This window comes from Caballeronia sp. LjRoot29, from assembly GCF_964252755.1.
Taxonomy (GTDB): domain Bacteria; phylum Pseudomonadota; class Gammaproteobacteria; order Burkholderiales; family Burkholderiaceae; genus Caballeronia.
Map to the genome: position 1 here is coordinate 1 of NZ_CAXUPU020000020.1, position 115,343 is coordinate 115,343.

The 115,343-nt window shown below is 56.1% G+C and carries 90 protein-coding genes and 15 pseudogenes (1 of these 105 running past the window's edge); 58 read left to right on the top strand and 47 right to left on the bottom strand.

Features of this window, described 5'->3' with window-relative positions; translation table 11 throughout:
* Window positions 1–155 precede the first annotated feature (155 nt).
* A complete protein-coding gene (locus ACSQ83_RS20975) occupies window positions 156–671 on the bottom strand; it encodes a hypothetical protein (RefSeq protein WP_436229457.1) in 516 nt (171 codons plus the stop codon).
* Between the two features lie 453 nt (window positions 672–1,124).
* On the opposite strand from ACSQ83_RS20975, the gene ACSQ83_RS20980 reads away from it, so the two are divergent.
* A complete protein-coding gene (locus ACSQ83_RS20980) occupies window positions 1,125–1,358 on the top strand; it encodes a hypothetical protein (RefSeq protein ID WP_436229458.1) in 234 nt (77 codons plus the stop codon).
* A 120-nt stretch (window positions 1,359–1,478) separates the two neighbouring features.
* On the opposite strand, the gene ACSQ83_RS20985 is transcribed toward ACSQ83_RS20980, so the two are convergent.
* On the bottom strand, window positions 1,479–1,724 hold the full coding sequence (locus ACSQ83_RS20985; protein WP_436229459.1) for a hypothetical protein: 246 nt from the start codon (window positions 1,722–1,724) through the stop codon (window positions 1,479–1,481).
* A gap of 84 nt (window positions 1,725–1,808) precedes the next feature.
* Window positions 1,809–2,690, bottom strand: coding sequence for a hypothetical protein (locus ACSQ83_RS20990; RefSeq protein WP_436229460.1), 882 nt, complete (start codon window positions 2,688–2,690; stop codon window positions 1,809–1,811).
* Window positions 2,691–3,298: 608 nt separating this feature from the next.
* Here ACSQ83_RS20990 and ACSQ83_RS20995 point away from each other — a divergent pair.
* The 15 genes and pseudogenes from ACSQ83_RS20995 to ACSQ83_RS21065 form a co-directional block, all read left to right on the top strand.
* Entirely contained in the window at window positions 3,299–3,739 is a 441-nt protein-coding gene (locus tag ACSQ83_RS20995) for an SET domain-containing protein (protein ID WP_436229461.1), read from the top strand.
* 564 nt (window positions 3,740–4,303) lie between these two features.
* The gene (locus ACSQ83_RS21000) at window positions 4,304–4,552 is read left to right on the top strand and encodes a hypothetical protein (RefSeq protein ID WP_436229462.1); all 249 of its coding nucleotides are present in this window, start codon (window positions 4,304–4,306) and stop codon (window positions 4,550–4,552) included.
* 53 nt (window positions 4,553–4,605) lie between these two features.
* Complete coding sequence (locus tag ACSQ83_RS21005) at window positions 4,606–4,926, top strand: hypothetical protein (RefSeq protein ID WP_436229463.1); 321 nt, start codon at window positions 4,606–4,608, stop codon at window positions 4,924–4,926.
* Between the two features lie 797 nt (window positions 4,927–5,723).
* Window positions 5,724–7,964, top strand: coding sequence for a CHASE domain-containing protein (locus ACSQ83_RS21010; RefSeq protein WP_436229464.1), 2,241 nt, complete (start codon window positions 5,724–5,726; stop codon window positions 7,962–7,964).
* Window positions 7,954–8,604, top strand: coding sequence for a response regulator transcription factor (locus ACSQ83_RS21015; protein WP_436229465.1), 651 nt, complete (start codon window positions 7,954–7,956; stop codon window positions 8,602–8,604). Before ACSQ83_RS21010 ends, ACSQ83_RS21015 begins: the two co-directional genes overlap by 11 nt.
* Window positions 8,605–9,302: 698 nt before the next feature.
* A complete protein-coding gene (locus tag ACSQ83_RS21020) occupies window positions 9,303–10,052 on the top strand; it encodes a hypothetical protein (protein WP_436229466.1) in 750 nt (249 codons plus the stop codon).
* Between the two features lie 98 nt (window positions 10,053–10,150).
* The gene (locus ACSQ83_RS21025; RefSeq protein ID WP_436229467.1) at window positions 10,151–11,485 is read left to right on the top strand and encodes a caspase family protein; all 1,335 of its coding nucleotides are present in this window, start codon (window positions 10,151–10,153) and stop codon (window positions 11,483–11,485) included.
* A 106-nt stretch (window positions 11,486–11,591) separates the two neighbouring features.
* Window positions 11,592–12,569 (top strand): DUF4384 domain-containing protein, encoded by a 978-nt coding sequence (locus ACSQ83_RS21030; protein ID WP_436229559.1) that lies wholly within the window; start codon window positions 11,592–11,594, stop codon window positions 12,567–12,569.
* 88 nt (window positions 12,570–12,657) lie between these two features.
* Window positions 12,658–15,666, top strand: a complete 3,009-nt coding sequence (locus tag ACSQ83_RS21035) for a tubulin-like doman-containing protein (protein ID WP_436229468.1) — start codon at window positions 12,658–12,660, stop codon at window positions 15,664–15,666.
* A 33-nt stretch (window positions 15,667–15,699) separates the two neighbouring features.
* A complete protein-coding gene (locus tag ACSQ83_RS21040; RefSeq protein ID WP_436229469.1) occupies window positions 15,700–16,491 on the top strand; it encodes a tetratricopeptide repeat protein in 792 nt (263 codons plus the stop codon).
* Window positions 16,488–17,285 (top strand): tetratricopeptide repeat protein, encoded by a 798-nt coding sequence (locus tag ACSQ83_RS21045; RefSeq protein ID WP_436229470.1) that lies wholly within the window; start codon window positions 16,488–16,490, stop codon window positions 17,283–17,285. The genes ACSQ83_RS21040 and ACSQ83_RS21045 overlap by 4 nt, the downstream gene beginning before the upstream one ends.
* 79 nt (window positions 17,286–17,364) lie before the next feature.
* Window positions 17,365–17,658 (top strand): TM2 domain-containing protein, encoded by a 294-nt coding sequence (locus tag ACSQ83_RS21050; protein ID WP_436229471.1) that lies wholly within the window; start codon window positions 17,365–17,367, stop codon window positions 17,656–17,658.
* A 97-nt stretch (window positions 17,659–17,755) separates the two neighbouring features.
* Window positions 17,756–18,508, top strand: coding sequence for a hypothetical protein (locus tag ACSQ83_RS21055; protein WP_436229472.1), 753 nt, complete (start codon window positions 17,756–17,758; stop codon window positions 18,506–18,508).
* Window positions 18,509–18,691: 183 nt separating this feature from the next.
* Complete coding sequence (locus tag ACSQ83_RS21060; protein WP_436229473.1) at window positions 18,692–19,249, top strand: hypothetical protein; 558 nt, start codon at window positions 18,692–18,694, stop codon at window positions 19,247–19,249.
* Window positions 19,250–19,418: 169 nt separating this feature from the next.
* Window positions 19,419–19,934, top strand: a pseudogene (locus tag ACSQ83_RS21065) (tyrosine-type recombinase/integrase); the annotation flags it as partial.
* A gap of 86 nt (window positions 19,935–20,020) precedes the next feature.
* On the opposite strand, the gene istB (ACSQ83_RS21070) reads toward ACSQ83_RS21065, so the two are convergent.
* Together istB (ACSQ83_RS21070) and istA (ACSQ83_RS21075) are read right to left on the bottom strand one after the other, a co-directional pair.
* On the bottom strand, window positions 20,021–20,788 hold the full coding sequence (gene istB / locus ACSQ83_RS21070; protein WP_436229474.1) for an IS21-like element helper ATPase IstB: 768 nt from the start codon (window positions 20,786–20,788) through the stop codon (window positions 20,021–20,023).
* 12 nt (window positions 20,789–20,800) lie between these two features.
* Window positions 20,801–21,817: pseudogene (gene istA, locus ACSQ83_RS21075) on the bottom strand (IS21 family transposase); the annotation flags it as partial.
* 175 nt (window positions 21,818–21,992) lie between these two features.
* Here istA (ACSQ83_RS21075) and ACSQ83_RS21080 point away from each other — a divergent pair.
* Genes ACSQ83_RS21080 through ACSQ83_RS21090 form a run of 3 tightly spaced genes read left to right on the top strand, consistent with a single transcriptional unit; the run spans window position 21,993 to window position 25,193 of the window.
* Window positions 21,993–23,240, top strand: a complete 1,248-nt coding sequence (locus ACSQ83_RS21080) for a tyrosine-type recombinase/integrase (RefSeq protein ID WP_436229475.1) — start codon at window positions 21,993–21,995, stop codon at window positions 23,238–23,240.
* On the top strand, window positions 23,237–24,196 hold the full coding sequence (locus tag ACSQ83_RS21085; protein WP_436229476.1) for a tyrosine-type recombinase/integrase: 960 nt from the start codon (window positions 23,237–23,239) through the stop codon (window positions 24,194–24,196). The genes ACSQ83_RS21080 and ACSQ83_RS21085 overlap by 4 nt, the downstream gene beginning before the upstream one ends.
* Window positions 24,189–25,193 carry a tyrosine-type recombinase/integrase gene (locus ACSQ83_RS21090; protein WP_436229477.1) on the top strand — a complete coding sequence of 335 codons (1,005 nt, stop codon included), beginning with the start codon at window positions 24,189–24,191 and terminating at the stop codon, window positions 25,191–25,193. The genes ACSQ83_RS21085 and ACSQ83_RS21090 overlap by 8 nt, the downstream gene beginning before the upstream one ends.
* A gap of 90 nt (window positions 25,194–25,283) precedes the next feature.
* On the opposite strand, the pseudogene ACSQ83_RS21095 reads toward ACSQ83_RS21090, so the two are convergent.
* Window positions 25,284–25,778 (bottom strand): annotated as a pseudogene (locus ACSQ83_RS21095) (IS21 family transposase); the annotation flags it as partial.
* A 188-nt stretch (window positions 25,779–25,966) separates the two neighbouring features.
* Here ACSQ83_RS21095 and ACSQ83_RS21100 point away from each other — a divergent pair.
* From ACSQ83_RS21100 to ACSQ83_RS21115, 4 genes and pseudogenes are all read left to right on the top strand, one after another.
* A pseudogene (locus tag ACSQ83_RS21100) lies at window positions 25,967–26,332 on the top strand (tyrosine-type recombinase/integrase); the annotation flags it as partial.
* Between the two features lie 585 nt (window positions 26,333–26,917).
* Window positions 26,918–27,628: a tyrosine-type recombinase/integrase gene (locus tag ACSQ83_RS21105; RefSeq protein WP_436229478.1), complete on the top strand. Its 711-nt coding sequence runs from the start codon at window positions 26,918–26,920 to the stop codon at window positions 27,626–27,628.
* Entirely contained in the window at window positions 27,625–28,563 is a 939-nt protein-coding gene (locus tag ACSQ83_RS21110; RefSeq protein ID WP_436229479.1) for a tyrosine-type recombinase/integrase, read from the top strand. Before ACSQ83_RS21105 ends, ACSQ83_RS21110 begins: the two co-directional genes overlap by 4 nt.
* On the top strand, window positions 28,560–29,558 hold the full coding sequence (locus ACSQ83_RS21115) for a site-specific integrase (RefSeq protein WP_436229480.1): 999 nt from the start codon (window positions 28,560–28,562) through the stop codon (window positions 29,556–29,558). Before ACSQ83_RS21110 ends, ACSQ83_RS21115 begins: the two co-directional genes overlap by 4 nt.
* 26 nt (window positions 29,559–29,584) lie before the next feature.
* On the opposite strand, the gene ACSQ83_RS21120 is transcribed toward ACSQ83_RS21115, so the two are convergent.
* The 6 genes from ACSQ83_RS21120 to ACSQ83_RS21145 all read right to left on the bottom strand — a co-directional run bounded on the left by ACSQ83_RS21120 (window position 29,585) and on the right by ACSQ83_RS21145 (window position 36,909).
* Window positions 29,585–30,193, bottom strand: a complete 609-nt coding sequence (locus ACSQ83_RS21120; protein ID WP_436229481.1) for a tyrosine-type recombinase/integrase — start codon at window positions 30,191–30,193, stop codon at window positions 29,585–29,587.
* A 219-nt stretch (window positions 30,194–30,412) separates the two neighbouring features.
* A complete protein-coding gene (locus ACSQ83_RS21125; RefSeq protein WP_436229560.1) occupies window positions 30,413–30,745 on the bottom strand; it encodes a hypothetical protein in 333 nt (110 codons plus the stop codon).
* Window positions 30,746–30,825: 80 nt separating this feature from the next.
* On the bottom strand, window positions 30,826–31,335 hold the full coding sequence (locus ACSQ83_RS21130) for a hypothetical protein (protein WP_436229482.1): 510 nt from the start codon (window positions 31,333–31,335) through the stop codon (window positions 30,826–30,828).
* A gap of 230 nt (window positions 31,336–31,565) precedes the next feature.
* The gene (locus ACSQ83_RS21135) at window positions 31,566–32,180 is read right to left on the bottom strand and encodes a tyrosine-type recombinase/integrase (RefSeq protein ID WP_436229483.1); all 615 of its coding nucleotides are present in this window, start codon (window positions 32,178–32,180) and stop codon (window positions 31,566–31,568) included.
* Between the two features lie 670 nt (window positions 32,181–32,850).
* Window positions 32,851–33,075 (bottom strand): hypothetical protein, encoded by a 225-nt coding sequence (locus ACSQ83_RS21140; RefSeq protein ID WP_436229484.1) that lies wholly within the window; start codon window positions 33,073–33,075, stop codon window positions 32,851–32,853.
* Between the two features lie 39 nt (window positions 33,076–33,114).
* Complete coding sequence (locus ACSQ83_RS21145) at window positions 33,115–36,909, bottom strand: patatin-like protein (RefSeq protein ID WP_436229485.1); 3,795 nt, start codon at window positions 36,907–36,909, stop codon at window positions 33,115–33,117.
* Window positions 36,910–37,298: 389 nt separating this feature from the next.
* Between ACSQ83_RS21145 and ACSQ83_RS21150 the strand changes: the two genes are divergently transcribed.
* Window positions 37,299–37,745, top strand: coding sequence for a hypothetical protein (locus tag ACSQ83_RS21150; RefSeq protein WP_436229486.1), 447 nt, complete (start codon window positions 37,299–37,301; stop codon window positions 37,743–37,745).
* Between the two features lie 236 nt (window positions 37,746–37,981).
* Here ACSQ83_RS21150 and ACSQ83_RS21155 read toward each other — a convergent pair whose 3' ends face one another.
* Both ACSQ83_RS21155 and ACSQ83_RS21160 read right to left on the bottom strand, forming a co-directional pair.
* Window positions 37,982–38,170, bottom strand: coding sequence for a hypothetical protein (locus ACSQ83_RS21155; RefSeq protein ID WP_436229487.1), 189 nt, complete (start codon window positions 38,168–38,170; stop codon window positions 37,982–37,984).
* A gap of 445 nt (window positions 38,171–38,615) precedes the next feature.
* A complete protein-coding gene (locus ACSQ83_RS21160; protein ID WP_436229488.1) occupies window positions 38,616–39,704 on the bottom strand; it encodes a hypothetical protein in 1,089 nt (362 codons plus the stop codon).
* An 87-nt stretch (window positions 39,705–39,791) separates the two neighbouring features.
* Between ACSQ83_RS21160 and ACSQ83_RS21165 the strand changes: the two genes are divergently transcribed.
* From ACSQ83_RS21165 to istB (ACSQ83_RS21180), 4 genes and pseudogenes are all read left to right on the top strand, one after another.
* Window positions 39,792–40,358 carry a papain-like cysteine protease family protein gene (locus tag ACSQ83_RS21165; RefSeq protein WP_436229489.1) on the top strand — a complete coding sequence of 189 codons (567 nt, stop codon included), beginning with the start codon at window positions 39,792–39,794 and terminating at the stop codon, window positions 40,356–40,358.
* A 1,235-nt stretch (window positions 40,359–41,593) separates the two neighbouring features.
* Window positions 41,594–42,187 carry a hypothetical protein gene (locus ACSQ83_RS21170; protein ID WP_436229490.1) on the top strand — a complete coding sequence of 198 codons (594 nt, stop codon included), beginning with the start codon at window positions 41,594–41,596 and terminating at the stop codon, window positions 42,185–42,187.
* A 408-nt stretch (window positions 42,188–42,595) separates the two neighbouring features.
* Window positions 42,596–43,658 (top strand): annotated as a pseudogene (istA, locus tag ACSQ83_RS21175) (IS21 family transposase).
* Window positions 43,655–44,494 carry an IS21-like element helper ATPase IstB gene (gene istB / locus ACSQ83_RS21180; RefSeq protein ID WP_436229491.1) on the top strand — a complete coding sequence of 280 codons (840 nt, stop codon included), beginning with the start codon at window positions 43,655–43,657 and terminating at the stop codon, window positions 44,492–44,494. Before istA (ACSQ83_RS21175) ends, istB (ACSQ83_RS21180) begins: the two are co-directional and overlap by 4 nt.
* 622 nt (window positions 44,495–45,116) lie before the next feature.
* On the opposite strand, the gene ACSQ83_RS21185 is transcribed toward istB (ACSQ83_RS21180), so the two are convergent.
* Together ACSQ83_RS21185 and ACSQ83_RS21190 are read right to left on the bottom strand one after the other, a co-directional pair.
* Window positions 45,117–46,199 (bottom strand): OmpA family protein, encoded by a 1,083-nt coding sequence (locus tag ACSQ83_RS21185; protein WP_436229492.1) that lies wholly within the window; start codon window positions 46,197–46,199, stop codon window positions 45,117–45,119.
* 15 nt (window positions 46,200–46,214) lie between these two features.
* Window positions 46,215–46,727, bottom strand: coding sequence for a hypothetical protein (locus tag ACSQ83_RS21190; RefSeq protein ID WP_436229493.1), 513 nt, complete (start codon window positions 46,725–46,727; stop codon window positions 46,215–46,217).
* 1,103 nt (window positions 46,728–47,830) lie between these two features.
* On the opposite strand from ACSQ83_RS21190, the pseudogene ACSQ83_RS21195 reads away from it, so the two are divergent.
* From ACSQ83_RS21195 to ACSQ83_RS21205, 3 genes and pseudogenes are all read left to right on the top strand, one after another.
* A pseudogene (locus ACSQ83_RS21195) lies at window positions 47,831–48,094 on the top strand (phage integrase N-terminal SAM-like domain-containing protein); the annotation flags it as partial.
* Window positions 48,095–49,301: 1,207 nt separating this feature from the next.
* Window positions 49,302–49,928, top strand: coding sequence for a hypothetical protein (locus ACSQ83_RS21200; protein ID WP_436229494.1), 627 nt, complete (start codon window positions 49,302–49,304; stop codon window positions 49,926–49,928).
* 100 nt (window positions 49,929–50,028) lie between these two features.
* Complete coding sequence (locus ACSQ83_RS21205) at window positions 50,029–51,255, top strand: ATP-dependent Clp protease proteolytic subunit (RefSeq protein ID WP_436229495.1); 1,227 nt, start codon at window positions 50,029–50,031, stop codon at window positions 51,253–51,255.
* 475 nt (window positions 51,256–51,730) lie between these two features.
* On the opposite strand, the gene ACSQ83_RS21210 is transcribed toward ACSQ83_RS21205, so the two are convergent.
* The gene (locus ACSQ83_RS21210) at window positions 51,731–52,102 is read right to left on the bottom strand and encodes an MOSC domain-containing protein (RefSeq protein WP_436229496.1); all 372 of its coding nucleotides are present in this window, start codon (window positions 52,100–52,102) and stop codon (window positions 51,731–51,733) included.
* Between the two features lie 159 nt (window positions 52,103–52,261).
* Window positions 52,262–53,962 (bottom strand): phage integrase family protein, encoded by a 1,701-nt coding sequence (locus ACSQ83_RS21215; RefSeq protein WP_436229497.1) that lies wholly within the window; start codon window positions 53,960–53,962, stop codon window positions 52,262–52,264.
* Window positions 53,963–54,313: 351 nt separating this feature from the next.
* Here ACSQ83_RS21215 and ACSQ83_RS21220 point away from each other — a divergent pair, with 351 nt between their 5' ends.
* The 4 genes from ACSQ83_RS21220 to ACSQ83_RS21235 all read left to right on the top strand — a co-directional run bounded on the left by ACSQ83_RS21220 (window position 54,314) and on the right by ACSQ83_RS21235 (window position 59,909).
* Window positions 54,314–56,506, top strand: coding sequence for a CHASE3 domain-containing protein (locus tag ACSQ83_RS21220; RefSeq protein ID WP_436229498.1), 2,193 nt, complete (start codon window positions 54,314–54,316; stop codon window positions 56,504–56,506).
* A 448-nt stretch (window positions 56,507–56,954) separates the two neighbouring features.
* On the top strand, window positions 56,955–58,247 hold the full coding sequence (locus tag ACSQ83_RS21225) for an MFS transporter (protein ID WP_436229499.1): 1,293 nt from the start codon (window positions 56,955–56,957) through the stop codon (window positions 58,245–58,247).
* 45 nt (window positions 58,248–58,292) lie between these two features.
* Window positions 58,293–59,099, top strand: coding sequence for an NAD-dependent epimerase/dehydratase family protein (locus ACSQ83_RS21230; protein WP_436229500.1), 807 nt, complete (start codon window positions 58,293–58,295; stop codon window positions 59,097–59,099).
* Window positions 59,100–59,117: 18 nt separating this feature from the next.
* Window positions 59,118–59,909 (top strand): hydroxypyruvate isomerase family protein, encoded by a 792-nt coding sequence (locus tag ACSQ83_RS21235; RefSeq protein WP_436229501.1) that lies wholly within the window; start codon window positions 59,118–59,120, stop codon window positions 59,907–59,909.
* Between the two features lie 5 nt (window positions 59,910–59,914).
* Here ACSQ83_RS21235 and ACSQ83_RS21240 read toward each other — a convergent pair whose 3' ends face one another.
* Window positions 59,915–60,997, bottom strand: coding sequence for a lactonase family protein (locus ACSQ83_RS21240; RefSeq protein WP_436229502.1), 1,083 nt, complete (start codon window positions 60,995–60,997; stop codon window positions 59,915–59,917).
* A gap of 163 nt (window positions 60,998–61,160) precedes the next feature.
* On the opposite strand from ACSQ83_RS21240, the gene ACSQ83_RS21245 reads away from it, so the two are divergent.
* Entirely contained in the window at window positions 61,161–62,369 is a 1,209-nt protein-coding gene (locus ACSQ83_RS21245; protein ID WP_436229503.1) for an alpha-hydroxy acid oxidase, read from the top strand.
* Window positions 62,370–62,476: 107 nt separating this feature from the next.
* A complete protein-coding gene (locus ACSQ83_RS21250; protein ID WP_436229504.1) occupies window positions 62,477–63,181 on the top strand; it encodes a molybdate ABC transporter substrate-binding protein in 705 nt (234 codons plus the stop codon).
* A gap of 18 nt (window positions 63,182–63,199) precedes the next feature.
* On the opposite strand, the gene ACSQ83_RS21255 is transcribed toward ACSQ83_RS21250, so the two are convergent.
* Both ACSQ83_RS21255 and ACSQ83_RS21260 read right to left on the bottom strand, forming a co-directional pair.
* Window positions 63,200–64,351, bottom strand: coding sequence for a LacI family DNA-binding transcriptional regulator (locus ACSQ83_RS21255; protein ID WP_436229505.1), 1,152 nt, complete (start codon window positions 64,349–64,351; stop codon window positions 63,200–63,202).
* A gap of 59 nt (window positions 64,352–64,410) precedes the next feature.
* On the bottom strand, window positions 64,411–64,971 hold the full coding sequence (locus ACSQ83_RS21260) for an aspartate/glutamate racemase family protein (RefSeq protein ID WP_436229506.1): 561 nt from the start codon (window positions 64,969–64,971) through the stop codon (window positions 64,411–64,413).
* Between the two features lie 654 nt (window positions 64,972–65,625).
* Here ACSQ83_RS21260 and ACSQ83_RS21265 point away from each other — a divergent pair.
* The 5 genes and pseudogenes from ACSQ83_RS21265 to ACSQ83_RS21285 all read left to right on the top strand — a co-directional run.
* A pseudogene (locus ACSQ83_RS21265) lies at window positions 65,626–65,976 on the top strand (DDE-type integrase/transposase/recombinase); the annotation flags it as partial.
* A gap of 207 nt (window positions 65,977–66,183) precedes the next feature.
* On the top strand, window positions 66,184–66,402 hold the full coding sequence (locus tag ACSQ83_RS21270) for an aldehyde dehydrogenase family protein (protein WP_436229507.1): 219 nt from the start codon (window positions 66,184–66,186) through the stop codon (window positions 66,400–66,402).
* Between the two features lie 239 nt (window positions 66,403–66,641).
* A complete protein-coding gene (locus ACSQ83_RS21275; RefSeq protein WP_436229508.1) occupies window positions 66,642–68,012 on the top strand; it encodes an MFS transporter in 1,371 nt (456 codons plus the stop codon).
* 31 nt (window positions 68,013–68,043) lie between these two features.
* A complete protein-coding gene (locus ACSQ83_RS21280) occupies window positions 68,044–69,294 on the top strand; it encodes a CaiB/BaiF CoA transferase family protein (protein ID WP_436229509.1) in 1,251 nt (416 codons plus the stop codon).
* Window positions 69,295–69,307: 13 nt separating this feature from the next.
* Window positions 69,308–70,126 carry an enoyl-CoA hydratase-related protein gene (locus ACSQ83_RS21285; RefSeq protein WP_436229510.1) on the top strand — a complete coding sequence of 273 codons (819 nt, stop codon included), beginning with the start codon at window positions 69,308–69,310 and terminating at the stop codon, window positions 70,124–70,126.
* Window positions 70,127–70,164: 38 nt separating this feature from the next.
* On the opposite strand, the gene ACSQ83_RS21290 is transcribed toward ACSQ83_RS21285, so the two are convergent.
* Window positions 70,165–71,091 carry a LysR substrate-binding domain-containing protein gene (locus tag ACSQ83_RS21290; RefSeq protein ID WP_436229511.1) on the bottom strand — a complete coding sequence of 309 codons (927 nt, stop codon included), beginning with the start codon at window positions 71,089–71,091 and terminating at the stop codon, window positions 70,165–70,167.
* Window positions 71,092–71,399: 308 nt separating this feature from the next.
* Here ACSQ83_RS21290 and ACSQ83_RS21295 point away from each other — a divergent pair.
* Window positions 71,400–71,893: pseudogene (locus ACSQ83_RS21295) on the top strand (MFS transporter); the annotation flags it as partial.
* A 435-nt stretch (window positions 71,894–72,328) separates the two neighbouring features.
* Here ACSQ83_RS21295 and ACSQ83_RS21300 read toward each other — a convergent pair.
* Window positions 72,329–73,422, bottom strand: a pseudogene (locus ACSQ83_RS21300) (tartrate dehydrogenase).
* A 138-nt stretch (window positions 73,423–73,560) separates the two neighbouring features.
* On the opposite strand from ACSQ83_RS21300, the gene ACSQ83_RS21305 reads away from it, so the two are divergent.
* Window positions 73,561–74,478: a LysR family transcriptional regulator gene (locus ACSQ83_RS21305; protein WP_436229512.1), complete on the top strand. Its 918-nt coding sequence runs from the start codon at window positions 73,561–73,563 to the stop codon at window positions 74,476–74,478.
* Window positions 74,479–74,495: 17 nt separating this feature from the next.
* On the opposite strand, the gene ACSQ83_RS21310 is transcribed toward ACSQ83_RS21305, so the two are convergent.
* Together ACSQ83_RS21310 and ACSQ83_RS21315 are read right to left on the bottom strand one after the other, a co-directional pair.
* Entirely contained in the window at window positions 74,496–75,638 is a 1,143-nt protein-coding gene (locus tag ACSQ83_RS21310; protein WP_436229513.1) for an alpha/beta hydrolase, read from the bottom strand.
* Between the two features lie 667 nt (window positions 75,639–76,305).
* Window positions 76,306–76,377 (bottom strand): annotated as a pseudogene (locus tag ACSQ83_RS21315) (hypothetical protein); the annotation flags it as partial.
* A gap of 397 nt (window positions 76,378–76,774) precedes the next feature.
* Here ACSQ83_RS21315 and ACSQ83_RS21320 point away from each other — a divergent pair.
* A complete protein-coding gene (locus tag ACSQ83_RS21320) occupies window positions 76,775–77,212 on the top strand; it encodes a hypothetical protein (protein WP_436229514.1) in 438 nt (145 codons plus the stop codon).
* Window positions 77,213–77,224: 12 nt separating this feature from the next.
* Window positions 77,225–78,408, top strand: a protein-coding gene (locus tag ACSQ83_RS21325; RefSeq protein WP_436229515.1) for an IS3 family transposase whose coding sequence is annotated in 2 segments (ribosomal slippage) — window positions 77,225–77,510 and window positions 77,510–78,408 — 1,185 coding nt in all. Because the reading frame shifts where the segments join, the coding sequence is not laid out codon by codon here.
* Between the two features lie 31 nt (window positions 78,409–78,439).
* On the opposite strand, the pseudogene ACSQ83_RS21330 reads toward ACSQ83_RS21325, so the two are convergent.
* From ACSQ83_RS21330 to ACSQ83_RS21345, 4 genes and pseudogenes are all read right to left on the bottom strand, one after another.
* Window positions 78,440–78,940: pseudogene (locus tag ACSQ83_RS21330) on the bottom strand (ATP-binding protein); the annotation flags it as partial.
* A pseudogene (istA, locus tag ACSQ83_RS21335) lies at window positions 78,930–80,449 on the bottom strand (IS21 family transposase). The pseudogenes istA (ACSQ83_RS21335) and ACSQ83_RS21330, both read right to left, overlap by 11 nt.
* A 437-nt stretch (window positions 80,450–80,886) precedes the next feature.
* Window positions 80,887–81,198 (bottom strand): hypothetical protein, encoded by a 312-nt coding sequence (locus ACSQ83_RS21340; RefSeq protein WP_436229516.1) that lies wholly within the window; start codon window positions 81,196–81,198, stop codon window positions 80,887–80,889.
* Between the two features lie 464 nt (window positions 81,199–81,662).
* Window positions 81,663–84,026 (bottom strand): EAL domain-containing protein, encoded by a 2,364-nt coding sequence (locus tag ACSQ83_RS21345; RefSeq protein WP_436229517.1) that lies wholly within the window; start codon window positions 84,024–84,026, stop codon window positions 81,663–81,665.
* A 1,364-nt stretch (window positions 84,027–85,390) separates the two neighbouring features.
* Between ACSQ83_RS21345 and ACSQ83_RS21350 the strand changes: the two genes are divergently transcribed.
* The 3 genes from ACSQ83_RS21350 to ACSQ83_RS21360 all read left to right on the top strand — a co-directional run bounded on the left by ACSQ83_RS21350 (window position 85,391) and on the right by ACSQ83_RS21360 (window position 87,621).
* Window positions 85,391–86,371: a PAS domain-containing protein gene (locus tag ACSQ83_RS21350; protein WP_436229518.1), complete on the top strand. Its 981-nt coding sequence runs from the start codon at window positions 85,391–85,393 to the stop codon at window positions 86,369–86,371.
* A gap of 84 nt (window positions 86,372–86,455) precedes the next feature.
* Complete coding sequence (locus tag ACSQ83_RS21355; protein ID WP_436229519.1) at window positions 86,456–87,037, top strand: sensor histidine kinase; 582 nt, start codon at window positions 86,456–86,458, stop codon at window positions 87,035–87,037.
* Window positions 86,992–87,621 (top strand): response regulator, encoded by a 630-nt coding sequence (locus tag ACSQ83_RS21360; RefSeq protein WP_436229520.1) that lies wholly within the window; start codon window positions 86,992–86,994, stop codon window positions 87,619–87,621. The genes ACSQ83_RS21355 and ACSQ83_RS21360 overlap by 46 nt, the downstream gene beginning before the upstream one ends.
* 637 nt (window positions 87,622–88,258) lie before the next feature.
* Here ACSQ83_RS21360 and ACSQ83_RS21365 read toward each other — a convergent pair.
* The 4 genes and pseudogenes from ACSQ83_RS21365 to ACSQ83_RS21380 all read right to left on the bottom strand — a co-directional run bounded on the left by ACSQ83_RS21365 (window position 88,259) and on the right by ACSQ83_RS21380 (window position 92,219).
* Window positions 88,259–88,603: a response regulator gene (locus tag ACSQ83_RS21365; RefSeq protein WP_436229521.1), complete on the bottom strand. Its 345-nt coding sequence runs from the start codon at window positions 88,601–88,603 to the stop codon at window positions 88,259–88,261.
* A gap of 1,096 nt (window positions 88,604–89,699) precedes the next feature.
* A pseudogene (locus tag ACSQ83_RS21370) lies at window positions 89,700–90,127 on the bottom strand (DedA family protein); the annotation flags it as partial.
* A gap of 122 nt (window positions 90,128–90,249) precedes the next feature.
* Entirely contained in the window at window positions 90,250–91,581 is a 1,332-nt protein-coding gene (locus ACSQ83_RS21375) for an ATP-binding protein (protein ID WP_436229522.1), read from the bottom strand.
* On the bottom strand, window positions 91,551–92,219 hold the full coding sequence (locus ACSQ83_RS21380) for a response regulator (protein WP_436229523.1): 669 nt from the start codon (window positions 92,217–92,219) through the stop codon (window positions 91,551–91,553). The genes ACSQ83_RS21375 and ACSQ83_RS21380 overlap by 31 nt, the downstream gene beginning before the upstream one ends.
* Window positions 92,220–92,808: 589 nt before the next feature.
* Here ACSQ83_RS21380 and ACSQ83_RS21385 point away from each other — a divergent pair.
* Window positions 92,809–94,020: an MFS transporter gene (locus ACSQ83_RS21385; protein WP_436229524.1), complete on the top strand. Its 1,212-nt coding sequence runs from the start codon at window positions 92,809–92,811 to the stop codon at window positions 94,018–94,020.
* Window positions 94,021–94,232: 212 nt separating this feature from the next.
* Here the strand turns inward: ACSQ83_RS21385 and ACSQ83_RS21390 are convergent, their stop codons facing one another.
* Window positions 94,233–94,526 (bottom strand): hypothetical protein, encoded by a 294-nt coding sequence (locus tag ACSQ83_RS21390; protein WP_436229525.1) that lies wholly within the window; start codon window positions 94,524–94,526, stop codon window positions 94,233–94,235.
* A 271-nt stretch (window positions 94,527–94,797) separates the two neighbouring features.
* Here ACSQ83_RS21390 and ACSQ83_RS21395 point away from each other — a divergent pair, with 271 nt between their 5' ends.
* On the top strand, window positions 94,798–95,100 hold the full coding sequence (locus tag ACSQ83_RS21395) for a PepSY domain-containing protein (protein WP_436229526.1): 303 nt from the start codon (window positions 94,798–94,800) through the stop codon (window positions 95,098–95,100).
* Window positions 95,101–95,505: 405 nt separating this feature from the next.
* On the opposite strand, the gene dmeF is transcribed toward ACSQ83_RS21395, so the two are convergent.
* Together dmeF and ACSQ83_RS21405 are read right to left on the bottom strand one after the other, a co-directional pair.
* Window positions 95,506–96,777, bottom strand: a complete 1,272-nt coding sequence (gene dmeF / locus ACSQ83_RS21400) for a CDF family Co(II)/Ni(II) efflux transporter DmeF (RefSeq protein WP_436229527.1) — start codon at window positions 96,775–96,777, stop codon at window positions 95,506–95,508.
* Window positions 96,778–96,786: 9 nt separating this feature from the next.
* Window positions 96,787–97,062 carry a metal/formaldehyde-sensitive transcriptional repressor gene (locus tag ACSQ83_RS21405; RefSeq protein ID WP_436229528.1) on the bottom strand — a complete coding sequence of 92 codons (276 nt, stop codon included), beginning with the start codon at window positions 97,060–97,062 and terminating at the stop codon, window positions 96,787–96,789.
* A gap of 155 nt (window positions 97,063–97,217) precedes the next feature.
* Here ACSQ83_RS21405 and ACSQ83_RS21410 point away from each other — a divergent pair, with 155 nt between their 5' ends.
* Window positions 97,218–98,282 carry a DMT family transporter gene (locus ACSQ83_RS21410; RefSeq protein WP_436229529.1) on the top strand — a complete coding sequence of 355 codons (1,065 nt, stop codon included), beginning with the start codon at window positions 97,218–97,220 and terminating at the stop codon, window positions 98,280–98,282.
* Window positions 98,283–98,620: 338 nt separating this feature from the next.
* On the opposite strand, the gene ACSQ83_RS21415 is transcribed toward ACSQ83_RS21410, so the two are convergent.
* Window positions 98,621–99,436: a COG4705 family protein gene (locus ACSQ83_RS21415; protein ID WP_436229530.1), complete on the bottom strand. Its 816-nt coding sequence runs from the start codon at window positions 99,434–99,436 to the stop codon at window positions 98,621–98,623.
* A gap of 268 nt (window positions 99,437–99,704) precedes the next feature.
* On the opposite strand from ACSQ83_RS21415, the pseudogene ACSQ83_RS21420 reads away from it, so the two are divergent.
* The 3 genes and pseudogenes from ACSQ83_RS21420 to ACSQ83_RS21430 form a co-directional block, all read left to right on the top strand.
* Window positions 99,705–99,862 (top strand): annotated as a pseudogene (locus ACSQ83_RS21420) (IS256 family transposase); the annotation flags it as partial.
* Window positions 99,863–101,307: 1,445 nt separating this feature from the next.
* Window positions 101,308–101,970: a response regulator gene (locus tag ACSQ83_RS21425; protein WP_436229531.1), complete on the top strand. Its 663-nt coding sequence runs from the start codon at window positions 101,308–101,310 to the stop codon at window positions 101,968–101,970.
* On the top strand, window positions 101,967–103,322 hold the full coding sequence (locus ACSQ83_RS21430; protein WP_436229532.1) for an ATP-binding protein: 1,356 nt from the start codon (window positions 101,967–101,969) through the stop codon (window positions 103,320–103,322). Before ACSQ83_RS21425 ends, ACSQ83_RS21430 begins: the two co-directional genes overlap by 4 nt.
* A gap of 487 nt (window positions 103,323–103,809) precedes the next feature.
* Here ACSQ83_RS21430 and tnpC read toward each other — a convergent pair whose 3' ends face one another.
* Genes tnpC through tnpA form a run of 3 tightly spaced genes read right to left on the bottom strand, consistent with a single transcriptional unit; the run spans window position 103,810 to window position 106,142 of the window.
* Window positions 103,810–105,354, bottom strand: a complete 1,545-nt coding sequence (gene tnpC, locus ACSQ83_RS21435; RefSeq protein WP_436229533.1) for an IS66 family transposase — start codon at window positions 105,352–105,354, stop codon at window positions 103,810–103,812.
* A gap of 39 nt (window positions 105,355–105,393) precedes the next feature.
* Window positions 105,394–105,738 carry an IS66 family insertion sequence element accessory protein TnpB gene (gene tnpB / locus ACSQ83_RS21440; protein WP_184108331.1) on the bottom strand — a complete coding sequence of 115 codons (345 nt, stop codon included), beginning with the start codon at window positions 105,736–105,738 and terminating at the stop codon, window positions 105,394–105,396.
* Window positions 105,735–106,142: an IS66-like element accessory protein TnpA gene (gene tnpA / locus ACSQ83_RS21445; protein ID WP_221306963.1), complete on the bottom strand. Its 408-nt coding sequence runs from the start codon at window positions 106,140–106,142 to the stop codon at window positions 105,735–105,737. The genes tnpB and tnpA overlap by 4 nt, the downstream gene beginning before the upstream one ends.
* A 45-nt stretch (window positions 106,143–106,187) precedes the next feature.
* On the opposite strand from tnpA, the pseudogene ACSQ83_RS21450 reads away from it, so the two are divergent.
* Together ACSQ83_RS21450 and ACSQ83_RS21455 are read left to right on the top strand one after the other, a co-directional pair.
* Window positions 106,188–107,152 (top strand): annotated as a pseudogene (locus tag ACSQ83_RS21450) (IS481 family transposase).
* Between the two features lie 380 nt (window positions 107,153–107,532).
* Window positions 107,533–108,350 (top strand): IS5 family transposase gene (locus tag ACSQ83_RS21455; RefSeq protein WP_414950503.1). Its coding sequence is split into 2 segments (ribosomal slippage): window positions 107,533–107,881 and window positions 107,881–108,350, totalling 819 coding nucleotides; the frame shifts between segments, so codons are not numbered across the junction.
* Window positions 108,351–108,767: 417 nt separating this feature from the next.
* Here the strand turns inward: ACSQ83_RS21455 and ACSQ83_RS21460 are convergent.
* The 7 genes from ACSQ83_RS21460 to ACSQ83_RS21490 all read right to left on the bottom strand — a co-directional run bounded on the left by ACSQ83_RS21460 (window position 108,768) and on the right by ACSQ83_RS21490 (window position 114,975).
* On the bottom strand, window positions 108,768–110,000 hold the full coding sequence (locus tag ACSQ83_RS21460) for a beta-ketoacyl-[acyl-carrier-protein] synthase family protein (protein ID WP_436229534.1): 1,233 nt from the start codon (window positions 109,998–110,000) through the stop codon (window positions 108,768–108,770).
* Window positions 109,997–110,284: an acyl carrier protein gene (locus ACSQ83_RS21465; RefSeq protein WP_436229535.1), complete on the bottom strand. Its 288-nt coding sequence runs from the start codon at window positions 110,282–110,284 to the stop codon at window positions 109,997–109,999. The genes ACSQ83_RS21460 and ACSQ83_RS21465 overlap by 4 nt, the downstream gene beginning before the upstream one ends.
* Before the next feature lie 105 nt (window positions 110,285–110,389).
* Window positions 110,390–111,646: an NAD(P)/FAD-dependent oxidoreductase gene (locus ACSQ83_RS21470; RefSeq protein ID WP_436229536.1), complete on the bottom strand. Its 1,257-nt coding sequence runs from the start codon at window positions 111,644–111,646 to the stop codon at window positions 110,390–110,392.
* 8 nt (window positions 111,647–111,654) lie between these two features.
* A complete protein-coding gene (locus ACSQ83_RS21475; RefSeq protein WP_436229537.1) occupies window positions 111,655–112,383 on the bottom strand; it encodes a class I SAM-dependent methyltransferase in 729 nt (242 codons plus the stop codon).
* 46 nt (window positions 112,384–112,429) lie between these two features.
* Window positions 112,430–113,509 carry a type III polyketide synthase gene (locus ACSQ83_RS21480; protein WP_436229538.1) on the bottom strand — a complete coding sequence of 360 codons (1,080 nt, stop codon included), beginning with the start codon at window positions 113,507–113,509 and terminating at the stop codon, window positions 112,430–112,432.
* A 309-nt stretch (window positions 113,510–113,818) separates the two neighbouring features.
* Window positions 113,819–114,271, bottom strand: coding sequence for a transposase (locus ACSQ83_RS21485; RefSeq protein ID WP_436229539.1), 453 nt, complete (start codon window positions 114,269–114,271; stop codon window positions 113,819–113,821).
* A gap of 146 nt (window positions 114,272–114,417) precedes the next feature.
* Window positions 114,418–114,975, bottom strand: coding sequence for a cytochrome b (locus ACSQ83_RS21490; RefSeq protein ID WP_436229540.1), 558 nt, complete (start codon window positions 114,973–114,975; stop codon window positions 114,418–114,420).
* Between the two features lie 310 nt (window positions 114,976–115,285).
* Between ACSQ83_RS21490 and ACSQ83_RS21495 the strand changes: the two genes are divergently transcribed.
* Window positions 115,286–115,343, top strand: partial view of a DUF4118 domain-containing protein gene (locus ACSQ83_RS21495; RefSeq protein WP_436229541.1) — the 5' portion only. The gene runs 785 nt beyond the window's last position; only the first 58 of its 843 coding nucleotides appear in the window; it begins with the start codon at window positions 115,286–115,288; its stop codon lies off the right edge, out of view.

Below are 115,343 nucleotides of genomic sequence, written 5' to 3' on the forward strand. Positions count from 1 at the left end.
AGAAGTCAGCCAGAACAGCCCACAAAAAATGGTTTCGAGCGACAAATTCCACTCCTTTAGGAGTAACAGCTTTAACTCTCGTCTACGGCAGCCGACGCGTTTAGTGTTCGGCATGTCTGAGTTCTCAACGCGTACGTTGGAAAGGAAACCGTCCGCTATTTCGGACTCGGGCGAACCAACGGAGAGGCGCTTTCGCCGGCCAGAAATTGACGCAGTTGTTTTTCAGCTTCCACCACCCGGTGCATCGGCGCCTCACTCAATTGCTGGTCGTGAAGCGCGAGCACGCGTTCGATGACGGGCGCGTCCTGCTCGCTAACTGTCCACTTGGCACTTTTTGCAGCAATTGCTAGTGCATTTTCGAACGCCGCTTCTGCGTGTTCATAGCACTCAAACGGCACCTCACCGAACCCCATGCGTTGAAGGTAGTAGGCCATATAGACCGAACGGACCAACTCGTTGATTTGATGCCGATTCGCACGCTCACCGCGACAAGCAGCTAGCGCAAGATGATGAGCGAGCGACAACTCCCGTGCTGATTGTGCCGACATCGGCAAGAGCGCGGACTTGCTCAGTGGCTTACGAATAACACTCGGGCGGATGGATTTACGTTTTGTTCCGGCCATATGTGGATTGACAAGGTTTGGGAGAGATGCGGCAGCTTCAACCGACATGCAAATCATGGAATTTCGTCGAATTGCAAAACAGCGATTGGAGCTGCGTGACTGCGGAAGCGATTGACTAAACTTCCTACCGTCGTGGTCATGAGTGTCGGACACTGGTCGCCGACATGCAGGCGCGGCTGGTCGTGAGCGGGCCAATATATTCCGGCCTGTTGTTCGTTATGATCACTCGTACATTAGCTCAGGGACAGCGTCACGGTGCTGGCGTCGGCCAGTCAAAACCATCTCGGAGAGCCTTCGCACGACTGCCATTTGGTCGCGCCCCGATGCCAAGATAACGGCCGCAGCGGCATACTGGCGTATCGTGTTTGCCTCCATGGAGGCTTGCAGCAGATAGAATAATCAAGAGTCGCATGTACCGATACACATCGCTTTAACACCTGTCGAACTGATCACGCAGGACAGCACGCGCTAGCCTCTTACACGTCTTAAGGCTGATAACCGTTGGCAAACAAGAATTTTAATGAACGTGAGGCGGAGGCGCTCAAAAGGATGGCGGAAGCTGCACGTGAGGTGCAGGCGGCCTCTGCTGCCATAGAAGCGCATTTCGCTAAACCGGGTGAACGACAAGCCTCTGCGCTTGAGCTTGCCCGGTTGACCGCCGCTGTTCAGGAGCTTGAAGATGCGCGGAGAACTTTAGCGGTTGTCATCGACGCGGCAAACGCGGCGCGACGTTAAAGCGAAGCTCAGCATTGTCGAGCAATACGACCGTCGGGATCGCGATCTTTAGCCGGAGAGCGAGGCGAAGGTCGGTTTGTAACGCAGGTAACGTTCCCGTCAGCTAACAGCCCAGCGCGACTAAAGCATGCGGCGTTGACCTTGCTTCACCTCTGCGATGGCCTCTCTCAAAGCTTCGATACCCGCTTCCGTAAATGCGGTTACCGTGTTCGATTCCTCGCCATCTGTACCGAGGTTATCAACGATCTGTAGACACCCGTCTTCTGGTTCCAGATTCATGAGCGCGATTTCCTCCAACCAGGCCTCCGGTTCGCCCAGCATCACGGCAACGCACGCAATCGTATAGACATATGCTGGAGCAGCCACTACGTTTTCCTCCTAAGCCGGGTGGCTCTAGGTTGCTAGGCGCTGCCGACGTCCGAGAAGTTTGCCAAGTCAGTCGACAGCGGATTAAAACGATTTGGAAGCTCGCTGTCTTGGTTCGCACCGCTTGGCGATCCGTTGCCAACCGTTATGAGCGCGAGCGGCGTCAAAAAGGACATCGAGGTATTCGTCATGGTTCACTCGATCGTCGCTCGGCAACCCCCTATCGGCATGCTGCAAAATCAACGCCTTTCGATCGCCACGACAATGGGCGGCCGAACTGATCCGGCTCCATGCCTCGCAGGCGTATGCAAACGTCTCCCGCATATGATAGTCAATGTCGAGGATGTACTCGGTGCGAGTGCTTGCGGCCAGCCCACAAGCCACGCGTCTGGAGTTGTGAAAGACGTGCGCAGCCTCGTGGACGACGAAATCGGCAAATGGGTCGGTCTCGTCAAAGTAATCCATCGACACGTAGCACCTCGTTTCTTGGCTCAAGCCGACTATATTGCAGGGCTGTCCAGATAGCGTCGGGGCCTTAACACTCTCCAAAAATATGTTGGCCACATCCCAAGCTGTAGAAAGCCACCGTTCAGCCATTAAGATTTTTTCCAGGTTAGCTCGGGTGACAAATACAACGTTATCTGAAAGCAGGCGAATGACGGTCGCGCGTTCACTCGGGTCGAAGAGACCATCCACCATAGGTTTGAGTTTTTCACTGTTCCATACGTAGAGGTCAACTGGGAGACACGAGACAGACTCGAAGCCTCTCGAGCGCCGCATCGTCTCTGCTACAAGGGCGCTTCGAAGGCGCTGGGACGCACGTGTCGCTATATCAGACAGATTAGAACCCGGCCATCCCACGAAAAAACTGTCGTATTCGCCTGTCTGCAAATATCTTGCAACCTCGCTGTCTGTCCACTGAGGCGTGCCCATCTTCTCTAGCTCTGCGGTCTTCGCTTCCAACATACCGTTTTGCCTCCCTAAATCGAGCATGCAATGTGTGAGGCCGTGCTTCGAAGCCGACCGCGTTGGCGAAAGCATACCCTCCGGATTGATTCTCCGAAAACGCGGATCATCTGGCCGACGCGTGCCAACGCCTGAGACCGTAGGTGAACTTTAGATATGGCACGATTCCGAGAAGAGGCGAGAGCTGACCACAGCTGAGTGATTTACCTAACCAGAGTCGACGTATGTTCCGACATAACGTCCCTAATCGATGCTTTGGATAGGACCTTACCCATGATGAACGAGCCTTTGCGAACTTGCGAGAACAATGCGTCAATCCCGGGTCACTCAAAAAGGGATGCGCCCAGCGCCGCAAGATTTCGCCACTTCACCGCGCTGATGCGCGTCGTCCCGTCCCCGTGCACGGATCTAATCATGACCCGATTGCCCCTGGCACCACCCAATACCTCAGCCACACGGTCGTCATAACGAACCAGCGTACCTCGAGCGGGCTGGCGTTTCAAATAATAGGTGCGTGGTCGCATGAGCCTCGTGCTGTGATCCCGTTTGGAACGGTATGATTTTGCATCGGAGGGACATTCGTCAAGCATCATTTTCGGAGCAGGGGCATGCGCAGGTTTTACGTACAACGGTCAGCCATTCACGGGCGCGGGGTATTCGCCTCGGCGGTCGTGGCGCGGGGCGACTATTTGCTCGAATACAAGGGTGAGGTACTGTCTGAACGCGAAGCAAATCGACGGTTTGCCAGATCAGAAGCGGAGGCAGGGCACACTTTCTTTTTCGGGATCGGCGATGGCCGCGTGATCGATGGAGCGGTTGCCGGCAACTCCGCGCGCTGGATTAATCACAGCTGCGCACCGAACTGCGAGGCCGAGCAGGACAATGATCGCGTCTATATCCGTGCGATCAAAAAGATCAAAGTCGGCGACGAAATTTTCATCGATTATCGTCTGGATGCTGGAAGCCGACCCAGCAAAGCGATGAAAGCGACCTACGCATGCCGGTGCGGTGCGAAGAAGTGCCGTTCCACAATGCTGTATGTAAAGTAACCGGAGTTCGATGCAAGGGTTCAGGTTCACGCATTGGCTCCAGCCGTTTCCTGGATTGTTTTGAAACCGCTTGCGCAAGCTGGTGTAGAGAATATTGGTGTCTTACGTCAGGGTTCCTGCACGCGATGGCGGCTCGTCCGGAAAAGCTTTGCAGCCTGTCGTGAGCACCGCTATCGGTTTAGACCCGTTTCACCGCCAGCAGTCGACCTTCTCATTTTGCATCAGCTGCTCATTTGCCTCTCACGGATTAGACACGAACGTTGCCACGTTCGTTGAGAATTCGTCGTCTCACGGATCAATTGCGGATTCTTGCTTGTGCTGACTGCAGCGCACATCAATATTCGAGTCTCCTTGGTCGAACGGTATCTGTCGCGCAAAAAGGGGGCATGACAGCTCATTGCGCTATCGCCCGCGCTCCCCATCAGCTTCGAATGATCTTGGGTTACTAAAGACTAAAGTTTCCTCAGTCTTGGCCGATGTAAAGGGAGCGCGGGCGTTGGTATAACAAGGCCGCCGAGGCAGGGGTAGTAGATTGAAGACCAACAAAAAATAAGAGAGAGCGGTATGACCGACAAAGCCCCGGACGCGCTTCCTACGGATCGCGATCTGTTCATGGAAGCGCGTGCTTTCGCCCTATCTATCGTGGCGATACGACGCGCGAGGGGTAAGGCGAACCCAGCCGATTTCGTTGTTGGCACACTGGAATGGAAGGCGGTCGTCGAAGACTTTGCGGCCGACATACTTCGTTTGCCGACAGACACCTATAGACAGTTTGCACGCTATCGCGGATTAGACCTCAAGGATGAATTGTAGTCGCGCGCCCCACCGTGCGGATCAGGTGCAAAGGTCGTCGACCGATATGTAAATTGAGCTCGCTGCAGGTCGGCTACAAGAACACGGCGAACCTGACGCAACAGGCGGCGGTGGAGTCTTCATTGTTGTCGACGCAACTCGGCGATCTGAACACGGTAACCGCGACACAAACCGGTTCGCATGAAGACATCGTGCTGGCTCAGCTTGGCGTGGGCAACAGCGCGACGGTTTCGCAAAGCGGCTCGGGCAACCTGGGCGCGATCACGCAAGCCGGACTGGCTAACACCGGCACGATCGCGCAAGCGGGCGGCGGCAACACGGCGATCCTGACGCAGACCGGTACGATGAACACGGCCTCGATCATGCAACACTAAGCACAGCAATTGGTGGTTTTTTGCGGGCGGCACGCGGTCCTTTTTGTGTATCGCTTGCCGCGCTTCTTTTATCGTCAACGACACGCTCTACCGACTAGAAAAAACGGTCGCACACTGAATGCGAGCAGATCAGTCGAACTGAGATGTCTTCCTAAGGCAACGCGATTTGAAGCCTGGATGTAAGCAAACAAACAGATGCTGTGGGCTGATATGCCTAGCTGAAAGACTTCCTGACGCGGCTCCCACGCAGCCCGCCAGTCGGCTCGACGAGCTGGTGCCGCACCTCTGGCAGCCTAGCTTCGACAGTAGGCTGACATCGGCTCCCGAACCCCTGAGGTTGCCGAGCGCTTACGGACATTTTCACCTTTTTTGAATTTGGAGCGATTTGTATTGGGGGGTGCCGGTGAGAGCGTCGACGAGCGCGAGATTGATCTGCGTCGCCCGCATAATCACGGAGATCCGCCGAAGCCATTTGATCCAGCGCAGAAACCTTGCGAAGGTATTGTTGGAGCCATCCAACGAATGAAATAGGTAGCAGCAGCGTCTTCTGCATAAACTTAAAAAGTCGTCTAAGATCGCACTCAAACGAAAACTGAGAGCGACAAAATGTCGACAAAAAACAATGAGCTCCTAATCGAGCCAGAGACATGGATCAAGCTTTCGCCTGCTTCAAGGCTATTACTTGCTGTCGAATTGGTCCGATCTTTTGTAATTAGCAACCATCCCAAAGATCAGCAAGATCTCGTCGAGCTGCTCCCACAGCAGCGTTACATCACCTATTTTCATCCGCCAATCCAATGAGGCGGAGATATCTTTCGGGCCAAGCCAAGACCATTTGCTATGTGGCCGGGATATGGCTCTGTGTCTCGGTTGGCATCTGTGGCGTTTTCGCGAATTCCGAGATAAATCGAATCAAAGAGGAGTTCTCCCTGCAGAGCGAGGCGACTTACGAGATCGTCAGGCAGCGGCTTGATGAAAACGATGCCGTGCTCGCGGGTATCGATTCACTTCTGCAAACCTTTCCTGAGGCCGACCCGAAGGGATTGCGAGAGTATTCGCACGAAATGCTTGTCCGATATCCGCATATATATATGGTTGAGCTGCAGCCTCGCGTTGAAGCTGCTCAGCTTGACCGTTTCGAAAGCTGGGCTAAAGCCACCATCGACCCTCATTTTGTTGTGAAAGACTTCGGATACGGTGGTCAGCGGGCATGGCACGCCGCCAGGGGAAGGGCGGTCTATTATCCAATCACGTTTATGGAGCCATCCGCTGAAGCGGCGCATCCGGTGCTCGGGCTTGATGTTTATGCCGACAACAAATTCAAATCGGCGATTGATCAAACAATCGCTTCCGGGCGACCTTCAGTATCTGCGCCATTTGATCTGTTTGAAGGCGGCCGTGCTTACCTGATCTTTAAGGCAATTTACGCTCGGGCAATCGAGCCACCGTCAGACCTCGCTAGCGCCGGGCGCGGAAAAACGCCAGGCGTGACGGATGTCGCGACTCGCGTCGTATCTTTACTGATCTACGCTGGGAAATTTCTTGGCCCCGGAGAGCTCTCGCCTCCGACAGCGTCATTGCGGATCTATCTGCAAGGTTATCAACGTGATGACCCGCTTGGATTAGTTCAAAAGACATCGGCGCGTCCTAAATCCAAGTGGGAGAGAGCGGTCTTTCCGGAACTAATTTTCAGCCGAACATTATCCAATGCATCCCAGCCATTCGTGTTTGAGACCCGACGACAGCTTGGAATAGACGTTTTGCGCCCTTTGCCAACGGGCCTTACGCTCGTCGGCACTCTATTAATTCTTTTGCTGGCATCCACTGCTTACGGCGACAAGATCGCCGCGCGTGCGGCAGTGCGCGATGCAAGGCGGCGGCTTTTTGGCGAGAAAGAGCAAGCGCTTGTGACCTTACAGGCAATTGCGGATGCGGTGATCACGCTAGATAGTAAAGGGCGCGTTCAGTTCATCAATCCCGTCGGCGAGAGGATGTTTGGCATTGAGCATTACCAGGCTTTTGGCAAATTTGTCGAGGAGATCGTTGACATCGAATTCGATCTTGCGCATGCGGCGTCGCAGAGTCCATTTGAAAGAGCATTAGCCACGCGAGCGATGGTCACACTTTCAGATAATAGCTTTGTGTTGCGCCGAGATGGGCAAAAAATATTGATCGAAGGGACCATCTCTCCAGTGTTCGACCAGGAGGGCGCGCTGACAGGCGTCGTCGGTGCCATGCGTGACATGGGACCGGTTCGCAAGAAGGCAATCGAAGCGTTGCGGGCAAGCGAGCAGCGCCTACAGGAGCGACAGGACGAACTGACGCATGTGGCACGCTTTCATTCGATGGGGGAGATGGCCTCCGGCATTGCACATGAACTCAATCAACCGCTTTCTGCCATCTTGAGTTACAACCAGGCATGTGTCCGGTTGCTGCAAGAGGAGCAACTCGACCTTCCGGCGATCGCTGACGCCATGCGGGCAACCACTGAACAAGCTAAACGCGCGGGCGACATCATCGGGCGATTGCGCGCGTTTATCGCAAAGCGTCCCGCGAATATCGTTTCACTCGATTTGCGTCAGTCCGTTGCTAACGCGCTCGAGCTGAGCGAGCCATGGCTGGGGCAAAGTCAAGCCGATGTCGTCATAGATTCCACGTCAGATGAATTGATCGTTCGCGCTGATGCTGTTCAGATTGAGCAAATCGTCCTAAACCTGATTCGCAATGCAGTCGAGGCGACGGAACACTTGCCAGTCAGCCAACGAAAGATCTTACTGCGCCTGCGCGCCGTCGACGGCTCGGGGGTGCTTAGCGTGTGCGACACCGGGCCAGGCATTTCGCCGCAAGCCCGTCTTAAATTATTTCTTCCGTTTCATACAACCAAAGAATCCGGTATGGGGCTCGGCCTGTCTATTTGCCAATCCATCGCGGAGAGTTACGGCGGGAAGATCATCGAGTTGTCAGGCGATTCGCCGGGCGCTGAATTTAGACTGATGCTTCCTTTGCAAGAGGAGAGCGGGACCGCATATGCCAACTAACCCATCTTCAACGGCCGCGCGAGGGGAGCCAACCGTCTATCTCGTCGATGACGACGCCGCGGTCCGTGACGCTTTGTGTCTGCTTATTCGTTCGGTGAAACTGAATGTCGTTGCATACGGAGATCCTGCCGAGTTCCTGCGAGAGTTCACTGGAGACGAAGTTGGCTGCCTCGTGATCGACATCAGAATGCCGGTCCTTAATGGCTTCGCGGTACAGGAACGGTTGCAGTCCGCTAAGAGTGCCCTGCCAATCATTTTCATCACAGGTCACGGCGATCTCGCCCAGTGTCGGCGGGCATTTCAGCACGGTGCAGTCGATTTTCTGACAAAGCCAGTCGATGAGCATGCCCTCCTGGAAAGCCTTCAAAAAGCGATTCGGTTGAATGACGAATGGCGTCTCACGCGTAGCCGCGGACATTCGGCGCGTATCGCGATCGCCAAACTTTCTTCGCGAGAGCGGGCCGTGTTTGATCTGCTATGCGAGGGAATGGCAAATAAGGTGATAGCAGAAAAACTGAAGCTTTCGCTGCGTACCGTCGAGGCCTATCGCGCTGCTGTTCTCGAAAAGACGGATACATCGTCGATTGCCGATCTCGCAAGACTGCAGTTATTTGCGGCTGAGAGTGGGTCACTACCGTAGAACCCGCAATAAGAAGTGTATTTTCCCGGATAGCAAGTTGTAACGAAACAACCTACTATTGTTACAACTAGTTTCAAATATGGCTCGAGCCAGGTCGCTGGTTGAAGAATTCCTTCAAGCGACACGACGGAGCTCTGCTGGCACTACTGTTTGTCTGCGCCAGCTAAAAGAAGTAAAACGTGAGAGAGACGTCGTCAGCGACGTTATAAAAAAAGATCGGGGGTAGTGTGTCATTGTTCAAAAAAGCCTATGCGCATGGTTGGGTACCAGCCACCTGTCAAAACGATCGCGAAGTTCGAGCACACACGTCTCGAGCCGATGCGACCGAACCCCCGCAATTAGCAACTTAGGTCCGTCGAAACATCGCGAATTCAAGCAGCTTTGTGCCTAGCGTCGTCTCGGTGGGGACCTGGCTGCTAGCCCTAATCTCACGCCTGAGCGCCTGAGCGCAATACAGCGCATTGAAATAAGCGGCTGTCAATCAGCATAGGACGGGCGATTGGAGCACTTCGTCTTCAATAAATCAGCGATTGAAGTGAACGAAGGATAACGAAATATTTATCCTAAAGATTTCGACACCTGTGTCGACAACCTGATCACGGTCGATGCACGCAGCCAAAGCAATCAGCAGCCCGTCCGAAGAACTCTCGGTCTCGTCTGTAAAAGACAGAGATCAATAAAATTTGTACTACTATTTTATGAAAATCATGAAACTAAGCGCCAATGTTGGTCAGTACCTGTCGATTATCGCCGCGACATCACTGTTACAGCTCAGTTCGAACGTGCAAGCTCAGGAATCCGCCAATGCCGAACTGGATTCATGCGTACGAAACGAGCAGATCGTTACGACCGCGAAGGGCGCGGGCGCTGGCGCCATTGCCGGCTTGAGCGCGATGTTTGTCGCACATAAAAGCAACGATGCGGTCAAAGGCGCGCTGATCGGGGCGGCGGTCGGTGGTGTAGCGGGCTTCGCTACCGCTTATTACACGGCAGTCGACACCTGCTACAAGAAAAATCCCGCGTGGAAGCCAGAGTCAAAATTGGAGCGCACCCAGTCCTACTCTGACCTTAAAAAGAAGATCAAATATAAGCCGAGCCAGGGCATCGTTGCTCGCGCCGAATCAGTCGATGTTGCCGCGCCCGTAAAAGCCGATTCGCAAGCCGAGATGAATAGCACGTTCTACGTGATGACTCCGGACGGGGCCGAAACCAACGTCACGGTCGAGCGCAAGCTCTTCGTTGTGACTGGGGACAAAGAGGAACAGGTGATTTTCCCAGGCGATGCCACGCAAGCATACACAGTCGCCGGCGGCGAGCAGCGTGACACTGTTCGTGTCCCGATAGCGAAAGACACGAAGGCAGGAACGGTGTATCGGGTGGAATTCGATGTTGCTGCGGCTGGCCTGCCACCGTCGACGTCTTCAAAAACGTTCACTGTTTCAGAGTAATCGCTTATGCATCTGCACTGCGGAAGACACACAAATCCGCAGTGCTTTCTTTGCGTGATAACAGCTTTCTACAATCAACACAACGCTATATGGAACCCATGATGACGCGCATCGCGCGAGGCATGTTCCTGCTCGCCTGCGTGGTGCTGAGCGGATGCGCGGCCAGTAATTTGCCGGGTTTTCAGAACGCCTACTATTCGTACAACGTACCTGAATCGCTGGTCAACCAGATCAAAGCTAAGTTTCAAGGGCATGGGCTGAATCGGGCAAGCGTGACTCGCGATAACGTTGGCCGTATTGAGCTCACAGGCACCTACAAAAACGAAGACGACGTCGACAAAGCATTCAGCATTGTTCAGTCCATCGTTGGTTTGAAGTCGACCTCGCCGTTTTATCCGCAAGACGTCCAGCAAAAGCGCTGGGAGCTAGCTGCTGCGAAGGCACTGGATTCAGACAACAAGCGACGCAAGGAAGCAGCGTCGGCACCTAAAAAGATTGCTTTAGTGATTGGTATCAACCATTTCATGGACTCGGAGCGATTGCACGACATTCAGGGCGCAGATGACGCTGCAGTCGTACAACGCTATTTGCAGGCAGCTGGATTTTCCGTAACCGCGATACTTGGGGATCAGGCGACCAAACGCAATGTTGAGCAAGCGCTTCATCAACTTGACGACTCGATCGGGCCCAACGATAACGTCTTTATCTATATATCGAGTCATGGTAACGCGCCGGTTCCTTCTCCCACGGGAGCTGATCAGCGCAAGATGTCCATTATGGTATTCGACTCCGGAGAACCCGGTGTCAAACATGTTGATCAGGTGGATTACAAGATACGGCTGCAAGAGACGAGCGTATCGGACACGCTTGTCCAGGCAATTGCGAAGAAGCCGAGCCGCATTACCCGCATGCTGATTGATACGTGCTACAGCGGCGATATGCTTGACGACGTCTCGGCAGAAAGCCACGCGTATATCTTGAAGACCAACAACGGCCGTGCAGAGCACGCGGGCATCTCGCTCGCGTCCTGGACCGGTCCGGCTTACACGACCAAAGGCATTCGTTTCGCGGATGACTCCGGCGAGAGTACATCTCAAGCAAATAAGCCAACAGCCAAGACCGTAATTGATCGCAGTCGCAGCGGCTACACGATCATCACCGCGACCAGCGAGAACGAAGAGTCTCTGGGTCCTGACGCCAAAGTCGGCACGTTCACAAGTCCGATTCCGCCTTACAAGCCTCTCAGGGGATCGTTCTTTACGCAGTCCCTTTTTGATTATCTCGGCAAATACAACGGGAATCTCGATGCCTCGTTCCGTGACGCGCAAAGCTTTACGTCAACGAAGGTCATCGAAGTCACGAACGGACAGAGCCATCAGGTGCCGCGCCAGTACTCGACTATCCCGGCTCAACAAAATCAGTTGCTTCAATAAATTTGCTGAATGCGCGCTCCGGTGGGCGCAGCGGTAGAACTCTTAGGGGAAGGGTATGAAAAACGTGTTGACTGCGTGGTCATTAGCACTTATCGCGGCATCGGCGATGGCGCAAGAAGGCTACAGCGCAAAGTCCTTGTTCTTTGACGAAAGCGATTCGGTCGTTACGGTCGCAACAGGTCAGAAAACCGGGGCAGATGCAAACATCAGTGTCGCGGGAGCACCGGCAGTTGGGGCATCAGGCGCAAACGACACTCCAAAAGCTGTGCTTGAGACCTCACAGCAAGATCAACATCTTGTGAGAGTAGCGCACAAAAAGTCCAAGCAATCAGGGCCGCTCGGTGCGAGTTACTTCATCCGTTTAAAAAGCGCTGACGGGTCAACCCGGGATGTCCTCGCCTCACGAACCTTCAAGAGCGGCGAGCGCTTCCAACTAGGTGTCAAGGTGAGCCGGCCCGCATACGTGTACGTCCTCAATCAGGCACCGGATGGCACGGTCTCGCAGATCTATCCGCAGCCCTCGCAAGACAATTTGGTCAATGCAATGGGCGTCGTATTTCTGCCGGGTAAGGGGTCGTTCGTTTTTGACAACAAGCCGGGTGTTGAGCAGTTGCTCGTCTTCTTGTCGCCAGAACCTGCGAAAGGTGACATGACCCAACAGATTCGTACGATCCAACCCGATCTCATTTCGGATCCGCGCGTGGCACTCCATACAGCGCAAGCTTCATCTTGCGCAGCGGCGCAGACCGCCGCGACTCCGGCGGATATCACGGCACCGGGACCGTCTGCGCCATCGATCGCTCAAGTGTCTGCCGCGTCCGGAGTCGCGCTGGCGTCGACCAACGACCTGCAAATCGCAAGCAATGAAACAGGCTACGCTGCCAAGGGCATTGCGTTTGCGCCAGATGACGGATGTGGCGCGGCGACGGAAAAGGTCTCCGCAACCGGGTATGCCGCAAAGGGCATTGTGTTTAGCGATGACGACTCACCGGCCGCGGGCGGCCAAGTCGCATCGTATGTCGTGAAACGGACCACCCAAACAGCGGCCGACCTGTACCTGAAGATCAACTTGGTTCACGAATAAGACGAATCACTGGTACGCCCAGGTAGCTGGGTCGGAATCCGCATTTGATATCTATTGACGATCATTTCGAAACAACGAGACGCCTATCATGGAACAAAACCATCTGATCATCGGCCTTGGTGGCTCAGGCGGAAAAATTGTCCGCCACATTCGCAAAACCATTGAGCGCAACAAGGATTCGCAGGGGACCAGCTCGACCGAGGCGCGGTTTGAATTTTTGTACGTGGACACGTCTACCGACGAGATCGACAAGAAAGAAGAATGGAAAGTTCTCGGCAAGGACATCGACCTTGCCCGTAGCCAATATCTCATTAACACCGCGAGCAGCGTTCGCCCTGTGCTTGATGATCCAGATTCTTTTCCGGGCCTGAAGGGCTGGATCGAACCGCGCAATATCTTTGACTTTGTTAAACCTGGCATCGCTGGCGCCGCGCAACGCAGAAAGCTTGGCAGGTTGGTGTTCGCGCAGAACGCGTCACGCTTTGTGAAGGCAATTGAAGACCGGATGCGTGTGTTGCAGGAAGGACCTGGCCGCACTGGTGCAGTTATCCACGTCGTCTGTGGATTGGCAGGCGGAACAGGCAGCGGATCGGTTGTCGATGCGGTTGCGCAGATTCGTCACAAATATCCCGATCACGATCAATATCGGATCTTGATATATGCCTTGTTGCCGGAAAAAGACTCACGACGCGTCAAGGATGTGGCCGGTTTCTCTAACTACTATGCAAACGGTTATGCGGCACTTGCCGAGTTGAATGCTATCGCGGTGGGGAAATACCATCCTACCAACTTGCTCGATGGCACACGGCTTGATCACGACGTCTACTTCAACGGCTGCTATCTCGTGAACAACGTGAACGAGCACAACATCCAGTTCGAGGTTGAATCGGAGGTGCCCCGTATCGTTGCCGAGTTCATCTTCCAGAAGACGCTCAACAAGGAGTGGGAAGGACTGGGGCGTGCGGAAAAGGGCGAGAACGACATCAAGAATTTTGAAAGTGAAGACGACATTGGCAAGGCGCGCGCCAAGCTCTTTCTTTCGTTTGGTATCAAGCGAATTGTCGTTCCGGAGCAGGAAATCAAGGAGTTCCTTGCGTACGGTTTCGCTGAGCAGGCAACACGGCAGTTGATGTTCAACAACTTCCGTCAGGGCGAGGGATATGCAGACGAGGCAGTGGAAAAAGACTGGGGCTCAGAAGCACGCAAACCCGAAACTGTTCAGTCCTTGCTGCTGAGCGACGCGCACCTGATGCTTGAATCAGGAATCCTCGAAGACGACGCAAAAAATGCCATGTGGAAGCCTGTGCGCGACTACTGGAAACAGATCGTTAATCGCCTCGCTCCAGAAATCAAAGCAGATCCAGGTATCGAGCAAACGACGTGGGTGCACGTCCTGAACTCCCGCCTGAGCAAGGTGTTCGACGATACCTACCGGACGATGGGCGGTGTTCGGAAGTTCTACGAGGTGAAGGGCAATGCGCGCCTTGAGATGGCACGTCACATCGGCCGCCAGATCGAAAAGGAGCTTTTCAGTCGGTGGAAGGTCGGAACGGCATCGTTGATTCAGTTGCGGCAGTTCACTGACGCGATGGTCGATTCACTCGATGAACGCCTCGGAATTTTTACCGATGAGATCGCAAAGGCGTCGACTGTATTGCAAGCTGTGCAACAACGCATGGCCGAACTCAATGGGCAGTTCAATAAAGTCGGCTTCCTGGGCAAGCATCTAACGGACAGGCGCAGCGCGCTTTTTTCTGATCTTGCCATGCAGCATCAGGATTACTACGTCCTCAGCACACAGCTCGAGGGCAAAAAGTTTGCCGTCAGTTTGATTCCGTTTATCAAGGACGAGCTCGTAACGCTGCGTGGTGTCATCGACGAAATGCACCAAAATCTGGCCGCGGCGACAGAGCGAGTCAACCAAGAGCAGGCAGCGCGCCTTGGAACCACTGACGCTGCATACCAAAAGCGCATCTTCGATCGCAATGCAATTGCGAACGTCATGAAGGCGGTCATCGTCGACGAGCCGAGCCAGGCTGCGCGAACACAGAAGGTGCGTCAATCGATCATTGATCTTGCGGGGACGGACGTTGACTCGTTCGAAAAACTGGTTCATAGCGTGTCGCTTGGCGCGATTATCTCGACGCTCTCGCAGGCATCGGCATCGATCGTAGAGATGGCGCATGCGGAGATTTCGAAGACCTTGCCTCCGGTATTGCACGTGAATATCGTTGAGCGGCTGCAGAAGAAATATGACGCTAATCCGAACGGTCTCAAGGCGTTTGTCTCAGATCTCTACGATGAATCGGGAACGATGCTTCAATTCAATAAGACTGAGGTCGATCGGTCAGTTGCGAACAATGCGGGTGGCTCACGCGGTACGAACCACACGATCGGCGTCTTTCTGCCTGAATGCGAGAACCAAAAGGATTTTCACGCGGCGTTGACTACGATGTTCGAAGAGCAGAAGGATCCCGCGTCCGACACAGCGGTCGCTTCGGGAAAGCTGCCTAACGAGATCGTAATCATGAAGATCGCATCGCTAATGCCGGCGCGCTTTGTGGAATCGTTGAGCGTGTTGAAGAAGCATTACGACGGGTTGCTAAACGACTTCAACGAATCGCATTTGCTGCACAGTGAGGGCGACGGAAAGAAGTTGCCGCCGCTCTATGCTCGCTCGGCAGCAGACATTAGTGCGCGGGCCAAGCGTAAGCCATTTCTGCTTGTTGCCCGGTTGCTCGGCATGATCAAGGAGCGCCAAAACAAAACAACCGGCCTTACGGAATGGGTATTCATCTACGAATCCGATGGGCTGCCCGCAGCAAAAATCCTGAAGGGTGCGCGATGGAGTGATGTCATCGATGGCGGGTATCCGATTGAGCTGCAGTCGCTGATCGAGCGCGAAGTCGGAAAGCGTATCGATAGCGACTTCAAGCATATAGAGAAGAAAGACGGCCTCTTGAAGGACTTTCAGGCAATCGCTCGTGAGCGCTTTCAGGCTGCGGGCGAGGACGATCAAGATCCAGAGTTTTTGGCTTTGAGCGCAATGCGAAAACCGATTCGAGAGATTATCGGCCTGCCCGCGACCAGCGAATAACCGAAACCGGTATAGAAGGGAAAGGTAAAGAAAATGGCAACATATAAATGTCCCACACTCGGTGATTGCGAACGCGCAAACCTGGGTGAACTATTTTCCCGTGCCCCGGGCGAAGATCTGAAGTGCCCGTCGTGTTCGACCCTGCTCGAACTGCAGACAAGTGGGCAAAACAAGGCGGGCATCGACAAAAGGGTGATTGTTGCCGCAGTCGTGGGCGCGATCGTCATCGTTGGTGCAGCGGGCGGTTTTTATTACAAGAAGGTTAAAACGTCAGCTGTTGATGTACCCATCTCCGCAACGGTTCCCGCGACAAACGCCGATGTCGCTGCTGCCTCGGCGTCAGGGACTGCTGCTTCTGCGCTCGTTGCAAGCGGCAACACAGCAGCAGCCTCTACGTCCTCAAGTGTCGCTGCCAGCGGTGGGATCGCACCCACGGACGAGGACATCAAACAGACGCGCAGAGACGGCGATACCAAGCTGACAACTGGCGATCCAGCCGGTGCGGCGACGGCGAGCAATCAGGCAGCGGCCAAAGAACTGGTTAAGTCCGCAATCGCCCAGATGTCCCAGGGCAAGTTTGAAGCGGCGGACAAGGATTTGGGCGACGCCTTAGCTCGTGACGATAAGCAGCCCTTGGTCTACTACAACGTTGCGATCCTGCGTCTGAAACAAGGTCGCACCGATGACGCATTGAAGCAGCTAGAAGCGAGCTTCCTGAACGGCTTTAAGTTCTTCGATGAAATGGACAAGGATCCCGATCTGGATAGTATCCGGCAAGATCCGCGGTTTGTAGATCTCGAAAAGCGATACCGCTCGGCGGCATGATGAGACATCTGTCTCTGGGCAGCCTCGCGGTTAGCATTGCGCTTGTTGCGCTGACGACGGCCGGCTGTTCGAAGTCGGACGGCCCATCCATTATTGGTCATTGGCGGGCCGAGCGTGTTCAGGTCTTGAGTGCCCATCTGCCCATTGGGCCCGATTTCGTCGTGAGCCAGCATGAGCTTGCGAGCCCCGATGCGGAAGTTCAAATCCCAATCGCGGGTATTGAATCGAAGCGCAACGAAGCCATCGTGGATTTTGCATATGGCGTTGGGCTCTCGTTTTACTTCGATGGACCCGACCGAATGTATGTGCAAGTCCCGCTTGCGGGCAAACTGTACTACCGCAGAGTGAAGGACGAGGCTGGGAGTGGAGTGGTTGCGCATTTGGTGATCCCTTCGCGTACAGCCGACGCGCCAGCCGGGGTGAGTCATCCGCCAGGCGTTCCAGTTAAGACGAGTTCGAGCGACCAAGCGCAGGTGCCACGCGAGAGCGAGAAAGCGGAGCCGCCATACAAGATCGCGATCAAGCAAGGCGAGCTTTCCATGGCTCGGGGAAATTTGGAGGCGGCCGGGACGTACTTTGCGTCGGCTAGTGCCGATCAAGACGCGCATCCGATGATCGACTACGACTTGGCACTGTTGAAACTTCGACAAGGGGACCAGGATGCAGCGATACGTCATCTGGGCGATGCGTTCGCGAAGGGCTTTCGTGGGTTCGACGTCATTGCGCAAGACGCATCCTTCGATCCGATCAAATCAGATATTCGCTTTACCGCGCTCGTGTCGAGGTATCGCTAGCTTGTAGTTGTTGTTAGCAACAGATCGGTGTCGAAACAGTGCGCTATGCACTAAAAAACTACTCAAAGGGGAACAAAAAATGAACGATACAGCACGCGACATGATGATGTACGACGCGCAGAAAAAGAGTGTCGGAGTGGCTTACCTTCTATGGTTCTTTGTAGGGTACCTCGGTGGGCACCGGTTTTATGCGGGTAAGACAGGCACGGCCATCTTTCAGCTTTTGCTTACCATCTTCGGCGCTTGCACAGTAATGTTCGGCATCGGTTTTTTTGTACTCGGGATCGTGGGACTTTGGATTCTTATCGATGCATTTCTTATCCCGAGCATTGTGAGCTCTCACAATGTGTCCCTCGCGGGGCGCCTCAGTTAAGCCCAAATTGCAACGGTCTTGAAGGTTTGACTGAAAGATGTGTGTTAAAAAAATTACGCGAGCTGGCTTAAAGCACGCGACAACTAGGAGAGATGATATGAAAGCAGTAATTTCAACGCTCGCGGCAGCAGCTATTCTCGCCGCTTGCGGCGGAGGTGGCGGAGACGGCGGAAGCAGCTCTTCACCAGCAGTAAATTCCGCCTCGGCTGAAGGCCAATACACGGGAAACACTAATACGAATCAGGCCGTCGTGGCAACGGTCCTGGAAAACGGAAAGTACTACGCGCAATATTCGGTCGCTGGAAACCCGGCGCTTATCGCGGGAGTCATCGTCGGTTCAGTTTCATCAACCAATGGCGTTTTGTCCGGTGGGAGTGGAACTGACTATAACCTGCAAGGCGCAGGTATCACCTCCGCCACACTTTCTGGTACATACACGGCTAAGACGTCTATCAATGGTACGGTTAGCTATGCGAATGGGGCCAAGGTGACATTGGCCGGTAACTACGATCCAACATACGATACTGCGCCGACTCTTGCCGCCTCGCAGGGGAATTACGCTGGGACGAGCGTCACTGCGCTGGGTTCAAATGTCGTGATACTGACAGCCGATGCGAGCGGCAACATTACCGGGAAAGGCACAAATTGTCCGTTCACCGGTGCGATTACCCCGCATGCGAAGGGCAATGTATATGACATCACGTTGACTTTTTCAGCAAGCTCGGGATGTGCGTATCCAAGCACAACGGCAACGGGTATTGGCCTACTTAGCTCATCGAACAAGGTCATCCACGCCATGCTGCAAACCCCTTCGAACGCTGGAATATTGTTTGTGGGAACCAAACCCTAATCGAAATGTTTTCCTGCGGCGGCTGGCGGCTGGCGGCTGGCGGCTGTCGGCTCGCGGCCGTCGAGACATTTGCATTAACCGAGAGCTTAGTTAGTTTTCGCTAACAATGCCCATTGTCGTCCAGGGTCAGCACCGACGTCCTTATCGTGAACATACAAAAACGATCATCGAGATTTTAAAATTATGGAAGTTATCTACTGTAGGAAAGCTCTTTTGGCCGTGCTCTTGACGGTTGCGATTACGGGGTGTTCCACTTATGCGGTGCCGCGATATTCGGTCGCTGCAGACAACGTCGTCACGTTGCGGGCCGTTCCAAACAGCGGCATAAGCGTTGGCGCATTTTCTCAGGCACCGATTCCCAACCAAAATCCGAACACGATCATGTGCCGCGGCGTTGGTCCGATCAAGACCCCTGATGGTGAAACGTTTGCTGATTTCGTAAGAACGTCACTGGTTTCGGAACTTAAAATCGCCGGAGTGTATGCCGCTGGATCGCCCGTACAGCTGACGGGTCGCCTCGACAATATTGATTTTTCGTCTGTCTCGGGAGCGTGGAATCTGGGGCTAACTGTGCAGTCATCAAATGGTCGCAGCCTAAGTATCGCGGAAAAGTATGAATACTCCTCTAGCTACTTTGGCGAGACCGCGTGCAATCAGACGGCACAAGCGCTTATGCCTGCGGTCCAAGATCTGTTGGGAAAACTAGTTCAGGCGCCAGGCTTTCCAAGCTTGTTGAAGTAACACTGATGGCCACGCGAAACTGACCCCCCGACCGTAGCCGGCCAGAGGACTAAACCGCTCGCGCGGTAGGCCCTCCGTTTGAGGCATGTGGTTTTTCGAAGGGACTCGGCTTGGTTTCCTATGTTGATTGATGAGGCGATCCGCCTCGTTACTCGACAGGAGCCGCGCCATGACGACATCCACCGAAGTTATCAGCCCGTTACGCCAGCGCATGATGGACGACATGCGCATGCGTCGCCTCGCGCCGACCACGCAATCCAACTACCTTCGCGTCGTACGCGAGTTCACAGTCTTCCTCGGACGCTCGCCGGACACCGCGACCGTTGAGGAATTGCGACGCTACCAGTTGCATCTAGTTGACCGCGGCGTGTCGCCAGTCTCTCTAAACGCCGCGATCACCGGGTTGAAGTTCTTCTTCGGCACCACGCTCGGTCAAGAAGCATTAATGGCCAAGATGCGTCCGATTTATCTCCCGCGCACTTTGCCCGTCATCCTCAGTCGCGATGAAGTGGGGCGACTGATCGCAGCAGCCAGTAATCTCAAGCATCAGACGGCGCTCGCCGTTGCTTATGGGACCGGATTGCGCGCCAGTGAAGTGGCAGCCCTGAAGGTCGGTGACATCGACAGCCAGCGCATGACGCTGCGCGTTGAACAGGGCAAAGGTCAGAAGGATCGATACTGCGTATTTCGGTGAACGTGACCGCTGATTTCGGGAACGTGACCGATTCGGCGAGGTTGGGCGTTGCGCGGTTTCGATTGTAGAGTCCCTCCCTAGTTTTGGTCGAGTTCTGGTTCAAATACGCTGGACTTCGGAGGCGGCTTTCTTAGAGATTCGCCTGTGAGTTTGATGCGGTGGTGACGGTGCATGAGGCGATCAAGCATTGCGTCGGCGATGGTCTCGTCGCCTATCCAGCCATGCCAGTGTTCGATCGGTAGTTGGCTGGTTACGATCGTGGCCTTGCCGGCAGAACGGTCGTCAATCATCTCGAGTAGATCATTTCGAACCATCGCGTCGAGCGGAGCCATTCCCCAATCGTCCAGCAAGAGAACATCAGTGCGAGCAACCTGCAGCAGCCATTTGGTGAAGCCGCCGTTGCCGTGCAGAACGCGTAGTTCCTCGCCCATCCGCGGCACGCGCAGATACAACGCAGAGTGTCCGCGTCGGCAGGCATACTGCGCCAAGGCGCAGGCGAGCCATGACTTACCGGCGCCGGTCGCGCCGCTAATGAGCAGGCTGTATCCGGCCTCAACCCAGTCGCCCAGAGCCAGGCTTGTGAGCGAACGCGGGTCGATCCCTCGACCTGCGCGAGTGTCCAGATCTTCAATGGCGGCTTGCGGATACTTCAGGCGCGCTTGCTTAAGCAGTCGGGTGCGACGGCGATCATCGCGCCAGCTTGCTTCCCGGTCGACCAACAATGACAAGCGTTCCTCGAAACTGAGCGTCGCCGTGCCGGGCTGCGTCAATTGCTGTTCCAAGCCGTCGGCAAAGCCATCGAGCTTCAAGGTGCGCAGTTGCGTCAAGGTCTGTTGCATCATCATGGTGGGTTCTCTCTATTGGTAGTAGCTGGGGCCGCGCACATGCGCGTGGCTTGGGCTGATCCATTCAACCGGCGTTGTTGCTGCGGCTCGGTCACGGTTGTTGATCAGGATGTCGCGGACGTGGCGGTAACGGTGTACGCCTAGTTCGAGTGCCAATGCGCACGCCGCTTCCAGACGCTCGGGGCCATAGCGACGAGAGAGTGAGAGCAGTCCAAGGCACGCCCGATAACCATGTTCGGGATGACGTTGCTCCTGAAGAAGCCGACTCACGAGCGCGCCGGTTGCGCCGCCAATCTGCTGGCCCCAGTGAATGAGGCGCTGCGGAGTCCATTCGAGATGGGCGCGGTGTGCCGCCGGCATGTGCTCTACGACTGTCGTGTAGCCTCCCGCGCGATCGTTGCGGGCGTGGCTGGCCACGCGGCGGCCGCGATGCAGGAGCTCGACGGCGCCCGCTGTGATACGTGCGTCGAGCTTGAGTCCAACTAGCGCTTGCGGAACGCTGTAGCGGTGTTTGTCGATCTCGACGTGATAGTCAATGTGGACCGTGACCGACTTGAACCGCGCCAGCTCATACGGCTGCACCGGCAGCGGTTGTAAAGCTGGCGCGTCCAGTTCGGCAAATGCGGTGGCGCGACATCCCGGAAGCTTCTGAAACGGACGCCCGTTCAGGTTCTTCAGCAGTGGGCGGATCGCGTCGTTGACCGACTCAATAGTTTCGAATCGATGATGACGCAGGCGCGCCATGATCCAACGCTCGACGATCTGAACCGCTACTTCAACCTTCGGCTTGTCCTGGGGGCGATAGACGCGTGCCGGCAAGAATGAGGTTCCGTAGTGACGCGCGAAGTCCAACACGGTGTCGCCTGCGCGCGGCTCGTAACGGTCAGGGTCAGCGATCATCGCACGCGGGTTGTCTGGCACGATCAGCTGTGGAACGCCGCCGTAGAACGTCAGCGCGCGGCCGATACCGTTCAGCCAGTCCTCCATCGTCTCGGCTGGCGTGGCGCACGCGAACGTGAAACTCGATGCGTTATGGAGAACTCTGCATAACGCATCTAATGCGAACAGCGTTTTTATGTAGATTTAGCAGAATTTAGTCTAGCAGCGGTGCTGTCGAATTGCGGTCGTCAGCTGGTTCGGGCGAACTGGACTTCGCATAAAAAAGGGCGTTTCCTGTAGTGGCAATATCCCTTCAGGAGCCATCATGGATACGTTTCCTTTGCTACACGCTGTCCCGGCCTCGTGGTTGCGCGACAGCGTTCTCGCTCCGTACGTCACCGGCTATTGGCAGCACCTCGTTAGGCGAGGCTACGCCGACCACACCGTAACGATGTACCTGTATAGCGTCGCGCACTTTGCCCGCTGGATGCGACGCTCCCGAGTTGCCGCATGCGACCTTAAAGACGATGTTGTTCGGCGGTTCATCACCGAACACCTCGCGCACTGTACCTGTCCACCGCCAGTGCAAAGACACGCCCGGACGGTTCGAGCGGCGCTGAGGCATCTGCTCGTTTTGCTGAACGAGGCCAAGGTGCTACACAATGGCGAGGTTGCTTCTAAGATCGACGACGAACTCCGCCGCTTCGATGAACACATGAATCGTGCACGTGGATTAGCACGAAGCACTCGAACGCAACGTCTCAGGATCATGGAATCTTTCCTGCAACAGCGCCAAGGTGTTAGCTCGCGCTTGGTGATCTGTCCAACCCAAGACGAGTTGCGGCAGTTTATCGATATCCGGCTTCAGGGACTGCGCCCGGGCAGTGCACAGATAATAGCGAGCACGCTGCGCGCGTACCTCCGCTACCGGGCAACGCTGGGGGACAGCGTAACGCACTTAATCCCAGTCATCGCATCACCTGCGAACCATCGTTTAGGGGTATTGCCACAGACACTGTCGGAGCAGCAAGTTGTGCAATTGCTTCACGCATTCCCAGAAGGGTTGGCATCCGGGCATCGTGCTTACGCCATGGTTCGCTGTCTCGTCGATCTGGGCCTGCGAGCCAGCGAAGTTGTCAGCATTGATCTGGACGACATCGACTGGGAAACGGGCACGCTTCGCATTGCAAAGAACAAGTCGCGCCGCGTGGACGTGCTACCGTTGCCGCAGACCACGGGTCAAGCCATCGCAATCTATCTCCGCGTGGAGCGACCTCCGACGGCCAGCAGGCGAGTCTTTGTGCGTCACGTCGCTCCGGTCGATGTTCCGATCGGCCCGGAGGTGCTACGTAAGATCGTGCGTGAAGCCTATCGGCGCAGCGGATTACCCCACACGCGCGTGCACATATTGCGTCACGCATTGGCTAGTCGGCTGCTCGCCACCGGAAGCACCCTAAAGGATATCGCCGATGTGCTCCGTCATCGCGAACTCGACACGTCAATGATTTACACCAAGGTTGATATGGTGCACCTAGCGGCCGTTGCAATGCCGTGGCCTGGAGGTGTGATATGAGCACATCCACCGACACGGTCCAGCTCGCTGTTGAACGCTATCTGAAACAGCGCAGGCAGCTTGGTTTCGAACTGAGCTTCACAGGCCAGCAACTGATGCGCTTTGCACGGTACGCGGATGCCCACGGACATCGAGGGCCTCTGACGCTGGAGCTGCAACTCGACTGGGCGCGCGAGCATGTTAGGCACACCGGGCCTGTGACCTGGGCTCGCAGGCTGGAAGTCGTTCGACCTTTCGCGGCATATTACCGCCAGTTCCAGCCGGCCACTGAGATCCCCGATTTACACACGTTTGGGCCAGGCCACCGGCGGCTGGCACCGCACATTTACACCGCACAGGAAGTGCGCGATTTGCTCGAGCAGGCGGGTCGCCTTTCTCCGTTGGATGGAGTGCGTCCGGCGACCTACCGAACAATGTTCGGCCTTATCGCCGCGGTTGGCCTTCGCCTCTCGGAAGCCTTGAACCTTCTTGATGTAGACGTAGATTTGCAACGTGCTTGTTTGACGGTGCGTCACACCAAGTTCGGCAAGTCGCGATGCCTACCGTTGCATAGCACTGTCGTACAAGTGCTAAATGATTATCGACAAGTTCGTGATCGATGTATCGAACCCCGCGAAGACATGCCATTCTTCGTGTCGCAGTCGGGATGCCGCCTGCCGAAGAGGACGGTTCAAGACGTCTTCGTGCAACTGCGTCGGCAATTGAATTGGCAGGCACGCGGGAACTACCCGCATCCGCGCATTCAGGACCTTCGGCACAGCTTCGCCGTGGCTCGATTGCAGCGATGGTATGAAACCGGCCAGACTGTCGATCATGCCGTGCTCTGGTTATGCACCTACCTTGGCCATGCCAGCATCTCGGACACTTATTGGTACCTCAGCGGAACGCCGGAACTAATGTCGATGGTGGGCGCAAAGTTCGAGAGTTTCGTTCTGATGGAGGTGCGTCATGCCTAACTCAACCTTCCCCACTTTCGCTGGTTTGGTGCAGGAATTCTTCACCGACTACATGGTGCAGCAGCGAGCACTCAGCCCCCGTACCATCGCGTCTTATCGCGACGGCTTCTTGCTCATGTTGCGCTTTGCCGAGCAATCCTTGGGCAAGTCGCCGTCGGCATTGCAGTTGGCTGACATTGACGCAAAGTTCCTGGCAAGTTTCCTTGAGCACCTAGAACGAGATCGGCACAACACGGTACGCAGCCGAAATATTCGGCTTGCAGCTATTCGGTCGTTCCTGCGGTTCGCCGCTCGGCGCGATCTCGCTAACCTGCGTGTCATCGAGCAGGCGCTGGCAGTTCCAACGAAACGCTTCGACAGGCCAATGATCGGCTTTCTGTCAAGGGAGCAGATGCTGGCAATCATGGACATCTCGACTGCGAGCTGGCTTGGCCATCGAGACCGGCTGCTGTTGACCTTGCTCTATAACACCGGCGCTCGCGTATCGGAGATCGTCGGTGTCCGGGTCAGCGATGTCATCCTCGGCCCGACCTCCTTCATTCATTTGCATGGTAAGGGACGCAAGCAGCGGTCACTGCCACTTTGGAGGAGCACAGCCCGAGATATTCGCGATTGGCTTGGCCGTAACCCACAACTAACCGAGCGATCGCCGCTGCTGCCAACCCGTCAAGGAAACGAAATGAACCGGGCCACCGTCTCTCAGCGACTGAAGCTGGCGACCAAAGCCGCGTCGGATCAACATCCCGAACTCGCCGATGTCAAGGTATCACCGCACCGCATCAGGCATTCGACTGCAATGGCGATGCTTCAGTCCGGTGTATGGCCTACGGAGATTGCGTTATGGCTTGGTCACGAGAGCCCGACGACGACGCACATGTACGTCGAGGCGGACCTCAAGATGAAGGAGCGCGCCCTCGCTCGGTTGAATCCGCCAGAAGTGAAGCGAGCGCGATACCAGCCGCCCGAGACGCTTCTGCGATTCTTGAAGACGCTGTGATTATGTGAACCATATGGAGGACAGGCCGCGCTCCCATGCGAGCGCGGCAAAGCACTGTCGAGGTTGAATCTACATAAAGCCGCTATTCGCATTAGATGCGCCCATGGCGGCCACAAAGATGTGCGCGCGACGCCCCGTGGTCAGCGCCACCGTGGGGCCGGCGAAGTCGACGAACAGCTTCTCGCCAGCTCGGTGAATCTGTCGCATCGAGCGCTTCAGGCGTTTGGCGAACGCCTTATAGTGTTCACAGAACTGCGTGTAACGGTAGGTCTGCCGGTTCGCAAACTCAGCCTGGTATTCCTCCCACAACAGCGTCAGCGTCACACCCTTACGGCGTAGCTCTTGATGGATGCGCCCGTAGTCGGGTTGGGCGTAGGCAGCAGGTCCGGTGGGCTTGCCGAGCAGCCGCCGCTCGAGCTCGCCTTCGTCCATGTCGCAAGCGCTCGCCCAGTCGAGCCCGGCGGCACCGGCTAGCCCGACGTACTTAGTGACCACACCCTTGGAAATGCCCAGCGACGCGGCGATTCGATCGTGCGAGAAGCCGGCGTCGAATTTAAGTCGTAAAACGTCCTTGATCATGCGCATGTTCATCCGGTGCGCGGGCATCATCTCTCCGGCCAAAGCCGGCGAGCATAACCCGCGTGGTTGATGTCATGCGCAACGCCAATCCTGCTGTCCGGTCCGCTCGGTCACGTTCCCGAAACGGCCGGTCACGTTGCCGAAATCGTCGGTCACGATCCCGAAACGGCCGGTCACCTTCATCCGAAATACGCAGATACGCCATGCTCTCGCCGATCCTGCTTGAGCGGCTGCGGGTCTGGTGGCGAGTGGCTCGAGCCCAAGGCAAGATACTCGACGGCGGCTGGCTCTTTCCCGGGCTCAACCCGATTGAATCTCTTAGCACCCGTCAACTCAACCGGGCGATCCATGCGGCCGCCGAGGCCGCCGGAATCGACAAGCGCGTGTCCATGCACACTTTGCGCCATAGCTTTGCCACTCATTTACTGGAACAGAAGGTCGATATCCGCGTGATTCAAGTCATGCTTGGGCACAAGAAGCTTGACTATGTCCTGCTCAGAACTATGTCCCGCATACGCCGAGGATCCTCGTCTGGCGTGGCGTTTTCACATGGTCGCTAGACATTGGCATTCTCTCTTTGCAGGCACTTTGCCTGACAGGAGAAGACCATGGAACATTCTTACGAGATCGCTGCCGCTTTGGTCCGCACCATCGGAGGTGCGACTGCGGAGCACCTTCTATCGTTCGTTAATTCGCTTGCCACGCAGCAATATTCGGTCAGCTATGTATGCCTGTTGGCACAACACGCGCTTGCGTTTGGGCGCTGGTGCGAGGGCAACCGCATTTCGTTTCATGACTTGAAGGACGAAGATATCGTGCGATATCAGCGCCTTCGCTCGCGACGTAGATCGCGATGCCTGGAGACGCGACGTCGGGAGCTGCGCGCGTTGGGCCTTTTGCTGCGCTGCTTGCGTGAGCGTGGTGTGTGTCATGTCGCTCAAACGCACGCTGTCGCCGTTGATGAGGTTGTCGGTGGGTTTGCGCAATCCCTTGCGCGCGATCAAGGCCTGGCCGTTGTAACCGTCGAGTCATATGCAAGATTGACTCGTAAATTTCTGGTGTGGCGGTTTGGCCAAGGCGCAGTTTGCCTGCAGGACGTTCGCGTAACCGACGCAGTCGTTTTCGTTAAAAGCGAAGCAAAGCGCATGGCACCGCCCGCCTTGAAGAACGTTGTCAACGCATTGAGGTCCTTCCTTCGTTACGCCCAGGTTCGCGGCGAGGTCAGTGCGGGACTCGCCGCAAGCGTGCCCTCCGTAGCCGGTTGGGCGCGCACGCCCCCTGTTCCCAAAGCAATCTCGGCCGAGCACGCGCAGCAAGCAGTCGATAGTTGCGATTGCTGTAGCGCGGTGGGTCGACGCGATCGTGCCGTACTATTGCTTCTAGCACGATTGGGGCTTCGAGCCTGCGAGATCGTCAGGTTGACGCTGGACGACGTCGACTGGGACTGCGCCCAGTTGCGTGTGCGGGGCAAGGGCGGCCGGCAGAGCCTACTGCCGTTGCCCGTCGACGTGGGCGAAGCGATTGCCGCCTATCTCCAGCACGGGCGGCCTGCCAGTCCAGATCGACATCTATTCCTTCGATCCCTCGCACCGATACGCGGGCTGGTGGAGGGGTCAGACGCTATTGGTACGATTGTGCGCCACGCGCTCGATCGAGCCAATGCTGACGCTCCGCACCGCGGTTCGCATCAGTTTCGGCATGCTCTGGCTGTGCGCATGTTGCAGCTCGGTGCGTCGTTCCCCGAGATTGGCCAAGTGCTTCGTCATCGTAGCCCGCAATCAACGAGCGTTTATGCGAAGGTGGATGTCAGCGCGCTCCGGAAGTTGGCTATGGCCTGGCCAGGAGGTGTGAGATGAACTCGATTCGAGAGGCGCTCCAAGAATATCTCGACCTGCGACGCAGCCTGGGTTTCAAGATGCACGATGCCGGCTTGCTGTTGCCCCGGTTCGTCAGATTCATGGAGGCACGGCATGCTGAGCATATTAGTATTAGTCTAGCCCTGGAGTGGGCACAGGATGCTTCGGTTCAACCCGCAGAATGGGCGAGGCGCCTTTGCTTCGTGCGCGGCTTTGCTCGCCATCGCAGTGCCACCGACATCCGTACGGAAATTCCACCGATCGGCATGTTGCCTCATCGGTCTACGCGAGCCAGACCCCATTTATACACGGACGTGGAAGTACGGCGCTTGCTCGATGCGGCATTGGAACTGCCAGTGGCGTGGCCGTCGACGCCGCTGCGGCCCTGGGTATTCCATTGCCTCATCGGCTTGCTCAGCGTGACAGGGCTGCGAATCAGCGAGGCGCTGAACCTTGAGCTTGGCGACGTGGACCTCGATAACGCCATCCTGACGATTCGCGGTGCCAAGCTCGGCCGATCGCGCTTAGTCCCAATTCATCCGACCACCTGCACTGTCCTCGCTGACTACCTTAATCGTCGCAAACAGTTTCTCGGTCGCAGAATCTCGTCCTATGTGTTTGTCACGAATCGTGGCACCCGGCTCGACATGGGTCGCGTTCATCGGACTTTCTACACGCTGTCACGGCAAACGGGACTGCGTGCCGAAGGTGCAAGCAAGGGTCCACGGCTGCATGACTTCCGGCATCGCTTCGCTGTTGAAGTGCTGATACGTTGGTATCAGTCTGGCGAGGACGCCTGGCGCTTGCTGCCGGTGCTTTCGACCTATCTTGGGCACATCTATGTCGCCGGCACCTACTGGTACTTGAGCGGTTCGCCCGAGTTGATGGCAGAAGCGATGGAGCGCTTGGAAAGCCGTTGGGGAGAATCATTATGACCAGAGAGCCTAGCTTCGCCACCTTGCTGGAGAAGTTCTTCATTCAGCGTTTGATCCACCAGCGCCAGGCCAGTGTGCACACGATCGCCTCGTACCGCGACACGTTCCGGTTACTGCTGGAATTTGTACAGCGACGCTTGCACAAAGCGCCGTCCACTCTGGCACTGGAAGACATTGATGCGCCGCTTATCGCGGACTTCCTCGATGAACAGGAGCAGGTTCGTGGCGTCACGGCTCGAACGCGTAACTTGCGCTTAACGGCAGTACACTCGTTCTTCCGGTATGCGGCCTTCGAAATGCCTTCAAACTCAGCACAAATCCAGCGCGTGCTGGCCATCCCGGCCAAGCGCTTTAGCCGTGCGCTGGTCCCATTCCTAAGCCGAGAAGAGGTCGATGCGTTGCTGGCCGCGCCTAACCAACTGACTTGGTCAGGGCGCCGTGATCATGCGCTGATGTTGTTAGCGGTGCAGACGGGGTTACGTCTGTCCGAGCTGACCGGTCTTCGGCACGAGGACCTGCACATTGGCGCAGGAGCGCACGTACGCGTATTTGGAAAGGGGCGCAAGGAGCGTTGCACCCCATTGAGTAAGAGCACCTGCGCCGTATTGGTTGCGTGGGTTCGAGAGCCTCCGCGGGTCGAGAATCAGCCACTATTCCCTAATGCGCGCGGCGGCCGGTTGAGCGCACACGGCGTCCATTACCTGCTTCACAAGCATGTCCTAGCGGCCACGAACGAATGCTCTTCGCTAAAGAACAAGCGCGTGAGTCCACATGTGTTGCGACATACGACAGCGATGGATTTGTTGCAACAAGGTGTAGACCTCTCGGTAATCGCCCTTTGGCTCGGTCATGAATCGATTGAAACCACACAGGTCTACCTTGACGCCAACCTCACCTTGAAGCAGGCAATCTTGGACAGGACAACGCCCCCTCAAGGCATGCCGGGACGGTATCGACCAGACGACCGATTGTTGGCATTCTTAAAGGGCCTTTAGGCTATGACTATGTCCCGCATCGCGCGCTATCGGCTGATGTCGTCCTGGCAGCCTGATGCGCCACGGGACATAGTTCTGAGCAGGACATAGTCGAGCTTGGAATGCCCAAGCAGGAGTTGAACGGCTCGGAGGTTCTTCGTACGCTTGTAAATCAACGTTGCCTTAGTTCGCCGCATCGTATGGGTGCCGTAAATCGCTGAGTCGAGACCAACGGCTGCGACCCAACGATGTACGATCCGAGCATATTGCCGCGTAGAGACATGAGGGGAGTTGAGAACGCGGCTAGGGAAAAGATACCCCTCCGGTTTTAAGTGAGCCCTCTCGACCCAGGCAATCACCGCTGATCGCGTGGGTTCGGTCAACTCGAATTGCACCGGACGCTGCGTTTTACGTTGCACAATCATCGCCCGGGGCAACACTTGACCACCGTGCATCACGTCGCGGACACGAAGGTTGACCAGGTCACAGCCGCGCAGTTTGCTGTAGATTGCGACATTGAACAAAGCAAAATCGCGAACCGCGTGCGCATTCTGGAGATAAATTCGTATTGCCCAGATGTCCTTCAGTTTCAGCGGTGGCTTTTGCCCGATTAGTCTGCCTCTGTTCCACGGCTCCCGCGTTTGCTTGGCTTCCATGTCGGACTCCAATTGGTTGATCGGAGTCTGATTCTGTGCTCATTACGGAGGGCCGCTTTCCGCTAGTAAACAGGATGCACGCGTGCAGTCGGCCAAAAGCAGACGCCCAGTGGCACGTAACTTCGGACGTCCGAGGGGCCGCTTAATTTGCCAGATGCGGCAGTGGCTCCATCGCAGGCATTTCCCGAAATGCTGCGCGCCAGCGACCAACGCTCTCCGCTACGCAGTAGTCTTCCAATCCGGCGCGTAGTCCGTACAGCCTCGCCCGTCGCCGCCGTAGAACGTTGAGCAGTCGTATGGCGTGAGCGGTCTTTGATTGCGCAGACGGTCGGGCAGATCCGAATTGGAAATGAACATCCGACCGAGGGCGACCAGATCCGCGTGCCCATCCGTAGTGATCTGTGCGACGCTTTCGCCTGTGACGCCGTTTGCCGCGATGATCGTCCCCCGATAGATACGCCGGATGTCCTTCGACTCATGTATCCTGTTTGCCGAGCGTAGTCGGCGAACATCTTCTCGCCGGCGGGAGTTACGCCGCGAGGGCGTGACAATGCAGTTGGTGTGGGATGAATACGTCGCAGCAAACCCTTGTCAGCGGACGTTGCGCCACACGCAATTCGGTCAGCGATACATCAGCCGCCCTTTGTCGAAAAGTCGCGGACCTGCTCAACCGTCCAAAGCGGCTCGTCGGCATCCCGCGTTGCACGCTCACGCGCCCGCACCGCCATCCATCGCCGATAATCGGGCTCGGGATGCTCCTCTTCGAGCGCCTTTATCGCCGCGTAGGCCTCAGAGCCTGGCACCTCGACCAGCATGTTGAACAAGGTGTTGCGACCATCCTGCGCGTCGTCGCGAAGCTTCGGCGAATAGACACCCTTCCCAATGCGATCGATGTCCTCGTCAGTTCGGATGTAACGGTGCATCAGAACATAGAGCCGCTTTAGGTCGCCAGCGTTGCGATAAGCGCCAGCGCGCGTGCCCGTGCCGTGCCGATCGCCGAGCAGAGCGACGATGAACAGTTGAGCAAAGGCTGAAGCATCGGCCGGGGATAGCGCTTCAAGATGACGTTCCAAAGCAGGGACCGCCGCCGCCGGATTGGTATCGGCCCACAGCGAGAACCAGCGCGGCCGCTGATCCTTCAACGTAGCATTGGTGGCTTTATTTGCCGCAAGCGCTCCGAGAACGCTCCGCTCCGGCCGAGTCGGACGCATAGGCTGTCGGGCAGCTTTCCAACCGAAACGGCCTCAAAGAGGGTTGTCCTGCCGCAGCGCCGGCGGCACAAGTCCACCGGCGTTGTCCTAGGAAACCCGCACTGAAGAACTGCCGCACGAATACGATGTAGAAGCGTTTCGCGCGGCAAGAGCCAACACCGCTAGATTTCAGTCTGCTCCGAAATCTCAAGTGCGTCGTCGACTTCGATGCCAAGGTAGCGAATTGTGCTTTCAATCTTGCTGTGACCGAGCAGCGACTGCACTGCCCTGAGGTTCTTCGTGCGTTTGTAAATCAGCGTTGCCTTCGTGCGACGCATCGAATGCGTGCCGTACGCTGTCGGATCAAGCCCTGCTGCATCCGCCCATCGCCGTATCATCCGGGCATATTGTCGGGTGGAGAGATGAGGCGATGCGGACAGCCGACTGGGGAAGAGAAACCGATCCGGCCTTAGTGCTGTCTTTTCCAACCACTCACCGACAGCCTTCCTGGTGGGTTCGGTCAGTTCGAACTGGACAGCGCGTTGTGTCTTTCGCTGAATGACCTGCGCCCGCGACAAGACCTGATTGCCGTGCGTAACATCGCGGACTCGAAGACTGCCAAGATCACAGCCACGCAGTTTGCTGTCGATTGCAAGGTTGAACAGGGCGAGATCACGAACAGCATGAGCGTTCTGGAGATAGATCCGGATCGCCCAGACATCTTTGAGTTTAAACGGTGGCTTCTGGCCGACCAGCTTGCCTTTATTCCACGCCTCACGGGTTTGTTCGGTTTTCATCACAGTCTCCCACAGGGATGATGGGAGTTCAATTGTCGTACCCGATCGGGACGCCCGCACTGGGCGGATTTGACCGTGGTTCGCGCCCAGCCCCGACTGGTCTTGCCTGTCAGCGATCTAAAGAAGCCTCTACCTGGACGGCCGGTCCGAAACAATCAACTGCCCGATGACTTACACGTACATTTCGACCTTAAAAGACGTTGAGGCGGCCTGAGTTTTACGTCAGCAATGCGTCAGATTGCTGACGTAGAAGCCATCGAGTGGCCGGACGGCAGCTTCTTGCGTCGACGAACTCACACTCCCGACCCACAACAGACGCTCGCGTCTCGCCCTCGTGAACGACCGCTTTGCGCTTTACAACAGTCGCACCTGCACTTCGGACAAGCACGAAAAGCGGGGATGAAACGCAGAGTTTCAGAGTTCTGAGCAGATTGATCCCTTGGCTTCGTCTAACCTAAAGCTCGATTGTTAAAGTTACCAAACTTGTCTATCCCGGATATTGCCGACGACGTTTGACAATGCGTATGCGCGGACTTGCCGCATCCCGACTCGCCGTTGAGCAGCCCGACGCGGCAATTGAGGACCGTCCATACCAGTGTCTTTGACGTCGTCATCGCGTCCGATGAGCGTATCCGGTCCGGATGCGTGCACTGTGAACTCCTTTGGCTGGTCAAGCCAACTCACGCGCAAAGCGCCTGAACGAGACCCACAGACTGACGATCAAAAATCCCGCGACCCCAATGGCGATCGCCGTGATCGCCCAATTCGACAAGACGAGTTTTCGCTTGTTGCCCACAGGCAGCCAGATGGTCATCGACATCAGGCACAGGGACGTGAGTTTCGCGCCAAGACCTTCCGCCCCCGTGATCCAGTCCGTGAGGCGTTTGATATCCATATCGTGGTTTCCGTCGGCCAACTCGCGCGCGATGCACGCTCATGCGAGTGGCGTGGAATTCATTGTGTTCGCCGCGACGGCGCCGGTAGCGGCGGCGTTGCCCTCCTTGTTGCCAGGATGATTGTCGGCCACCTTCGCTCCGCGCGCGCCATCGAACGCAAAGGCACCACACGGACAACGGCCCTTTGCTTTCGCCGCCTTCTCCTTCCTTCTGCGTTCAAGCCACTGCGCGATCTTTCCCTCCGCAATCTTCGGATGCGGCGAGGCCGACCACACCGCAACCGAAATCGCCACGGCAATGATGAGACTGAACAGCATCACGCTATGCTGCGGATTTGTCTTCACACAATTGCCTTGCGGTGGAGCCTTCTTCGTCGGGTCGGCCGGGGCCGACAGCGCCGCAACGCGTGTTGACTGCACGCGTTGCAACTCGGCGCCCGGCACGCGCGCACTCTGCACCTGAGCGGTCACCTGATCGCGGCAGCCGTCGCCGGAACGGTGCATAAGATCGCCGCCGTAACCGCTTCCCCACAACCCCGCGCCGACGACTACGAGAATGCCGACCGGCCATTGCAGCCACAGCCATCGCACACTGAACGCGATCATCAGCACGAACGCGGCAATCAGTACCCACGCGACCGGCGCACCGGCTAACAGGGCGATCAAGGCGGCTACGACGAGCGTCGCAACGAACGCTCCGAGCATCAGGCGTGGCGCCTGGAACACGGACATCAGCACGCCATACGCGAGCAGCGCCCAGCCGACAGTGACGAGCACGCCCGGTAACGTTTGGCCTTCGGCGAAATCGGCCGGAGTCCACAGGAATTGCATGGCGACGATGGCCGCGCCGATGGCGAGAATCGCGCCGTGTAGCGCGGCGCTCGTGCGCGACTGGCGCGTCAGGCCGTTCGCGACGAAGAAGAAGCCAAGAATTGGCACGCGCACCGAGGAGAAGAGCCCGCTTACCGGCCCGAGATTTGATCCCGCGTTGGCGAGCGTCTTTTGCGTCGTGGCGAGCGTCTTCGCAAAGGTGCGCGTGAAGAGATCGGAACCGGCCTGACCCAGCAGCGTTTCGCCGCCGATGAGGCCATCCCTGAACACGGCCCTGCTCTCGTTCAGCGAAAACGCGCCACCCTGCGCTTCCTTCGCGAGCCGCGCGCGGCACGCTTCGCCCACACCGGAGGCATCCGCGCCATTGGACTGATCGTCGATCACCGCGTCATACACATTGCGGATTTCCTCCTGAAGAATCCCGTAATGCAGCCGCAATGTGATGGCCTGCGCGCACGCACTCAGCATGTCCGGCAAGATGCCTTCTTTCGAATCCAGGAAACTTAACTCTTCGTCGACGAGCGCATCGAACTCGGCCGTCCATGCCGCGTCTAGTTCGGCGTAAAGGTCCGCGCTCTTCACCGAACGCACTGCGATGGACTTGATGGCCTCCTTCGCGCCTTTCTTGTTGTTTCTGTAAACGCGCCACAGCCGCTCGGGGCTAAGCAGGATCTTGACGAGTCGCTCGGAACCATCGAAGCGGCCGTATAGCCAGTCGTTCGCGCGCCAGGACTTCTTGTAAAATGCGGCAAAATGCGCGAGTTGCAGGCCGAGCAGCTTGTCGCGTGCCGCTTCCATGCCGCCGAGCGGACTGCGCCCGTTGCCGCTGATCTGCACAAGTTCGATCAGCGAATCGTCTTCCAGATCGGAACGGTCGTTCAGCGCGAAGTTGATGACTTCGATCTGCAATAGCCGATGCACGACCGTCGTCGCCGTGTTTTGTCCGCCGGTTTTCGTCGGCGCGCAGAGAAAGCCGATTAACGCATCGACGCCTGCGTGTGAAGCCGAATCGATGTCGTTAAGCTTCTGGTCCTTCAGCGTGCTCACCGCCGCGCTCGCGACCGGGCACGTCCGCAGCACGGTCTCAGCGATTCGATACATGACGTTCGCGCACGTCTCGTTGCGTACGGCGTCGTCGACGGGCGAAAAAAGCCGCGCGAGCGTGTTTTCATCGCACGCCTGTTCGAGCGTCAGCCGATACGGCCGCTTGGGCGTATCGCCCGATACCTGTGCGGCGAGCGCATCGAGCTGTTTGCCGATTTTCCCGATCCATTGCTCATCCTCACACTTATGTAGACGCGTGAGTTCATCAACGCACGCATATGCTTCTTCCCACAGCCCGCGCATGACTTTCGCGGCCGCTTCCTCGCTGCGCGAGAATGCGCGGCTGGGCGGACGGTTGCCATCGGCCCATCCGGCGTTCCGCACCACGTTGCTCGGGTTGTACGACAGCGCCGCGTTGACATCCAACTTCAGATTACCGAGGCCTGCGATGTCGCGCAAACGCTGCGTGAGCCGCAACAGATTGAGCAGCACCTTCGCCGCGAAATCCACTGGAAGTTGGCCCCAGGCCCATTGTGCGTTGCGCGCGCATGGCCCTTCGCCGGGCGCATCGGCCCAATCCTCGCCGGTCGGCCATTGCGTGGGAATCCATCCGCTCCACGGCACGTTTCCGAACTTCAGGCGGATGGTCTGCGCGCCGTTCTTGCCCATGATGCTCACGACATCGTTGAGCCGCGTTTCCTTGAGCGCGGCGGCGGGCAACGTGACATTGACGAACGTATCGAATGTATAAGCGATGCGCCGCTTGCGATAAAGTTCGAAGAGCGCGCACGCCGTGGTTTCTGCATCGGGCGCGTTCTTGCCGGACGGATCGCGCGCCGACTTTAGGAATTGCCCAACGATATCCAGCACCTTGTTCCGGCGCGTGCGCACATGCGCGTTGTGCACCTGCACGTCGTTCAATTGGTCGATGATGCTCTGCGACTGCGGAATACCGAACAGGCTCGAACCGACGACCGCGCCCAGTTGCGGATCGGGCTCCGGCGGGCTCGGAATGTAAGGCGCGTTCGGACCGGTCTGCGCGGGCGGCGCGTTGAATGGATCGACCGCTTGCGCAGACTTTCCCGGATCGGGATTGATATACGCGATCACGCGCCGCACGCTGCGTCGCGTCTTCATCGCAAAGATCGAGCGCAGCGCGCCGCGAAACGGCTTGTTGTCGAGAATGCCGCCGTCAATCACGCAGCGTGACATGTCGGCGGGTTGATCGGTAATCGGTTTGTCGTTGACATCGAGCAGCTTGCCGAGATCGTCCGGCGCGCAGCTCGGCGGTACCTTCGAAGGCTCGAACGCGAACGGAAACGACGCCGTGGAGCGCGCGGCGCGCGAAAGCCATTGCACGAGCGTTGTGCGGTTATCGAAATGATTCACGCCGTTCGCGTGCTGAAATCGAAACCGCGCGCGATGATCCATATCGCCGACGGGAATACCGAGATCGTCCACAGTGCACGCGAGCCGGCCGCGCAACAACGTCGTGGTGAGACGCAGGTCGATAGGCATGGCTTCCGGCGCGTATCCGCACGGCTTGCTCGCCTCGGTCGCCTGATCGGTCTTCGCGAGCCGGCTAAAAGCCGCTTGGATCTGGGGCAGGAAGTAGTCGTCGCCGCGCAAAAGCGAGCCGGGATTTTTATCGAGTGGATTGCGCAGCAAGTCCTGAAACGCGCCCATTTTCATCCATACGTCGCGCAGCATGAAAAAGTCGCTGTCGTAGAGCAGAGCGAGCGAAAGCGCCGCGCCGTTGACGCCGCCCGCGCTGGTTCCGCTGATGACATCGACGCGCGCCACGCTATGCGTGAGGGCGAGCAAACCCGAATACACCGGATGCTGTTCCTTCACCAGCCGGTAGATCTCGCTCGTCACACCGCCCATCCACACGGCGAGACTTACTCCGCCATTCATGACGAGCGCGATCCGCAATTCTTCAAGATTGTCATCGTTCATTGCGCGACTCCGGTCGGTCGGGTCAAAAGAGCGGCGCGCCGCACCGTTCGTGCGGTCCGATAGAATGCCGTGCGCCGAATGCGGCGATCCGTTTCGCGGCATGCTTCCCGAGGCGCGCTTCGATCGGAATCCTAAGGTCGATGCTCAACTTTGCGCGTGAGAAGCCTAAGCAGGGCGACGGTGCCAAGAAAAGAGATTAGGTCAACCGGATGAACGGACAGGAGGAAAACGTTTGCCAGTGTGGGTTTGCACACCAACCTGCGCGCAACGCACGAACGCATGCGGACAGAGTTCGACCTCCGGCCAACAAAGTTGGCTCGAAATCGATCTCGACACCGGTACCCGTCCACCCTATTATCGAAGCCGACGCCACTCTCGACGAGCTTGTAATGAACGCACCAGATAATATTTCTGCGCCTTTCGAAGTACCCGTGTTCGTTCAGGAACGTTGCGACCACTGGGGGAAGCTCGTTGCGATTTATGGAGGGATTTACTACATCCTCGGTATTGGATCCGCAGTCGCTGCTGCAGGAGCGGCAGCAATCGGTGGCTACGCCCCAGCAGTTGGACAATGTCTTGCGGCCTTGGCGGCGATATTAACCACAGCATTCGGATTTATTCAGCCGCGGCAAAATTACCAGAAATTTCGCAAAGGATGGCGTGCGCTTGACAGCGAGATCATGAGATTCAAAGAGGGAATGGGCACGCGCGAGGATTTGATAAATACGGTGACGAGGATGGAGGCATTCTTCGATCGATACGAGGACGAAACGGAAAAGATTGGACCCAGGCATGCCGAAAGCGGCAATAGCACGCGATCAGGGGTTGAAGCATAAAGCGCTACAAATATTCAATTTAAGATCTTTCGAGATCGGGTCCACGGCAAATCAACAATCGGAATTAAGTAAAGGACATCGAAGCATACAACCTGTGTCTCGATGGTGAGTCGACCAGTGATGCACAAGCATAACGGGGGATACCGGCCGCCTGAATCAGCAAGCGGACGTAGATCGCCGAGAGGCTGCGTCGAGTCGTCGGCCTTAACAGACGTTGCGGCGGCCTGGGTTTCACGTCAGCAACGCGGCGGATTGCTGACGTAGAAAGCATCGAGCAGCGGGACGGCAGCTTCCTGCACTGGTGAACTCACACTCTCGACCCACTGCAGCCGGTCGATCCAGCGCGACGTATAGGGCGGCTTCCAAGGTACAACGGACGTTCGTGTAGTCGCGTTGGAAGACGAGAGTTCGGCTATTGCAGTCATTGGGGGCGCTGGGTTGTGCGTCAGCAATGTGGTCGAATGTTCCGCAGCGGCAATCCTGGGATGGCAAGCGCCGCCGACATCGTCCGGCTGCAAAACACTTGGCCTTGACGAAGTGATCGACTTCCGCTCATCCGAAGAAAAGTCAGCCGACGAAAGTGGACGTGCCAATGCGTTCAACTGGTGGCATTCCTGGTACTGGAAGGCAGCATGAGTATGAACGAACTGGTGCCGCGTCTACGAAACGCGACCAGACAAGAAACGGACGACTTCATACTTCCGCTATATCGCGATTTCCCGATCAAGCACCGGTCTGCGTTTGGCAATTGATCTCCCATTGAGGAGTAGATCGTTCGTGCCATCGCTAGACCTCGGACGCACGTACCTGTGGATTCCCTGTCCACTGGATTATGTCGCGTAGCTTATCGATTGGTTTGTGCCTGATTTGCTATTTGGCAGGCTTCGTATGCGACGTGTCATATGCGCTCTTCGCTTGCTTTATAACGTCTGCGGCCACGTCCCATCCACTCGAAGTCCCCGCAGGCTGACTCGTAACCTCGGCGCCACAGTCGCTCCTTAACGAAACGGTCCCTTTGTCTGGCAGCATAGTTGATTCGAGAAAATTCGGATCCGCCACGCGGACCGTCATAGACATTGATGCGCTCGAGGCCGGAGGGCTGGACGGCATGATTGGGTCCATCGCCGGCGGTGGATTATGAATCGGCTTTGGGGCATTCGCTGCAACCTTTAACATTGCGGGATTTCGATATAGCTCGGGCGCATGACTCAACGTAGAAATTGCCCTGTCGCGCTTGCTCGTGCCGATCTCATTCATATCAATATTTGATGCGGCCTGCGCGCCAATCGGCGCAAATTTCACCAGTGCCTCTCTGCATGAAGAGTAAAAAACGGCTGTCTCGTCCGATCCTAGGTGGTTGGCTGTAAATTCGTTGAATGAGATGGCGCCTGGCGACGGAGGGTAAAACGTGATTGAGATATGCCACAGTGGAGTCGCAGATCCGGCCGGAACATCGTATTGACAAACGCGGACGTCGTCCGATTCCTGACAAGCAGTCGGAAGACTCGCAGACAGAAATTGATCAACCGGAATTGAAATAGGGAACTGGATAGGACCTGGCTTTGGAGGGGCGCCGCCTCCTTTTATCAAAGAGCCAACGATACCCGCTGCTGCGTCAATGTACTTTATGCGGTTGTCTTCCACCGAGACGTCGACAGAATCCATCAGCATCGTACCGGGCTTGTACTTCATTGACAGGTGCGTCTTCACACCCCAAAACATGCTTGAACCAACGGCCGTAAAGAAGGGATCGGTCGCCCCGTCAACAAGAACGGCGGTAGCGGTGTAGCCGGAGTCTTTGGCATCAATATTAATGACAGTGTGCGCGAATTTAAATTTTGGAGCACTTGCTGACGTCGAGGTATCGCCTTTCTTAAGCATCGAATAGTTAATTGTCGGCGACGCGCACCCTGCCAACGCACAAATGGATGAGGCTGCGACCAATCGAGTCAGGAGCATGGTATACCCTCTCTGCAGTTCTACTCTGTTGAGCTACTTTGAAGATTAGAGGGAAGTCTCCTAAGTGTGACGCCAATGAAGCCTCTTATGCCGCCATTCGATGATCTACCACATTTGACGATTAGCCTGGGCACCGGAGGTTTCGCCGCGCCAAGGCAAGCTCCAAACGTTGGAATTCAGTTTCCACTCGTTACTCAACAGAAGGAATTCTGGTGTTGGGCCGCCGTGAGTTTGAGCATGCGAATTTTCTACCAGCGCAACGGCAACGGTATGCAGCAATGCCAACTTGCTCAAGCGGTCTTTCCAGGGCACGCGTGCTGTTCTCCAGGATATGCGTGCGATGAGCCCGCAGAACTTGAACTCGCGATGAAGCGTGCCGGAGTTAACGCAAACAGGCTCGATAGGGCCCTGAACCAAGCGGAAATTACACAACAAATCAATGACTCGCGGCCGGTCGGCGTGCGCGTCGCTTGGGACCCGCTCCACGGCCACTTCGTTTCTATATACGGGATATACGGGGGATCAGCCGGTGACGTATGGATTGAAGTCGCGGACCCCGACCCAGACGTGGGCGAAAAGTCGACGTTATTGACGTCGTTGACTTCTTGTTATCGAGGGACGGGATATTGGAGTAATAGCTATCTAACCGGCTAGCACATACCACCATGAAACTCACTTTCGAATCAGCGCCTGATGCGGCCAGCCACGCCTTGTGTAGCAAGATACCGGATGTTCTGAGAAAATCTAGCGCTGGCAGGAGCGCATTTGATGCGTCTGCTACCTCTATCGACGCATTGGGACCGTTTCCGCTTTATGTCGCGGATATCTCTGCGAGCGGGGCAATGTCGAAGCCGAAGTTCTTTGCGTGGCGATTCTTGCTCCTGAATGGAGAGCACGCGATCAGCGTCGCTGACGTTTCGAGTGTGGAGAAAGATCGCTTGGGGCTGTCGTCCGTTCATTTCGGGCGCGGAGCCAGAAAGACGCACGAGGGCATTCGGTTCGCTCAATCGGTCGCGGGCGGATCTGCCAGGATGAGGCTTCTTTCGATTCCAAGGATGCACATGCTTGTGATCTGGCTACTAGGAAGAGAGACTATCTTCGTTATGACTGACGCTTCAGAAAAAATAATAAAGCTTTCGAGATCAGAATTCCTCGCGACTCTATCTGAGAAGCACGAAAATCAGCGCCGTCGGCGACGGCTTACGAACTAGCCGATATGGCCGTCTGCCACCAATGTACGGTGGCTGCTCGCTCTCAGCTACTTTGAAGACACGGAGTGGCTTCTGAAAATCCGTTCCTAAGGGAAACATTGTCGCTCAACTATCGCATATAGTCTGTGTTGACGATGCATACATACCCTGTACGCTTTCGAATCGAATAAACCGATCCGCTTCGTCCGATCTTGCGATGAACTCAAGGCCGAATGTCAATTTTGAGGCTGGAACAGACGCCCGAGTGACCATATCGAAACATGGGTCCATAGCGGCTTTTGGCCGGCCAGTGACGGACGGCGATCGTCTGTAGTTGTTAAGGATTGTAGGACGCCAGCCCGCCGGCTTCCATGGATTTCGGGAGTAGTCGTTGATATGGCATGCTTGATCCGCGCCTGCCAGCGACAAAGGTTGGACCAATCGAAGGCAGCAAACGCAGCCGGCCGATGATGGTCTTCACATCGTTGGGAAGGTGATCGCGCATTGCCCGACTTGCCACCGCGCACGCTCTTGGGGTGCGGCGAAATATAGCTGAGGGCACCGCGTGTCGGGAAATCGGCAGAGTTGCAGACGGTGGCGTTGGCGCGTACCTTGTCAACTGAGATTGGGATGGCGAGCTGATCACGTGCAGGACGTCCCTTTCGAAGGGTAACCATTTTTCGGCGGAGGACCTTTCCAATGATGATTGACCGCTCGGAAATATCAAAAGAAATCGACAGAGAGTGCCGGGACACTCGATATTCGACCAAGGCATGGAGCTTCGCGTACTACGGCTTCATGTTCACCGCCGCGGTACTCAGCGGGGCTGCAGCCGTAATCTTGAAGATCAATGCGCTATTTCATCTTGACGAGGCTATTCGGAGCGATCTAGCAGCGTTGTTTTCGATGATCGCGTCGGTGATCGGGGTGGTCGCAACGACGGGCAACTTCGCGAGCAAGTGGAGTGCGAGCCGGATGGCGAGAAGCGCGCTTGAGCAATTGCGCATCCGCATGCTCGACACGGAATGCGATCTGTCCGCAGTGCAAGACAAGCTGATCCAGATCCGCGCAGACAAGGATTATGTCTTCACACAGCAAGCAACAAATCCGTTGCCTGACCGATCGCCGATTGCGCGCGGGTTCGGAACTCAGGTTGTGTCGGGCGAAATGGCGGCGAACCCGGCCGCGGCTGCGCCGGGGGCTCCGAAAGCAACGTTGCGAGTGACGCCAAGCATTGGATCCGACGCCGGATTAGGCGATCGTGCCGCCTTCGACACGCCGCACGCATCATAAATGCAACGCTTGTCCGGCGTGTTTTGGTCGGGCACGAACAAGTTTACCGATTAGTTTGCGGTCGCGGTTATTGATCGGCTCTCCGCGTATGCGCGTCCTCGCATAAACGAGCCGCTTACTACTCGATTGCGGTAGTCCATCGCGCCGAGTGGGACGATTTCGTACCGATCGCAGCCAAATGTTTGCGGTCCTTATCAAATACGGAGCGGATAGTGGAGATTCTGCCGATGACGCAATGATCGCGAACCGAATGGCCGCTTCCTAGCCGGAACCCACTCCTAAGTGTCCGAACGCCGGTGCCGGGGAATGACGCTTCATGGCCGATGTCACACGCAGTTGTAAATTAATACAGCAACGCGTTTAGGAATTGATACACCTCGTTGTAGGGTTGCTCTTTTTGGGCGGCCCGTGATCAGCTACGAGGAGTATATGGAAATCGAGATTCTGCGTCGTCAGGGAAACAGCCTGCGAGACATCGCGGTAGAGACCGGCATGGCCGTCAACACGGTTCGGAAATATCTGGCATTGGGTCCTCCGCATCGCAAAGTGCGTGAGCCCGTCGTGAGTAAGCTTGCGCCGTTTAAGTCGTATCTTCAGGGCCGGGTCGAAGCAGCAAAGCCAGACTGTATCCCGGCGACGGTGCTCAAGCGAGAGATTGAGGAGCGCGGCTACAAGGGCGGATTGCGACAGGTGCAGGACTATCTGCAGAAACTTCGACCCGCTGCGCGTCCCGACCCTGTAGTCAGATTCGAGACCGAGCCGGGCCAACAGATGCAGATGGACTGGATCGAGTTTCGTAAGCCGGGGCACAAGCTCGGCATGCTCGCGGCGTTCGTCGCCACGTTGGGCTACAGCCGCGTAAGCTACGCGGAGTTTGTCACCGACATGCGTGTTGAAACGCTGCTGGCTTGCCACGTGCGGGCATTCGAGGCGTTTGGAGGCGTCACCAGAGAAATCGTGTATGACAATATGAAAACGGTAATCCTGAAACGCGATGCATATGGCAAGAAACAGCATAGATATCATCCAGGATTCGCCGACTTCGCTAAACATCACGGGTTCGTGCCTCGCGTCTGCAAACCATACCGTGCAAAGACGAAAGGCAAAGTCGAGCGTATGAATGGTTATTTGCGCTACAGCTTCTGGGTCCCGTTGGTCTCAATGCTTAAACAAGCCGGGTTGACAGCGGACTGTGGCCTTTGCAATGAGCGTGTCAGGCGGTGGCTGCGTTGCCAACGTTCGTCTTCATGGCACCACGAAACGCGTACCAGCTGAGGTATTGCTCGAAGAGCGCCCACATTTGCTGCCGCTGCCGGCACCGTACGTGGGACGGTCGGTCCGAACTGGAGCGACGCCGCATGAGCAACCGAAACCGGTATCGCGGTATGCAACGTCGGAATGGGAAAAACCGCTGCAGCATCCGTTGTCGGTCTACGATGCCTTCAGCCGAACGCAGGAGGTGAACGCATGACGCCGCAGCTCGAGCGCCTGACCGTGTTGTGTAAGCAACTCAACCTCCTGCATTTGCCGACGCAGATTGCGCACCTTGGACAAATGGCTGCGAAGCGCGAGCTTGGCTATCTCGACTTCCTCGAACACGCGTTAAAAGATGAAGCGATGGCTCGCACGGAACGAATGCGCCGGTTGCTGACCCGTCTCGCCGGCTTCCTGGCGATCAAGACGCTTGATGATTTCGATTTCGAGTTCGCACTCGGCGTACCCAAACCGCTAGTTCTCGAGCTAAGCAGCCTAGCCTTTGTGGAGCGTGCGGAGAATGTCGTACTGCTCGGACCTAGTGGCGTGGGTAAAACTCACCTCGCATTGGCACTTGGATATCGTGCAACGCAGGCCGGGTTCCGGGTTCGCTTTATCACCGCCGCCGACCTCCTGATGCAATTGACGACCGCGTTGCGGCGTAACCAGTTCGAGGAAACCATCAAGCGCATCACGAAGCCGTACAGACTTCTGATCATTGATGAGATGGGATACCTGCCAATGGATCGGGAACAAGCGAACTTACTCGTCCAGGTCATTGCCAAACGATACGAAACGGGCAGTCTCGTCCTCACCAGTAATTTGCCGTTCGGTCAGTGGGATCAGATCTTTGCCGACGACGCGACGCTCACTGCGGCGTTGCTCGACCGGCTGCTTCATCACGCACACGTCGTGCCGATCTCCGGTGAATCGTATCGGCTAAAGGAAAAACGTCAGGCCGGGATGATCAACAGAATTGCGCCGCCGAACCTACACGACGGGGACGACATCAAACGCAAACGCAGTTCGAAGGAGGTAGCACCCAGCCAATAACTGCATGAGTAGGTGTATTAATTTCCAATTGCGTTTGCGTACGAAGCTGTATCAACTTGAGATTGCGTTTGACAAGGATATTCGGGCACCGCCAAACGAAAGGGGCGGAAACAGACAAACCGAACCTAATGCTCCCGCGCCACAACTCGACTCTACCGAGAGCACCAGTTCCGTGCTCGTTCCACGTAGCTGACATTGGAGTAGTCAACGGCAGCTTTCCGACGAGGTGGGGGAATGCGCACTGCCGGCCAGCGTCAGCCGCCAGCGAATGCTGCAGCGTAGACATCCCGATGTCTCCTTGGGTCAGCAAGGAGTCGATCGATTCGAGATTCTACTTCAGGCCTGAGGAACAGTTTGATCGGCCGACTTTCTGATTGAGCATTTTGCTGGTCTGAGCGTATTTCCTTTTATGTAACATGCCCCCGACGGCACAGTCGCGTCCTCATCGAGCTTGAGAATTACTCTGCTTGAAAAATCGATCCTCTCCGGTCAGATTGCTTGGGTGCTGGCGGGTGGTACCACACAACGAGCATTGCATGACCCCGCATGGATCCTTGCGACGGAAAATAAAACAGGTCTATGCGCCTCGCGTCTTCCCGGCCGCCGCTCCTTCGACAATCGATCAACGCCCGCGCGACGGCAGGGTTAGCAGCATGAGTTGTACGCTGCGGTTGCTCTGGCTGTTGACCGCCCGCCCGGTGAGGGTCGGAAGGTCGGTCTCGGGCAGCTCGGTGACGAAGATCCGCGATGCGGCGATTCCTCCTTCGGCGATCAGGGCGCTGCGCACGGCCCCAGCGCGCCGGGCCGCAAGCCCCCGATTGACCGTGCGGCCGCCGCGCGTGTCGGTGTAAGCGAGGGCCAGTACGCCGATGTCGGGATGGCCGCGCATGTAGTCGCGCACCTTCGCGAGCTCCGTTATGCCCTCGATCGACAGCACCGCCTTGCCGGTTTCGAACAGGATCGGATTCACTGCCGGCAGCGCTGCCACTGGCGGCGACGGCGGTGGCAGCGCGGGGGGTGGTTGGACTACGAAGATCTGCGCAACCGGGACTTCCTTCTTGTCCTCCTTCTTCTGTCCAACGGCCCAAGAGAACACGCCGATCGCAACCAGCGCCGCGAAGCCCAGCACGAAGGCTTCGTTGCAGCCCTTTACGATCCGATAGCGCAGGCGGGTGTATGCCGCCCACTGGTTGACGTTGCCGAGGTCGTCCTGGAGGCTGTCGTAGATCTGGCGCCGAATATCGATCAGGTGCGTCAGGTCGGGCCCATTGACCGCTTCCGCCCACCGCTCATAGGCTTGATTAGCCGCCGTTTCGAGGTCGTCGACCCACTCCATGCCGTCCCGTAGCAGATTGCGGTGCCGGCGCTCGAACTCTCGACGCAGCGCCTCGAGCTCCTCGCGGTCGGCAGGATCGTAGATCGCCAGGTCAACCTGCCGACGCAGCGCGCTTTGGTAGACAAGATCGGGCTGCAGCACGCGCAGCAGCAGCACAATCGCCTTCCCGACCAGCCACACCGCAGCGACCAGTCCGACCGTCGCTAAGGACCAGCGGACGGTGGCCGACGCGGGGTCTAGGCCGCCGTAGCCGGTGAACGGCGTACCGGCGAGAAGCAAACCAGCGATGCCGCCGAAGATTCCAACCAGGGTCTTGACGTTGTCCCGCAGGTTGGCCTTCGCGGTCGTGTAGATGTCGGTCGAGGCCACTAATTGCTCACCGCATTAATCGCCGTCGGGCAGCCGGATTAGGCGCACCGCATCCACGTCGATGGAAGTGCTCTCGACGATGCGGCGTAGATTCTCAAGTTGCCGCGGCGTCGTTCCGCTCCAGGGTGTCACGCCAACATTGACGATTTTCAGGCCGTTGGCGGTGATGTCGAGCTGCGATCCGTCCTGCGAGAGAAACCGCGCCAGCTCGTCGTCTGCCATGTCGTCGATGCGCTCTAGGCTGTGCACGTGTACGCTAGGATCAAACCGCGTCCAGTCGAAATCGAGTGGTCCGCGCTTCTTATCGGAGATAATGGCCATTACGCCAGGACTCTGCTGCGGCCGCGGCGGGATCGGCGTCGTTGCGACCGGTGTACCACGTCCGTGATCGGGATCCGGATTGGGAGTCGTCGCCCCCGGCGCGGGCGCCCTCGGCGCGGGAAGTCCGGGCAGAAGGACTTCAATGAACTCGTCGCCGCACTCGATTTCGATAGTATTGCGCGGCGTGAAATTGTACTTGATCGACATGACACCTCCGTTTCGGGTCAACGGGTATCGAGCGGCCGGGGCGTCGCCCCAACTCGCCGAATGGGATTGGGGGGCGCGCCCGCCAATCCGATCTCGGGCCAAGGAAAGCATAGGTTAAGGAGGCCGGATATTCAGGGCGGTACCACCCGCAACGTTAGGTAGCGCACACAAGACCAGAACAACTGAAATCTGCTGGCTACTCTACGAATTGGACTTAACTCCAAACTATCTGCCCTCGCTTCCAACGTCAGAAACAGCAAAATGCTGCTGTCGATCCGTCATCTTGTTGTGTCCGCTCGGCGATGAGAACCGTACTGCCGATAGTTCAAAGTCAAACGAACCGCCGATTCAAAGCTACTACTTCAGCAGCCTTGTTGCGAAGAGGAAAGGTGACACGCCTCGCCGGTTCCGAATTAGGCGAATCTCGACGCCAATACGCCAATGTCGGCTAAAGAGGCTGATGACGTGCCCTCAATTGACTGTACGGAATGACCGTTCCGCTCTGATAGCCTCCCTTGCTACAACAACGACTCGACCGGCTGCTCAGGGTCGAGAGTGTGAGTTCACCGATGCAGGAAGCTGCCGTCTGGCTGCTCGATGCCGCCTACGTCAGCAATCCGTCACAATGCCGACGTAGAACCAAGCCGGCGCCAACGACCGCTCCGGCCGATGAACTGCCATCGGCTCTGCTGGGTTCAGTGGCCGCCTCTAAAATGCAACGGACGCTCGAATGTACAACTGCGTTTCCCGGTGAACGTCGCTTCCAGGCCGACCTCTGCCCTACGGATGATCGGCCGTACCCGACCCTATGGTGCCCGGGGATGACCTCCCGCGCGATCGGCGGATTGCAAAGTACTGCGAACATTCGCGCCGGCGATTCGATGGCGAGTTTTCGGCCTGAGCGGGTACTGACCACACTGCATCAACGCGGGCGAATGACCCCTTTGGGGCGCTCCGCCATGTGGCGCCGATCGGCCAAAGGACTAAACCGCTCGCGCAGTGGGCCCTCCGTTTGAAGCATGTGGTTTTTCGAAGGTACTCGGCTTGGTTTCCTATGTTGATTGATGAGGCGATCCACCTCGTTACTCGACAGGAGCCGAGCCATGACGACATCCATCGAAGTTATCAGCCCGTTACGCCAGCGCATGATGGACGACATGCGCATGCGTCGCCTCGCGCCGACCACGCAATCCAACTACCTTCGCGTCGTACGCGAGTTCACAGCCTTCCTCGGACGCTCGCCGGACACCGCGACCGTTGAGGAATTGCGACGCTACCAGTTGCATCTAGTTGACCGCAGCGTGTCGCCAGTCTCTCTAAACGCCGCGATCACCGGGTTGAAGATCTTCTTCGGCACCACGCTCGGTCAAGAAGCACCCCGCTGAGTTTCGTACCCCTGCCTAATGCGTCAAACAGCGCATGGTGGCGAGCGACCGGCGTCTCAGCTTCCAGATTCATGGTGAAGCGTGCCCACGCGCCGCCGGTTGAAGCCAAGCGTCGCAATGAACGCATACAGAGAATGGGTACCTCTGCTATACACAACGAAATCGCCAGTCAACGCCATCAGAAGCACGTTATGGTTGATCGGTTAATTCGTCAGGGCATTGAAGTGGTTAACTTATTGTTTTGTTGTCGAAGCGCAAGTGAAGGCTGAAAACAATGTTCACGCACGCTGCCATCATTGGGGGGCACTACGCTATGTGACCGAATGGCTCTGAAAAGCAGTCTCCGCGCTTGCGATCCTCGAGCGCTGGACCGGTGGGAAGTGTGACTCCGCCGAAATACAAAACCCCAATTCGTCCGCGTCGTACTACGAGCATCAGCAGCCTGCTCGATTGCTGCGTACGTCCGGATCACCTCAGCGTCGACTTTACCTGATCAACTGTCATCGGTGCAGTCACAGAACGGCCGTAGTACTTCGGATAACGGACACAGAGATCGGCTTGGCTCGAAGGGCAGTTCAGGGTCTGGTTGCGACCATTTCCCAAAGCGCAAAACCAATCTCCCTTCACTGAAGAAGAGATTGGCATCCACGTCGTAGCCAAAGGGCTCCGTACGCGAGCGCTCCCTGCAACCCCTCGCCTGAGAGCGCAAAGGATTTGCAAACCGAGCAAGCGTTTTGGTGTTTTAATAGAGTTAGTGAGTGGGTTGCGGTCTTTGCTAGGTCGCACGCTCTGTAGTTGGAAACCAAAATGCCGGACACATGGTGGGCAAATGAAAGCGAAGTTAAACGTGGTGAAGGGGCAACGAGGGACGTGGAGCATTACTGCGTCGGATCAAAGTTCCGTTTCAGGTAGTTTTCGATCGAAGGCTGACGCGGTTGCGCAAGCCCGCTCACTGTCTTCACCCGATAAAGTTGTTGTTCGCAACTCCGCCGGTCAAGTGATTCGGCCGCCAGCTGTTAAGACATCACAAAACGCGGCCGTCATGCGCGCGGCAGTCTTTGAAGTAATTCGTGACAGAGCAATAAAGCAGACAGCACAGTCAAAGGGAAGCCATACACAATCCCGCGCTCGTACTCAGAATAAGGCGAAGTGATCTCGCTTACAAATATAATTTAAATTGACAAACAGAATGGCAAAGCCCGCGAATTTTGAGACCAACGTTTTCATTAATTGTCCATTCGATAAAACGTACACGCCGATTCTGGAAGCAATTACATTCACCGTTCTCGCATGCGGGTACACGCCGCGCTCCGCTCTCCAAGAACGGGACGCTGCCGATATAAGACTTGAAAAGATAAAACGGCTAATAGACGCAAGTCAGTTTGGAATTCACGACATATCACGTACGGAACCGGACGCTGGCTCCGGACTGCCGCGCTTCAACATGCCTTTTGAGCTAGGGCTGGACATAGGCGCTCGCCACTATGGGGCAAAGCATCTTCAAGAAAAAAAAGTATTAATTTTCGATCGCGAGCGCTATCGCTATCAGCAATATCTTTCCGATATCGCCGGACAAGATATTGCAGCGCACGAAAATTCCTATTTAAACGTAATAAATAAAATACGGGCCTGGCTCAACAGTTTCCGTCCGCATGACGTATCACCGTTAATCGGGCCTAGAAAAATCGCAAATCTTTATGAGCAATTTAAAAAAGACTTGCCAGCCATATGCGCGAAAGCTTCCCTAGATCATAATGATCTCGATTTTGGCGATTTACTTTATTTTTCTGGAGAGTGGATTGTCTCAAGCGCCTAGTATAAATATGTTTCACAATTCATGATTTAGTATGCTCTCCTGACCGGCACTCTCTCTGTTCCTCGCAATTATGGAAAAAAACGAAAATAAGGTGCGCGACTTGACCATCAATTGGGAACGGGCAATATTCGTTGACTCGCCCATTGACGACGATTTGGTTAAGCGACTAACGCCAACAATTCTCCAGTTGAGACAAGAAAGCCAAGAGCCGATCACCGTTGGCATTGATAGTCCTGGCGGCTCGCTCGAAGCATTGGAAACATTGGTCGGGTTACTCAAAGGTCCGAATCAAGATGGAAATGTGGGGAAAATTATCACGGTCTGCACGGGTAAGGCATATAGCGCAGCGGCCAACCTTATGGCGTTCGGTGATTGGTCGGTTGGACTCAAGCATTCCAAGATTCTGTACCACGACGTACGGTACATCGGCATTGAGGATTTGACTCCGGAAATCGCAGCCCGAACCGCAGCTGAACTTAAAGAACATAACGAACGATTTGCCCTAAGACTTGCCGACGAGATTGTTTACCGGCTTGTATGGAATTACGTAAGCTTAGAGGATAAATTCGAAGATTCCCGTAAGCGTTACCCTGTCACTACAAAGCGATATACGGAGCATCTCGGGCCTCGCGCAGAAATTCCTAAGGATGTGGCCGCTATTGACATGGTAGGGTTTTCAATAACTCTGTACAGACTCCTGTCTCGCGCTAGTGAAGTTATTGTACAGAAGGTAATGCGTACTATTGCGGAATGGAGCAAGCTGACCAGCATTGCTGCCCAAGCAAATTGCTACGGTGAAGACGGCTTATTGACCGGAACAAAAAAACTTTTTACGAAGCTTGCCAGCGACGGCAATCAGATTGAAGAAAAATTCTCGCGTCATGAGGATCAGCTTAAACTCTTGCTGTGTGTGGCGGCGTCAAGCGCCGCCAATGACAAACGATCGAACTCTGAGTCATTCGAGGCGTTCTATGAAAAGATGATGGCGAGCTTTTGGGCTATTCATACGATGAACGATTCCAAACACGCTAATCGCATAACAGCCTTAATGAAGAGCATTAGCCTTTTATTCAAAAATAGTGTCGAATCAAAAGGTGATTCATCGAAAGTCGAGGAAAATAATTCCATAGATAGACATCCCTATGCGCAGCTTTTTTGGTTTTTTTGCGTTGTGGTTTGTCGGGAATTGTGCAATGGCGATCACCTGCTCACTCCGCGGGACGCACAATTACTTGGATTGATTGACGAAGTCGCTGGCGGCACGACACTGCAGTCGCGACGGGAATATTGGCTTGAGGTAGAAGAAAATGAATCGAAGACTGAGTAGTTTTCCGATAAACTTACGAATCGGATGTCGGTATCCTGTATGAATCGTCGAACTATAGTTAATTGCTAAAACGCGTTCTTTACGAGCGCTTTTTATCAAGCGTGTGCCGAAATCAGCAAAAACCACTTTCTGTATCGATCGCGCATAAATGCCCGCTTTGGAGAAGTGCGAACGACCGTTCCGGATCGATCACGTCCAATCATAGAAACGGGTGGCACAACGCCGGCCCAAAAACTCTACTAACGGTCTAGTCGGCTGGTATCTTCATCACAGAACAATGGACCTGCCGGTAGCGGCGAATTGTCATCAGAGAGGTGACAATGCGGTCGGGCTAGACGAGAGAGAGGCGGAGAAGGGCTTTCGCGTCGCGGAGTGCTGAGCCTGTCAGCAAATCAAAAATTGCCTACTTTGTTCGACGTTGCTGCACACAAGTTGATGAGCGCGAGTACGCCACTCCGAGCGAGCGGCTGGGGGATCACTCGTCGATACGCACAATGGCGTCGTCTACACCGATGCGGCCCCGCGCAAGCACCTTCGCCGTTATACCCCCAAAACCGCGCGTGGCGTTATATCCTCCAACGCCAAGCGTTTCCTCAAGGCGCGAGCAGGGATGACACTCGCCTGTCATCTCCAGCACCGCATCACCGATGCGGAACTTCCAGTCTTTCAACGCCATTAGATTGATGCCGCGCGTCACCAGATTGCGACGGAAAATTTCTGGCGCGACCGTCTCAAGCCCAAGGTGACTTGCGATGGCCACGAGACTCTCAGCCTGGATGAGCGTGACTTGTCGTCTTCCTGCATCGCGACTGTAGTGATCGCCTTCCAGCCCGACGTGCGTGTCCAAGACGGCTTCGTCGACCGGGCACATGGCCAAACGCCGCTCGGGCCGCACGCCGATCCAAATGAGCACACCTGACTTGACGGGCGCATTAAAGAGCCGGGTGAGCGAAGACTGTGGGTTGAGCGGCATAAATTGGGTGGGCGTGGAATTGAGTGAAGCGTACTAGGCCGCCTTGAATGCATCCCGGAACTGTCGAGCGCGTTCAACCTCGTCGCTGTGCAAATAGGTCGACGTCGTCGTTATAGACGCATGACGCAGGTTATCCCGAACTGAGGTCAGTTGCGCGCCGCGTGTAAGCGCATGGGTCGCGTGCGTGTGCCGCATCCAGTGCGGCCCAGCCAGTCGCAGTTTTACCGCGAACGCCGGTTTCTCCGCCTCGATAAGGGCCGCTGTCGTCTCAAAAAACCGTTTCATAATTGCCCACAGCCGCACGGTGCTCAGCCCTTGGCGATCGCTTTCATTCAGGCCGGCAATCAACGCGGTCCCCGGTGTCCAGCGCTCGGGCGAGACCGGTAAACCGCGCTCCACCAGACAGCGCTCCAGCGCCCTGCGAGCGAGAGGCGGAAGCGCGACTTTCCCCGCTTTCTGGCCCTTGCCGACAAGTTCAACCCAATGATCTCCCTGTGCATCGGTGCGGATGTCTTTGAGCGACACGTTCACGAGCTCGCTTGCGCGCAGCCCTGTGGCGTAGCCGAAATCCAGCACAAAGCGCAGTCGCTGGGCCGCTGCTGGTTTCCAGCCATACGACCACTCGAGCCCGTCGGCAATGGTCCGCAACAGTTGCCATTCACCTTCGGTGAATGCGTGTGACGCATCAAGCGCGGCGCGCTCCGTACCTTTCACCTTCACACCAGAAAACGGGTTCGCCAACACATACCGTTGCTCGATCAGCCATCGGTACAGCGCGCCCAGCACCATCAGCGAATAGGCCACCGAGCGGGGTGCCAGGTTGCCCGTGAAGGGCCGCCACTGAGGTGACGTACGAGCGCGCGTCGGACCGATCCATCGATCACGGGGCGTGGGCCTGCGCAAAAACGCGCGATAAGCAATGGCATCTTCGGTGGATAAAGACGAGAGCGCCCGGCCTCGTTCGACGATCGCCCAGAGAATCAGGCGTTCGGCTTCTTTCCGATAGGCCCGTTGGGTCGAGGGCGACTCGTGCAGCGACAACCACGTTTGCACTGCGTCATAGTCATTGTTTGCGTCGAGCGCGCAGCTTTCTCGCGGCGCTCTGAAGACGCCACATGATCCGTCGATTTCGTGCGGGAGTCGCACGTTCTCCCAAGGAACCACGATGGGCGACGCCGTGGACTCGATTAATGCGCGGGCGCGATCGGTGAGCGCCAGGTGGGCGGCAAAGAACGCTTCAATCTGTTTGGCGCTGGCTTGTCCAAGCTTGGGAATGGCTGTCCACCATTGCTTGCGGCGTGGAATGCGAAGCGTCAGTTCGGCGAGCGTCGTGATGCCGTGAGCGTGAAGCGCGTGGACAGCGCGAGGCGGCAGCCAGCGGGCGATGTCGTCAGTGATCGAAGGTATCGCCACAGTTGCGACCCGAAGGGCCTCAATGCCTTTGGCAACAAGCCGTGCGTGTTTGACGCGTTCGGCTGTGCGGTGATCGAAGAGTTTGGCAAGGTCGTCGCGATGGCGGGCGAGGGCGCAGCGCACGAGTTGGCGCCGAATCTCACTGAGCACGCCGCGTGCGGATGTGCCGTGGGTGAGCCGATGAGGAAGGTAACGAACGACGGCCTCACGTGTGGGCACACCTTCATACCAGCATCGCAAGGCGGCAAGTGCGTCGTCACCGGGCAGATCGATAGTTTGTCCCGATAATTGGGGACAGATCAAAGGTTCGTGCGTTTCCATAAGCACGAGTTTAGCGTAAAGGAACAGCTATTAGGATAAGGATAGTTATCTTAATAGCACTGAAATTTATCTTCTTCCTTCGCAGTTTTCATGTTTGACCATATACCAAAGTGGCTTATGAGCCCACTCAGCGCTTGTTCAACACGGCGCGGTTACTGCCTATTGCTTATAAAACAGAGTAGGTCACTTACCAGAGAAAAACGAGTTTTCTAAGCCAAAGGTTTTATTGCAGAGGCGCGAATGGCATGCGTAGGCCTTCGTCGTTGCCAGCCACGACCAACGTCGATCTTCCCCACGCCAACGATATTTACGCTGATAATGTAGCTACTCCGTACAAAATACGAGGTGGCAATGTCGAGCGTGGTTCACAACCTTGAAGCGAAGACATCCAGATGGACCAACTGGGCCGCGTGCTTTGTGACAATCTTGATGCTCGCAACGGCATTCGCTGGGGCTTACGGGACGCAGCGTCTGTACAGCAGTGAAGCGGAAGTGGCAAAGTCGCACCGTTTGCATATCGGGTTAGAACGGCTGCTTTCGCTGCTGCGCGACGCCGAGACGGGCCAGCGCGGATACCTGATAACGGGTCGAGACGAGTATCTTGCGCCGTACGTCGACGCTACAAGCAAGGTCGGTACGCAGCTCGATGAGCTGACATCTCTTGTAAACGATGATCAGCCGCAACAGCGATCTTTGGCTGCATTGCGGGAAATTACGGAGCAGAAGCTCGCAGAACTCGAGTCGGTTATCGCCGCTCGGCGCACAAATGGATTCGGTGCCGCGCAGTTGCTTGTTCAAACCGACAAAGGGCGCGTGCTGATGCAACGCGCGCGTCAGAAAGTCGGCGAAATGGACGCCGCCACTGAGGCGCAACTCGCGACCCGTCGGGCAGCGGCGAAGAAGGTTCGAAATACTGCAATATTTATCGCGGTTTTTTCAGCCTTAGTTACGATCCTCACGTCGGCCTCGTTTGCCGTCTGGATGAGGCGGCTCGCGCGAGCGCGCGGTACTGCGATCGACCAGTTAAATGATCAAAAGGAACTGATGCGAGTCACGCTTGACAGCATCGGCGAAGGCGTCGCGACAACCGACGCCGATGGTCGTCTGAGATCGTTGAACCTTGTTGGAGCGCAACTGACAGGGTGGGATGAATCGAGCGGGATTGGCTGCCATGTTGAGGAAGTGTTGAAGCTGGTCGACAACGAAAATCCCGATGAGGTAGATTGTCGACTTGAGGGAGCAACGACCGCAAGTCGCAAACTTAAACTGAATAGCGTCACTCTCATTTCAAAAGACGGCACCCAAACCGGCATCGACTGTAGCGTAGCACCCATGGTGGACGCCGGAGGACATCGAATAGGTTCCGTCATCGCCTTTCGCGATGTAACAATGAGAATACGGCATGAACAGGAGTTAAGAGACAGCGATCGGCGCAAGGGAGAATTTTTGGCTGTCATGTCGCATGAATTGCGCAACCCGGTTGCTGCCATTCAAGGGGCTCTCGAAGTACTTTATCGCTCCGATGACCGGTCGAGCGAGCAGACGCAACTCTACGCCTTGATGACCAGACAGGTGCGCCAGATGGTGAGAATCATTGACGATCTGCTGGATGTCGTTCGCATATCAAAGGGACAACTCGAACTCCAGAGGGGCGTCGTCGATCTTCGGGTCGTGGCTGAGAACGCGGCCGAGACGGTGCGCCCTATCCTCGACAAGCGGCACAACATGCTGGTGACCGAATTTGCACGAGGCCTGCCGTCGTTTCATGCCGACGGAGCGCGTCTCTCGCAAGCGGTCGCGAATCTGCTTGTCAACGCGTCCAAGTACTCGGCTCCTCGGTCGACGATTCGTCTCAGTATCGTTGTTGAAGCACAGCACATTGCCATATCCGTCGAAGACGAAGGTATCGGGTTGTCCGCGGATGATACAGAGCGCATCTTCGAGATGTTCGCTCAGGTAGGCCGGACAAATGACCTGTCGAAAGACGGCCTCGGAGTAGGCTTATCGCTGTGTCGGCAGATCGCTTTTCTGCATGGCGGTCAGGTGTCGGCCACGAGCGCGGGCCTGGGTGCTGGCAGTGTGTTCACCATCAGCTTGCCGCTAAGTGATACGGTCGTGAGTGCGCCCGAGACTGAGATTGCGGCGAAAACTCTAATTGCTGAGCGCTCAGGAGTACGCGTGCTTGTTGCCGATGACAACGAAGACGCAGCCGAAGCACTCGCGACACTCTTAAGGCTAAGCGGCTGCGAAGTCAGCGTGGCACATGACGGCGAGCAGGCAAGCCGGGTAGCCGCCAACGAACAACCAGATATCGCACTGCTGGATATTGGAATGCCAAAGCTAACCGGGTATCAAGTCGCCCAACAAATCCGCGCTCAATCATGGCCTAAACGGCCGTTACTGATAGCAATCACGGGCTGGGGTCAGCCGGAAGATCGACGAAATTCTGCCGCGGCGGGCTTCGATAAACACTTTACAAAACCAGTCGACTTCGAGACGCTGGCGCAAGCAATCGCAGAAGCCCATGAAGCATCGCAAGCATGAGCAGATTGGTGATGCCGCTCCGGACTAGGCGACCCACTCTATGCTGCTTGTCTCTGTCTCTTTTGTAGCTCACAAAATCTTGAGCGATCAACTGCTGGAGATGTGACTTAGCTGCACGTGGCAGCGCGAACATCGATCGACCGGTGGCAGACGGCACTATGACATCGATTCTTAGGCGTTCCCGCTTTGGCGATAGCGCGCTTGCATAGGGAAAACCGGTAGGTGATTCCTATTGAACTGACCGCGAATGTGGCTTACAGTCCGCAAAGCAGTGAAGAGGCGAAAACTGTCGAGTCGACCCCCTCAAAATGTAAGCGCTTACATTTTGAGGGGGTTGGATCTGTTTGTTAGGCCTATCTAAGACCGCTAGCAACTCAGAGCCTTCATCTGCTGGCTTAGGAAGGGCAGGCTGGTGTTTCAGCACCAAATACCATAACGCTGGAGAGTCATGAAATACGGAAAGTATCGATATGTTGTTGCAGGGCTGCTTTTTGCGGCTGGCGCAATCAACTACATGGATCGAGCGGCGCTGGGCATTGTCGCGCCGATCATTGTCAAAACATTGGATCTTTCGCCCTCCGAGCTCGGCCTCATCTTTAGTAGCTTTTTCATTGGATATTCGATCTTTTCCTTTCTTGGCGGTTACTTCGCCGACAAATGGGGAACGTTGACCGTCTTTACTTGGGCCATGGGTTTTTGGTCTCTGTTTTGTGGATTGACTGCGGCCGCCACGGGTTTCATGTCGCTGCTCTTGTGTCGTATTGGTTTCGGAATTGGCGAAGGGCCAATGAGTTCGAACACCAACCGCACGATTTCGAACTGGTTTCCACGTCATGAAACCGCGTCGATGATCGGTTTCACATTTTCCGGCCAGACCATTGGTAACGCAATTGCAGGACCAATAGTTGGTCTCGTTGCGGTAAGTTTTGGCTGGCGCACCTCCTTCATTGTTATTGCCGCGTTGGGTTTTATCTGGCTGCTGGTCTGGCGCCTCCTGGCAACCAACAAACCTGCCGAGAATCAGCGTGTGAGCGCGGATGAAGCGAAAATGATTGATGACAGCCGCGCTATTTCCGAGGCGCGCAACGTTGAAGATGACGGCATGACCCTCGGATCGTATCTGCGTCGGCCAAGCACGCTTGCACTCGGTGCAGGACTGTTCGCCGTGAACTACACACAGTACGTGTTCATTTCGTGGTTACCCAGCTACCTGACAAACGTCAGGCATCTCGATCTCAAGTCGATGAGCGTTATCACGTCAATCCCCTGGATTTGCGGCGCGCTCGGCTACTTTGGCGGCGGGTTGCTTGGGGACTTCATCTACAAGCGAATGGATGACCCGGTGAAGGCACGCAAGATCGTTGCGACCATTCCGCTCGCCTTGTCCGGCGTTGCAGTATTGTGTATTACATCGGCGGATTCTTTGGCGATGGCAGTCGCACTGATCGCGGCGGCTCTGCTGTTCCTCACCGGTTCATGTCAATCCATCTGGGCAATCCAGCATGAAATCCTGCCTTTGCATCGGCAAGGGGGCGTCGGCGGCTTCATTCATTTGCTCAGCAATCTTTCAGGGATCATTGGACCCGCATTGACGGGTTTTCTTATTCAATACTTTGGCGGATATCACAGTGCCTTCTTGTTCGGCGCGCTGATAGATTTTGCTGGCGTATTGGCAATGGTGCTATTCATCCACAGCCGGCCATCTTTCATTGCGCCGCTGACAACCCCGGTGTCGAAGTGAAGCTGACCATAGAATGAAAGCATGGATCTTTAACGGAGTTAACGAATGACGAAGCTGTTGATCACCGGTGCAGCGGGACATATTGGAAAGGTTTTGCGCGCTGGTTTGCGCGATCAGTACGAGCTCCGCCTTGCTGACATTGCGCCGCAAGCGCCGGCCGGCGAAGGCGAAGAGGTCGTCACCGCCGACATCACAAAACTCGCGGATCTGCTGCCAATAATGCAAGGCATTGATGTAGTGGTTCACCTTGCAGGCATTCCGGATGAAGGTGCATGGGAAGCAGTGCGCGACTTGAACATTGATGGGTGCTACAACGTTTTCGAGGCAGCGCGTCAAGCGGGCGTGAGGCGAGTCGTGTTTGCTAGTTCTAATCACGCGGTGGGATTTCATCGACGCGATCGAATGATTGACAATAGGGTCGCGCCGAGGCCGGACAGCCGGTACGGCGTGTCGAAGGTCTTTGGCGAAGCACTCGGACGAATGTATGCGGATAAGCATGGGATGTCGGTCGCGTGCATGCGAATTGGATCGTTTCGTCCCGACGACATTCCGACGGCGCCACGGCATCTGTTCACATGGATTAGTCATCGCGATACAGTCCAGCTAACGAAACGGTGTATCGATCATCCTGACTACCACTTTGTCGTGGTCTATGGTGTTTCGAATAACGCACGCAATCGTTGGGACAATGCCAACGCCCGCTGGCTTGGCTACAAACCCGAGGATGATGCGGAAACGTATGCTGCGGAGATTGCGGCGACAGGCCATAGTGAGGACTCGCTCGAAGCGCTTTATCATGGGGGCTTCGGATGCTTGGTGGAGTTTGATGGCGATCCGCGGCGCATTGACTAATTGCCTTGAAAGAAATCTATGACGACCCCGCATCGCTTACGCTTGAGCGCCAACCTAAAGTGGCTCTTTACCGAATTGCCTTTCCTCGATCGATTCGCGGCCGCCGCAAAGGCGGGTTTCACCGCTGTAGAAATAGCGTCACCTTATGATTTTTCCGAGCATGAACTGTTAGGGCGCCTGGAGGATTCCGGCCTGCAAGCCGTCCTTATCAATACGCCTTCAATACCGGATACCCTGGGCTCCAACGGGATTGCCTGCCATCCCGACAAACTGCCACTATTTCGCGAGCAGACCGAAAATGCGATTCAATATGCGAACGCCCTTGGCGCAAAGCTTATCCACCTGATGGCCGGCATACGGCCGCCGGGTGTTGCCATGGACACTGCTTGCGCTACTTACCTTGAAAATGTGGCGTGGGCCGCGCAACTCGCTGAATCCGCAGGCGTGACGCTTCTGCTCGAGGCCGTCAACCGCCGGGATGTGCCTGATTTTTTCCTGGGCACTTTGGAGGACGGCTTGCAAGTCATCGAGGAAGTGGGTTCGCCGCACGTTCGCCTGCTTTTCGATGTCTATCATTGTCAGGTGACCCAAGGCGATGTGACCCGCCGCTTCGACAAACTTTTGCCGCGGATTGCGCACGTTCAGGTCGCCGACGTCCCTTTGCGCTCAGAACCGGGTACCGGTGAGCTACGCTACGACTTCATCTTCGATCACATCCTCAACTCAGGTTATGCCGGTTGGATCGGATGTGAATACCGGCCTCTAAAGGGAACGGAACTGGGCCTGTCCTGGCGCGCCATGCTGGACTGAAAGGCTTACGCTGTTGTAACGGCGGTCACCCAGTTAGCGTCGCGTCCCACATCGGCGCGATCCATCAGAATTAAAGCGCCAGTGTTTTTGTCGAGGCTGTAAAGCGATATCGTTGGTGAGTGCTGACCCGCGACGATCAAGAATTGTCCCGACGAATCGATGGCAAAACTTCGAGGATGTGTTTCTGTCGTCAAATGATCGATGCGCCGCAGCGTGCCGATCGCCTGATCGATTGCGAAACAACTTAGGGTACTTCGCGTGCGCTCGGAGGTGTACAGAAACCGGCCGTCAGGAGTGATCTGGATATCGGCACAGAAGATCGCCTGAGAGAGATCAAATGCCGCGGTCTCAGTTGTCCCCGAGGGCGCCCGGGGTGCCCCTGGCACCAAAGGGGAATCGTCGGGTAATGACTGCGCTGTTTGCAAGTGTATGAACTGGCCACTCGAGGTATCACGGGAAAAAACCTCGACAGTCCCGAGAAGCTCACTTAAGACGTAAAGGTACTGGCTGTCACGGGACCGCACGAGATGCCGGGGTCCGGTACCAGCCCGAACCGATAATCGATCGGGGGGTAATGGTGTGAGATGACCCAGGAGCGGGTCGAAACGATAAGCGTGGATTTCATCGCTGCCTAGATGCGGGACGTAGACCCGGACATTGCTGGGATCGACGTGAATTGCATGCGGCTTGCTAGCCCCGCTTTTGGCGAAATGCGATGCCTCAGGTGCCGTGCGTCCACCATGGTCAATACGATAAACACTCAGTGAGTCGCTGCCATAGGACGCCGCCAGCAACCATTCCCCGGTCAAATCAACCATTATGTTGACCATGCTTTCGGGCAGAGCGGTGACGCCATTGAGTTGCAGTTCACCGGAGTCGGGTCGAATCCGATAGTTATAAAGACGATAAGGTAGGGCACGTGTGGCGGCGTAAAGGAAACGCCCATCCGGGCTGGCAGCAAGCGGCATAACGAGGGGACCGGCAGGTACTCGCGCGCCGGCGACGAGCTTACCGACCTCTCGGTTCAATGTGTAGGTGCAGATGTCCCCGTCTGCGGCACTCGAAACATAAATAAACGTTGATGACATGTTCACCGCCCGATTCAACTATTGCATTTGACCTCAGCCCAACGCGATATTACTATGATTGAATGTAACCGCTTACAATAATAAGCGATGAAACGATTCTGCTGATAGTGCTTACCTGTCGATGAGAGAAGTAATTATGACGAGTCCTACGGTTGAGAGCAGCATGCCTGAAAAGGCGGACCAATCCTTCCGTGATCTAACCAAAGCGACTACTCAGGTGCCACGGTCGTTTCGCGATCTGTTGGCACTTGATGACTTTGATCGACACGCAAGGCGCGTTCTTCCGCCGATGATCTACCAGTACGTTGCAGGTGGAGTTGAAACGGAGGCCGCGGTCCAGACGGCACGCAATGCTTACACACAATATTCTTTCCTGCCGCGCATGTTTGTCGATGTAGCGGGGCGGGACCAGACAGTGACTCTGTTTGGTCATCAGTACGCGCATCCTTTCGGCATCCCACCACTCGGAGGTTCGGCATTCATCGCTTATCGCGGCGACCTTCGTTACGCGGCTGCAGCAAGGCAGGCGAACATTCCAATGATCCTGAGCGCATCATCGCTAATAAGTCTTGAAGACATCATTACTGAGAACAAGAACGCCTGGTTTCAGGCCTATCTTGCGGGCGATCAGCCTCGCATCGATCGTCTGATCGACCGGGTCGCGGATGCCGGCTACCAGACGCTAGTGGTAACAGGAGACACCCCGATGCTTGGCAATCGCGAACACAACGTTCGCAGCGGTTTCAGCATGCCAATCAAGATGTCGACGAAGGTAATGTGGCAAAGCGCGACACATCCTCGATGGTTCTTTGGCACGGTTGCGCGAACATTCATCAAACATGGAGCACCTCATTTTGAGAACACCGATGCGGAACGCGGACCGCCCATGATGTCGCGTCAGGTACGTAATACGTCAAAGCGCGATGAACTCGCCTGGCACCATCTGGAGGCAATCCGGAAGCGCTGGAAAGGAAACCTGGTTGTGAAGGGTCTGGTCACGCCCGCTGACGTGCGTATCGCGCAATCCTGTGGCGCTGACGGGGTTATTTTGTCGAATCACGGTGGACGGCAACTCGACTACGTGGTCCCGCCTTTGGACACCCTGGAAGAAGTGGTGTCGTTCAAAGGGGGCATGAAGGTCATGATCGACAGCGGTATTCGCCGTGGCACCGATGTCATGAAAGCCATGGCGCTCGGTGCGGATTTTGTCTTTATCGGTCGGCCGTTTGTTTATGCCGCTGTATTGGGAGGCGAAGCGGGTGTGCTGCACGCCGTGAATCTGATGAAAGACGAAATCGACAGGGACATGGCTTTTCTCGGCGTGCGTCAACTGCACGAACTGAGTTCAGCGCTTTTGCGACGCATGGTTTAGAGAGAATAGCTCCTGCGCATGGTGCGCGGAAGTTATGCGCATCGTGTGGCCCGGACGATACGGCTTGATTCGGGTGTTGCAAGTCCCTCACTTGGAAAGGTTAATTTATGAATAGTGGTTCTTTGTCGCCAACGCTACATCTGCTGAGCGCGTTGGTCGTACATTCTCCGTTTAGTGCGGAGGTCATTCCTGAATACGAGGCGCATGGCGGCAGCGTGCGTGTTGACTGGAATCCGACCACCGTCATTGTTAGTAACATCAACGCCGGTGTTCGAGCCGATGTCCTGCTTCTGACAATAGAGGCGATGGACGAGTTTGTTGCCAAAGGAATTGTCGACAAGAGCACGCGGGTTGATCTTTTGCGCTCCAACATTGGGATCGCGGTCATGCCTGACACCGCGTCCCCCGACATCAGCACTGTTGCCGCATTGAGCAAATCCTTGGTTTCGGCGCGTTCTGTGGCTTATTCGCTTGGCGGCGCCAGTGGCATCTACTTCATGAAGATGATCGAAGCTCTCGGCATTGGGGACGAAATCAATGAGCGAGCGACAACCATCCCTGAAGGCTTCACCGCAGAAAAGCTGATAACCGGTGAAGCCGAAATCGCAGTGCAACAGATCAGCGAATTGCTTTCAGTTAAGGGCGTCAAACTGGTAGGAGCGCTTCCTCCCGAGGTGCAAAAAACCACGTCATTCGCGGTCGGCGCTTTTGCCGATTCCTCGCATTCGAAAGCCGCGCGAGAATTCATTCAGCATTTGAGCAGCGACACGTCACGCGCGTCGTACAGCCGATTCGGCCTTGAGCCGATTTGAACGGAGCGGTTCCGACCCTCAGTCTGCTTGTTTTGCTCGCCAGCGGCCCGCGACCTTGGGCGCGGGGCCGGTACTGCTTCGCACGATCAATGCGGTCTCAATGCGTGCCGTCGATGCTGATGGCCGCCCTTGCTGCAGCTGACTTAGCAGGTAATCCGCGGATTGTTGTCCAAGCTGTATCAGATTGACGTTCACCGTTGTCAAAGGCGGTGAAAGGCTTGCTGCGAAGTCATAGTTATTGAATCCAATAACGGAGAGATCTTCAGGAACGCGGAGTCCTTTCGAAGCGGCGGCCATCAATACACCGAATGCCAGTTGATCGTTGCCACAGATGATTGCCGTGGGACCACCGCCCTGGGCGTTCAGTAGCCGCAATGCTGCCTGGCAACCGTCGGCAAGCGTAAATGCGTCGCCAATTACACGCGAAGGTGGGAGCGTCAAGCCGCTGCCGGCCAGGCGCTTGCGGATTCCCACAATCCGATTTGAAACTCGGTCATTGGTCGGCGGCGTTCCCACGATCACGCCCAGTTGATTGTGACCTAGCTGCACTAGATGGTCTGCAATCAAGTGTCCGACCGCAACATTGTCATAGCCTATGCTCGGATGTCGCGTATCCAATGTGAGTATTTGCACGCAGGGCACACGCTGACGATCGATGCGCTCCCACATTCGAGGATCGTGGGTATGACCGACAATCATCAGGGCGTCAATGCCGTGCTCCAAGAGCGTCGTGACCGCATCAAGTTCAACTGTAGAATCGAACCCGGAACTGGATAGCAAAAGGGTATAACCGGCTTCTTTCAGCCGTCGTTGAAACGCGTCAAGGGAGCGCGAGAAAGTTTGCGTATCCAATGTCGGAACAACCGCACCAATGGTATTGCTGCGTTTCGAAGACAACGCGCGAGCAGCGCCATTGACAACATAGCCAAGTTCTTCACAAGCCCTCTTGACTGCTTCGCGTTTGTTTTCCCGAACAGATTCAGGATTGTTCAAAACCCGAGAGACCGTTGCTGTCGAGACGCGCGCGCGCTTGGCTACGTCCATAAGGCTTATTCGCGTCAATTCCGGCGATTCAGACGCGCTCGATTCCTTCGCCGGCACAGTGAGATTTTCCCCGACAGAGGAGGTCGTAGCATTGATTTTTTCGGGCGATTTTAGACGTTTGCTCATAGAGCAGCATTATCCAATAAAACCCCTGCTATCGCGTTTTTTGGTGGCCGATCGCAGTTTCAGACGTGAGCTGTGGCAGCTTGTTCGACCAGCTCCCGCATCCGGGCGACTGCTGCGTCGGGCGCGGTCAGTACCGGGACTGGCGTTACAGCACGCACAGCGTCCACAGCGCGCGATGTTGAGAAATGCGCGAGCAAGATTGCATCGCAATCGGACAATTCGGGCGCCCGGGCAGCTACAAGCCTGTTATGCGATTCGGCGTCGCCCTTCTTAAGCAGATCAATTGCATGCTCTACCAGAATGGTGCGTAACGTCGCGTGTTTCCCGCTTGAGCGGATGTAGTCGTCGAATTCGTCGGTCATCGTAGCGATTGCCGGCGCGAACGTCGCCAGCATGCCGATCTTGCTACCCCGCGCGACAGCCGCATGAAACATTGCCTCGTTCGGCCTGAGAATCGGAATGTCGACGCTTGCCTCCAACTTGTCGATTGCTGGGCCGAAGGCGGAGCACGTAATCAGAATGCCATCGGCGTTCATGTCCCGCCCATATTGTCCAAATCGAACGAAGCGGTCGATCATGGCCTGGGAGAGTTGTGCTTCACGCGCTCGATCGAGGCTCAACCCATCATCCAACAAATTTACCGTCTCAGCTTCACTCCATCCAGCGGAGAAGGCTGTGTGAATGGGCTGCATCGCGACTGGCGTCGCATGAAGAAGAACAATCCGCGGCATGACAGTCTCTTAGGGTGATTAAATTGTAACCGCTTTCATTATCTCGCCGACTTTGTCTTCGGTCAATCGGTATGGACGGCCTTACGATGCTAACTCGTAGAGCAACCGCCTGCTTTTTTGTTAGAAACCCTTAGCACCAGCAAATTCGACCTGGGAGGACGAAGCGGGGGGGGGTAGGCGAGATAGCTTTGCTCGCAACCCGATCCATCGATAGACGGCCTACTCGGTGGGCATCAGCGCTCGCCGATAGATGACGCATTTCGTGGATACCGCAGACGGTTGTGGATCGTTTTACAACGCGGGGTTCTCTGGTGTTATCCAAGAGAAGTTTCCTGGTTTGTGAGCATCTTTTAATTGAACGTTGACAGCCTTCCCCCAAAAGGGCAAGTTATCTGGTTGTCACACGAATTGCGTTACGCTTCAATATGATATGAAACGAGAACAAAAGAGAACCTTATTAAGTAACGTCTGACCGCGGTTTCGACCAAGTTTGGAACATTTTTTCAATTCCTTATAGGAACACGCTTAATAGTTTTCTCCACCCTGGCGCCGCGCAAGATCGTCACCGATCGATTGCGTGGCTATCTGGCGGCGAAGGTGGAGATCTCGGAACTTGCGAACGTGAAGCACGTGTTCGTCGAAGCGGCAGCCCGTCTAAACAACCGCGCAGAGAACAGCCACCAACCAACGATAGATCGCGAGCGTCGCATGCGCGGCTTTCGCTACCCGGAACACACACAGAAGTTTCTCTCTTACTTCGGGCCGATCCGGAGGCACTTCGCACCAAAGCGGCATTTGCTGCGCGCAACACTCCATCGCAAACAGCTTGCGGCGCGATTCGTTGACTGGCGTGAACTCACCGAAGTTACGCAAAATCCGTCCTGCGCGTTCTGAGGGACGCTTTTCCTGCAGTCTTCTCGCCTCAGTCCTTGACAAGTCGACAAGCCCTCCCGGGCGGTCCGCTGGACGTACCCGGGCGCGCGGGCTTCTATGTCAAGCCGACATCGGCGGCTGGCTAACTGTCGAATGTCGCCGCGTGGGAGAAGATTTCGGACCCGTCCCGTATCTCACGCAGTTCAGCGACGAACACAGGCGGTCGAGATGGCGAATGCAACCGACTACGGCCTAGCCAACAGCGTGTGGAGCTGCGACCTGAAGCGCGCCTCGCGGGTCACGGAAGTCATGGTGGCAGCAATAACTGGGATCAACGCGCACAACCTGTTTCCGCACGGCGGTGTGAACAAGAGCCGCGCCGGCATCAACAGTCCGGGACCGCTGCTCGATTATTGGCGCAGCCAGTCGGTGGTGCGCCCGTGTTGATGTTGCCGCAGGGTGTCGTGCGCGACACTCCGCGAATCGACGACGCTGCCGGTAACTGAGCACGCGGCTATCGCTGTCGCTTACTGCGGCGCGCGGCAGCCGTCGCCCATATGAAATGCTTATCGGCCGATTTGAATTTCATATTTTTTCTTATTGGCGTGGATTTTTATACTGGTTTGACTGGCTGGTGCTGCGGTAACGTCGCGACCCGCGATACAACAATAAATCAGGAGACGCTGATGAGCTTGCCTTTGACTGACAGTATGCTGCGCGCTGCGGAGGAGGCTGTGTGCAACAAGGTGGTGCGCCGCCTGACACCCGTTCTGTTCCTGAGCTATCTATTCTGCTCGATGGACCGCTTCAACATCTCGTTCGCGCAATTGCAGCTACACGAGAGTCTGAAATTCTCCGATACGACTTATGGACTCGGCGCGAGCCTGTTCTTCGTCACCTACGTGCTGTTCGAAATACCCGCCAGCTTTCTGCTCAATCGACTCGGTGCGAGGCGTGTGTTCTGCACGATCATGGCCGGATGGGGACTGTGTTCGCCCGCGATGCTGTTCGTGAGAACACCCGGTGAGTTCTACGCCGCGCGTTTGTTGCTCGGAGCGCTCGAAGCGGGTTTCTATCCGGGCGTCATCTATTTCTTGAGCAGCTGGTTGCCGCAGTCGCATCGCAGCAAGGCGATCGCTATTTTTGCCTCCGGTATCGTGATTGCAGGTGTGATTGTCGGGCCCTTGTCCGGCTGGATCCTGACGGCCTTCGACGGCGCGCATGGACTGGCCGGCTGGCAATGGCTTTTTCTGCTCGAAGGCATGCCAAGCGTGATGATGGCCGTACTGTGCGCGATTCGCTTGAGCGATTGTGTCGACACGGCGCACTGGCTCTCCAGCACTGAGATCGCGACGTTGGGCGCCTGCCTCCAAAGCGATCGCACTCGCAGCGGCATGACGCTCGGCGGACAAACAGCGGGGTCGTTGCTGCGCGAGCCCAAGGTATATCTATTCGGGCTGGTTTTCTTCTGCGCCACCTGTGGCATCTACGCGCTCAATTTCTGGGTTCCCAGCATCATCAAAAGCTATGGGGTGGTGAACCCGCTGCATATCGGCCTCTACTCGGTTATTCCGTGGGGCAGCGCCGCCATTGCGACCATTCTGATCGCGCGTCATTCGGACCGAACCGGTGAACGCCGTCTTCACTTCGCGGTTACCGCGATTCTCGGTGCGTTGGGACTCGCGTTGTCCGCCATGCCCGGCATGCACATGGGCGTCTCGCTGTTTTTCCTGAGTATCGGGGCGATCGGCGTGTCGGCGACGCTGCCGGTGTTCTGGTCGATGCCGAGCGCGGCGATTGCGCCTTCGCTGGTGGCGGGCGGCCTGGCCTTTATCAATAGCCTCGGTGTGACGTCTGGAATCGTCGCGCCCTACACGATGGGTTTGATGAAGCAGATGACGGGGTCGTTGACCTCCGGCTTGTATCTTCTCGCTGTCGTTCTGTGCGCGGGCGGTTTGATCTTGCTAAAGATCGTGCCGGCCAGCCATCGATCAGGCCGGCTTGTTCCGGCGGACGCCGAAGCGCCCGCAGCAGTCGCATTCAACGCCCGTGACTAATAACAGACGTCGCATTCAAGGAAATCTTCTTATGACGCAAACAAATAATGCACTGACCCAGCCGCTGGCTGGTGTCAAGGTTCTCGAGTTGTCGCAGATCATGGCGGGCCCGACATGCGGATTGATGCTGGCCGATCTGGGCGCGGACGTGATCAAGGTGGAGCGTTTTCCGCAAGGCGACGACGCGCGCCGCTACCGGCGCGAGGGAGATAGCGGGTTGCCGCCGTCGTTCATGATCCTGAATCGGGGCAAGCGATCGATTGCGCTGGACGTCAAGCGTCCCGAAGGGCGAGCCGCGCTGTTGCGACTGGTCGCGCAGAGCGACATTCTCACCGAGAATTTCCGCATGGGTGTGATGGAGCGTCTCGGGCTGAGCTATGAAGCCTTGCACGAAATCAACCCGGCGCTGGTTTACTGCTCGATTACCGGTTATGGACGAATCGGGCCGTTGGCCTCGAGCGGCGGCTTCGATCTAATCCTTCAAGCGTTCAGCGGGCTGATCAGCGTGACGGGCGAAGAGGGCGGCGAGCCGGTGAAGCCCGGTGTGTCGATCGCGGACGTGAACGCCGGCATTCTCGCCGCGTTCGGTTCACTGGCAGCCTATATTCAGCGTTTGCGCACGGGGCAGGGGCAGCGTGTCGATACCTCGCTTCTGCAAGCCTCGATGCAACAGATGTATTGGTACGCGGCGGCTTATTTTTCGCGTGGCATCGTGCCCAAGCCGGCAGGTACGGCGCACCCCCTGATCGCGCCTTATCAGGTCTATAAGTGCAGCGACGGCGGTCTCGCGATCGGCGGGGCGAACGAAGCGAACTGGGTGCGCGTGGCGCAGATACTGGGCCACGCGGAATGGGTCGACGACCCGCGCTTCAACACGCCCGATATCCGGCTCGCAAATCGTCTCGAACTGGAAAAGCTGATCAATGCAATCCTCGCCGACGATACACGCGCTGCGTGGATGGCGCGTTTCGACGCGGGGCAGGTGCCCTGCGGGCCGGTGCAAACGGCAGGCGAGGCGCTCGATCACGAGCAGACCCGCAGTGTACGGATGGTGGTCGACGTTCCTTCGCCCGACGGCGGAACCATGCGGGCGCTCGGTACGCCGGTGCTGTTGGGCGGCACCTCGTATATCGCGGAACGTCCCGCGCCGCGCGTTGGTGAAAATACAGCGGAAGTGCTTCGGGAGTTCGGCTTCGAGGGCGGCGAAATCGATGTGCTGCTTGCTTCCGGAGCGGCTCATCAGAGCCCAGTTACAGTCTCGAACACCATGCAGTGCGCCTGAAGGGGAATCACCCATGCAGTCCATGTCTAACGCCAACGACAGCGCATCGGATCATCTGGAAGACGCCATCGAACTGCGAATCGAAGACGGGGTGGCCACGGTCATGCTCAAGCGCGAGAAGCGCCGCAACGCGTTGACCTTCGCGCTCTGGAAACGCTTGGGCGCGACGTTCGAATCGTTGGACCAGCGCCGCGACGTACGCGCGATCGTGCTGACCGGCAGCGGAACGAGCTTTTGTGCCGGCGCTGATATTTCCGAGTTTGGCGAGACGCGTGCGAACGCGGCGCAAGCGCTTGATTACGAGCACGCGTATGAAGGCTGCTGCAACGCGATTGCCGCCGTGAGCAAGCCCACCGTCGCGGCGATTAATGGGTTTTGCATGGGCGGCGGCTGTAACGTTGCGATGTCGTGCGACTTCCGTTTTGCGGTGCCCGAAGCGAGTTTTGCGATTCCGGCCGCGCGGCTTTCCATTGTGTACGGCGTGGGTGGCACCCGGCGTCTGCTGAACCTAGTTGGCATAACCAACGCCAAGCGTATTCTCTTTTCAGCCGAGAAGTTCGACGCGGCGCGTGCGCTGCAGATCGGCTTCGTCGACGAAATTGCTGATGGTGTGTTTGCCCATGCCTATGCATTCGCTCAAAAACTGGTGGGCTGCGCGCCGCTCACTATCAGCGGGGCAAAGACCATTCTCGATGACTTGGCCGGTGGTATGGGCGTGCTGCGACAGGATAGGGTCGACCAGTTGCTCGATGAAGCCGCGCAGAGCTACGACTACCGGGAAGGCCGGGTGGCGTTCGCCGAGAAGCGAGAGCCGCAATTTCGTGGGGATTAATTGAAGGGCCGATCTCACGGACCGCGGTGAAATCGGTATCAGTGTGCGATCGGAATAGTGCCGATCCATTGTCCGGATGCCAGCAGCCGGTCAAGTATTCTAACCACGCTGTCGCGCACCACCTCCGCTGCGCGCCCCAACGGGAACGCGTCCGAAACACACAGTGACAACCCACGCTGTAACGACCGGCCGCTGATGGGCGAGATGCATATGGTGCCGTCGTTCATTTCGTCGGCCACCGCGGTCCACGGCAAAATCGTCCAGCCAATGCCCGCTGCAACGAGGCGAATGAGCATGTCGGTCGCACTCACTTCACTCACCAGCCGATACTTTAGATGCTCGTCCAGTAAGGCGGCTTCGATCCTTTGCCGGATCGTGCTCGGCGCACTGGGCAGAATCAGCGGATGGGCTGCCACCTCTTTCAAGCGCAAGGACGATTTCTTCGGTTTGTCTTTTGAAGGCAATACGACGTACAACTCCTCCAGCACCACCGGGGTGAGGGTGGTGCCGCGCCGTGGTTGCGCGTCGACGGTGATCGCGATGTCGAGCTTGCCGGCCGCCACCAGATCGATCAACTCAGCGCTGGGACGTTCCACGATTTCTAGCAGAATGCCTTCGAAGCCGATCAACTCGCGCAGCAGCGGCACCGGCAGGATCTTGCCCGTGCTACCGGGAATGCCGATGGACACGCGGCCGTTCGGACGGTCGCCTTCCTGGGTTATCGCAACCCGGACATCCTCGAACTGCTTGAGTAGCGATCTTGCGTGCCGGTAAAGGACCTCGCCAGCGGAGGTGGGCCGAACGCCATGCGCGCTTCGATCGAACAGGCGCGTATTCAATTCTGCTTCGAGGTTGGCGATCTGCTGACTCAATGCGGGCTGCGCAATGCACAGTACTTCCGACGCCCGGGTCATGTTCCCTAGTTCGGCAATACGGGCAAAACATCTGAGCTGTTTGAAATCCACCTACGGTTCCTTCTGTAAGGGAAAAAGGCCGGGTTCGCAGCCTGACGGCCAATAAGTTTAGGCGATCGCCCGATACGTTTTCCATATTTTTATTGTATGGACGGCGATCCTACACTTGATATCAAGAGTGACCAGGTCGTGCATGGCAATCGTCTGTTGGCTGATTGAGTATGCGCACCGGCAGGGCACCATAGACATGATGGAGACAGATTGATGAGCATCGGACTGGATAGCTTTCCCACTGACGCTTTGCCGGGATTACCGCCAATGTGCAGAAGCGCGTTATCTTCGCATCCTCTCTTGGGACCATGTTCGAATGGTATGACTTCTTCCTCGCGGGCGCGCTCGCGGTGCAGATTTCGAAGAGCATATTCTCCGGGGTCAACCCCGCTGCCGCCTTCATCTTCACCTTGCTCAGTTTTGCCGCCGGCTTCGCAGTTCGTCCTTTCGGCGCGCTGGTGTTCGGACGCATCGGCGATCTTCTCGGCCTGAAATACACTTTTCTCATTACAACGCCTTGATGGGCATCGCGACATTCGTCATCGGCCTGCTGCCTAGTTACCGAACAATTGGCCTCGGCGCGCCGATTCTGTTTGTCGGCATGCGCATGCTGCAAGGGCTTGCGCTTGGCGGAGAATACGGCGGAGCGGTTGTGTATGTCGCCGAACATACTGCGAATAAGCAACGGGGCGCCAAAACCGCATGGATTCAGGCCACTGCTGCACTCGGCCTGCTGCTCTCACTGGCCGTGATACTTCCCACCCGTTATCTGCTCGGCGAGACCGAGTTCAGCGCGTGGGGATGCGTCGTTCAACGGAATTCTGTCAAACCGGAATCCATGTACAGCAATGAGGGGCCGATTAGAGTTGACGGATTTATACGCGGAGTGTTGACGAAAACATGTTGGTCTACGCCTGAAGAGGCGGACGCTTCCGCTTTTAAGCAAATAGACGTGATTGCTCGAATCCTCCGGTCGGTAAATCGTCGTGTGCTTTTGTACGCTTCGATGTTCGCTGAACGCAGGCATCACTTCATCGAGACAGTGACATTCGATGAGCGAAAGCAATTCGCTTTTTCCGACAAACCACATGGGGCGTCTCCTTGTACTTTGCCCCGCAAACCGTGATCGGTCGTGAGGTCTATGAATGCACGCGGTTGCTGTCATTTTCTCGACTCATCAATTTTACTTGGGGCTCGCAGTCATTGCGCGCTAGAGCGAAGCCGCGCGCCCGCAACTTCAGCCTGTCTGCGGCGCATTCGTTCCATGCAATGCAAGCAGGGCACAGATGGCATCGGTAACCTGCCGTGTCGTGGCTTTGCCACCGAGGTCACCGGTATGCAGCGAAGGGTCCGCCATGACGCTTTCGATTGCGTTCATCACGGTGTGGGCCGCTTCCGTTTCGCCAAGATGTTCGAGCATTATCACGATGGACCAGAAGGTTCCAATTGGATTAGCAAGGCCTTTCCCCATGATGTCGAACGCAGAACCATGGATCGGCTCGAACATCGACGGATAGCGGTGTTCCGGATCCAGATTGGCCGTCGGGGCGATGCCAAGACTGCCGGCAAGTGCCGCGGCGAGGTCGCTCAATATGTCGGCATGAAGATTGGTGGCCACGATGGTATCTAGCGTCGCGGGATAATTCACCATGCGCGCGGTGGCGGCATCGACGAGTTCCTTGTCCCAGCTTACGTCAGGAAATTCCTCGAAATTTGCAGCGCGATTTCGTCCCACATCACCATGGCGTGACGTTGGGCATTGCTCTTGGTGATGACGGTTAACATTTTGCGAGGACGTGACGCTGCAAGTCGGAATGCAAAACGCAGGATGCGCTCTACGCCGACACGCGTCATGATGGAAACGTCGGTGGCCACTTCGATCGGGTGTCCCTGATGCGCTCGTCCGCCAATACCTGCATATTCGCCCTCGGAGTTTTCCCTTACGATTGCCCAGTCGAGGTCATTTGGGCCGCAGCGTTTTAGCGGGGCGTCGATGCCCGCAAGAATGCGCGTTGGACGCACATTCGCATACTGATCGAAGCCTTGGCAAATTTTTAGGCGAAGCCCCCGGAGGGTGACATGGTCGGGTATATTCGGGTCCCCGGCCGAACCAAAAAGAATTGCGTCCTTATCGCGAAGTGCGTCTAGACCGTCGTTTGGCATCATCACGCCGTGTGCACGATAGTAGTCGCCGCCCCAACCGAAGTTCTCAAACTGAAATCCGAAAGCTGTCGAGCGTGCTGCAAGTGCTTCGAGCAATTCTTGCCCCGCTGGGACGACCTCCTTGCCGATTCCATCTCCGGGAATAGCCGCGATCCGATAATTCTTCATACTGTTTTCTCGGCTAAGTGCATGTCTAACTCATCCTAAAGCGCAAAAGAAGGCGGCAAACGCTGCTAGACTTAAATCGTTCTTAACCTGGAGTTAAGAATCGATTTTGTTTGCATTGCCGGAATGAGCCGCAAAGACATGACATCTCCGATTCAGGCAGAAGACCTAAGTTTCTTTTCAACACTCGCGGGTTGCGGCAGCCTGACGGCAACCGCGCGCGAATTGGGACTTACCACCGCGGCCGTGAGTAAGCATCTAGCGCAAATGGAGGCGCGTGCAGGCGTCGCGCTGGTAAGCCGCACTACGCGGCGCATGAGCCTAACGCCCGAGGGGGAGATCTACGTCGAGCGGGCCCGGCGCATTCTTGGTGAAATAGACGAACTTGCGCAACTGCTTGGTGGTGCGTCCTCAGCGCCCATCGGTCTCTTGCGTGTCAACGCAACACTAGGTTTTGGCCGTAGTCACATCGCGCCAGCAATTTCGCGGTTCGTAAAGATGTATCCCGAAGTCGATGTGCAACTGCAGCTTTCAGTCGATCCGCCGCCGCTTAGCGAAAATGCTTTCGACATCTGTGTGCGCTTTGGCGAGCCGCCAGACGCGCGCGTTATCGCCCGGCGAATTGCACTAAACCGGCGGCTGTTGTGCGCGGCTTCAACGTACTTTGCGGACCGTGCGCTGCCGCTTACGCCTGACGACTTGATGAAGCACAATTGCATTGGCATACGTCAGGGCGACGATGGCTACGGAATCTGGCGACTCATCGGCGGACACGGTGCTTCAGAGAAGACTGAAAGCGTTCGCGTGCGCGGCAATCTGACAACGAACGATGGCGAGATCGCGGTGAAATGGGCGCTCGAAGGGCACGGCATTTTGCTGCGCGCGGAATGGGATATCGCCGATTACCTGAGCGACGGCCGACTCATACATGTGCTGCCTGAATATCGCACGCCCGGCGCCGATATCTACGCGGTCATTCCTCAGCACTTGCAGACCACGGCGCGAGTAAAGGCATTTATCAACTTTCTGATACTTGCGTTGCAAGACGATACTTTGTAGGTATCGCGTGGGCCGCGTTAGTGGCCGAGATGCTGGGCGAAGAATCCGGCTATCTCTTCGAACGCTTCCTTAGTTTCCGGAACGCGGTCGTCGAATTGATATTGTGCGTGAGATTGCCCTTCGAACACGTTAAGTTCGGCGGTGACGCCAGCTCTGCGCAGCTCGCGATGAACTCGCACAGTGTTGCTCAACAAGAGATCGCGCGTTCCTGTCGTCAAAATCGCTGGGGGAAACCCATGCATGTCGCCGTAGACTGGCGAGAGCAGGGGATCTTTCAAGTCGTGCCCCTTCGCGTAGATAACGGTTCCGGCGTCGCAGAAGCCGTCACGCGACACGAGAACGTTATCGACCTTTTCGTTAGTGTAGAAGCTGTCACCCGTTTTCGTCACGTCAGACATTGGTGTTCCCGGCGCAATGGCGCCCGGAACTGGCAGCCCCTGGGCGCGCGCGCGTAAAACCATCTCGAGCGTAAGTGCGCCGCCAGCTGACGTGCCGAAAAACGCTACGTTCTTCGCAGGGGTTTCTTTCAACACTGCCTTGTAGACCGCTACTGCATCGTCTAATGCCGCAGGAAAATAGGCATCGGGAGGCATCCGGTAGTCGACAGAAATAACTTTGTAATGTCCAAATCCTGCCATCATGATGGCTTCCGTTGTCCCCGATTGGCCAGGGAACAGCACGTAGCAACCACCGTGAACGTGGATAAGCACCTTGTCGCGGTTTTCCGGCGGAATTGTCTCTGGCGTCAACGTGTAGACCTTGACGCCGTTGATCGTCGACGATACCGATTTCACATGGAGTCGTTCAAGCATTCCTGGAATTCCCTTGACGACGTTTGCCGCCTGAACATCTGCAAACTTTCTGGCGTCCTCACCGGTCGTCCAAAGTTTGTCCCAATCCGGGTTCAAAGGAGCGGCAATGAACGCCTGCATGCCGGGGCTGACTCCGCCGGTAGGAACGGGTAGGGTCTTTGCAGGAACCTGTCGCGGAGCGCTGATGTCGGCGGCGAACCCTGGCTGAACAGTAAGAATCGTGCCCGCTAATAGAATTGCCTTTGTCCTATTCATTCTAGATTCATCCGTTTTTTGCAAGTTGATTTCCCATGCTCGCGGTGAAGATTGCCGAGCGCCGCCATAAGTGATGACCGATAACTCGGACATCACGGAACTTCTTGATCACCGCTCATCTCGTCGCTCGTGCCGGCTGGGTGAAATTTCGTCAAAGCGCCGACATTTTTTTCATCCACGAGGCCGAGCCATCAAAGTCCGGATTGCAACGGTGCCTTGTCGGAGCGTCAGAACGGTACAGGGTACGGATTAGCCAATGACAAGATTGAGCGATGATCGATTTTTCCATGAGGCTGACGAATACCATGCGTATCCTTATCATCGCAATAAGAGCGGACACGACTATCAGTTCTGTTAGCGGTTGACAAAACCGGTTGCAATCTGTTGTTCAAAAATTGAACAAAATTAAATGCGAAAAATGCTTAACTTGTAGATCCTTTGTAGGCTGCGACGCGTATTGGCGAGACGCGCTGGGCCGTGGTGCGGATTTCATTGCGCACGATATCGCGGCCCAAATCACGCCTTCGTTTCATTTCGTTTTGCTCTAGTACAGCCGCATCCTAGGTCGCGGCCCTCACCAAGTCTGTGACAAGCGTCATACAACCATATCGGGATTGTCCCTTATGCGTCCCTCTACGAAGTCTCTGATTCGAGCCGGCCGGCGAAACATTGCACTTGATGGGATCTGCTTACTGACCGCGCAGCACGGATGCAAGCAGCACGGAACTCAAGACCCTGACCTCCAAATAAAGGATTCCTACTATGAAGCCAGACAGTTGTACCAAAGTGCAAAGCCGGTACGATCCCAGTAAAGAATCTTTACTTTGGAACGCTGCCGTACGGCGCCCTTTTAGGCGATCAAGCAGACACAAACAAGCCCGAGAGCTGATACCTATAGCTGCTTTTTGCTGACCTTCGCAATGCCTTCTGACAGAAAACGGTTCGTAACCTAGCGTCTATTCAGCTTCAGTTTCCATCTCCCGTAAGGCCCAGCTAATTTTCCGATCGTTTAACAGGCGTATCGTCATTCGAGACATGTTGTCGCGCCCGTCGTCGTTCGACGGAATTCTGTCAATCCGGAAACCGTGTACAGCAAGGAAGGGCTGAGTCGAGTTGACATTGTTAAGCACACTCCGAACGACTTAAAATCGTCAACTCGCGTTAGTGCGACTTGATTTTGTCAATTCGCGTTCTAGGGTTCAAAGCCCGTCCATGACGGTTTTGATCTTATGGAACATTCCCTTCATTCGAGCGCCCTAACCGCGATGATTCGCCCCCGAGGCGCGCACCGGTTTGAGGTTTTTAGCCCGAAGCTTAGTCGCAGGCTCACGATCTATCGCCGCGTCGCATTGGATGCGTGGATGCTCATTGAGTCCGATCCATTAGTCGTTACGTTTAGCGAACGTCCTGGGACCGTTTTGATCGGCGAGCGCTACCATCAAGTCGACTTCTCTGTCGGATATGCAGACAAAGCGGAGTTGTTGATCGCGGCAGATTCGCCTGGAGACGAGGACGCCGATGTTCGTGACACGATTGATACATCGGCATTACCGGTGCGTTTTATTCCGCACGTAGAACTGGTCGCTGCCCGTACGTGGATCGATAACTGGCATCGCATGACCTTGCCTCGCAACAACGTACAGCAGAGTAGATGGATAATCTGTTGAACGGAGGCGAAGATGAGCGAAAAGAATGTACCAAATCGTCGCTACACGGAAGAATTTCGAGAGGAAGCGGCGCGGCTCGCAAATTCTGTTGGGCATAACGAAGCGGCACGGCGTCTGGGCGTGCCGGTGGCGACGATTGGAAATTGGGCGCGGCTACAGTTGAAACAAGGTGCAGTGAGCGCTGCTGAAGTGGCGGTGCCAGCGCCCCGCACGAAGCCAGCGGTCTCAGAGCTGGAGGCGGAAAATAGCCGGCTTCGCAAGGAGCTGGCGAGTGCCAAGTTGGATATAGAAATACTCTCAAAAGCGACGGCATACTTCGCGAAGGGGTCGCGGTGAAGTATGCGTGGATCGACACTAACCGCGACCGATACGGTGTCAGCAGGCTTTGCCGGGTGCTAGGCGTCTCACGCAGCGGCTATTGCCGGTGGCGTGTGCGAGGGCCAAGCGCGCGGGCGCTGCGGCGTACTGAATTCGACGCCCACGTGGCCGCCGAGCACGCGCGAAGCCGGGCCACATACGGCCGACCACGGCTCGTTAAAGAACTGAACGCACGAGGTGTAAAAACCGGTGCGGAACGTGTACGACGCAGCCTTGTGCGTCAAGGACTGCGTCCGGTCTACCGCCGGAGGTGGATTGCGCCGACTGACTCTGCTCATCGTTTGCCGGTAGCGCCAAACGTACTGGACAGACGATTCGACGACTGGGATGTGAATCAGGCTTGGGTGAGTGATATCACGTATTTGCCCACCGCAGAGGGGTGGCTGTACCTGGCCGCGATTCTGGACCTGGGCAGTCGCAGAATTGTGGGATGGTCAATGTCCGAGCGCATTGATGCAGAACTGGTCTCTAATGCTTTACGATCGGCGTATTGGCAGCGTCGTCCAGCATCAGGGTTGATTTTACATTCGGATCGCGGCAGTCAATATGCAAGCTGGCGCTATAGGGAATTGGTCAGTCAGTACCACATGACGATGTCGATGAGTCGGCGCGCAAACGCCTGGGATAACGCACCAATGGAAAGCTTCTTCAAGACGTTAAAAGTCGAGCAAACGTCGCGATGTCGGTACGAAACACGCGCGCAGGCACGCCTAGATGTAGTCGATTGGATCGAAGGATTTTACAATCGACAGCGTATCCATTCGTCGATCGGTTACCGGACACCGTGCGATTACGAGACCGCACAAAAAGCAGCGTGAGTTGCTGTACGTGGAAACGAGGCAAGGTCACGTCGAGAATCACGACATCGGCATACATTAGACGCAACGCAAGCTGCCCGGGCTTTCCGACCCGCTTCTCTTGCTCAAGGGCGTTGACAAGTTCGATGGTTGAGAAGAAGCGCACACGACTTCGATCATGTTCGATCGCCTGTACCCCGATTGCGGTCGCCAAGTGCGTTTTACCAGTGCCAGGGTCGCCAACCAGGACTACGTTCTGAGCTGATGCCACGAACTAACATCGGTGCAACTGACGCACGGTCGCTTCGTGGACGTCGCTGCATTTAAAGTCGAAGCCGTTCAGGTCCCGATATGCTGGAAAGCGAGCGACCTTCATTTGGTACGCCAGTGAGCGTACCTCGCGAGCGGCCATTTCCGCTTTGAGCAATCCGGCCAGCACCGGAGACGCGGACTTGTATGCAGGCGAATCTAGTGCGGCCAACTCGCCAAGCGCCTGGGCCATGCCGTGCAGCTTCAGCGACTTAAGCATCTCCATCATGGCATCAGGCTGCATGATGATCCTCCCGGTCTCTCAGACGGTCATAGCGGCTGACGTTGACTTCGGGCTCGACCCGCAGGGCGAAGGCTTGTGGTGCTTGTAACGGCGGCACTGGCGCCCCGTCAAGCAGCCGGCTCAGGAAGTTCAGTACTGTTTGCTTGGAGGGCGCTCCTGCTTCGAGGGCCAGTTCGACGGCGGTGAGCACGGCTTGCTCGTCGTGAAGCAGAACCAGCGCCAGTATCTCGACCATCCCCCGATCGCCGCCCGGGTGCTTTAAGAGGATCGCCTGCAGCCGCTTAAAGCCCGCGGGGAACTCAGCGAACGGCGCGCCGTTGCGCAATGCACCAGGCTTACGCTGCAAAACCGCCAGGTAATGACGCCAGTCGTAAAAATGGTTTCACCGCTATCATGGCTGCGGTTGATGCACCGGCCGTGTTCGGCGATCACCTGACCTTCGGCAACGAAGACGAGCTGGGCTGCATACACATGCAGGCTAATGGGTCTATTGGCAAAGGCAGCAGGCACGCTGTAGCGATTGCGATCGAAGCTCACCAGGCAGGTTGGCGAGACGAGCTTCGTGTGCTCGACAAAGCCGTCAAACGCCTGGCCTACCGGCATGAGATGAGGGCGTTCGACGGACCATGCGTCCCAGATCGTTGTGTCCCATTCGGGGTGCCGGGTCTGTTGCCAAAGCAAGACGCATTGGTCGGCGAGCCAATCATTCAATGCGGCAAGCGAGCCGAACGCCGGCACACGTTGCCACAGCCGATGGCGACTGTCCTGAACGTTCTTCTCGATTTGCCCCTTCTCCCAGCCGGAAGCCGGGTTGCAGAACTCAGCATCAAACAGGTAGTGACTGACCATGGCGCCGAAGCGCGCATTGACGTCTCGCAGCTTACCGCGGCGGACCTTATCAACAGCGGTCTTCATGTTGTCGTAATTCCCCCGGCGCGGAATGCCGCCCCACGCCACGAACGCGTGGTGGTGCGCGTCGAACAGCATCTCGTGCGTCTGCAGTAGATAGGCGCGTAGGAAGAACGCTCGGCTATGACTGAGCTTGAACTGCGCGACCTGCAACTTGGTGCGCTCGCCGTTGATGACGGCCCAGTCCTCGCTCCAGTCGAACTGGAAGGCTTCACCGAGCGCAAAGGTCAGCGGCACAAAGGTGCCTCGCCCAGCGATTCGTGCGTGCTCCTGCTGCTCTTGGCGCCAGCGCCGCGCGAATGCGGCGACCCGATCATAAGAGCCGGTGAAACCCAGCGCGCTCAAGTCAGCGTGGATTTGCTTGAGCGTTCTGCGCTGCTTGCGCGGCCGCTTGGCCTCCGTGTTCAGCCAATCAGCGAGCTTCGCGGCGAATCCATCGAGCTTACTGGGGCTCTGACGTTCGGGATAACTCGGCAACACAGTGCCGGAGCGGATATAGCGCCTGACCGTGTTTCTCGATACGCCGAGGCGTTTGGCGATCTCGCGCAACGAGACATGATCGCGATAGTGCCAGCGTCGAATGATGCTCAATATTGCCATGTCGATCACTCCGTTCTCCCGCTCGTCGCTTGAGCGGGCCAGTGTGTTCTACGTGGGTCAATATTCGATGCAAATTGCCGCGTCAGGTGGGTCAGAATTCGGTGCAAATCAACACGTCTGAGTATTCTTGCTGACAAGAAAAGCGTGGCACAATCTGGGCACAATGACACCCGCAGCACAGCGGAATCAATGCACTCGGCGGTTTCTCGCGCACACAGTCCTGCCGAACGGGTGTGCCTTTCTTCTGAAATCGATTGCGGTTTGCTCGATAGCGATGCTTCCGACATCCGTGTAGGCCGACTTTAAGATGCGCGACCGCGGTTGAAAACCCGGCGCGTACACCGCTTCGAAACGCTACCGAGATTTGTCGCCAAGGAGCTGAGGGGTCTGCCTGCCTGAGAAGAAAACTAAGCCTTACCCTTGCGGTTACGTTTGTTTCACTCCTCCGTTTTCGGGCGTGGCGAGCTTATCGCCGCCGGGCTGAGCCATTCGAGAGGCTCCATCTTTATCTGCCTGAGCAAGCCCAAGCATCGCATCGCCTCGGCGCTATCGTGCACTCTGCTGTCAGTGAACAGATCCTTCATACGTCGTTCAATCGCCGCCATGCATTCGTCGATCGCCGCGATTCTCGCTGCATTCCAAAAGCGCGTGTGTGCGTCGCGATCGACCGACGAAGTTTCGCTAGAAAGCACGGCCTCGGCCTCGGCCTCCGCATATCGCGCCGTTACGAGCGCAAATTTCTTGGACATGTGACCCCTCCGTTCAACTCTTCGACAAAACCGTTGCTTGCTTCAATGCAAGAAATCCCGACTGTAAAGTGGCTTCCCTATGCATTGTCTCATGCACCCACAGGTTCGCCCACAACCTACCAATCACGATTTGACAGCCCGAGTGCACCAGTGGCTTCGGCGACTCATAACTCTTCGCAAATGCACGGCGTCGATTAACGTAACCATGCTCCAAGTTGTAATGGGGGGATGCGCGTTAATCGCCTACAGGGGAGATTAGCAGCCCCTACGAACTCGCCCCGACTCGGGGGGCCTCTACGTAAGAACACAAGAATAAGTTGCTTGGACGCGATCTCATTCTCCCGAGCGGCCCGTTTGTCGGTATTCCCGTGACGGAGCAAAATCATCGTATCAACGGCGCAGCCCCAAAATACGAAGTCTTATCTCCTCTTGCACACATCAGTAGGGGCATGATTCGTAATGGTTTACCTGCGATAGCTAACGTTGGCGCCATGAACTGGGTGAATTTCGTCTCCCGCGTCCGCACCTTGAGCAGCAGCGGATGAGGTCCGTTCTGCGCCGTCTATAACAGATCCGAAGCGTCGCACTAACGCGTCGAAAGAAAGTGGCTTACTCAATAAAAAGCCTTGGGTCTCGTCGCATTCTGCCGCCACAAGGATCGCCATCTGGGCTTCGTTTTCTACGCCTTCCGCGACGACGGTGATGCCAAGCTTGTGTGCGAGGTCAATCACCGCGTCCACGACGGTTCGTGCCGCGCGATTGGCCACTACTTCATCCAAAAGTGCCTTATCCAATTTAAGAGCATCCGGCCGCACGCTGGTCAGGTAGCTCAGGCTTGAGTAACCTGTTCCAAAATCGTCAATTGCTATGCGCAAGCCCATGTTGCGAAGCGGCTCCAGAACGTCCTGTGCAGGCTCGACGCTTTCCATCAACGTCGATTCGGTTATCTCTAGTATCAGTCGCGAGCCGCTGACGCCGTGTTCTGCAAGAGATTTTCTCAGCGTCCCAACAAGCTCGCTGTCCTTGAACTGTTTTGCAGACACGTTGATCGACATAGACACTTGCCCGGCGCGCAACGAATCCAACGTGGCTAAGGCTGCGATCGACTGCCAAATGACCCAGTGACCGACTTCGACGATAAGCCCGCTCTCTTCAAGAATGGGTACAAACAATTCGGGACCAATCAAGCCAACGAGGGGGTGGTCCCAACGGATAAGCGCCTCCACACCTCGCAGCAGCCGAGTTCGGGTACAGAACTGAGGCTGATAGTGCAGGACAAATTGCCCCAGCTGAACCGCTTTCTGCAATTCGTGCTCCAGATGAGCTCTCTTGAGCTCGCCCTGCTCACTTGGGCCAAAAAGTCGAAAACAACTTCTGCCCGAGCGCTTCGCCGCGTACATCGCAAGGTCCGCGCTAGTAAATAGCGCTTCCGGCGAGTCGCCATGCTCTGGAAAGAACGCGGCGCCCACCGAGAAGGTCATCGTGACTGTACGCGGACCAATCAGCATTGGACGTTGGCAAGATGCGATGAGTCGTTGTCCTATCGTCTGAATCCCCTGTGCGTCCCACCGGCCCGGTAAAATCACTGTGAATTCATCGCCGCCCGGACGGGCGACCGTAGCATTCGATGGCAACGCTTCGCGAATGCGGCTGCCGAGCGCCTTAAGCACGCTATCGCCCGTCGCATGGCCTTCCGTGTCGTTGACCACCTTAAACCTGTCGAGGTCGATAAAAAGAAACGCAAAGGGCGCTCCAATCTCACAGCTACTTGCCAGTGCGTCAGCCATTGCTTTGCGATTGCAAAGCCCTGTGAGGTTATCGGCCCGCGCCATTCGCTCGAGCTCCCGCAATCTTTGTCTTTCGATGGTCGCGTCAACGCACACACTTACAATGCGCGTGACGCCGCCGTTAACGACCACCGGATAGATGTCCGCTCGCACCCATTTGATGCGCTCCCCGCCAAAAACGAGACGGAAGTATTCCTGTGCATTGCTCGCTTCGTGCACGACAGACCGCATTCGATTACGAAGACTTAGTAGGTCGTCTGAATGGACACGCCGTGCCCAAGCGGTTTTATCCTCGGACAATGCGGAGAGGGGCATCTCCCACATCCGCTCAAACCCTGAACTGACATGATGCAGGCTTTTGAAGTCCGAACTCGCGGTCCAGAAGACGGCATCCACATGGTCTTCCATGTCTCGCTGCAAGTCAGCCGTGTGCCGCAGTTCGCTCAGCAAGGTAACTCCGGCTGTAACGTCGCGCGACGTGCAGAATGCGGCAACGACTGCACCATCGCTTGCACGTACTGGAGCCAGTGTGGAGTGCCACCACTTGCACTTGCCGTCCAGAGTTTCGCACGACCCGGTGAACTCAGCCATTTGACCGTTCATCGCCGTTCGTAAGGCTGTGCCCGCTTCCGATGTCGACCAGAACGCGAGCCAGTTTTTGCCAAGTAGCTGGTCTGGAGAGCCCGCCTGCATCAGTTGTTGGCCAACCTCTGATATGCAAACAATCCTTCCATCGAAGTCGAGAAGTTTCAGGCAATTTGCGTCTGTCGACAGCAAAGCGCGGGCAAGGCGTTCGGTGCATGCCGCTCGACCTCGGACGTCGCGAAGGCAGACAACGAGATAGGCGACGCCCAGTTCACCGCATACGACCGCTGCCAGTGATGCGATCGACAAATGTAAAAAAAGAAAAGTAGGGAAAGCAAGTGCTAGGGCGATAACGGCAAACGTTTCGCACCAGGAACTAAGCCTCCCACTCTCCGGTGCACTAGGGCTCAACCGCGCGGCAAACTCGGTGTAGAAGCGGTGGTTTGGATGTTGCAATTTGAAGGTCCATTTTCCGCGGGTAGGCATACGGCTTTCGCAAATACGCACAATCTATCTCGTAGGAACTGGACAATTATTCGATGTCCGGCTGACGAGTACATCTCTTCGCTGTTTACGGCGCGGGCCGAAAAATATTGACTTCGCAATAACGGTGTTCTGGTTCTGATGACTGGCATTTTCGATGGAGGGCTGGGCGTGTGCGGGATTATGGCGACCATCTCCTACACCCTGTATTCGTCTGCGCTTTTGCGCCAACGAGGATCATCGCGTATCGTTATGTCCGCCATTTTGACTCCAGCCGCCCAGTTTTGTCAGACGTAAACGTCTCCGTTCGCAAAAAAGGAGGCGTTAATGCAACAACAGCGAAAATGTAGGACGCGCTAAGTAAGGGCTAAGTATTGGCCATCGGCTACAGCAACCGCGATCCGGGCGACTCTAATGCACTTAGAGCTCCGAGAGGCTGAGACGTACAGGCGTCCCTTTCAAGTGTATGCAGGGGCACGGGCGAAGAACGAGTCCGCTGCGAGCGAATGTCTGCCTGTCAAGATGCCAAAATTTGCGGCAAATTTTTACGTAGTGTCTTGAGTCACCAGGACCATGATAATCGCGGCATTCAACCGTGCTTACCGCTACCGTCACTCTCCGATTGCAGAACGGAGGCTACTGTGTGGTCACTGCGGACGTACATCTCAATAAGCGAGGAACCATGGATTCATTTGCATACATTCAGCAAGGTGAGGCCCGGTAGGAACTGGTGGCTATCAGCAACGCACTCGGCGCATTTCGTCGGGGCGAAAAAAATTCATCACGTTGCCCGATTATCGGGAAGGCGAAGCAGGAGGGATTGCCGTATCGTCTCTTATACTGATTATTCGTATTTGGTTGAATATTTACCGATGTCAACGATTGACGTGACCTCGCTGTACACAATGGTTGTGGTGGCCGCAAGGAATGGTGCTACGCGGCTCGTGACCCGCAACGTCGACGCGCAAAGAGTGGTTGCCGCTCGCGGTGCAATGGTGGCTACTGGTCGAATTTGGTGGCCGGCGTGAGCGGCGGTGTAGAAAGCCCGCGGACTGCTAGGTCGCGGACGTGGCAAGCATATTGCACTCGGTGTACGAAACCAAACGCCCCAAGGATTCCGCTAGGACGGGAAATTCTGCTGACAGGACTTCGACCGTTCTGGAGGCGGAACGGGCAACGACTCAGGCGCTGAAATGGCGAAAGTAAAAAACACCGGTGGGACGAACTACCGTCAAACAACGGGCTCTCTTACGCCGAGATATTGCAAAATTATCGCCTCCTTGCGGTTGAGGTCGGGGTGCCAGCGGTTCTTTGGACGGCAACGACCGACGGCCTGCTTGATTTCACAAGGCAACACGTTTTCGCCTCAGATCAAGAACCAGGTCTTGAAAGGCCCGCATGGAGCGCAAATCGCTCACCCGGACGATGCCGCAGAAGTTGCGAACGCTTGGCGTTACTCGATTAACAGCGGCAAAGACTTTGCAATTGAACATCGCGTGAAATTTTACGACGGCATATATCAGCCAGTGCTGTCGCGGGCCAAAGCCGTGACCGACGGTAGCGGCGATATCCGGGGCTGCGTAGGCGTAAACTTGAGCGCCGATACTCAAGCGGGCGCGTCGGACGCTTTGCGCCTGAAGGCAGAAGCACGTTACCGGGCGCTTGTCGCTGCCGCAAGCGCCATCGTGTACGAGTGCGGCGCAGATGGGCAGTTCATGACGCCCCAGCCATCGTGGCAACGGTACACGGGGCAGCCGTGGGAGGAACATCATGGCTTCGGCTGGAGCGAGATGATCCACCCAGAAGATCGGGCGATTGCGCAAGCGGCACTGTCGGAATCGCTCAGCACCGACTTACCGTACCAAGCCGACGTTAGACTATGGTGCGCGGAGGCAAATGAATATCACCACTGCCGCATCAGTGCCGCCGGCACAAAGGACGAACAAGGCCAAGTGTATGAGTGGGTCGGCATGATTGCAGACATCGAAGAAACGGTCCGACATGCGGAAAAATTGCATGAGGACCAGCATCGACTGGGCCTCTCGATCAAAGCTGCGGAGATCGGGACATTTCACTGTCCGATGCCACTGAACGACATCGTTTGGAACGATCGCTGTAAGGAACATTTTTGGCTTGGGCCGCAGGAGCAAATCAACTTTGAACGCTTCTACGCAATCATTCACCCAGAAGATCGGCAACGCGCCAGAGACGCCGTAACGGCGGCCGTTTCAGGGGGCGTCGCTTACGATATCGAGTACCGGACCGTGTCCCGGGAGGGCGAAATTAGGTGGCTGCGGGCCAAGGGAAGCACGTTCTGACGCATCAGGGCGGCCGGTGCGCTTTGATGGCATAACGATCGACATCTCCGCTCAAAAAACGTCGAGCGTGAACGCGATAGGCTGTTGGAGCGTGAACGCGTCGAGAAGTCAGCGGCCCAAAATGCGAACCGGCTGAAAGATTCTCTGTTGGCGACGGTCTCCCACGAGCTGCGCACGCCCTTGAATGCGATGCAAACTTGGGTTTACTATTTGCGTAGTTGTCAACAGGACACCGCCGTGTTCTTTCGGGCGCTGGAGTCAATCGAGCGCAACCTGCGTTTGCAATCCAAGCTCGTTGACGATCTGCTAGACATTAGCCGTGTATCGTCCGGAAAGCTATTTTTAGAGACCGAGGCCGTCAGCGTAAAAGATATCGTTAACTTAGGCATAGGTAATGTCGACGCGATTACGGCGGCTAAGGGCGTCGTGATCACGACATCAGCCAATTGTGATGTCCTAGTGCAGGCGGACGCTCTTCGACTGCGGCAGGTTATCGTCAACGGTTTGGACAATGCAGCTAAGCATTCAAGCTCCGGCGGCCTTGTAGAGGTGTCAATCTATCGAGCGCCCACGTATCTGTATCGGTCACGGACCATGGCAGTGGCATCCCCCCTGACTTCATGGCGCGACTATTTGAGCCATTTTCGCAGGCAGACGACGCAGTAGGGCGTCGCCATGAAGGCTTAGGAATCGGCCTCGCCATTGCTAAAAGCATTATCGACTTGCACGGCGGATCAATCGTTTCCCGTAGTGATGGTATCGGCCTGGGGTCCGAGCTCGTGGTAACGCTTCCCCGTCTGCGGCAGAGCGAACAAGTGGACGACGCACGCCCTGCGGCGATTGCGCTAATTGAAAATCGCGAAGCTGCGCGCTTGCAAGGGGTAAAGATCTTGGTCGTCGAAGACAATCTGGATGCACTCGACGCACTTGCGGCGGTCTTCGAAACCGAGGGGGCCGTTGTGACGCAAGCAGATTCTCCAAACGCGGCACGTAGCCTCCTTGCCTTACACCGCTTTGATGTCCTTACGTCGGACGTCGGAATGCCCGGCGAAGATGGATACGCTCTGATGCGTTGGATCCGTAGCGTGCGTATCGCAACCCCGTCCGTTGCCATCACAGCGTTCACCCGGCCAGAGGACGAAGCTCGGGCTATTAATTCGGGATTCGACCGGTACCATCCAAAGCCAATTCACCCAAACATTCTGTTAGAGCTTGTTAAGAGCCTTGTTGCCAAGAATGAGCCGGAATAAAACGTATCGAACTCGTGACGCGTTGCAGGTAACAGGTCGCTTCCTCGCGCCTTGCAACTGACTACAAGCGCAAGCTCCAAAATCAGTCGCAACGCATCTCAAGCTGTCGACCACGAATATTTTCATCCTCCTGCCGACTTGACCGATACCTGCTGCGGAGATCCTTCCCGCCTACACAGGCTGGGAACGACGCGCCAGCACAGGCACGCGCGCATGAGCTCTTATGGAGCGGCCGGAGCCAAGTCGCGGGCCCCTCGTGCTGGCATAGATACGCAGCCGAATGCAGATTAATGCGCGTCCGATCACCGATCAGTCGCCCAGGCGAGCGCAAGCACTTGGGCGAAGGCGAAAATACAACGTCATGCGGATGCAAGCGATCTGCCGGCCATAACGGTCTGAGTCAACTCTTTTACGCATTTCAAGACCTTAATTCTTGTGTGCTGTCAGCGTTGCACTTGGAACTGGGCCGTGCATGTTTCGCGTTTCTTGGCAGGCCGGACGAGAATGAAACGAGTTCGACCCCGGAGCCCGATTCGACAAGGAACGTCGACAAAACCAAAAAAACCTCCGTTCCCTGCAGCGGTAGACCCTGACCTGCAGAATTATGGCTTCCTGCAGGCCTTGCCGACAAACCACGTTACGAATTCTGAATTGCCGACTCCATTGCCTCGCGGGTCACCGGTTTGAGCAGGTATCCATCGAATGACGCAAGCTCCGCGTCGCTAAGATCCGCCCGCCCAGTTACGGCGATGATGCAGGCTTGCGCATTGACGCTCGCTGCACGAAGTTGCCGACAGAGTTCGCGACCGTCAATATCAGGTAGTCCGATATCAAGAAAAATCGTATCGTAGGTTTTGGTCGCAATCAGATTCACTGCAGCCTGACCATCATATGCCACATCAGCGCGGTGGCCAATATCGCTGGCAAGCGCAGCAAACGCGTCCGCCAGACGCGGGTCATCTTCGATAAATAGAATGTGCATTAATGTTCACTTTTATCAAGGTCAACTTGTCATGTGATCAAAAAAACTAATCAGCGTGCATTTTACTGCTGTCAGGAATGGCTGACATGTTGCGTTCCATGGTGCAACTCGTGGCGGTCAGCGAAGCGCCAGACCGGGCGTGTTCTGTTCCGAGGAGTACATGACATAACGGCAATATTAGCTGGCGCTTGAGTGAATCAAATTTAGTTGCATGGAAGCGCGCTCCGAATCTCAGCGTTCTTCAGAAATACCGTCCACGGTTTCGGATCGGCGAGGCTTCCGGCCCGTGCAAGTCAGAGCACTGGTTCTAGACCGTTTGGCAGAAGAGTATTGCTTAGACAGGATGTTCCCGCACTGCGTGACAACTCAACTACCACCATCTAAAGCTGGTGGGATGAGGTTTCGCCCCAGCCGACTGAAATCGGCGAAACGTAGGGACCTTCGCTAAACCCATCGCGCCAAGCAAGCGATGCTGGCCATCAAAAACCAACATCGACCTGCGCGGTGAAAGCCGGTGGCTTCAGCGCTATGATCGACAACGAAAAAGTTCCCGATTGAACCGTAGGACTGTAAGCAAGGCCTAAGTAACCGTCGATATACTTAGGTTCTCTCAGTTGGCCGCGCCCCTGGGTGCGGCCGATTTTCGGCGCGATGCTCTCGCGCTTTTTTTTGGCTTACACGGATTGGGTCGGTGTTTTTACTTAGGTTTCGGTGTGCAATGGCGGCATCTTGAAAACCGGCGCTTTTGGATTACGACCGCCTCACAGAGCTAACCGGTGTACGAGGACATGGTTGACACTTTGGGTAACCCAACTGCCCGATACGACCATGCGGTGGAATCGCGAGACATCATGAGGCTTCGCTACAATTTTGCCAAACTGGCACTGCATCAAGTCGTGCCATTTCCCGAGCTTTGCCGCGCTTGGACATAAGCCGTCAGACCGGTCGGGCTGGATGTGTCGGAAATGTCCACGCAGGCGCGCGAACGCTTCACTGCCTTGAGCAATGGCCTCACGCGCACGCGCGCGCTAGTCGAGCAATTGCTGACGCTTGCACATGCTCAGGAAGGGAATGGCGTTGAGAAGAACCTTAGCTCGAAACGAACCGGCGACATGTCCAACATGCCCGCACTACAGGGACAATCGCCCGCAGCGGACCGATGAAACGCGCGAACACGATACTTTTCGCACCATGTTTTGCGAGAAACTTTTGCCCTGCTTCAAGTACCTGCGGATGAGTGCGGAATGGCCACAACTGCACAATCGTGGCCTTGTAACGGCTACCCAACCAATAGCTGAGGCCATCGCCGCCCACTGCGCCAGCGATGGCGCATCCGAATAACCCCCCGAGATTCAGAGAACCCGTGCCGACAAGCGCACTGGCTAGGAACATCGCGGTGCTGCCTGGTATGAACGTTCCGATAACGGCAATGGATTCGAGAAATGCAGCCAGGAAGACGACCGCGAGCGTCCAACTGGGATGCCCGGCGAGCACGTGCAACAACTGGACGTATGCGTGCTCCATCCGAATCTCTCCTTCGTCGTGCGTTATGCCTGTCCTGTGGACAGGTTCCGGGAATCGTTGAAACCGCTTAGCGAGAGCGAGCAACGACGGTCGTTGAAACTCCGGGCGGCGTTGCGGTACAGTCACGGAGTCGACCCCAGCGGCTGAAAATAGCGCGCACGAAATCCACCGTCGACATTCTCCAGTATCAATTGCCCACCCAAGCGCCGCGCAATCTCCGACACAATGCAAAGACCCAATCCACTTCCTGATGTACCGAAAGCGTTCGGCCGATAGAACGGCTCCAACACGCGCTTGAGCTGGTTATTCGGAATGCCTGGACCAGAGTCGACGATTTCAAACGTCACGTCCGTACCTGAGCGAATCATGGAAACGTCCACCTTTCCACCCGTCGGTGTGTATCGCACGGCGTTGTCAATCAGGTTCCTCAGCACCAGGGAAACAGAGGTTATCTCAATGACGATAACGGCTTCATCAATGCGCTCTACGCCCAAGTCGATATCTTTCGCACGGGCGAGCGAGATGTTCGCATTGATAGCGTCGGTCACCAAGCCACGGGGTGACGCGACGGTCGGCTGTTCCAGTGCTCCCTGTTCGGACCTGGCCAACGCGAGTAATTGTTCGACTAATCGATGCGTACGACGCAACCCGGATTGAAACGCCAAGAGCCTTTGGCGGGCGTCCGGCGATGTAATGGTGCTCTCGAGATTGCCAGCCTGAAGCAACAGCGCAGCGAGCGGTGAACGTAGCTCGTGGGCAGCACTAGCGATAAATCGGCGCTGATGGTCAATAGCATCTCTTAAACGTGCGATAAGGTTGTTAATCGAGTGCACGAAAGGCAAGATTTCCTTGGCGATATTCGCGTCCGACAGCGGCTCGAGCGAAATATGAGTTTGCCGGTCAAGGACAGTTGCAAGCCGTGTGAGCGGCGATAGCTTCGCGCGGACGATGACCGTGACAACGAGCATGAGCACCGGAAAGAGGAGCAGGACGGGAACGAGTGTTCTCATCGCCCCGTCGCGCGCAATTTCGTCGCGCAGCGCGGACGGCTCAGCGACCGCAATTCGCTCCCCGGTCTGAAGCGTTCGAATGTTGACGCGCCATCCTCGTTGCTCGCCAAGCAAATTATGAAATCCGTCTGCTAGCGCAGGGTCAACAGCCGGTGCGATATCCGGTCCAACACGTGAACGCCCTTCCGTCAGGCTGCTTATCACGACCCTGACATCGGCGTCGAGGGCGCTCGGACGCGACGCCTGTGAGCCCGAGAACGTAAGGGTTCGATTATCAATCAGGGCGGCGATTTGATTGAGCTGACCATCTTGGAGAGCTCTTGCTTCCTGATATGCAAACGTAAATGACAGCCCACAGGCGACAATACCAACTGCGACAATTACGGCGCCAATCCAAGCCGAAAGTTGCAGGGTTAGTGATTGTCTTTTTTGTCCACCAGCCATCCCACACCTCGTATGTTGCGAATCACTGACGAGCCTAGCTTCTTACGGATTCCGTGTATCACAACTTCGATAGCATTGCTTTCGACCTGTGCTTCCCACGGATAGACTTTTTGCTCCAACTGGCTTCGCGATAAAACTGTGCCGGGTCGATTTAACAATGCGCCCATTAGGGCGAACTCGCGACCGGTGAGCCTGCACTCGGTATCTCCGTAGACTGCCATGTGGGTTGCCGCGTCGACCGTGAGCTTTCCGCTGCGCATCGCGTTGTCGCCATGGTCACCGAGCCTGCGCGAAACCGCACGCAGCCGTGCGAGTAGCTCGCTGATCTCAAATGGCTTGGTCAGATAGTCATCAGCACCAGCGTCGAGCCCGGCAATCCTGTCGGCAAGCGCGTCGCGTGCAGTCAGGATAATGACGGGCGCTTTACTTCGCTCAGCTCGGAAGGAGCGAAGTACCTCGATACCGTCTCGCTTTGGCAGATTGAGGTCCAACAAAACGGCATCGTGCTCTTTGCTCATCAGCGCACCGGTTGCCGATTCGCCGTCATGCACCCAGTCCACAGCATAAGCCGCATCCTTCAGCGCCTGCATAATTGCGCTGCCAATCATTTCATCGTCTTCTACGAGGAGTATTCGCATGCGTCTCACCGGGCTCTCTGTCGAGCGTAAGTCAAACCTAAGTTTTAGGAGCTAGTCTCGCGTGCATTGTCCTCGGCGGATGTACAGCGTGTCACACCTCGAATCTGATAGTAGGTTGGAAAGATTGTTTCCCGCAACCGGGGGGATACGATGCTGTTTTTTTTCGCCCGTGGGTTTCTTGCTTCTGACATTGGCTCTTTTGATGAGCGGATGCCAGGCGTACGCTCCCAGAGCGCTTCCGGAGACGGTTCAATGGTCAGATGAGCTAGCGGTATCGGAGAGGCCCCTGACCCTAGACGAAGTAGTCCGGCTGGCGCTGGCGAATAGTCCAGATGTCCTTCGAGGCAAACAGGATCTCGCGATTGCGTCGGCCAAAGCGTATGCCGATGGTCTGCGAGTGGCTTGCTCAGTACAAACCTGCTGCCTGCTCTCTATGTGCACAGGCGCGAGAAGCAGCGCCAGAAGGTATCGTGAGATTATTGTTCAGCGAGGAGCATCGCCCAATGGTATTGGCCGTGTCTCATACTGGCTGTACATCAACGTGTGACGATGCCTCCGTTGAACCAGATAATCCCAGAATCGAGAAAAGATGCAGACCGACCCCAAGCTTCGCACTGGCACGCTCAATCAGATCCCTCGTGGCATATGGATGCTCGGGTTCGTCAGCATGTTCATGGACATATCATCGGAGATCATTCATAGCTTGTTGCCGATGTTTCTGGTGACGAGCTTGGGTGCTAGCGCCATGATGGTGGGCCTGATTGAAGGCGTAGCAGAGGCAACAACGCCCATCGTGAAAACGTTTTCTGGTGTGCTGAGCGATTATCTTGGCAACCGGAAATGGCTTGCGGTTATCGGTTACGGCATGGGTGCGTTGAGCAAGCCCTTGTTTGCGCTCGCGCCAACGGCCGGCTTTGTCCTGACTGCACGCGTCGCGGACCGAATCGGCAAGGGTGTGAGAGGGGCGCCACGCGATGCGCTCGTGGCCGATATCACGCCTGCCCATCTGAGAGGTGCTGCGTACGGCTTACGCCAGGCACTCGACACGGTCGGCGCATTTCTCGGACCGTTGCTTGCCGTCGCGCTGATGTTGCTGTGGGCAGACAATTTTCGTCTCGTGTTTTGGGTCGCTGTCATTCCCGGTCTCGTTGCGGTGTTGCTGCTGATATTTGGCGTTCAGGAACCGACGCAACATACGACCGCGAAGCGAGTAAATCCGCTCAAGCTTGAAAACCTTAAGAAGTTAACTGGCCAGTACTGGTGGGTGGTGTTCATCGGCGCTGCGTTCGCGCTCGCACGGTTTAGCGAAGCATTCCTTGTCCTACGCGCGATGCAAGGCGGCGCACCGGTGGCACTGGTCCCGCTTGTGATGGTAGCGATGAACCTCGTGTATGCGGCGTCGGCATATCCATTCGGAAAACTTGCCGACTCTATGGGTCACACCAGATTGCTCGCCATCGGTCTTGTGGTGCTCATCGCGGCAGATGTTGTGCTGGCGCACGGAAACCATTGGTCGGTTGTATTACTGGGCGTCGCGCTGTGGGGCTTGCACATGGGCATGACGCAAGGCTTGCTCGCAACAATGGTGGTTCACTCGGCCCCGCCGGACCTGAAAGGGACAGCGTTTGGCTTCTTCAACCTAATGAGCGGCTTCGCGACGTTGGTTGCCAGCCTCGTCGCAGGTGAGCTTTGGGACCGAGTGGGCGCTGCGACAACCTTCTACGCCGGCGGGGGATTATGTGTGTTGACGCTGTGTCTCCTCGCTATTGGCAAAAGGCCTCGGGAAAGAAACACCATCTAGTACAGTGCGTGCAGGCGGTGGACGCTTTAAGCAGGAATGTTGTAATAATCCCACCAACCAAAAACTTCGCGCAGTCGCTGGTGTGCCCAACATTCGAACTCATCAAAAAAACGCTTCCGCTCTTCCAGCGGAAGGGTCGCCAGTTGCCAACTACTGTAGAAATTCTCGTGCTTACCACTGAGCACATACTTTCCCACTTCGTATTCTCAAGGTCAATGGTGAGAATAAAGTGGTTGGTTAAACGCGGATTTCGTTCTCCGAACGCCTGACCCATCGACATTACCATTGGAGGTCGGGCCGTACGCGGAATTACCTTCTCGCGAAAAAGGCGCGGCCTTATGTTCTCTATTTGCATCAATTGATTGCTGAGCATTGTTACTTTGATAATTGTCATTCTGTTGAACGACACGTTCCATTGCCCTAGGCCCATCGGCCTGGGCCGCAAACGACATGGCAGGCAGAACAAGGATAGAAGCGGCGATGACGGCGCTCAGATGATGTCGCATGATGTACTCCGAAAATATTCCACTAATAGGCTTGGGGCCTTTTTAGGCAACAACGAGTCAAAATATCCTGGCACTCCCAAGCTCGAACGGGTAGATAAAACGTTAAAGACGTCGATTGTATTCAACGCCCAATACAGCGTGTATCTAACCGGTACTTCAAGAATAGACAGATATCCTTAACGAATACTTATCTACATTGAATTTTCTTCTTAAGAGATTCCTAAGGTTGCCGTGTCAGCATGAATAAACCATTACTCGACAAGGGGGTGAAATGTTCAAGCTGATAGCGGTCGTCGCTGGCAGCGTTCTTCTCATCGCAAGCGTGAACGCCCGGGCGTTCACTGGCCAGCAGTTCATAGAGGACGCCAAGGTACACATCACGCAAGCTCGCGCTATCGCTGTGAAAGCGCGATCGGGAAAGATAGTTGATGAAGAGCTGGAGAAGGAGCGGGGCGGTAGCGGGCTGCGTTATTCTTTTGACATCCGGAACGGGAAGGAGACTTATGAGGTCGGTGTGGACGCACAGAATGGCGCCGTCTTGGAGAATAAATTGGAAGGTCCGAATCCTGATTGATGGCGTGCTCACCTAGTAGACAGACCTTCTAGCGCTGGCCAATGCTGGCCAATCGGGTTCTTGTGAAGTCGCGGGAATGTGCGGTAAATCGAGCTTGCTCCGGTGCTCGGCTACTGTCGTCTTCGGGCCCCTGCGAAGCGCATCGGCGTTGGCCCCGGAGACACCCAGAACCCTTCGGAACGCGAAACTCGGTCTTGAAAGTCGAGACCGACGGCGCGTGCCACTCCCTACCCTTGATTCCAGTCAATTCTCTGTGGACGACAGCTATCGCCATCACGCTACGGCCGGTGCGTTGGCAAGCCAACTATCGCCGCCGGAATAGGGAGCAACAGATTCGACGTGCGCACGTCATAGCTTTTTATCCGAGCGTTTGCACCCTGGCGCGCAACGACCTGGTTGGGCGGGTCATCTCGAGACGTGAGCAGGTTGTACTTCCACGGTGACGTGAGAGAGGCCTTTGATTCGCTCGAGAAGCGCGTGAAAAAACCGTGAATCATGCTGCGACTTGTTGGTGGAAACCGACACCACGGCGCTCATATGGCCCGGTCCGACCCGCCAAACATGCAGGTCAACGACCTTGTCGCCGCCGTCCTCAATGGCGTGGCGCACGTTTTCCGCCGTGCGCTGGTCCGAGCTCATGTCTAGCAGAATTGCGCCGGTGTCCCGCATCAAACCGTACGACCAATTTCCAATCACTAATGCGCCGATGACGCCGGCGAGTGGGTCCATCCAAAGCCACCCAAACGCACGCGCGAGCACAAGACCGATGATAGCCAGTACCGAGACCGCCGCATCTGCTATGACGTGGACGTATGCAGAGCGGATGTTGTGGTCCCGAGTCGTTGCGTCATGCGCTTCGTCGCGGTGCTCGTGTTCTTCGAATTCGATTTCGTAATCGCCATCCGATAGCTGAACCGTGGCCTTAAATGCGTGGGGTTCCGGAATTCGTTGCGTTGATTCCAAATAGCCGCCGCGGTCCGCTAACGTAAACACCTGCCGGGTTCCGTTTGGTCGGACGGTTGTGATCAGCACCCCCAACGGGCTCAATCGGGGATTCTCGGTGGCCGGAGTAATCCGGAACACCGGTGGCACCCCATCCTCATAGATCGAAACGGCGAACGCGCCAGCTGGAGCTAAAATATTTTGGGCCTCTTCCTGATGGGGGTGCTCATCGTGGCCATGCCCGTGATTGTGGCCATGGCTGTGTCCGTGAGAACCGCCGCTTAGAAGCCACACGCTTGCAATGTTGACGAAGAGACCAAGCACAGCAATAGGAATTGCTTCGCCGAAATGAATGGGTATTGGGGATAAGAAGCGAGAGACCGCCTCGTAACCAATCAGCAGAGCAATCATCGCCAGCACGATAGCGCTCGTGAATCCTGCCAAGTCGCCGAGCTTGCCCGTGCCGAACACAAAACGGGAGTCGGTCGCATGCTTTCGTGCATAGGTATAAGCGAGTGCCGCGATCAACATAGCACCCGCGTGAGTAGACATGTGAAGGCCATCGGCGACGAGCGCCAAAGATCCAAACAAACTGCCGCCCACGATTTCGAGGACCATCATCGCGCTGCACAATCCGATCACCGCCCACGTTTTGCGCTCGTTCTTTTCATGGCCATCGCCCAGAAATATGTGGTCGTGTTTTGCGCCGAACGCGGCGTCTTTGCTATCACTCATGTTTTGGCTTTACTTAAAATAACTATGGACGACTTCAATGAGCTGTTCCGTCGCGCTGCCGGCCGGCTCTTTGCTCCCGTCGGCATCAACGAGGTGGTTCCTGATGTGGTCTTCAAGCACCACGGCGAGCAAGCCGTTCATCGCACCCCGACAACTCGTTATGCGCTGCAGGACATCTGAACAGTCATGCTCTTCATCGAGCGCTCGCTCGATGGCCTCGACTTGGCCCTTGATTCGACGAATTCTATTAAGAAGTTTTTGTTTTTCCTGAATTGTGTGGCCCATTTCGTTCCTCCTATACCTGGGGGGAGTATATACTCTTCATCGATCCCGTATAGGGGGCGAGGGTATCATTTGAAGGCGGCCCGCTTCGGCATTTCGCCGACCATGGTTTCACTTAGAACGTCACTGACCGAACTATCGTCCGAAGGCCCCAAGTTATGCCCGCACGCCTCAACGCTGCTTTCACCGCACTGCTTGCTGCCGCGCTGTTTGGCGCGACTACACCGCTTGCCAAGACGTTGCTCGGCTCCCTGTCACCATTTATGGTTGCGGGCTTGTTTTACTTGGGTAGTGGCGTGGGCCTTGCCATTGGTATCCTCATTCAGCGCGTTAGCCGCACGACGGACGAGCGGCATAACCAGAGCCGCATTCATGTTTCAGAAGTGCCTTGGCTTCTTGGCGCTATTGCAGCGGGCGGCATCGCTGGACCTGCGCTGCTGATGCTCGGCCTGAGCACCACCCCAGCAGCAACCAGCTCCCTTCTCCTTAACCTTGAAGGTGTTTTTACTGCAGTAGTTGCGTGGGTCGTGTTTCGCGAAAACGTCGACCTGCAGATCTTTCTCGGGATGGTTGCGATAGTGGCAGGCGGCGTCGTGCTGTCCTGGCAGCCCGGTGCAGCGGGCGTGTCTACAGGTGCATTGTTGGTAGTGGGCGCGTGCGTTGCGTGGGCCATTGACAACAATCTCACGCGCAAGGTGTCGACTAACGATGCGATGGTTATTGCGTGCCTGAAAGGGCTGGTCGCCGGGTCCGTCAATTTGGGCATCGCGCTTCTGCTGGGTGCGCACCTTCCGGGGGTCGGCAAGATCGCGGCGGCAATGATGACTGGACTCGCCGGCTACGGTATAAGCCTGGTGCTTTTTGTCGTCGCGCTGCGCAACCTCGGAACGGCTCGAACAGGAGCGTACTTCTCGGTCGCACCGATATTCGGCGTTGCCCTGTCACTCATTCTTTGGCCGGAATTGCCGTCCGTGTTGTTCTGGGTGGCGGCCGCACTAATGGCTCTCGGGATCTGGCTGCATATCCGCGAGCGGCATGAACATCCCCACACACACGAAATTCTAGATCACAACCATCGACACCGACATGACGAGCATCACCAGCACGCGCACGACTTTGCGTGGGACAGTGAGGAGCCACACACGCATCCCCATCACCACCTGCCTATTGCACACACCCATGCGCACTTCCCCGACATCCATCACCGGCATACGCATCGATGAGCCAAGGGAACGCTTGGTTTCAGCCGGCAATTTATGGCTCGACACGTAGCCGTCAGGGGCAAACAGAATGTGCAACAGCGGCAGACCCACGTTGGTACCGCGGAAGGATGGCACAGCCTGCGAAATCCCCGACTACATGACCGGGGTCGGCGCCCGGATACCCTCGTTAATTGTGGGGATTCAAGTGCATAGAGACGCCAGATCGAAAAAGCGGCCCTTTCACAAATGAATCGCTTTGAGTGCTGCGACGTCATTCGGATTTCTCGACTGCGCGCCGCTGAGACTATGCATCGGCAATCACGAGCTCTATCGCCTTACAGCAATGCAGCGCACGACAGTCACCTTCGCGACTCTTGGCGTCTATCGGGGGCGGGGCGCACGCGAGAGGCAGGGCGCTGCGGAATCAGCATTACGCATAGCACGATAAAGCCTAACAGGATCATCGACACGTAGGAGCGGCTGATTTGTAGACCGCCTTGCGCTAAAGGCTTGTCAAGCAGGTCGCCGAGTGTCGCGCCAAGCGGCCGGGTAAGGATGAATGCAGCCCAAAAAAGCAGCGTTCGTGAAATGGATGTCCAAAAATACAGCGCCACAACGAACACCAGACCCGCGCCAAACATTAGTGCGCCGTACTCATAACCGAGCCCAAGGCCGCCGAGATCTTTATCGGCCGCCCAGTCTCCAAGCGCCGTGCCCAGCGTCTGGGAAAACATGATGGTAATCCAATAGAACCATTCGGCCCGGGGGGTAGATACGCTCTCAACGGACACCGTGCCTTCAACCTTGTACCAGACTGCGAGACTCGCGAGCAGCAGCGCCATCACAATGGCGACACCACCTGCATACCCTACGCCGACTGATCGATCGAAGAAATCGGCCAATGTCGTGCCGAGCGTGGTGGTCGCGATAATCGTGGCCCAATACAAAAACGGATGAAAGCGGTCGGCTTTAATCTGGGCGGAGATGAGTCCAACGAAGATAAGCGCGAAAATTGCCGTGCCAATCAAGTAGCCCAAATTGAGAGACATCGTGACCCAATCTCCCCCCGTTTCGCCGAGGGTGGTTGCCGCTATCTTGATGATCCAGAAGCCCAGTGTCACCTGAGGGATTTTGCTCACCGCATGATCGAGTAACGACTGGGCATCGCTTTTCATCAAGGTTCCTATCAATGGTTGGCCGAAATAAATGCCGTTCGATTATCGTGGATGCTTGATTAAGGAACGCTTAGGTCATGTTCTGCGGCACGCTTCCGACCTGGGGAAGGCAGCAGTGAGTTATTTGAAGCTTGGTATTTGCAATGCGCGGCATCGTCAGGCGGCAAGCGGTTGCTAAGCCGGTGCGCCGTCGATCACCAGTAGTCCGTCTTCAAAAGGAACGTGTCCGAGTAGTGAAGCGAATTTTTCGGTGCCTTCATGACCTTCTGCCAAACACTGGCAACATTTGCGAACGACCAATCCCATTGAGTCGACCTTCGGCAACGTTCGACACCGAATATCCCGCGCGCGCAACGCTTCGCGCCCGACCTTCCCTGACCTCGCATTCAAGCTGATTGAGTTTGCGGAAAAACATGGCGGCGCATTTGTGCACAGGCATGGATTTGAAGGCGGTGGCGGTTTAGCTGAGAATGTCGCTTGTTTCGAGTAACAGCATGCTGCCCGGAACACCAAAAAAAACCCGGCATTTCGGCCGGGCTAAAAGAGCGATCGGAGGCAAGAATTTCAGGCACGTACGTCTTACGTACCCGGCTGCAAAGTCTTGTCACCGACCCCTCGCGTGGTCGGTATAGCTCCCCAAGATGCGGGCTCATTTTTGGGGCAGAAATTAGTCCCGCAGGGAGGATACATCGGATACTACAGTGCAATTATTAAGAAATACTTAGGGGCACCTGGCAATTATTCAAAGACTGTCCCGCGCGTCCACCTGTCCACCTCTCCGCAGCACGCTTCTTTCCACTACTGTAGATACTTGCTACTCGAAGTTCTAATAAATAGACAAAGACGTTGTTTAGCAGCCAAAAGTCGCTCAACTATTCGCGCTGCAACGATTACCAATAGCGATATTTAGGAGGAGAGGGCTCACGGCGTTCGGCTACTCGGCGCTCAGGCGACTACGGGCTGTGATTTGTACACGAATCCCCGCCGATATCAGTGCAAGAACAACCTTAAATCCGAAAAATGCCAACTGGATACGTTCTCTCCGTATTTGCGCGCAACGACGAAGGATCGATCAGGAGATTCTTCTTGACCGCAGTTTCCATATTCCCGCAAGCTGACGAAGCAAGAAATGAAGCTAAGTATTGCCTAGATAGTGGGCTAGATCACGTTCAGTTATTTTAGGTATTCCGGCGTAGCGAAGGCGTAAGCGCCGTCCCCAGAAGGACGCCCGTTACTGTAAATCACGTAGGGAGCGCGTGAGTGATGATGGTCAGCTAACCCACGCACGCCATAGCCGAGCATGAACAAGCAAAACGCGATGCCCGCGCTGAGTGCGAACACTGCTTTAATCATCAGTAATATTTGCCTCTATCTGGAAATTATCGCGACGTTACGCGGGGCGGCATGAGGTGCGCTCCCTGAAGACGTAAGCAGAATGATTTAGCTTTAACCTGCTTATCTAAACTGGGTCTTCCATCTACCTAGAACCTCCTTAACTGAAGCTATCTCTGCCTGTCAAAAGCTTCGCACTCGGCTGCGACCGATTCGTCCTGCACCTCCAATGACTTTGTCTCGTTTTTTCGTACTCAAACTCACGCTACTTTTTCCGTTGTCCCGTATCCGCATGTCGTGCTAAATCCGCTCGACGAATAAATGCGTCGGCAATCATATACCCTTCAATCCAGTCGAGCATGTCCCATCATGTTTGGGCGAGTATTTCGTATGGCCGCCGGGAAGGTTTGCTCGACTTTTAACGCCCTGTGCGAGGCGTCCATCTGCCCATCAAAAGATCAAGGAGCGGATGCGCCGGGAATGTGCTTAAGGAACGCTTAAGCTAAAAACCCGGACAATGCGCATTAAAAGGAGAACTGATGCGCTTGCTACTGGTCGAGGACGACGACATGATTGCCGAGACGGTTGTCGATTTTATGCGCCGGGCGGGCTACGCTATCGATCACGCTGCGGATGGGCGCGCGGCCGACCCGTCGCTTGCTAACGGTGTGTACGATCTAGTGTTGCTCGACCTTGGTTTGCCCACGCGGGACGGCATCGAGGTTTTGAATACTTATCGCCGGGGGGGCGGCGGGGCGCCGGTGATCATCATTACCGCACGCGATGCTGTCGACGAACGTATCCGCGGCCTGGATGCGGGCGCGGACGATTACCTGATGAAACCGTTCGACATCGACGAACTCGCGGCACGGGTTCGCGCTATGCTGCGTCGGCGCACCGGCCAAAAGCAGCCGGTTTATACGCACGGTGAATTGACGCTGGACCCGGCTTCGCACGAAGCCACGAAAGCGGGCGTGGTGCTGCCGCTCGTGCCGCGTGAAATCGCGTTGCTGCAGGCGTTGATCGAAGAACCCACGCGTGTTTTTCGCCGCCCCGAGCTGGAGGATAAACTGTACGGATGGGGTGAGGAAGTGGGCAGCAACACCATCGAAGTGCACGTGCATAGCTTGCGCAAGAAGATCGGCACGGACGAGATCATGACCATTCGCGGCGTGGGTTACCGGTTGAAGAGACTGGGATGATGTCCATCCGGCGATGGCTGCTAGGCTGGCTGATCTTCGGCCTCGCGGCCGCGTGTCTAATCGCGGGCTACGGCATCTTTCATTCCGCGCGTCATGAAGCGGGCGAGTTGTTTGACTATGAGTTGCGAACCGTTGCGTTGTCGATGCCTGCAAACATCGCGACGACCGACGGCGCCGAGCATAGCGAGCGCGATTTCAATGCGCTGGCCGAAGACCGAATCGCCATCGACATCTGGAGTCCGGGCGGCACGCTCATCTACCATTCGGCGAAGGAGCCGGTGCTGCCCCAGCTCTCCGAAGGTTTCCGGACGATCGAGCGCGATGAATTTCGCTGGCGCGTTTTCGGCGTGCAGCAGGCGGACCGCTACGTGCAGATTGCGCAGCCCTACTCGGTGCGAGACGACCTCGCGGCGCGCCTCGCGCTGCGCACGTTATGGCCGCTCGCGCTGCTCGTGCCTGTCACCATCGCCTTCGTGCTGTTGATCGTGGCGCGCGGACTCGCGCCTATCGGCAGTTTGTCGCGGGCGCTGGCAAACCGCTCGATTGACTCGCTTGATCCGGTCGTTATCGACGAACGTGTGCCGGTCGAGATCAGGCCGCTCGTTGACGCGCTGAACGATCTTTTGGAACGGCTCAGCGTGGCATCGAAGGCGCAGCGGACATTCGTGGCCGACGCCGCGCACGAGTTGCGCACGCCGCTAACCGCCCTCAAGCTGCAGTTGCAGGCAGCAAAACCCGATGCGCTCGCCGCGCCCGACGCACCGGTGATCGAGCGTCTCGAGGGACGCGTAAATCGCATCATTCATCTGGCGCAGCAACTGCTAAGCATGGCGCGCGAAGACGCCCGCCACGAGAAATCGATGATTCCCGTCAGCCTGCGCCGCGTCGCCGAACAATCAGTATCGGACTTGTCGCTGCTGGCCGAAGCTAAGCAAATCGACCTTGGTCTTGACGCGCGAGGGCCGGCAACGTCAGGCGACGGGAATAACACGTACACCGTGCTCGGAGACGAACAGGCGTTGGGCATCCTGCTGAAAAATCTCGTCGATAACGCAATCCGCTACACGCCCGCCGGCGGTCGGGTCGATGTCGTGCTGACACGCGACACGGCGACCGGGGGCGTGTTGCTCGAGGTGGCCGACACAGGACCAGGCATTGCCGAGGACGAACTTAAACGCGTCTTCGACCGGTTTTATCGCGGCTCTTCAGTGAAGGAGCAGGGCAGCGGCCTAGGACTCGCCATTGCATCGAGCATCGCGGCACGTCATCGGGCTATTCTCGCTGTGAGCAACCGGACCGACGGGTCGGGATTGAGCATCCGATTGAACCAGTTGCCGACGGTGTCTGTCTGAAATTCCGGGGGAGTCCTTGACGCTTCACTCATCATTTCGTTCACACTTTGCTGCGACACAAGGTATCGTGCCCGAGTCTGTTGGATAGAATCAGATTGGTCGCCGGAATCTTTGGTGGTCTGCTGCTTGCAACGTTTGCTAATCTGCTCGCTATCTTGCCGTTCGCAGTATAAGCATTTGTGAACGCTGCGGCGATGTTCGTCACGGCCGGGATGCTGGCCTAGCGCTGAACCTGGATCAGCCCTCATGGAAGCAAAACGGCGCAGCAGTTTCAGAACGCATAGTTGTCTGGTTGCGGAACGTCATCGGGATCGGGTACGCTGGGCTATTGCTGAATATGCCTGGTGTTTTACCGCTGTGAACGATGAGGCACTGTGATGACGCATATCCATCCCCAAGCACGGACAACTCCCGTTGTACGAGCGGAAATCGCTCGATCTACGTAAGCGTCTCGCGTGGGCCCTTCAGATTTCCGTAGACCAGCGGATCATTTTGATGCTGGTGGGAACGAGAGCAGAATTCTGGCGACGTTCCAAGGCAGTAGTTCGTCGATGACGTTGATTTTGTGGTCCGCGATGCGGGTCAGCACGTACTCAAGATAAGCACGTGGATTGATGCCATTGAGCTTGCACGAGCCGAGCAATGAATACATCGCCGCGGCCCGTTCTCCTCCACTGTCGGAGCCGGCGAACATATAGTTGCGCCTGCCGAGCGCCACACAACGCAATGCATTCTCCGCAAGTACATTGCTGATTTCTGCCTGTCCATCGTCGCAGAACAACGTGAGCGCATCCCAGCGGCTCAAAGAGTAGTTAATCGCTTCGACCAGCGGTGCTTTCGCCCAAAGCGTGGCAAGTTTTTCTCGCATCAACTTTTCGAGAGTCACGAGCAGCGGCTTGCTCTTTTCCTGGCGCACGCGCAATCGTTCATCTGCAGGCTTGCCGCGGATCTCAGCCTCAATACCGTATAGCTCCCCGATCCTGTCAAGCAATTGCGTGGTGGTTTCCGACGGCGTTTTCTCATGGACGTCAAAGACATACCGCCGAGCATGATCCCAACAAGCGGCCGGATGGATTTTCCCATCGAGGTACAGATCAGCATAGCCCGCATACGCGTCCGCCTGAAGGATGCCCTCAAATTTAGCAAGATGAGTTTGTGGGTGGATGCCTTTGCGGTCCGGTGAGTAAGCGAACCAGACGGCGGCCGGTTCTATGGAAGCCGAACGGCGGTCATCGCGAACGTAGACCCAGAGCCGACCCGTGCGGGTTTTCTTGTTGCCCGGCGCGAGCACCGGGATCGGTGTGTCATCCGCGTGGATCTTGGTGGCCGCCATAACATAGGCGCGCAGCGCTTCGGTCAGCGGCCTGCAGAGTTCTTCGCACTGTCCAACCCAGCGCGCTGTGGTGGCGCGATCAAGGCGTACGCCTTCGCGCGCAGCGATCCCCGTTTGGCGATACAAGGGAATGTGGTCGGCGTACTTCGAGACCAGGATGTCAGCGAGCAAGCTCGGATGCGCCATGCTGCGCTCGATCGGCAGCCCCGGCATCGGCGGCTGTTCGATGTGACCGCAACTGGGGCAGGCCATCTTGCGTCGAATCGTGCGGATTACCTTAAACATAGCGGTGACGCGCGCCAACTGCTCGGACACGTCTTCGCCAAGCGCGCGCATGGCGCTGCCGCACTTGGGGCATATCGAATCGGGTTCGAGCACGCGATCTTCGCGTGGCAGGTGGGGTGGCAGAGCTTCCTTGGGCGCCTGCACGGAGATGCCTGAACTTGGAGATCGCGCGCGCGCCCGGCGAACGTCGGCGGCGCCTTGCCCAATTGCCAGATCCTCTAGCTGTGTCTCAAGTTGATCCAGCTGCCGATCCAACTGCTCGGATTTACGGCCGAAGTGCATCCGTTTGAGCTTGTCGATCTGGACCTTCAGACGTTCAATCTCACGATCTCGATCGGCAATTGATGCGAGGGCCTCGCTTAGCAAGGCCTGCAGGGTGGCAACATCATCGGGGAGATCGGCGTCGCTGGACATACGGCGCAGTTTACGAGCATCCCGCGAGGTTTACAACCGCTACACCATCGATAACGCTGCTGTGCGGCGAGGTTGGCGCCAATCGATCCCTTCGAGGACCATGGATAGTTGAGCGCTCGTCAAATGGATCTTGCCGCCATCGGCCTGTGGCCAGATGAAACGACCATGTGAAAGGCGCTTCGCGAGGAGCCATACGCCGTCATCAGTCGCCCATAAAATCTTGATCAAATCACCGCGGCGCCCACGAAAGATGAACACGTCCCCGCTCAGCGGATTCTCACCGAGCGCTGTCTGCACCTTGGCAGCCAACCCCGGGAATCCAGAGCGCATGTCGGTGATACCTGCTGCAATCCACACTCGCGTACCCGCCGGCAGGCCGATCACGATCTCAAACTCGCCAGCACCGCGCGAAGCGTCTCGACATCGACCGCGCCGTCCACTTTGACTATTGCACGGCCGATTCGAACTTCGATCGTGCCACCCGGGGATGTCGCCTTCGCCTTATCCGGTTCGATCAACGCCTCTGGCGCAACCACGCTCGCTACGTCTGTCACCACGCTCACGGGAATAAGCCCGCTCACCTTGCCCTGCTGTTTAACTCTATGCTCTCGTCGCCATCTGAACAGCAGGTTAGCGTTCAAGCCGTTCTCACGAGCAAGACTTGAAACCGAGACACCGGGCTCACAGGCCGCATCCACCATTCGGCGCCGAAACTCCGGGCTATGATTCGGGCAGCCTTTACGACTGCCCGAGTGCGATTTTTCTAATGTCAAAGTGGTTCCCACCATTCAAGTAGTGGGAACCACTTTGGCGTCTCACGGTAGCGAGATCAAGTGCGGCCCTCCCGCGACGCTTACCGATCTACGGAATCCACAAGCGTTGTTGCCAAGCGCTACGGCATTAGCGACGAGACAGTGCGTAAATGGCGTAAGCGCGGCGAGCAGGCCTGTCAGGACCGCTCGAGCCGCCCAAAACGTCTGCCATGGCGGGCTACTGACGAGGAACGCGCTGTTATCTGCACGGTGCGACGCGCGACGGGTTTTCCGCTCGATGATCTGACGTTTGTGCTACGCCATTTCCTGCCACATATAAACCGTGACAGCGCTTACCGCGTACTCAAATCCGAAGGTCTCAATCGACGGCCACCAAAACCAATATCAGGTCCTCTCAAGGGCCAAGGGTGCTTTAAGGAATACGACCTCGGCTTCGTCCATATGGACGCCAAGCATCTGCGAAAGCTACGCACGGCCGATGGGCACGTGCGCAAACGCTTTTTATATGTGGCAACCGATCGCTGCTCGCGCTTCGTCTTCCTAAAAGTCTACGATGCGGAAAATGCCACGAAAGCGACCGATTTCCTTGCTAAGGCTAGAAAGGCATTTCCATTCCGCATCACCCATATCTTGACCGATCGAGGGTCTTGCTTTACGGCCGATGAATTCGAACGCGCCTGCAGTGATTTGAGGTCCCACACCGCAAAACAAAAGCCTATACGCCGCAAACCAACGGCATGGTCGAGCGCTTCAACGGTCGCGTGTCGAGCGAAGTTCTTGGCATCAACATCGCTGGCCACGTAGATTTTGAAGTCCTGTTGACAAGCTTCAATCGTGCATACAATCGGCGACGACAGCGAGTTCTTAAGGGAAGCTCACCCATCGACATGATCGACCAACGTTCCAAGCTGAATAGACGCCTTGCCAACCCGCTTTACAAGCCTCCAGCGGACCAAGACATTCTTCTAGCTAAAGTAAACAAAATCCTGCTTTACGCCAATGAGGTCTCGCAATCAGACAATTAAAAAGAGCTATCTAAATTTGTCGATCCAAGCCCAAGCGTGGTTAAGTCCCACATCAAAGGCCTCATTCACCGATGAGAAGTCGTGCTCCTTGAATTCATGGAGTGAAAACGGCTCCTCGTTGCATTCACCGGATTTCCGAATATACCGCTGCGATATTCTTATGCGTTCATCAGAGGTGATCGTCACTTCGATGTAGATCTCAAAACCTTTGTGGCATGACCAATGAGAATAAGAGTAGATAAGGCCTCCATAGAGCGATCGTGACATCGCTCTGGATGGTGCCTTCAATTACTTAGAGGCGGTTTCAAAAAGACCTCTCAGGACTGTTAACTTTATAAACATACTGTTAACCTAGGCCATCGTGACGACGAGACCAAGGAATGGACAAGCCGATCATTGACGATGAGTTATGGAAACGGATCGAACGCTTACTGCCACAGCCGAAGGCTCGGCGCGAGAAGTATCCCGGTCGCAAGCCGGTACCGGATCGCGCAGCATTGAGCGGCATTGTGTTTGTGTTACGCACAGGGCTGCGGTGGCGCGATCTACCCGCCGAAATGGGTTGCGGCTCTGGCGTGACATGTTGGCGCCGCTTACGCGACTGGCAAGAAGCAGGCGTGTGGGATCGATTGCACGAACTACTGCTCGCCGAGTTACGCGCAGCGGGCCAGATCGACTTGTCACGCGTGGTTGTCGATTCGTCTTCCGTGCGGGCTATCGGGGCGGGCCAAAAACTGGGCCGAACCCTGTAGACCGTGCGCGACCGGGCTCTAAGCACCATGTTGCGACCGACGCAAACGGGGTGCCGCTTTCGATCATCTTGACCGGTGCGAATCGCCATGACGTCACACAATTGTTGCCTCTCATCGATGCGATTCCAGCCATCCGTGGCATACGCGGTCGCCCCTTGCAAAAGCCTCAAGTGGTCTTCGCAGATCGCGGATACGACTCCGAAGCACATCGACAGAAATTGCGCGATCGCGGTATTAAGCCTGTTCTCGCCAGGCGCCGCACTGAACATGGCAGCGGACTTGGAAAGTATCGATGGGTAGTCGAACGTACTCACGCCTGGTTCCATAATTTTCACCGTCTACGAATCCGCTACGAGCGACTGGCCAAGATCCATGAAGCCTTCTTGAAGTTCGCTGCTTGCCTAATCTGCTGGAGTACTCTTCAGCGATCTATTTCGGCTTTTTGAAACCGCCTCTTAGCTCCTGCTTAGCCGTTTTCGGTGCGAGACCAAGTCAAGAAAGCACGGTCAAGAAAGCCACTTCGTACAGATCTCTAGTGCGCCACAACTTACGCGGAAGTTACTGTATAGGATCATGCGCTTACTAATTCAATTATAGAGGCTTGACATTCGCCGTCGACAGAACCCGACAGTGCCGAGGGCGCTGCGTCTGCTTGATCGCGAAATTACAATATTGCAGCAAGATGGACGGTTGTCCTATATATGCTGCTGGCAATGATCTTCCAACTGGTCCTCAAATCGACTTGCGAGATCGTTTGCGATCGAATATTCGACAAGACCGCTTGGAAAATTGTATCGTCCTCATTGCTGATAGATAGCAGCACTCGGTCTTTCGGAGTTGTATGCAATTTTGCTTCTTCATGATTAATCTCTGCACTTAAGTACGAGCACTGCATTGGTGCCCCCAAACGCAAACGAGTTGGACAACATTATCCGCAAGGCCTTGCGCTCGCGCACGTGGTTCGGGACGTAATCAAGATCGCACTCTGGGTCCGCAGCGTACAGATGCATTGTTGGGAGGAGTATCTTAGATTGCATTGCCAAGAAAGACAGCACGCATTCTAGGGCGCCTGCTGCGCCTAACAGATGTCCATGCATAGACTTGGTTGCACTGATCGGGATGCGGTGGGCGCCGGCGCCGAAGACAACTTTTATTGCAGCGGTTTCTGTTGCATCATTCGCGACAGTCCCCGTGCCGTGCGCGTTGATTGCATCGACGTCGGATATATCTATTTCGGCGACCGATAAGGCGTGGCGCATGGCAGAGACTTGTCCTTCCACGTTGGGGCGGGTGATATGTCCAATATCGGTCGCTATACCGTACCCCAGTATCTCTCCGTAGATCGATGCGCCGCGGTCGACCGCCGTTTCCCAAGGCTCGAGCACTACCATTGCTGCCCCCTCCCCGAGCACCATCCCACTCCGATTTTTTGAAAACGGCTTACAAGACGAAGCAGGATCGTTGGCGTCGATGGCAGCTATCGTATGAAGTGCCTCCCACGCTTTGAGTGACCCCGAAGACAAAGGGGCTTCTGCACCGCCGGCAATCGCCAAATCTAGCTCACCGTGAGCGACGCGCATCCAAGCTTCTCCTATTGCCACCGCTGACGATGCACACGCGGTGGAGTAGGTCAAGGAGGGCCCTTTTAGGCCGTGTTCCATGCTAATCCAAGCCGCAGGTGCGTTGTACATGCCCATTAGCACTGTAAACGGCTTAATTCGGTTAGAGTTTTCGCCGTAGAGTGTCTGATATCCTTCGTCGATGGTGTGCGTGCCGCCCATTCCCGTTCCTACAAATACTCCGCTGCGGAAAGAATCGATGTTCATTTCGTCGATAAGCGCTGCGGCAAAGGCTTCTTTAGCAGCGACCAGTGCGAACTGACTTACCCTGTCGAGCATGCGCAGTTTGGGGGGTGGGAAGTGAAGTTCACCCATCAATTCGGCAGTCGCAACGATCGGTGAAAGCAGGCGACCTGAAAAAGCGGTATCAAGACGATGAATGCCAGAGGCGCCCATACTCGCGCTCCCGAAAGTCTCCGTGGCGTTTGTACCAAGCGGACAAATAGCACCAACGCCCGTGACGGCTACGCGCCTCATGGCAACTGCGACGCTGGAGCGGACGGTACCTGCGTCGAAGCAGTGCCTTGTTGAGCATCGACGTGCGCTTCGATAAAGCGAACGACGTCCGCAAGCGTGGCGAGTGGGACGAGCTCGGGCGATACGGTGATTTTGAATTTGTCCTCTACGGTGAATAGTAATTCGGCGACCGCGAGAGAATCAAGACCAAGTGTCTCCAACGACGCGTCGGGTTTGAGCAATGCTGGGTCGAGCTTGTAGTCTTTCGCCAGTGTTAGGCGTAACCAATCGAAAGTTGTCGTCATAGCGGAGTGTAAAGTTAATAACTATCCGGGATTTAAGCCAGGCATATTGCTGCACCGGACCAGAGTTCGTGCTCCGATGTAAAGGGAAGGGTAAACCTTTGAAGTTCATACGGTCCTTGCTGCAGGTGCGAGCGATATGATCGATGCATCATTGATTGCGCAACGAGTTTTGCCGCCCCATGTCGCCCCCAGTGGTAGAAATCCAGGCCAACATTTAAAAAGCGCGAGCAAAACATTCGCTCCACGCCGATCCATACATGCATGGGCAAACGCCGAGGCTAGGCGGATGCGCGGTGCAAACCGGCGATACCAGGTCGCAGCGTAACGACGGTGGGCTGCGCCTTGGGACAGCTGGTCGCTGATGACTTGCCTTCGGTCCGAACCTCTTCTGCCAAGTAGTTCAGCAGACAACAACCATGCAGATTGCAAAGCCATGCTCATACCCTCGCCAATGATCGGATGCGCTTCTCCCGCCGCATTGCCGATCCTGAATATCCCGTCGTCTGCATGCACCCGGATGCCTGGATTTAGCGGCCCCGCTGCAATCCACGAATCCATAATTACGGCGTTCGCAAGCACCTGACCAACTCCCGCACATTCCTGTTTGAGCATTGCTTCTACTGTTGTGCCAGCACTTATCCCGCGGCTATTTCGACGAAGCAGTTCGAGGCGATCGCGCCGCACGCAGCAGGCAAGCGTCGTAATGCCGCGGTCTGCTACAACCATGCCGCCGTAGCCACCCGCGAAGGCCAGTAACGGAAGGACACCTTCGTCTAATCGCGCATCAAGGAAATTCGCTTTGAATGCCAGTAGATCTCCTCCTAAGTGCGGGCGTCGCCCCTCCAGAGGATCAAAGGGTAATTTTTCCCAAGATCCGTGCGCATCAATCAAGATCGAGGAGAACAGCGCTTGACTCTGCAGCGTGCTCGACTTCACCACACAGCGCCACGCACCTGGGGCGCCTTCAATGCTTTGTAACGACCATGGCTGAAGAATCGTAACGCCGATCGAGCGCGCCCGTTCAAGCAGGATAGTGTCAAGCGTCTCGCGGCCGAGCGCACGACCCCATTCAGGGTGTGCTTCTTTCGTTGGCGGAAGCTGTGCAATTACCGTGTCGGCTCCCTTCATAAAGGCGACAGTGCGTAGCTCGGTTCCAGCGTTACCTTCGAACGCAGGCCCTATCCCAAGCGCACGCAGTAACGGGAAGTTGCTTGCTGCGACGCACTCGCCGCAGACCTTCCTGCGCGGAAAGGTCTGTTTTTCGACCAATGCTACACACCATCCAGCGCCTGCCAACAGAATCGCCGCCGACGACCCCGCAGGGCCAGCACCGATAATGATCGCGTCAAATTGGTTTTCCATTCGAATCCTCAGAGTCGATTAGCGGAAAAGCAATGGCTAAAAAGACCGGCTGGATACTCGGCTATTTGCCATGGGTGCATTGAAGCCGGCCACAGTCGGGAAATCTCGGTATCGCAAAAGCCTGCGTGAACACTCAAAACTGCGTCGTGTCGCGTAACCGCGTTCACTCCGAGCGCTCCGATGAGATGACTGCCGACCAACGCGAGATAGCTGCGACGGGGCTCGCAGGCGAAAAATTGATCGCACGATCCTGCAGCCGCGTTCAAAAGGTCGGAAAGCACTGTCCCTTGAAAGTGATGAATGAATAGGTTGGCGACTATTAAATCCCAAGATCGAGGTTTACCCTCGCCATGTCCGCGAATGCAATTGTCGATCCATTCGATAACATCCATCACTTTTAGGTCAACCCTCCAACCGAACGTGCGGTAGGCTTCAATTGTTTGACTCGCGACCAATGCCTGTCGGTCTAGAAGGGTCAATTCGACATTAGCCCAAGCTGGTCCTAGCGCCCTTGCGACGCTCAACATCAGCGTGCCGTCGCCCGCGCCAAGCTCAAGCACCCGAAGCGGCCCGTAATCTGGTCGCTTCGCGAGCTGATTCAACGTGCGGCATACAATTGAGCGGGTCCCCATCACACGATGAACCAGCTGAAGATCGCGCCGGGATCGCATTGCGGAAGGGTCAACTTCGCAGAGATTGTCGAGCGTTTCCGCAGACACGATTCTTTGCAGGCTCATCGCTTAACCCGGAGTCGCCACACGGAAGTAACGTGATCGAAATTGGTCACTCGCCCACCTTAAGTAATGCGCCGTGGCAACTAAAGCCGGCTCCGAATGAAGACAGCCACCACCATCCGTTGGGTGCTTGGTCGGAGAGGGCAGCCTCAAGTACGAAATAAACGAATGCGCTTGACATATTTCCGTACTCACGCAACATCGCTGCGCTGTAACGCAGGTCGTAAGGATTAAGGCGCAACGACTGCTCGATTGCGTGCAATACGTCGCGGCCACCTGCGTGCAGGATCCATGCGGAGATGTCGGAAGTGGCAAGTTCTGCAGAGGAGAGAACCGATTCGAGCACTCGGCGAGCGTAGTGTGCTGCAAGAGTGGGAACCGGACGCGTTAAAATATTGCGCAACATGCCATCGCGCTGCTCGAACATCAATGCCTTGCGTTCGCTTGGATCGATTAATGATGAACTGTCGACCCATTCAATGGAGCGCGACGTAGCGGTTGGATTGCGAGACAGGACAGCCGCGCCAGCGCCATCACCAAACAGACAGGCGCTGATAATGACGCCGGGGTCATTGTCCAAATACATGGCGGCGCTACTGACTTCAACGCAGATCGAAAGAACATTTTTACAACCGCCGTCTCCGCTCAGCGAAACGGAACTCAGCAGCGCCTGCGCTAGTTGGAGGTTTGGAAGCGCAGCAGCGCAGCCTTGCCCCACCAAGTCGAACGCCTTTACATCTCGGCGCAGGCCTATCCGTTCCACAACGTAGCCCGAAAGGCCAGGGCACATGTAGCCGGTGCATGTACTCACTACGACTGCGTCTATGTCGAGAGGGCTAAGATTTGCTGCGCCCAGTGCCCGCGTTGCCGCCGACGCGGCAAGGGTCGGAGCATTCTCGTAGAAACGTTTACAAAGTGTGTTTGGATCAATAGCAAACACTTCAGCAAGGTTTGCCAGTGCCAGACGCCTTGCTTCGATGCCATTATCCCGCTGCAAGACGGTACGAGCCACAAAGCGCGACCGTCCGTCAAGGCGCTCGAACCACTCCGATTTTTGGAATGCTTCAAGGCAATCGGCTTTTGTGAAGCGCCGCTCTGGGTTGGCAGTTCCGACTCCATTAATGAACATGAGAACGCGGCGGCGCGGGTTTAACACAAAGATAAGAAATATTCCTGATCATCAAACATCCTAATCAAGTGCGAGCTGATTCGCTCGATGGACAAAGCTCCAGCAGGTTACATGCCACCGGTGCACGCCTTCGGAAGTAACGCTATGAGTATTGGGTGGAAAATAGCAACGCTCTCGCCACGCTTCTCGGAAGATGGCGCTGCCGTGTGGCGTTGGAAACGCACCTTGCAACTTTAAAAAAGTGAATAAAGAGGATCATGGCAGGATCGGAGCCCGCAGTCATGTTCGGAGAATGAATCGTTGCGGTGATTAGTCATGCAAGGCGGACCGACTTCGGGTTTCTAGCTTCGAAATAGTGAGTCGCTTGATATATTTCTGATGTTCACCTCGATCAAGTCTAGCCCTTATGACGAGGCCGTCCTCGATTGCTTGCGCTCCATCTTTATCGCCTCTGGCTCGGAGCTCAGCTACGACATTATGCATAATCGCTAACCATATGCCGCTTCGCTGCCACGCCATTACTCGGCGACGACAAATGTCCCCGGTGGGTCGACCCTGAGTCGGAGGCAAGTGATTCCACGGAATGCCTAATTTGAGAACGACCATGATCCCATTTAGTACATCTCGGTCTGCGGTCGGTCGACGCCCGGGCCCTCTCTGCGAAGCGGATATCGAGTCGAAGATCAGCGGTTCTACTCGTGCCCAAAGCTGATCATCGACTAGGTCGAGCGACTTCACAGTTTTTTTTCTGATCGGCGTCATAGTCTCGAAAAAGCAAAAAAGAAAAAGGAACGACTAGAAAGGAAGGATACTTTGCAAGACGACTAAATGGCATGATGCGGCTCGCATGCTTCAAATGCGCCGTCTTTTTAGGAAGATTCACTTTGCCACTTACATATGTTGCTGCGTCACCGGCGTGCCGGGAGCATTCGTCGCAAGGTGTCATCCTTAACGATAAATCGATGGAACAGCGCTGCCAATACATGTATCGCAACGACCGCGATTAACACCCATGACAAAACTTGGTGAATATCGCCCATCTCGTGCCCGAGAGGAGCGCCAGCGGGCGACAGCAGCGGAAAAGGGATGATGCCGAATAAGGAGACCTGCCATCCCTTTGACAATGCGGTTGCCCAACCCATCAACGGAAACGAGGTCAGCAACGTGTACAACGCCCAATGCGTTGCACGCGCGACCAACCTCATAGGTGGTGGATCAGAGCTCGGCTCCTGCAGAACCGAATGCATCGCTCGCCAGCCGATCCTGGCCAGTACGACTGGAAAAATCAGAGATCCAACTGAGAGATGAAGTCCAATTAATCGGGTCAGCTGCGTCCCGCGTTTTACGTCGGGCATGAGCCATCCAATTGAATATTGGACAGTTATTAAGGCCATAGTGCGCCAATGTAACACTTTTGCTGTGGTATTAAAGTCTTTCTGCTTTGTTAGTTTGCTGTATGGTTTCAAATCAAGCCATTCCCTTTTGCACTCTCGCGGTGGCGGGCGATCCCCGGTAGTATCGCAAATCTGCCTCAGATTAAAATTAGTGGCACCTTACAAGAGCCCACAAGGGAAATGCGGAATGCGACTCAATACTGACACTCGCCAACCCGAATATCGATATCTGCCACCCTAATAAACCGCTAAGTATTGGTGCGTATTGTCGGCACATTACAGGTAGCCACGGCTTTACGGGCAGACGGAAAAACTTTGGCCTAAGATGATAAACAACGCAAAGGGATGGGCGCCCAAAGGGTTTTGGCGCTATGGGATAGCCGTGGTTGCAGCGATCGCTGCATTTGGTCTGCGAGAACTCTTGCACCCCGTGCTTGAGG

Coding starts and splice junctions, on each gene's coding strand:
- ACSQ83_RS21035 (WP_436229468.1), top strand. CDS start 12,658: ATGGAACAAAACCATCTGATCATCGGCCTTGGTGGCTCAGGCGGAAAA.
- ACSQ83_RS21410 (WP_436229529.1), top strand. CDS start 97,218: ATGCCCGCACGCCTCAACGCTGCTTTCACCGCACTGCTTGCTGCCGCG.
- ACSQ83_RS21240 (WP_436229502.1), bottom strand. CDS start 60,997: ATGTCATCAACGTTTATTTATGTTTCGAGTGCCGCAGACGGGGACATC.
- ACSQ83_RS21470 (WP_436229536.1), bottom strand. CDS start 111,646: ATGGAAAACCAATTTGACGCGATCATTATCGGTGCTGGCCCTGCGGGG.
- ACSQ83_RS21145 (WP_436229485.1), bottom strand. CDS start 36,909: ATGAACGATGACAATCTTGAAGAATTGCGGATCGCGCTCGTCATGAAT.
- ACSQ83_RS21380 (WP_436229523.1), bottom strand. CDS start 92,219: ATGCGAATACTCCTCGTAGAAGACGATGAAATGATTGGCAGCGCAATT.
- ACSQ83_RS21395 (WP_436229526.1), top strand. CDS start 94,798: ATGTTCAAGCTGATAGCGGTCGTCGCTGGCAGCGTTCTTCTCATCGCA.
- ACSQ83_RS21165 (WP_436229489.1), top strand. CDS start 39,792: ATGCCGCCATTCGATGATCTACCACATTTGACGATTAGCCTGGGCACC.
- ACSQ83_RS20990 (WP_436229460.1), bottom strand. CDS start 2,690: ATGTTGGAAGCGAAGACCGCAGAGCTAGAGAAGATGGGCACGCCTCAG.
- ACSQ83_RS21105 (WP_436229478.1), top strand. CDS start 26,918: ATGGCACCGCCCGCCTTGAAGAACGTTGTCAACGCATTGAGGTCCTTC.
- ACSQ83_RS21215 (WP_436229497.1), bottom strand. CDS start 53,962: ATGGAAACGCACGAACCTTTGATCTGTCCCCAATTATCGGGACAAACT.
- ACSQ83_RS21245 (WP_436229503.1), top strand. CDS start 61,161: ATGCCTGAAAAGGCGGACCAATCCTTCCGTGATCTAACCAAAGCGACT.
- ACSQ83_RS21155 (WP_436229487.1), bottom strand. CDS start 38,170: ATGACTGCAATAGCCGAACTCTCGTCTTCCAACGCGACTACACGAACG.
- ACSQ83_RS21425 (WP_436229531.1), top strand. CDS start 101,308: ATGCGCTTGCTACTGGTCGAGGACGACGACATGATTGCCGAGACGGTT.
- ACSQ83_RS21320 (WP_436229514.1), top strand. CDS start 76,775: ATGGAACATTCCCTTCATTCGAGCGCCCTAACCGCGATGATTCGCCCC.
- tnpA (WP_221306963.1), bottom strand. CDS start 106,142: ATGGTGGGAACCACTTTGACATTAGAAAAATCGCACTCGGGCAGTCGT.
- ACSQ83_RS21030 (WP_436229559.1), top strand. CDS start 11,592: ATGGCGCAAGAAGGCTACAGCGCAAAGTCCTTGTTCTTTGACGAAAGC.
- ACSQ83_RS21305 (WP_436229512.1), top strand. CDS start 73,561: ATGACATCTCCGATTCAGGCAGAAGACCTAAGTTTCTTTTCAACACTC.
- ACSQ83_RS21085 (WP_436229476.1), top strand. CDS start 23,237: ATGAGCACATCCACCGACACGGTCCAGCTCGCTGTTGAACGCTATCTG.
- ACSQ83_RS21120 (WP_436229481.1), bottom strand. CDS start 30,193: ATGGAAGCCAAGCAAACGCGGGAGCCGTGGAACAGAGGCAGACTAATC.
- ACSQ83_RS21110 (WP_436229479.1), top strand. CDS start 27,625: ATGAACTCGATTCGAGAGGCGCTCCAAGAATATCTCGACCTGCGACGC.
- ACSQ83_RS21460 (WP_436229534.1), bottom strand. CDS start 110,000: ATGAGGCGCGTAGCCGTCACGGGCGTTGGTGCTATTTGTCCGCTTGGT.
- ACSQ83_RS21405 (WP_436229528.1), bottom strand. CDS start 97,062: ATGGGCCACACAATTCAGGAAAAACAAAAACTTCTTAATAGAATTCGT.
- ACSQ83_RS20995 (WP_436229461.1), top strand. CDS start 3,299: ATGCGCAGGTTTTACGTACAACGGTCAGCCATTCACGGGCGCGGGGTA.
- ACSQ83_RS21060 (WP_436229473.1), top strand. CDS start 18,692: ATGGAAGTTATCTACTGTAGGAAAGCTCTTTTGGCCGTGCTCTTGACG.
- ACSQ83_RS21485 (WP_436229539.1), bottom strand. CDS start 114,271: ATGACGCCGATCAGAAAAAAAACTGTGAAGTCGCTCGACCTAGTCGAT.
- ACSQ83_RS21465 (WP_436229535.1), bottom strand. CDS start 110,284: ATGACGACAACTTTCGATTGGTTACGCCTAACACTGGCGAAAGACTAC.
- ACSQ83_RS21390 (WP_436229525.1), bottom strand. CDS start 94,526: ATGCGACATCATCTGAGCGCCGTCATCGCCGCTTCTATCCTTGTTCTG.
- ACSQ83_RS21115 (WP_436229480.1), top strand. CDS start 28,560: ATGACCAGAGAGCCTAGCTTCGCCACCTTGCTGGAGAAGTTCTTCATT.
- ACSQ83_RS21020 (WP_436229466.1), top strand. CDS start 9,303: ATGAAAATCATGAAACTAAGCGCCAATGTTGGTCAGTACCTGTCGATT.
- ACSQ83_RS21080 (WP_436229475.1), top strand. CDS start 21,993: ATGGATACGTTTCCTTTGCTACACGCTGTCCCGGCCTCGTGGTTGCGC.
- ACSQ83_RS21250 (WP_436229504.1), top strand. CDS start 62,477: ATGAATAGTGGTTCTTTGTCGCCAACGCTACATCTGCTGAGCGCGTTG.
- ACSQ83_RS21050 (WP_436229471.1), top strand. CDS start 17,365: ATGAACGATACAGCACGCGACATGATGATGTACGACGCGCAGAAAAAG.
- ACSQ83_RS21280 (WP_436229509.1), top strand. CDS start 68,044: ATGACGCAAACAAATAATGCACTGACCCAGCCGCTGGCTGGTGTCAAG.
- ACSQ83_RS21055 (WP_436229472.1), top strand. CDS start 17,756: ATGAAAGCAGTAATTTCAACGCTCGCGGCAGCAGCTATTCTCGCCGCT.
- ACSQ83_RS21430 (WP_436229532.1), top strand. CDS start 101,967: ATGATGTCCATCCGGCGATGGCTGCTAGGCTGGCTGATCTTCGGCCTC.
- ACSQ83_RS21040 (WP_436229469.1), top strand. CDS start 15,700: ATGGCAACATATAAATGTCCCACACTCGGTGATTGCGAACGCGCAAAC.
- ACSQ83_RS21010 (WP_436229464.1), top strand. CDS start 5,724: ATGAGGCGGAGATATCTTTCGGGCCAAGCCAAGACCATTTGCTATGTG.
- ACSQ83_RS21135 (WP_436229483.1), bottom strand. CDS start 32,180: ATGAAAACCGAACAAACCCGTGAGGCGTGGAATAAAGGCAAGCTGGTC.
- tnpC (WP_436229533.1), bottom strand. CDS start 105,354: ATGTCCAGCGACGCCGATCTCCCCGATGATGTTGCCACCCTGCAGGCC.
- ACSQ83_RS21365 (WP_436229521.1), bottom strand. CDS start 88,603: ATGCACATTCTATTTATCGAAGATGACCCGCGTCTGGCGGACGCGTTT.
- ACSQ83_RS21140 (WP_436229484.1), bottom strand. CDS start 33,075: ATGGATATCAAACGCCTCACGGACTGGATCACGGGGGCGGAAGGTCTT.
- ACSQ83_RS21045 (WP_436229470.1), top strand. CDS start 16,488: ATGATGAGACATCTGTCTCTGGGCAGCCTCGCGGTTAGCATTGCGCTT.
- ACSQ83_RS21415 (WP_436229530.1), bottom strand. CDS start 99,436: ATGAAAAGCGATGCCCAGTCGTTACTCGATCATGCGGTGAGCAAAATC.
- dmeF (WP_436229527.1), bottom strand. CDS start 96,777: ATGAGTGATAGCAAAGACGCCGCGTTCGGCGCAAAACACGACCACATA.
- ACSQ83_RS21255 (WP_436229505.1), bottom strand. CDS start 64,351: ATGAGCAAACGTCTAAAATCGCCCGAAAAAATCAATGCTACGACCTCC.
- ACSQ83_RS21475 (WP_436229537.1), bottom strand. CDS start 112,383: ATGAGCCTGCAAAGAATCGTGTCTGCGGAAACGCTCGACAATCTCTGC.
- ACSQ83_RS21200 (WP_436229494.1), top strand. CDS start 49,302: ATGGCAAAGCCCGCGAATTTTGAGACCAACGTTTTCATTAATTGTCCA.
- ACSQ83_RS21000 (WP_436229462.1), top strand. CDS start 4,304: ATGACCGACAAAGCCCCGGACGCGCTTCCTACGGATCGCGATCTGTTC.
- ACSQ83_RS21275 (WP_436229508.1), top strand. CDS start 66,642: ATGAGCTTGCCTTTGACTGACAGTATGCTGCGCGCTGCGGAGGAGGCT.
- ACSQ83_RS21190 (WP_436229493.1), bottom strand. CDS start 46,727: ATGTCGATCAAGTACAATTTCACGCCGCGCAATACTATCGAAATCGAG.
- ACSQ83_RS21480 (WP_436229538.1), bottom strand. CDS start 113,509: ATGTTCATTAATGGAGTCGGAACTGCCAACCCAGAGCGGCGCTTCACA.
- ACSQ83_RS21170 (WP_436229490.1), top strand. CDS start 41,594: ATGATGATTGACCGCTCGGAAATATCAAAAGAAATCGACAGAGAGTGC.
- ACSQ83_RS21225 (WP_436229499.1), top strand. CDS start 56,955: ATGAAATACGGAAAGTATCGATATGTTGTTGCAGGGCTGCTTTTTGCG.
- ACSQ83_RS21385 (WP_436229524.1), top strand. CDS start 92,809: ATGCAGACCGACCCCAAGCTTCGCACTGGCACGCTCAATCAGATCCCT.
- istB (WP_436229474.1), bottom strand. CDS start 20,788: ATGATGATGCAACAGACCTTGACGCAACTGCGCACCTTGAAGCTCGAT.
- ACSQ83_RS21340 (WP_436229516.1), bottom strand. CDS start 81,198: ATGTCCAAGAAATTTGCGCTCGTAACGGCGCGATATGCGGAGGCCGAG.
- ACSQ83_RS21230 (WP_436229500.1), top strand. CDS start 58,293: ATGACGAAGCTGTTGATCACCGGTGCAGCGGGACATATTGGAAAGGTT.
- ACSQ83_RS21360 (WP_436229520.1), top strand. CDS start 86,992: ATGGCGCGACTATTTGAGCCATTTTCGCAGGCAGACGACGCAGTAGGG.
- ACSQ83_RS21375 (WP_436229522.1), bottom strand. CDS start 91,581: ATGGCTGGTGGACAAAAAAGACAATCACTAACCCTGCAACTTTCGGCT.
- istB (WP_436229491.1), top strand. CDS start 43,655: ATGACGCCGCAGCTCGAGCGCCTGACCGTGTTGTGTAAGCAACTCAAC.
- ACSQ83_RS21310 (WP_436229513.1), bottom strand. CDS start 75,638: ATGTCCGAGTTATCGGTCATCACTTATGGCGGCGCTCGGCAATCTTCA.
- ACSQ83_RS21090 (WP_436229477.1), top strand. CDS start 24,189: ATGCCTAACTCAACCTTCCCCACTTTCGCTGGTTTGGTGCAGGAATTC.
- ACSQ83_RS20975 (WP_436229457.1), bottom strand. CDS start 671: ATGTCGGTTGAAGCTGCCGCATCTCTCCCAAACCTTGTCAATCCACAT.
- ACSQ83_RS21015 (WP_436229465.1), top strand. CDS start 7,954: ATGCCAACTAACCCATCTTCAACGGCCGCGCGAGGGGAGCCAACCGTC.
- ACSQ83_RS21150 (WP_436229486.1), top strand. CDS start 37,299: ATGAACGCACCAGATAATATTTCTGCGCCTTTCGAAGTACCCGTGTTC.
- ACSQ83_RS21285 (WP_436229510.1), top strand. CDS start 69,308: ATGCAGTCCATGTCTAACGCCAACGACAGCGCATCGGATCATCTGGAA.
- ACSQ83_RS21025 (WP_436229467.1), top strand. CDS start 10,151: ATGATGACGCGCATCGCGCGAGGCATGTTCCTGCTCGCCTGCGTGGTG.
- ACSQ83_RS21160 (WP_436229488.1), bottom strand. CDS start 39,704: ATGCTCCTGACTCGATTGGTCGCAGCCTCATCCATTTGTGCGTTGGCA.
- ACSQ83_RS21220 (WP_436229498.1), top strand. CDS start 54,314: ATGTCGAGCGTGGTTCACAACCTTGAAGCGAAGACATCCAGATGGACC.
- ACSQ83_RS21235 (WP_436229501.1), top strand. CDS start 59,118: ATGACGACCCCGCATCGCTTACGCTTGAGCGCCAACCTAAAGTGGCTC.
- ACSQ83_RS21270 (WP_436229507.1), top strand. CDS start 66,184: ATGGCGAATGCAACCGACTACGGCCTAGCCAACAGCGTGTGGAGCTGC.